Consider the following 113435-nt stretch of genomic DNA (forward strand, 5'->3'; position numbering starts at 1 on the left):
CTTCAACGTTGCGAAAGTGGCTTTCGCAACCCGTCGGCGGCAGGTGACCCAGCTTCGACCGAGACGAAAGGGCCCTTCACCGCGTCGCATGCGGTGAAGGGCCCTTTCAGCTCAAGTCAGGCAGTGCCTACAGCTTGTAGAGGCGCTTCCAGTTGTCCCGCGAGGTCAGCTCGGGCATGGCGCGCTTGTACTGCTCCTGCACCGCCGCACCTTCCTTGCGAAGCCGCTGGATCACCTTCGCGCCCCGGCGCGCCAGGTCGAACATCTTCGCGCGGTCGTACGAGCGGACCCGCACGCCTTCCTGCGAAGCGTCGGTGACGACGGCGGTGTCGAAGGTCGCGACGTGCCACCAGTGGGCCTCGTCGATCGGGATCGCGCCGAGCGAGTGACGGCTGCGGCCGAGCACCCGGTCGAGGATCCGCTTGATCAGTACCAGGCGCTGCATGCTGGGCCGCGGCGCGCTGTTGATGATGCCGATGTCGTTCGACGCGATACCCGGGACGTCGGTGGCCTTGTGCCGTTTGGTCTCGGGGTACTCGTCGCGGATCCGGCGGATCTCCTTCATCGCGGCGACGCCGCCGTCACGCAGGACCTCCGGCCCCTCGAGGAAGTCCTCGACGGCCTTGATCAGCGTGGCGGACAGGCCGTACTGCATGCCGAGCAGGTACCGGACCAGCTGCGCGAGGAGCACGCGCGAGAGCAGGTTCAGGTTGAACGGCGAGTGCAGCGCGGCGGTGATGATCGAGTTCCGCAGGTTGAAGTAGCGGTGCCACTCGTCCCAGTCCTTCCAGTGGAAGTCGGCGTGCCAGACGCCGGCGCCCGGAAGGGTGACGGTGGGGAAGCCGTGCGCGCGGGCGCGGTAGCTGTACTCCGCGTCGTCCCACTGGAAGAAGAACGGCAGCGGGTAGCCCGTGGCCTTGACGACCTCGTACGGGATCAGGCACGACCACCAGCCGTTGTACCCGGCGTCGAGGCGGCGTTCCTGGCGGTTCGGCTTGAGGGTCTCCTCGTCGACGCCGAGCAGGTCGGCGGTCGAGAGCGAGTGCTGCACCGGCTGGCCGGGCTCCAGCGTGTTCAGCCGGGCGTATTCGGCGCCGACGTGCAGCTGGTTCGGGTGCAGCAGGTTCAGCATCTGCCCGCCGACGATGATCGGGTTGACCGTGCGGTTCGAGAACGCGGTCATCCGGATCACCAGATCCGGCTCCAGCAGCACGTCGTCGTCCATGAACAGGACGTTCGCGTGCTCGGTCTCGGTGTGCCCGGCGACCTCGTAGAGGCCGCGGGTGAAGCCGCCGGCGCCGCCGAGGTTCGGCTGCTTGATGTAGTGCAGCTTGTCGCCGAGGTCCTTCGCGACCTGATCGAAGCCGTCACGCGACTCGACGAGGTCGGTGCCCTGGTCGGCGACGTAGATCGCGTCGAGCGTCTCCAGGGAGGAGACGTCGGCGGCGAGCGCCTTCAGGTTCGACAGGCAGTCGTCGGCGCGGTTCATCGTGCAGATGGTCACCGCGGTCGGGCGGATCTTCTCCGGCGCTTCGACCGTCCAGCGGACCTTCTCGACACGCAGCGACTGGCCGCCCTCGGTCTCGATGTCCAGCCAGAGCGCGCCGCCGTCGTAGAACTTGTCGAGCTTCGCGGTGAGCATCACCTTCTGCTGCTTCGCGCCCGTGACGATCTCGGCGGCGACCACGCGGGCGTCGCCCTCGATGTCGGAGGCGCCGACGGACAGCTGGCCGTCACCGGTGACGACGGCCTCGACCTGGACCTCGGTCACGTCGGTCCAGCGCTGCCAGTAGCTCGCGGGGAAGCGGCCGAAGTAGGTGTTGCCGGACACCTTCGACGCCGGCTCGATGGAGATGCCCCCGCGCTCGCGCACGGCGGTACCCCATTCGAGTTCGGCGTAGAGGTCTTTGCTGACGATGGGGGCCGGGCCGGCATAGAGCCCGCGCTGCGCGGTGAGACGGCCCTGCGGGGTGCGTTCCGCGAAGCGGGTGTCGTCGACAGTGCTCACCATGGCGCTCGGGGCCTCTCCGGTGACGGCGGCTTTACCGGGCATGAATCCTCAGTTCTCCTCTTTGCTGGTGGCGATGGCGCGGGGCTCACGGAAGACGACCCACTTGAGCATGACGAAATTGATCATGGTCGCGGTTGCCTGCGAAACGACCCAACCGAAGGTGGCCTTCCAGGCCGACTCGGGCAGGACGTGCAGCATCGTGCGGTTGACGCCGACGGCGACGAGGAACGTCACGGCGTACAGGAGTACGAAGCTACCGATCTGACGCGCGCCCTCCTGGCGTCCACCGGCGAAGGTGAACTTGCGGTTCAGGAAGAAGGCGGTCGTGGTGCCCACGATGAAGCTGAGCGCGCGGGCGATGTCCACCCACGGCGTCGCGTCCATTCCGAGGGCGCGAAGCCCCTGGTAGACACCGAAATCGACCAGGGCGCAGAAGCCGCCGATGAGGCCGAAGCGGATGAGCTGCCCGAGCAGCCCAGGAGAGGACGGCGCTGCTGCCGTCACGCCGGCTTTCGGGTCGGTCGCCACCACTGCTCTACCTCATAAACTGCTGGGGCTGATGCGCAAAGTGTAGAAGCGAGCACTTCAGGGTCACGTTCCGGGCATTGTTCGGCGTGGTTACCCTGGTCGGCGTGACCCAAGCACCCAAGACACAGCGGCAGTCGCTCATGGGCTGGGCGAGGACGTCGCCGAGTATCGCGGACGTCCTGAGCACCCCCGATGTGGAAGCCATCGCCCGTGCGGTGACGCGGGCCGGGGAACGCGGGGTCATCGCGCGCGGTCTCGGCCGGTCCTACGGCGACCCGGCGCAGAACGCGGGCGGCCTGGTCGTCGACATGACCGCGCTGGACCGCATCCACTCGATCGACCCGGATTCCGGCATCGTCGACCTCGACGCGGGCGTCAGCCTCGACAAGCTGATGCGCGAGGGCCTGCCGTACGGCCTGTGGGTGCCGGTGCTGCCGGGGACGCGCCAGGTCACCATCGGCGGCGCGATCGCCAACGACATCCACGGCAAGAACCACCACTCGGCGGGCAGCTTCGGCAACCACGTGGTGTCGATGGACCTGATCACCGCCGACGGGCAGGTGCGCACGCTCACGCCGGACGGCCCCGACGCGGAGCTGTTCTGGGCGACCGTGGCCGGGATCGGCCTGACGGGCATCATCGTCCGCGCCAAGATCCGGATGACGAAGACCGAGACGGCCTACTTCAAGGCCGACATCCAGCGCACGGCGAACCTCGACGAGACCCTGGCGCTGGTCACCGACGGCTCCGAGGCCAACTACACGTACTCGTCCGGCTGGTTCGACTCGATCTCCAGGGGCGCGAAGCTCGGCCGCGCCGCCTTCCAGCGCGGCTCGCTCGCCAAGCTGGACGAACTGCCGCCCAAGCTGCGGGCCGACCCGCTCAAGTTCAACCCTGGCACGCTGGCCACCCTGCCGGACGTGTTCCCGAACGGGCTGGCGAACAAGCTGTCCTTCTCCGCGATCGGCGAGCTGTACTACCGCAAGACCGCGAAGAACGCGCGCGACCAGATCCAGAGCCTGACCGCCTTCTATCACCCGCTCGACCTCTTCGGCGAGTGGAACCGCGCGTACGGCTCCAAGGGTTTCCTGCAGTACCAGTTCAGCACGCCGCTGAACGCGCACGAGCCGCTGCGCCGGATCATCCAGAAGGTCGCGGACTCCGGGCACGTGTCGTTCCTCAACGTGTTCAAGCAGATGGGCGAGGGCAACGCGGCGCCGCTGTCGTTCCCGCACCCCGGCTGGATGGTCTGCCTCGACTTCCCGATCAAGGACGGGCTGAGCCGGTTCTGCCAAGAGCTCGACGAGGACGTGCTCGCGATCGGCGGCCGTCTGTACACGGCGAAGGACTCGCGCACCTCCGCGGAGAACTTCGCGAAGATGTACCCGCGGCTCGAAGAGTGGCGCAAGGTCCGCGCTTCCGTTGACCCCGAAGGCGTTTTCGCCTCTGACATGTCCCGAAGGTTGGAACTGTGATCGACGCTGTGGGCAACCCCCAGTCCCTGCTGCTGCTCGGCGGCACCTCCGACATCGCGCTCGCGATCGCGGAGAAGTACCTGGCCGAGAAGCCGCTTCGGGTCGTGCTGGCCGGACGCCGGTCGCCGCGGCTCGACGCGGCAGCGCAGCGCCTGAAGGACAAGGGCGCCGAGGTGTCCACTGTGGACTTCGACGCGAAGGACATGGAGTCGCACCCCGCCGTGCTGGACAAGGCGTTCGAGGGTGGCGACATCGACGTCACCGTCGTGGCGTTCGGCCTGCTCGGCGACCAGGAAGAGCTGTGGCAGGACCACGCGAAGGCCGTCGAGGCGGCCACCGTGAACTACACGGCCGCGGTGTCCGTCGGTGTCGCGCTGGCGGACAAGCTCAAGAAGCAGGGCCACGGCAAGGTCATCGCGTTGTCGTCGGTCGCCGGTGAGCGGGTCCGCCGGTCGAACTTCGTCTACGGCTCCACGAAGGCCGGGTTCGACGGCTTCTACCTGGGCCTCGGTGAGGCCCTGGCCGAGTTCGGCGTGCAGATCACCGTCGTCCGCCCCGGGCATGTGAAGACCAAGATGACCGAGGGTCTCAAGGACGCCCCGCTGGCGCAGACCGCCGAGCAGGTCGCCGAGATCGCCGTCGGCGCCTCGCGCGCGGGCAAGGAACTGGTGTGGGCGCCCGCGCCGTTCCGCCTGGTCATGTCGGCCCTGCGGCACGTGCCGCGGCCGATCTTCCGCAAACTGCCGATCTAGGGAACGGACGCGTTACTCCATTCGTCTCACCCGGGCACGGACTCCCTCCGTCCCCGGGTTGAGAGGAATCGATGGCTGACCAGGAAGCCAGGCTCGACGCGGCCATCCGGTCGTTCCAGGAGCAGGCCGCCAAAGCCGCGGAACTGAAGGACAAGATCGCCGGGCTGCGCGGATCCGCGCGCAACGCCGACGGCTCGGTGACGGTGACCGTCGCTCCGTCCGGCGCCCTGCTGGGACTCCAGTTGTCCCCGAAGGCGATGAACCGCACGCATACCGCGCTGCAGCAGGAGATCCTCGCCGCGGTCAGAGAAGCGACCCAGCAGGCGGCGGCCGCGATGCAGCAGACCGTCCAGCCGATCCTCGGCGACCGCGCGGACCAGTTCAAAGAGGCGTTCAACGCCCACGTCGAACCGCTCGGGCCGAGCGCTCCCCCGCCCGCGGAATCCCTCGCAGGACCCGCTCTCCAGCAGCCCGTCCGCACGTCTCGTCCGACGCGCCCCGCTCCCGCCGACGATGACGACTTCGGCGGCCCGATCCTGCGGAGGGACTCGTTTTGACCGGCTTCGGCGTACAGACGGAAGCGCTCACCGCGCACGCGACGGGGTCCAAAGAGGCCTCGGGGAACTTCGGCAGCCTCGCGAGCCTGCTGGAGCAGGCCAGGGTCTCGGACGACTGCTTCGGTCCACTCGGCGAACTGATGGCCTTCAAGTACTTCGAGGGGCTGCAGGAGTGCCAGGACCTCGCCGAGCAGGCGAAGTCCTTCATGGACCAGATCGCCGACAAGACCACCACGGCGGCGAAGACCTACCTCGACCACAACCAGGGCACCGCCGAGGTCATCACCGGCCTCGGTGCCGGTCTGGACGACGGCGGCAGCGGCCCCGGCAGCCTGAGCGACCTCAACAGCGCCGGCGACTCCGGCCGCAAGGGGTTCTGGGAGCAGAACGGCGGCTACGGCAGCTCGTGGATCAGCACGTCCTCGGAGGTCGCCAGGGCGAGCAGCCCGCCGGACGTCGCGATCGCGGCGGTGCACGCGCGGATGGAACAGCTCCAGCTCGTGACCAGTCCCGGGCAGTCCTTTGTGGACAACGGGCTGGGTTTCCTGATCGGGATCGTGATCAGCCCGCTGGTCGAGCTGGTGCTGGAGCCCGCGATCGGTGACCCCGAGCAGATGCGCAGCACCGCCAAGGGCTGGGAGCAGACGGCGAAGTGGCTCGACGGCGTCGCCGAACACGAGCAGAAGCGCGCCGAAGGCACCACGGAAGCTTGGAAAGGCCAGGCCGGCGACGCGTTCCGCGGCCAGATGACCGAGTTCTCGGGCGGCGCCAAGGCGTTCGCGAACGACGTCCGCGGGCTGCAGCAGATCCTGGAGATCGCGGCCGACCTGTTCGACGCCTTCGTCGAGATCGTCATCGACATCATCCAGGAATTGGTGATGGGCCTGATCATCGAGTGGCTGGCCGCGCTGGCCGCCTCGTGGATCACGGCGGGCGCCTCGGTCGGCGCGGCGGGCGCGGCCACGGCCGGGCAGGTCGCGGTGACCGGCGGACGGCTCGGGATGAAGGTCAAGCAGTTGCTCGGCAAGCTCAAGCCGTTGATCGACAAGCTCGAAGACATCCTGAAGGCGCTCCGCAACGGGCCGCTGAAGAAGGTCGTCGAGCGCACCGAAGGGCTGCGCGACGGCAACTGGGTGCAGAAGCGGATCGCCGACCAGATCGACAAGAACCCCCTCGCCAAGATCGTCACGAAGGCCAATCCCACGACCGGCGCGTCCAAGACGGCCAACAGGTTCGCCGACCGGTACGGCGTCGGCGGCGAGGGCTCGGACGCGCTCACCACGAACCTCACCGAGGCCGGGCTGCGGGCGATGGGCATGAGCGGCACGACCAGCGTCGGCAAGGCCGCCTTCCGCGGCAGTGCCGGTAATCTGGCCGAACTGGGCGTCGAGCAGGGCGTCAAGGCGGGCTACCACGAGTCGCAGGACTCGTCGTCCGAGGCAGAGCGCCGCGCGGCGACCGACAGAGGGTTCACGATCGAAGAATGAATCTCGGCTACCCGCTCGGGGCGGCGTCGCAGGCCCTGCCTTCGCTGCACCCGGGCGAACGGTTGCTGTGGGCCGCGTACGGCCGGACGGTGAACTACGACGTGCGCGGCCTCGACCCGTGGGGGGTGCCGAAGAAGAGCGTGCTGGGCAAGATCGGCTCGGGCGCGGCGAACTTCGCGGGCGACGTGGTCGGCGCGGCGCTGGGCGGGGGTGACGACGGCGGCAAGTCGAATCCGCCGTCGCCACAGGTCGTCGTGCTCGGCGAACAAGGCGGGCTCGCGCACGCGGCGGTGCGGGAGCTGCCCACCAGCGGCTCGCTTTCGCGGCTTTGGGCGCTGACCAGCGCGCGGCTGCTGGTGCTGGAGAAGTTCGTCGCTCCGGAAAAGCCCTCGAAGAAGTCGTTCGTGTCGAAGGCGATCGGGTTCGGCAAGGACATCGCCGCGATCATGACCACCAAGACCTACGGCGAGAACGCCGAGGGCGTCCCGATCGCGCGGCACGAGATGGTGCCGTGCGCGGAGATCCCGCGCGAGGCGATCGCCGGTTTCGCGGTCGCCGAGCACGGCAAGAAGCGGCGCCCGTGTCTTCGGGCGTCCTTTGTGGACGGATCGGGGATGGATTTCCTGTTCGACTGCGACGATCCGCGTCAGTTTACCTGGCTCCACTCGGTGACGGTGAGCTGATGGAGAACACACTTCCGATGGCGAAGTCCGTTGACGAGGTCGTCGAACGGGAACTGCACCAGTTCTGGCTCGCGCCCGGCGAGCGCCTGATCATCGGCTGCCCGCCCGCGCACGGATACGTCGGGCTGGTGCTCGACGGGAAGCTCACACGGCCGTATGCGCCGTCGCGGGAAACCCCTGCGGTGACGGGGAAACCGCGGTGGCCACTGCCCGCCTCCGACGTGCTCGAAGGCGACTGGACCGACGACCCGACGATCGCTTACTGGGCCGTCGCGCGGACCACGGACCAGGTCGCCGCACGGCTCGCGGACCACCTCGCGGGCGGCAAGGGCGAGGCGCGGCTGACGCTGTCCGACCGGCGGCTGGCCGTCGTGTACCCGGCGCGGATGCTGGAGGGCGAGGATCCCGCCCAGCCGTTCCGGACGTTCGAGGAGATGCCGTCGGGAGTGGTGCGTTCGGTGTCCGCGCTCTATCTGGGGCGGAGTTTCCCGCCGCGGCCGGTACTTCAGTTCGTCTTCGCCGACGGGTCCACGGTCTGCCAGCGCGACATGCTGGCCGTCACGAAGGCCGACCGCGCCCACTCACGGCGCTGACCGCTGCATTTCGTCCTCTGAATGCGGAGGTCAGCGCGCCGGGAGGAGGTACAGGCTTTGCGTGCCCATCCAGGGCGAGCTGATCGTCCAGGTCGCCAGCGCGTTCGGCGGCGGCGCCTTCCGGGTGGTGGCCAGCACGAGATCCGGGGTCGCGGGCGGGACGCTGTGGTCGAAGAACCGGAAGTTCGCCTCCAGCAGGGCCTTGCCGAGATCGCTGCTGCGGTTCTTCGTCTCGACGATCGCCGGGTCGACGGAGCCGCGGTCGGAGAACTGGTCGACGATGTCGCAATCGCAGGAGTACGCGAGCGCGCCGACCTCGCCCGCGCTCTCCACCTTGCGTCCCTTGGTCAGTTCGCCCAGTTGCGCGCCGATCGCGCGGTACTCGTCGGACGCGGCGTGGTTGCTGGTGATGGGCGCGAACCGGCGCGGCAGTTCGGGGGCCGCGTAGGCGACGGCGCTCACGAGGAGGAACGCACCCGCGAGGATCCCCGCGCCGAGCCGGGCCCGGCCGGGCACCGCGCAGGCCCCGGCGGCGAGGAAGACCGTCGCGCCGATGATGCTGGGCGCGTAATACCAGTGGTAGGGCGGGACGTTCAGCCAGCAATAGGCCAGATAGTGCGCCGCACCGGCGATGGCGAGCGTGGCGAACGGCAGCAGCCGCTTCGCCCGCTCCGAACCGCGCCGGAAGTGGAATGTCCACAGTAGACCGGCGAGGGCGCCGATCACGAGCGGCAGGAAGGAAAGCGCCGCCGCCAGCGGGAAGTTGCGCAGGTACAGCAGCGGGCCGTTGGTGAAACTGAACGGCCCCCACGAGCGCTGCATGATCTTGATGACCAGCGTGTCCGGCACCGCCGAACCCAGCACCAGCCAGCTGAACAGGAACCACGGCAGCATCACCGCGAGCGCGGCGAACGTCATCCGCCAGATACCCACCCAGAATTCGCGGCGCCCGAGGAACAGGACGAACGCGATCAGCAGCAGATCGATCCGGATCAGCGCGATCAGGCCGATCACCGCGCCGGCCGCCGCGGGACGGCGTTCGTGCAGGAACACCATCGACCAGACGACGGCGGTCGCGCCGAGGGCGACTTCGAGCCCGACCGAAGACAGCAGCAGCGGATTCACCAGCAGCATGCCCAGCGCCAGCGGGGCGAACCAGCCGGGGAGCCCGGTCGCCGCGCCGACGCGGCGCAGGCCGAGGACGAGCGCCACCTGGCTTGCGACGAAGACGATGCCCGCGGCGAAGACGGCGTCCCGCACGATGAAGGTGACGAGCGCCAGCACGAGGACGTTCAGCGGCGACGTCGCGGTGTTGGCGGTGCCTTCTTCGATCAGGCCCCAGTGTCCGTGGAAGGCGAGGTTCTTCGCGTACGAGAGCGTGATGTACGTGTCGTCGATCAAATGCCCGCTGACCAGCACGAACACCAGGGCCGAAGCGACCGCCGCCCCGGCCGGGAGCACCCAGGGGCGGGTAAGGACGGCGGCTCCCGGCAGCGCACCGGGAGCCTGGGGCAGATCGGCGGAGGCGCTTCGCATCACGGACACCGTACACGGCGGCGTGATGATTCCGTTATCTACCCGCCGTGGGACTCGTCACGCCAGCCGCGATCGCCGTGGCCGTCACGGAAGTCCCGGTGCATGCCCGGACCGCCCGGACCACGGTGTTCGCGGGAGATACCGGGCCGCCGGTCACCGTCGCGGGAGGCAAGGCCGACGGCGGTACCGATGATCCCGCCGCCGAGGAGGAAGCCGAGGGCGCCGACCGCGACCAGCTGCGTCGCACGGTGCCCGGCGAACCGGCGGAATCCGCTCTTCTTCGGCGGGACCTGCTGCACCGGCGAGGGCGCGGCGGCCTGCTCCGGGGCCTGGGCGGGCTTCTCGACCGTCTTGTCCTCGTCTTCGGACGGCCGCTGCTGGTCGCTCATCTTTCGCTCCTCAAGGTGATGGGGGCGGGCTGTGTGCCCGCCCCCATCACCGAGGATGCGTGCGCATCCTGTGGATGCGCTGTGTCCGAGCTGTCGATCAGAGATAGAACGACAGGAACAGCGTGACGACCCAGCTCGCGCCGAGCACCTGGAGCACGCGGTCCTTGAGCGCGATCTCCTCCGGCTCGCCCGCGTTGCCGCCGTCGACGTCGACGGCGTACCGCAGGACGGCCACCACGAACGGGACCATCGAGACGACCGCCCAGACCGAGTCGTGCTCGACCTGGCGGATCTCGAACGCCCACAGGCAGTACGACATGATCAGGATCGCCGCGGACGTCGCCCAGACGAACCGCAGGTAGCTCGCCGAGTACTTCTTCAGCGAAGACCGGATCTTCGCCCCCGTGCGCTCGAAGAGCATGATCTCGGCGTAGCGCTTGCCCGCCACCATGAACAGCGAGCCGAACGCCGTGACCAGCAGGAACCACTGCGAAAGCGCGATCCCCGCGGCGACACCACCGGCGATCGACCGCATCAGGAAGCCCGAGCCGACGATGGCCAGATCGACCACCGGCTGGTGCTTGAGCCCGAAGCAGTAGCCGAGCTGGACGGCCTCGTAGACCGCCAGCACGACCGCGAGCTGCCAGCTGGCGAGGAACGAGATGCCGAGGCCCGCCGCGAAGAACACGGCCGCCGCGACGAACGCCACCGGTACCGGCACGATCCCGGCCGCGATGGGCCGGTTCCGCTTGGTCGGATGCGCCCGGTCGGCCTCGACGTCGATCGCGTCGTTGATGAGGTAGACCGAGGAGGCCACCAGCGAGAACGCCGCGAAGGCGATCAGCGCGGCGATCAGCAGGCCGGTCCGGTCCGTCGACTTCGAAAAGGCGAAGAACGGTGCGGCGAACACCAGCACGTTCTTCACCCACTGGCGCGGGCGTGCCGTCTTGATGATGCCGCCGACGAGACCGCCGGCGACCTTCTTCGGTTCGGCGGCCTCGGCCACGGGCTCTACGTCGTCAGGCTTGGAATCGGCCTTCTCGGTCGTTTCACTCATCGTCGCTTCAGCTTCCTACGTATCAGGCCGCCGACTACGCCCCCTAGGGCCGCTCCGGCCAGAACGTCGGTCGGGTAGTGGACGCCGAGCACGAGCCGGGAGGCCAGCATCGGCGGTACCAGGGCCGGGACCAGGTTACGCCCGGTCAATCCGGAGTAGAGCACCGCCGCCGCCGTAGTCGAGGTCGCGTGCGAGGACGGGAAGCTCAGCTTGCTCGGCGTGGAGACCAGGACCTCCACGCTCGGGTGGTCCGGGCGGGGCCGCCTGACCACGCGTTTCACCGCGATGGAGGCGGCGTGCGCGCCGACGACTCCCGCCGCCGCGACCAGCCAGTCCTTGCGGCGCTTCTTGTCGACCGCCGCTCCGACGAGCCCCAGCGCGAACCATCCCGCGCTGTGCTCGCCGAAGTGCGAAAGACCGCGAGCCGCCTTCACCGTGACGTCGCTCTTCAGGACGCCCTGAGCCTTGGCCAGGACGGCGACTTCACCCGTGGGGGTGCCCTTCTCAAGCATCGAGGGACCCGTCCAGAGGCGCGCCATCGGTCAGGTGCGGCGCGATCTTGTTGTCGAACGCGGTCAGCGCGGAGCCGATCGCCATGTGCATGTCGAGGTACTTGTAGGTACCGAGACGGCCGCCGAACAGCACGTTCTTGTTCTTGGCCTCGGCCTTCGCCAGCTCGCGGTAGGCCTCGAGCTTCTCGCGGTTCTCCGGGGTGTTGATCGGGTAGTACGGCTCGTCGGCCTCGCCGGCGAACCGGGAGTACTCGCGGAACACGACCGTCTTGTCGTTCGGGTAGTGCTTGCGCTCCGGGTGGAAGTGCCGGAACTCGATGATCCGGGTGTAGGGCACTTCTTCGTCGTTGTAGTTGACGACCGAGGCGCCTTGGAAGTCACCGGTCTCGACGACCTCGGATTCGAAGTCCACCGTGCGCCAGGTGAACCGGCCCGCGGAGTAGTCGAAGTAGCGGTCCAGCGGCCCGGTGTAGACCGTCGGGGTGCCGGCGGGGATGTGCTCGCGGACGTCGAAGTAGTCGACGTTCAGCCGGACCTCGATGTTCTCGTGCTCGGCCATCTTCTCGAGCCACGCGGTGTAGCCGTCGACCGGCAGACCCTCGTAGGTGTCGTTGAAGTACCGGTTGTCGAACGTGTAGCGGACCGGGAGCCGGGTGATGATGTCGGCGCCGAGGTTCTTGGGGTCGTTCTCCCACTGCTTGGCCGTGTAGCCGCGGATGAACGCCTCGTAGAGCGGGCGGCCGATCAGCGAGATCGCCTTCTCTTCGAGGTTCTGCGCGTTCGCGGTCTCGAACTCCGACGCCTGCTTGGCGATCAGCTCGCGGGCCTCGTCCGGCGTGTGCGACTTGCCGAAGAACTGGTTGATCAGCGCCAGGTTCATCGGCAGCGGGTACACCTGCCCCTGGTACTTGCCGAACACGCGGTGCTGGTAGTTCGTGAACTCGGTGAAGCGGTTGACGTACTCCCACACACGCTTGTTGGAGGTGTGGAACAGGTGCGCACCGTAACGGTGCACCTCGATCCCGGTCTCCGGCTCGGCCTCGGAGTAGGCGTTGCCACCGATGTGGTGCCGCCGTTCCAGCACGAGGACCTTCTTACCGAGCTCGGCCGCGGCCCGTTCGGCGACGGTCAGCCCGAAGAATCCGGAGCCGACCACGATGAGGTCGTAGCCGGTGTAATCGGCTTCAGTAATCTTGTCGGGGTTCGTGTGCGCGCTCACGGGCGTCGAGGGTACGCACGTCGACTCCGAGCCCTGCAGCGAGCATCGGTTTTCACCTTCGACAGACACATTTAGGAAGCAGTGCCTACTCCGGACACCTTCTGGTCGTACTTCGGTGCGACCCTCACCTATCTGGCCGTCCTGGCGGTCCCCGGCGGCCTCGTCGGCCGGGCCGCGGGCCTGCGCGGCTGGGCCCTGGCGGGCCTGGCCCCACTGCTGTCCTACACGGTAACCGGACTGGCCGGTCCGTGGCTGGCACTCGCGGGTGTGTCGTACAACCCGCTGACCGTGGCGGCCGTCACCCTCGTGCTCGCCGGGATCGGCTTCGGCCTGCGGAAGCTCGGCCAGAACCGAGGCTGGATCAAGCCGGGCGCCGAGGAGCCGCCGACGAAGTGGCATCCGCGCGCGCACTACGCCGTCGCCGCCTGCGTCGCGCTGGCCGTGGGGATCTCGATCCTCGTGGTGCTCTCGGCCCGCGGCGGGACGACGGCGGTGTTCCAGCGCTGGGACACCGTCTTCCACGCGAACGGCATCCGCTACATCGCCGAGACCGGCGACGGCTCGCTGACCGGCATGGGCACCATCAACTGGTACCCGGACGGCTCGTTCTACCCGAACGCGTATCACCTGGTCGGCTCGCTCGTCTACTCGATCTCGGGCACGACGATCCCGGTCACGCTGAACGCCATCACGATGCCGGTGGCCGGCGTCTTCGCGCTGTCGATGGTCGCGCTGATCCGCCAGCTCGGCGGGCGGGCGGTGTTCGCGGGCTGCACGGCCCTGGTGGCCGCGGCGGCCACCACCGGCGCGTACGAGTCGGTGTCCAGCGGGCTGCTGCCGTTCGCGCTGGGGATCGTGTTGACGCCGCTGGCCGTGGTCGCGCTGGCCCGGTTCCTCGCGCGGCCCGGCCTCGACACCGGTTACGTGCTCGCGCTGACCGCGGTCGGACTGCTGGCCGCGCACTCGTCGGCGCTGTTCGGCGCGCTGCTGTTCGCCTTCCCGCTGGTGGTGCAGCGCTGGTACCGCGCGCTGCGGCACAAACCGCTCGACGGGGTGCCGGAAGGCCGTGGCGGCTGGCGGGTGATCGGCGGCGACGTCGTCAAGATGGTGCCGGTGATGGTGGGCAGCGGGCTGCTCGCGGCGCCGCACATTCTCGGCGCCCTGAAGTTCACTTCGGGTTCATACCCTTATTACGCGTGGGGATCCGACCTGCCGGTCGTGAAGTCGCTGGGCCTGCTGGTGACGTTCCGCCAGGTGCTGAGCGCCCCGCAGGTGTGGCTGACGGTGCTGCTGGTGATCGGCGTGCTGAGCCTGTTCCGGCTCGGCCGGATGCGCTGGGTGGGGCTCTCGGCGATCGGCTTCTCGGCGCTGTTCGTGCTGGTCGCGTCGTTCGGCGCCGAGCCGTGGGTGATCTCGCTGTCGCGGCCATGGTGGAACGACCGGTACCGCCTGATGGCGCTCGCCGCGATCCCGCTGTGCCTGCTGGCCGGGCACGGGATGGCGGAGCTGCAGCGCTGGTTCGCGAAGTGGGCGAGCGGGCGCTCCTGGGTGAAGAGCCGCCCCGCGCTGCCCGCCCGGCTGGGCCTGGCGACCGCCGTGTTCGTCGTGGCCGCGTCGGCCGTGCTGACCAAGGGCTTCTACACCGAGTCGAACGCGCACGCGGTGTCGTTCCTGTACTACAACGGGCCCGAGGGCGAGGTCACGCCGCCGGTCAGCGCCGACGAGCTCGCCGCGATGAACGAGCTGACCAAGATGAACATCGGACCCGACGAGAAGGTGCTCAACGAGCGCTTCGACGGGACGGCCTGGCTGTACGCGATCACCGGTATCCACCCGGTCGCCGGGCACTACGACCCGGGCGTGCCGCCGCCGGACGCGAAGTACCTGGCGCTGCACTTCCGGGAGTACGACACCGATCCCGAGGTGCGGGCCGCGGTGCGGCGGCTGAACATCAAGCACGTGCTGATCGGGAGCACGCCGATCAAGATCGGCGAGCCGCCCGCGCCGGGGCTGCGGGATCTGGATGGGCTGGGGTTCCTGCGGAAGGACTTCGGCAACGCCGGCGCGTCGATCTACACCCTGACCCGCTGAGGCCTCCCTGCCGGTGCCATGAACGGTCCTTTCCTTGCAAAATTTGCGAGGAAAGGACCGTTCCTTGCGTTCGAAGTGGGTTACGCCTCGTCGTGCGCGCGCGACGATCACGCGTGCGCAGGGACGTAAGACGCGTGATTGAAGGCGTAACTCGCGTGTCTCCCGCCGGAACACGTGAGTTACGCCTTCAATCACGCGAGTTACGCGCCCAAGCACGTGTGTTCCGGGTATGGACACGCGAATCGCGGCCAAAGACAAGGCTCGCGTGGTCGCGGACTGCCCCTGCCGCGACCACGCGAGCCTCAGTCCCCCATTCACCCCCGGGGTGACCCATGAGGGCCAGCCGTCGTCGGCCGCGCCCACTCGCAGTACTTGTCTGTCAGACGACCACTGGGCGGAAGCGGTTTACCCGGCCCGCCAACGTCACCCGATCGGCCTAAGAAGTTCTTCCCTGGAGTACCGGGAGTACGTCGCTCGCGACCTCTTCGAGAGTCGACTCACGGCCGACGTAGTAGTCCCCGGACCGCGGCCAGTGGGTGACGATGTCGGTGAAGCCGAGCTCTCCGGCCCGCCCGGCGGCGTCGGTGAACGCGCCCACGCTGGCGAGCGAGAAGACCGGCGCAGAGTCGAGGCTCAGGAACCGCTGGACGCTCGCCTTGTCCCTGCCCACGACGTCGAGCCGCTCGTCGAAGGTCTTCACGAGTTCCGCGACGCCCTTCCACCACTCGTCCTGGGTATCCGCCTTGACGCCGGTGGTGGCCCAGCCCGCGCCGAACCGCGCGGCGAGCGTCATCGTGCGCGGGCCGTTCGCGGCCACCAGGAACGGCAGCCTCGGCCGCTGCACGCAACCCGGCTGGTTCCGCGCGCCCTTGGCCCGGTAGTACTCGCCTTCGAAGTCGAAACCGTCGGTCATCAGCAGCCCGTCGAGCGCTTCGACGAACTCGGCGAAGCGGTCGGTGCGCTGTTTGACCGACAGCTCGGGGCCGTCGAGAACGGTCGCGTCGTAATTGGTGTTCGGGACGCCGGCCCCCACGCCGAGGATGAAGCGGCCGTCGGAGATGTCGTCGAGGGTGGTCAGCTCGCGGGTGAACGGCACGGGGTGCCGCGCGACCGGTGAGGCGACGAAGGTGCCCAGTCTGATCCGCGACGTCACCATCGCGGCCGCCGTCAACGTCGGCATCGCACTGAACCACGGGCCGTCGACGAGAGTCCGCCAGCCGAGGTGGTCGTACGTCCAAGCGTGGTCGAAGCCGTATTCCTCGGCGGCCCGCCATTTCGGCTCGGCCGCCCACCAACGATCTTCCGGAAGGATCACGATGCCTACGCGCACACCGCGAAAGTAACAGCGGAGCGAAGCTCCTCCGTCGAGGGTGGCGGAGGGGAGGAAGGCGGAGGTACTGGTCCAGACCGACACTTCGCCCGATGGGCGGATCTTCGGGGATGATGTGCCGGTGGAAAAGCCTCTCTTGATCGCCTCCGATGTCGACGGCACCCTGCTCGGCCCGTTGGAGGTCCTGTCCGAACGCACGATCGACGTCGTCGGACGCGTCGCCGCGGCCGGAGTGCCGTTCGTGCTGGCCAGCGGCCGTCCGCCGCGCTGGATCGCGCCGATCGCGAACCCGCTGGGCCTGACCGGGTACGCGGTCTGCGCGAACGGCGCGGTGCTGTACGAGATCGGGACGGACCGGATCGTGGCGGTCCACGGCCTGCTCGAACCCCCGCTGCTGCACGACACGGTGAGTGCTCTTGATCACGCTCTCCCCGGCTGCCGGTTCGCCGCGGAGCGGGTCGGCGAGTCCGCGCTCGACCCCGAAATGCGCAACTTCGTGATCGAGCCGGACTACCACAATCCGTGGGGCAACCACGAGGGCACGGAGGCGCCGCGGGCCGAGGTGCTCGGGCATCCGGCGATCAAACTGCTGATCAGCAGGCGCGGGATGAACTCCGACGAGATGGCGCAGGCGGCGCGTGAGGTCCTCGACGGTTCGGTCGACATCACCTACTCGACCAACACCGGCCTGATCGAGATCGCCGCGCACGGCATCACGAAGGCGACCGGGCTGGCCGAGGTCGCCGAGCGGCTGGGGGTCCAGGCCGAACGCGTGATCGCGTTCGGGGACATGCCGAACGACGTCGAGATGCTCGGCTGGGCCGGGCACGGCGTCGCGATGGCCAACGGGCACCGCTCCGTGCTGGACGTGGCCGACGAGGTCACCGCGCCGAACTCCGAGGACGGCGTCGCGCAGGTGCTCGAACGCTGGTTCTAGCGGCCTTCGCGGTCGAGTTTCGCGGCTTCTTCCGGCGTCGGCGCGGTGCCGCCGAGGTGCGCGGGCAGCCACCAGCGCTCGTCGTCGGACGACGGCTTCTCCGGGTAGCCGGCCTGGACGCGGTCCACGAGCGCCGACATCCGCACGCGAAGGTCCTTCGAGAGGACTTCGGCGTCCTCGTCGGCCTTCGGGTGCATCGGCTCGCCGACGAGGATCGAGATCGGGACGTGGCGTTTGGTGAGGTCCTTCGGGCGGCCCTTGGTCCACAGCCGCTGCGTGCCCCACAGCGCCATCGGCACGACCGGGACACCCGCCTCGGCGGCCATCCGGACCGCGCCGGACTTGATGTCCTTCACGGTGAACGACCGGCTGATCGTGGCCTCGGGGAACACCCCGACGACCTCCCCGGCCTTCAGCCGCTCGACGGCTTCGCGGTACGAAGCGAGACCCGCGCCGCGGTCGACGGAGATGTGGTGCATGCCGCGCATGAGCGGTCCGGCGATGCGGTTACTGAAGATTTCCTTCTTCGCCATGAACCTGACCAGGCGTTTCGCGGGCTGCGCCCCGAGCCCGCAGAAGATGAAGTCGAGGTAGCTCACGTGGTTGCAGGCGATGACCGCCCCGCCCGTCGACGGGATGTGCTCGGTCCCCTCCACCCGGATGCGGTTGTCCAGCACCCGGAACATCAACTTCGCCGCCATGATGACGGGCGGGTAAACGAGCTCAGCCATTCGTTCAGGTTACGCTACCGTAGGGTAACCAACCTACGGTCGCGTAGGTCACACCAGGACTTCCAGGCCATCACTGCAGGTCACTACCCTAAAATGCCCAGGTGACGCACGAAACCACCGAAATCACCCTCCTGCCGAGAGGCAGACCCGGCGCTCAGCGCTTCTGGGCCTATCTCGCGCTGAGCACGGTTTCCCTGATCAACCTGATCTCCTTCATGCCGAAGTTCCCCAAGCCGCATGAGCAGGCCTGGGGCGACGCGGTGAACTACTACCGCATGTCCGAGCAGACCGGCGCGGCCGTCGAGAACCCGTTCGCGCTACGGATGCTGAGCCCGTGGATCGTCCATCGCGGCAATCTGCTGACCGGCCTCTCCCTCGATGTCCTCTGGGTGGCCTTCACCTTCGTGGTCACACTCGCCACACTCATCGTCTTCTTCGAGTTCCTGCGCTCGCAGCTGAAGCTGCAGTTGTTCACCTCGATGCTCGCGTCCGTCGCGCTGGCCTGCACGTTCTGGTACGCGCCCTACGCCTTCGGCAACCCGTGGCTGGTCGACCCGCTCAACAACCTGCTCTACCTGCTGGCGATCTGGTTCATCCTCAAGCGCAAGCTGATCCCGTTCGCGATCGTCATCGTGCTCGGCGCGATCAACAAGGAGACGACACTCCTGTTGGCCCCGCTTTACCCGCTGATCGCGTGGACGCGTGAACGCAGGTTCCGCGATCGCGACGTGCTCGGGGGTATCGGGGTGTTCGTGGTCGCCACCGGCATCTACGTCGGCTACCGGTTCTGGGCGCAGAACCTCATCGGCGGCGATTACGGCTTCGGCGCGGGGCAGTCCAACAGCGGCTTGCTCGACAACATCCGTTTCGCGCTCAACGCGAGCAAGGGCACCGGCCAGGTCGAACTGTTCGCCACGTTCCACTTCTTCTGGCTGATCTTCGGTTACGGCCTCTACCAGCAGTATCGCCGCCGCGGCCTGCGCGCGGAACTGCTGATCGCCAGCGTCTGGCTGTTCGCCTGCTGCCTGGCGGGACGGCTCGTCGCGACCGACACACCGCGCGTGTTCGTGATGATGGCGCCGCTGATCGTCGCGCTCACCGCGATCGTGCTCGACCAGCAGCGAGGTGAGGGACGGCGGCTCTGGGTCGGCGCGCTGATCTTCCTCTACATCGCGGTGAACCTGCGGATCGTCACGGGCGCGGCGGTGTTCTGGGTCGACGCCGTCGCACTACTGATCTTCGCCGCGCTGGTGTCGTTCCCGAAGACGCCGCGGTGGAACCCTGGCAAGGGGTTCGGCGGTTTCCGTCCCCATCAAGGGACTCTGGACACCGGTTCCTCCTGACGCGCGAAGGTCACCAGCGCCAGTGCGACGCCGAGCACGGTGCAGTACAGCGCGATCACCTGATGCTTGACGTTCTCCAAGCCGTCGCCCAGCGCGGCAAGGACGAACTGCCCGGCGGCGACGGCGAGCAGGAAGCCCAGCGCGACCCCCAGCGCGGTGCGCCGGGTCTTCCAGCCACGCCAGGCGATCAGGGCCCATATCGGCAGCAGGGCGAAGAAACCCAGTGGTGCCAGCAGTTTCGTCACGGTCGACACGATCGGGACGCGGTATTCCTGCGTCTCCGGGGCGAAGCCTGCCGACCGGTCGAAGCTGCCGAGGTAGGGCGGCCGCGCGGTGAGCAGATCGCCCGCCGCGCGGTCCAGGATCTCGACGGTGCGCCAGGGGTGCGTCGCGAAGTACTCGACGACGTTGCGCCTGCTGATCTGTTCGCGGTACTTCGGGTACTCGGGGTCCCGCGTCGCGGGTTTCGGATGCCACCAGCCGTTGCCCGCGTACTGGCCGAACGAGGCGGGCAGCCCCAGCGCGGCGAGGTCGGCCCCGGTGTCGTGCCGACCGTCCACAATGGTCAGGAAGATCGTGTTGAACATGTTGATCTCCCGCGAATCGTCGCCTGGCCGCGCGGCGAGCGAGCCGTCGGGCAGCTTCGCCGGTTCGACGGTCTGCTGCGCGTAGGCCGTGCCCCCGGCGAGCGCGCCGATGACGAACACCACGGGAAGCCAGCGCTTCAGGCCGCGGACGCCCGACGGACGGACGAGCAGCGCGGCGAGCGCGAGCAACGGCAGGATCATCAGCGTCTGGACCTTGGCGTTCACCGCGATCAGGCCACCGAAGAGCAGCACGGCGAGGCCTGCGTAACGCCACCAGCCAGGCCGCGCGGCGACCAGCAAGCCGCCGATGGCGAGCAGGAGGCCGAGGAAGGCGGCGCCTTCGCCGAGCACCGAGGCGAAGTAGCCGAAGAACGCGGAGTCCGCGACGACCAGCAGCAACCCCACGGCCGCGAAACCGCGTACGCGACGCGAGTACGGCAGTCCGGCGACGATCAGCGCGACGGCCGCGGCGGCGAGAACGCTGGTGAGCACGCCGATGACGACCAGGCTGAGCGTCGATTCGAGGCCGAGCAGCCCGCCGATCGACCGCGCGATCCGCGCGAACCAGCTCTGGGTCAAGAGATAGGTGGCGTCGCATTCGCCTGCCGGGACGGTGTAGGCGAGACGGACGAATCCCTCCGGTTCACCCTTCCACGGGATGCCCGCGCCGCACAGCACACGGAAACCGTCGCCGTTGTCGGACATCGCGATCGGCCGCGGCACGAGGAAGCGGACCAGGAGCACGGTGAGCGCGGCGGCGAACACACCGAGGCCGAACAGGCGCGAACGAGCCTCGAGCGTGGCCGGCCGGCTGGGGGAAACGCGTTCGTCGACACTCACGAAGGGCACGGTACGTGGCGGAAATCGCGCGAGCGGTCGAGGGCCGACGTGACCGCCCGCTCGACGTCCGCCCGGACGAAGACGGTGATCCACGACGAGGTTCCTTCACGCGCGAAGGTCGCGAGGCGGTACCTCGCCGCGTACGCCGGGTCGATCACGCAGGTCTGCTTCGCCGAGTAGCCGCTGTTGGTGATGACGGCGATCGTCGGATGCCGCCGGGAGACGACGGCCGCGCCCGTTTCCTCGGTCTGCCCCCGGACGCCGACGATCTGCAGTTGCGTCCCGGCGTGGTACGACAGCACACCGGGCGCGGAAGTGCTCACGACCGAACCCGGCGGCAGATAGCCGTCGAGCCAGCGGCCGATCTCCTCCATCTGCGCGCCGTGGTCGTGCCAGGCGCGCACGCGGGCCAGCATCTCCGGGCTGAACACCGACACCAGCACCGCGAGCCCGGACAACGCCACCGCGGCGGCGGGCATCAGCCGCGAGACCGGCGGACGCGGACGCGGGCTCGGCTTGGCGCCGGAGACGAGCACACCGGAGACCGCCACCGCCGACACCGCGGCGACCGACAGCAGCGGCGGGATCGGCGCCAGCAGTCGCCAGGCGGGCCCGGCGTCGCCGCCGAAGAAGACCACGAAACCGATGAGCGCGACGGCGGTGGCCAGCATCAGCCAGGTCAGCGACCTCGCCTCGGCCTCATGCGGCGTCCGGCCGGTGCGGCCGCGCACCAGCAGGGCCACGACTGAGACCAGGCCGAGCAGCAGGAATCCCTGGTGGACCAGCGAGAACCCCGACAGATACCGCCAGCCGGCGTCGATCCTGGCGGCGAGGTCGAGGTCGAAGGGGATGACGACCGACGTCGGCAGGACATGGTCGTAATAGGTCACCCGCCAGGCGGTCCACGGCGCCGCGAAGACGAGCCCGCCGAGCAGCCAGCCCACCGGAGACCACCAGGTGTAGCGGCCGCGCCAGGCCGCGACGACCAGCCAGATCCCGGCCAGGACCGCGAGCAGGACCCCCGCCGGGCGCGTCATCGTCGCGAAGGCGACGAGCACCCCCGCGACCACCGGCCGCCGGGCCGCGAGCGAGGCGAAGACACCGAACACGAGCAGCACGAACAGCGGCGTCTCGGTGCCGGATGCGCCGTACGCGGCGAGGCCACCGGCGCCCGCGACCAGCACGGCGGCGGCCACGCCATAGGCCGGGCGCGCCTCACCGGCCGCCCGCGCGACCACGCGGTTCACCGTCACATGGGCGAGCAGGACCGCGCCGAGTGTGCTGAGGACGCCGAGCACGATCGCGGAAGTCTCGATGTCGGCGCCGAAGGCCGCCTTCGGCAACGCGATCACGATCATCCAGAGGAAATTCGCGTAGCCCTCGATCCGCTCGCCGGGGTTGAACACCGGGCCATTGCCGTCGGCGATGTTCTGGGCGTAACGGAAGGTGATGTAGGCGTCCTCCGAGATGGTCGAAAACATCAGCTGGTGCACCAGCGAGAAAACGAGGGTCAGCATCAGCGCGACGGCGCGCCAGGCCTTGTCCGCGCCGATCTTGGGCCAGGCCACCAGTACGAAGACCGCGACCAGGATCCAGGCGACGACAAGCGCGATCACCACCTGATCCCCACCCTCCCGGGCCGAGCCGCTCCCCTGACAAAAGACTACGGTCAAGTATCGATCACCGCGCCGGTGTGTTTCTTTCGGCGCAGCCAATTGACACGAATGGGCCAGAAAGTGTGCACAAAGTAGGCAACGCGCGACCGTTTTGCCCGTCGGGGCGTGCCTCCTTCGGGTAACGGTCCCCGGGGGTTAATCTGGCGCCCCGTCCGTTCCGCACCTCGGGGGTTTGTGCGGATTCCCCACCCGAGGTAGCCCGTGCCGACCCAAACCTCCCTGTCCGCCGACGTCGTCACGCTGTGCGTCGCGCTGCTCGTCCTCGGCCTCCCCGGTCTGCTCACCGGCCTCGCCGCCGGCCTGCGCGGCTGGGTGCTGGCGGGGATGACGCCGTTGCTGAGTTACGCCGTCGGCGGCCTCGCCGGGCCATGGGCGGCCGCGCTCGGGCTCCCGTTCAACCCGGTGACGTACGCGGTGGCGACGGCCTTGTTCGCCGGAGTCGCGTACGGCCTGCGGCGGCTCACCCTGCGCCGATGGCCGCCCGCACCGGAGGAACCGCTGTGGGGGCGGTCCGGGCATCTCGCGGTCGGCGCGTGCCTGCTGCTCGCGGCCGCCGTCGGGATGTACGCGGTGGTGCGCGGGATGGGCAGGCTGGACGCCATCCCGCAGGGGTTCGACGCCGTCTATCACGCCAACGGGGTCCGGCAGATCGCCGAAACCGGGGACGGCAGCCTGTTCGGCACCGGCCAGGTCAACTGGTACGGCGACGCGGCGCCGGTGTTCTACCCGAACGCGTACCACCTGCTCGCGTCCGTGGTGTATCTGCTCAGCCCGGCGACCATCCCGCTGACGCTGGACGTGAACACCGCTCTGCTGCCCGCGCTACTGGCGTTGTCGCTGGTCACGATGGTGCGCGTGTTCCGGGGGCGCGCGGTGTTCGCGGGCGCGGCCGCCCTCGTCTCCATCGCGCCGGTGATGGGCCTGTACGAATCGATGAGCAGGGGACCTTTGCTCCCGTTCCTGCTCGGCCTCGCACTGACGCCGCTGGCCGCCGTCGCGGTGAAGCGCTACCTCGACCGGCCAGCTCCCGACACCGGTTTCGTGCTGCTGGCCTGCGCCGTCGGGCTGCTGTGCGTGCACTCGTCCGCGTTGTTCGGCTCGATCCTGTTCGCCGGCCCGCTGCTGCTGCAACGCTGGATCGCGCCCGGTGAACGGTGGCGGCGGATCGGGCGGGATCTGCGCGCGCTGGCGATCGTCGGAGTCGTCGCGATCCTGGTGTCGTGGCTCCAGCTGTTCGGGGCGATCGGGCTCGCGAACGGCGAGGTGCCCTACCGCAGCTGGCCGGTCGAATGGCGAGCGACGACGGCACTCGGCGCACTGCTGGGCTTCCAGCACCACGAGCCGTATCCGCAGGTCTGGCTTTCAGCCGCGTTGCTGCTGGGCTTCATCTTCTTCTCGCGGCTGGGCGGGCTGCGCTGGATCGGCGTGACGGCGTTGATCACCGGGCTCGCCTACATCGCGGTGACGTCGTCCGAGCAGCCGCTCGTGCTGGCGCTGTCCCGGCCGTGGTGGAACGACCCGTACCGGTTCATGTCGATGGCGGCGATCCCGCTGGCGATCATCGCGGCGCACGGCCTCGCCGAAACGCAGGCGTGGCTCCGGGACAACGTGGCGCACCGGAAGGTGCCCGCGTTCGCCGTCGCGGTGGTGGTGTTCGGCGCGTTCGCCTTCCTGAGCAACGGTTTCTACGCGCCGTCCAACGCGGAAAAGGTCGCCCCCGGCTATGCGAACACGCCCGGCGTCAACCCGCACAAACTGCCGGTGAGCCCGGACGAGGTCGTCGCGATGGAGAAGCTCGCCGAGTTCGCGAAACCCGGCGAGCGCGCGCTGAACGACCGGCTGGACGGGACGGTGTGGACCTACGCGCTCTCCGGCGTCCGCACGACCTCCGGGCATTTCGACGAGACGCTGTCGCCGTCGGACGCGCGGCTGCTGGAGTGGCATTTCCGCGAGTACCCGTCGAACGCCCAGGTGCGGGCGGCGGTGGCGCGGCTGAACGTGCGGTGGGTGATCCTCGGGCAGTACGGCTACCCGACGGGTGCCCAGCGTCAGGCCGGGCTGCGCGACCTGGACGGGCTGAACTTCGTGACCGAGGTGTATCGCAACTCCGACGCCGTCATCTACCGGCTGAATCCCTGACGCGGGAGGTCACGAGGCGGGCCGAGAGGGCGGCGCCGCCGGCGGTGATCAGGTCCGCGACGGTGAACATGACCCGGGAGGCGATGGCGAACGCCGTCGCCTGGACGACGGTGAGGCCCGACGCGGTCAGCACGGCGACCTGCGCGACCTCGCGGACGCCGACCCCGCTGGGCAGGATGAACGCGAACGTCCCGACGGTCATCGCGACGGCCATCGCGCCGACGCACAGCACGAAACCGCTGAACCCGGGCGTGCCGACGGAGTTCGCCAGCAGCCACAGGTGCACGCCCTGGAGTGCCCAGGCGGCGGTCGAGGAACCGAAGACCTTCCCCACGACAGACCAGCTCAGCCGGTGGTCCAGCGGCGGGCGGCGCAGAATCCGCAGCACCAGCGACGTACCCCAGGTGAGCACGCGCGGGTGCAGCATCGCCAGGCCGACCGGGATCAGCACGAACAGCCACATCGCCCGCGGGCTGTTGCTGAACACCGCGGGGGCCGCGAGCAGCGAGACGACCAGCGCGGACACCACGCCGACACCGAGCTGGATCAGCGAGCCGGTGAAGATCCGCGCCCTGGCGAGCCCGGCCTTGCGCCCCAGCTCCATCTGCAGCAGGTACGCCCACACCGAACCCGGCACGTACTTGCCGAGCGAGCCGACGAGGCAGATCTGCGCGCCGCGGGCGTAGCCGATCGGCTTGCCGAGGTCGTCGACCATGACCTGCCAGCCGTAGGTCGACACCATGATCGCGGCGATGAGCGCGAGCAGGCTCAAGGTGGAGGATTCCCACGCGACCTCGGACAAGGTCCGCCAGAATTCACCCCAATTGGTGACCAGGGTCTTCGCCGCGAAACCGACGACCAGCAGGATGGCGACCCAGCGGACGACGTCGAGGATCTTCGCCTTGGTGGATTTCGGTTGTTTTACCGCAACCGAAGACTCCTCCTCGGGCGTTTCGACGGTCGTCACTGAACCTCCTCTGCTGCTACCTCGTAACCGCAGGTCAGGCCTGCACGGTCACCAAGCGGCTGAACTCGGTCAGCAGATCGTAGCCGTCCCAAATCGCGGAGAACGTCAGGGCCGAGCCGAACGGAACGACCCGGTCGACGCCGCGGCCCGCCAATTCCCGCACGAATTCGGTCAATTCTTCTTTGGTGAAGCCGAATTGACCGACGGTTTGATCTTTGCGGAGCACGATCGGGACGAGGTCGGAAAGCGTGTCGACCCGCGCGTTGGCGAAAGTCCCCGCGCCGAGCCATTCGCGCGGGAGGATCGCGGGGTCGGTCAGTTCGAGCGTCGCGATGCCGTTGCCCTGGAACTCGATGCCGTTGGCGAGCCCGTCGACGGCCGCGCCGTACGCGGAAACCCGCTTCTGGACGGCCATGGCGGGCTCGGTGACGTGCTGTTTCGTCGCCAGCACCTCGGCGAGCAGCTTCCGGAACTCCTGACCGGCTTCACGGGCGCCGTCTTCGTCGCCGACCCAGAACACCGCGCGCGGCGACGAGCAGGCGGCCTGGTCGAACCAGTACGAGTCGTTGTAGAACCCCTCGGCCGCGCCGCGGCGCTCGGCCTCGGAGGCGTTCTGCCAGCCGCGCACCGACGCGACCGCGAACGACGACCGGTCCGGGAAGGTCAGGTCGCGCGCGTGCGGGGCGAGCGGGTACTTGCGCAGCGCCGCGACCGACGCGTCACCGCCCCAGATGACCCGCAGGTCCGCGGCGACCGAGAGCGCGCCGCTGATCGCGTCGCTGCGGTCGTAGGTGACCATGCGCTGCGTCGCGGTGATCGCGGCCGCGGTGTCGGCGTCTACTTCGGACAGTGCGGCGTTCAGCGCCTCCAGCACCGTTTCCGCCGCGCCGGCCGAACGCGAGGACACGCGGACGACGTTGTGGTTACCCGCGAGCGCCGAAAGCGCCCACGAGTACACGAAGATCGTGTCGACATTGGCCGGTGGCACGTGGAAGACGAGTCCGCGCGGAAAGCGCAGCGCGTCCCCGGATGTTTCCAAAGTGGACAGTGCCTTGGCGATCTCTCCCTTGCGCAGGAAGAAACCAAGGGACGCCAGCTCCGGGAAGCGCCGGGCCGTCGCGGGGGCGAGCAGCTTGCGCGCGAACTTCGTCAGGAACTCGACGACGCGCGGGTCGCCCACGCGGAGCCGTCCGCCGACAGGCTCGGCCCGCAGCTCTTCGACGAGCTTGTCGACCTCGATCGCGTCCGCGAGCGGAAAACGCTGGTTCAGGCTCATGCCGCCGCTCCCTGGAAGGTGTCCGAGCAGCCGCGGGCCTCGGCCTTGGGCAGCCTGCCCATGACCGAGAAGTGCTTGCCCGGCCAGTCGCCGTCGTCGATTCCGTTGTAGACACCGAGGTCCTCGGTGAGCAGGACATGCCCGGGGTACGAACGCGGCAAGGTGCTGACGACCTCGATCACACCGGGTTCGCCGACCGGCTGCTCTTCCCAGGTCTCCGGGTTCCGGATCACGACGTCGGCGAAATCGGGGCAGTACAACGAGTTCCCGGACGGACCTTCGAGGAACACGGTGCCGATCTGCTCGATCATCCCGTAGTAGTTGTGGATCCGGGTGAGTCCGGTGTCCTCTTTGAACCGGCGGCGGAACTCGGTGTTGTCCACCGCGCGGTCGATCAGCTTCTTCCAGCCGCCGGAGTGGATCAGGATCCCGTTGGACAGGTCCAGTTTGTGCTCACGCGCGACTTCGTACAGGTACTGCCACACCATGAAGGTGAAACCGAAGATCAGGAACGGCTTGTCGCCGTACGTCGCGAGGAATGTCTTGACCGCCTCGACGTCCGGCTGGTCGTTCTCGTCGAGCACGTAGGTGTGCTTGCGGCCGAAGTTCGCCATGCCCAGCACGCCCGCGCCGCGCGCGGAGAACGAGCGGCGGTTCTTGATGATGCCGATGGTGTCGACCATCAGCATCGGCAGCCGCTCGCCGCCGAGGACCTCCTGCAGTGTGGCGCCGAGCTGCTTGGTCTGCGCGCCGGCCGCGGCCTTGTCCAGGTAGATCCGCGACGCGCCCGCGCCGGTGGTGCCGGACGAGGTCAGCGTCTTGAAGATCTCGGACTCGGGGATGCTGCGCAGGTCGTGCGTCTTGAACATCCGCACCGGCAGCCACGGCAGCTCCGCGATGGAGCCGAACGACGCGTCCCGCGCGATGCCGAGCGACGAGAGGATGCGCTCGTACCCCTCGGAGTTCTCGCGGTGGTGCGCGGTCAGCTCGGCGAGCTGCGGAAGCAACGACTTCTCGCGCTCAGCCTGCGAAAGCGTGAACACACTCATACCTGGGCCTCCAGCGACCGGTAGTCGATCTTGCCGCTGGCCAGCAGCGGCACGGTGTCGATGGGGCGGACGTCGAACCCGCTGGTGTGCAGGTGCAGCCGCTCGGACAGCGCCTTCGCGGCGTCCTTGCAGATGTCTTTGTCGGCGCCTTCGGCGAACAGGACGACCTTGTCCCCGGCCGGGACGGCGGCCACGACGTCGATCCCCACCGATGCCGAACGCACGGCGTGCTCGAGATCATCCAGGCTGACCCGGTTGCCGAAGACCTTGCCGATCCGCTTGAGCCGTCCGGTGATGTAGAGGAAGCCGTCTTCGTCGAGGTACCCGAGGTCGCCGGTGGCCAGTACGCCGCCGTATTCGTCCCCCGCGGCCAGCCCCGCCTCGTCCTCGGCGTAGCCCATCATCACGTTGGGCCCGCGGTAGACGACCTCGCCGACGATCTTCGGATGCGTGGTCTCGGAACCGTCCTCACGGCGGATCGCGAACGAGCCGCCGGGCAGCGCGGGCCCGGCCGAGCCGAGCTTCTCCCCGAGCCGTTCCGCCGGGACGGTGGTCATCCGCGGGGCGGCCTCGGTCTGCCCGTACATGACGAACATCCGCCCGCCGACCTCGCGGATCTTGTCGTTGAACTGGGCGACCAGATCGTCGCGGAGCTTGCCGCCCGCCTGGGTCAGCGTGCGCAGCGTCGGGTACTTCGCCGGGTCGAACTTGAGGCGGCGCAGCATCTCGTAGTGGTACGGGACGCCCGCGAGCGAGGTGACCTTGTGCTCGTTGACCGCGTCCCAGAACCCGCGCCCGAGCACGCCCGACGGCTCGATGACCACGGTCGCGCCGCGGACGAGGTGCGAGTTCAGCACGGACAGGCCGTAGCTGTAGTGCAGCGGGAGGCTGGTCGGCGCGATCTCGTGGCGGTCGATGCCGAGCACCTCGGCGATCGCGTCCGCGTTCGCGAGCATCGCGCCGCGGGAGAGCCGGACCAGCTTCGGGTTGCCGGTGGAACCGCTGGTCGGCAGCAGGACCGCGAGATGCGGATGCGGCTCGACGCCCTCAGCGGACTTCCGGACCCAGTGGCCGTCGGAAACGCCGTAACCCTCGGGGGCGGGCGCGTCCGGCGCGGACAGCACGGCGGCCGGGCTGAAACGCTCGATGAGCCCCGCCAGGACGTCGGCGTCCAGCGCCGGGTCGATCAACGCGATCGCGCGGCCCGCCTCGAACGCGCCGAGATAGTTCAGCACGCTTTCGAGGTCCACCGACATCCGCGCGAACAGCGCGCCCGGCGGCAACAGCGACAACGCGGCACCCACGCGGGTGACCTCGGTGTCGAGTTCCCCGCCCTCGAGCGTCCTGCCGCTCGTGACGTCGATCAGTCGCGCACCCACACCCAGAAGGGTCATTAGAGAACCAAGCCTCCGTCGATGCCCAGCACCTGCCCGGTGATGAACGAAGCGTCATCACTGACGAGGAACCGGATCGCGTTCGCCACGTCTTCGGGCGTGCCGAGCCGCCCGAGCGGGGTCTTGCCGATGTTCTCGGCCTTGGCGTCTTCGGTCAGGCCCGAGGTCAAGTCGGTGTCGATGACGCCGGGCGCCACCGCGTTGACCCGGATCCCGGAGCGGCCGAGCTCCTTCGCGGCCGAACGCGCGATGTTCGCCACCGCCGCCTTCGAGGCCGCGTACACCGTCTGACCAGCACTTCCATGCTCGCCGACGATCGAGGCCAGCACCACGATCGAACCGGTCTTCTTGCGCATCATCGCCCTGGCCGCGGCCTGGACGGTGTGCAGCGTGCCGGCGACGTTCGTGCTCAGCGTGGTGTCGACCAGTTCCTCGCGGATCATGCCGAGGAGCGCGTCCTCCATGATCCCGGCGTTGGCGACCACGATGTCGAGTTTGCCGTGCTCCTTGGCCACCCCGCGGACCAACGTCGACACGGCCTTGGCGTCGGTGACGTCCAGGGCGAGCCCGCTCGCGGCCCCCGCCACGGCCGCCGCTTCCTTGGCCTTCGCCTCGTCACGGCCGGTCAGGACAACGGTGGCGCCCGCCTCGGCGAGCGCCCGCGCGGTGGCGAGCCCGATCCCCCGGGTACCCCCGGTGACCAGGGCGACCTTGCCGTCCAGCATCACTTGTTCTGGAGGTCGGTCACCATGTCGACGGCGACCTTGAAGCTGGACATGTCGATCACCTGATCGGTGTCGAACTCCACGTCGAACTCGTCCTCGATGGCCGCGACGAGCGCCATGTGACCGACCGAGTCCCACGCCTCGATGTCGCGGTACTTCAGGTTTTCGACGTCGACCTCGCCATCGAGGTCCAGCGCCTCGACGAAGACCTCACGCAGCTTGCCGGCGACATCCGCCATCTTCTGACTCCTAGTACTCACTCGCGCGGACGGGCGTCCCACGCCTTCACCAAGGTAGAGAGGTCGCCGGGCAGCCGGTCGGCCAGCCCGTCCTCAGGGAGACCGGCCTTACCCTTCAGCCACGGTCCCAGTGCCTCGATGGTGGCCTCGTCCAGGCCGCGGCGGGACAGCCCCACGGTGTTGACGCCGGTCACCCGCGCGGGGTTGCCGACGGCGATGGTGAACGCGCCCACCTCCTTGCGGACCGCGGAGCTCATCCCGACCATCGCGCCGGGGCCGACCACGACCCGCTGGTGCAGGATCGCGCCCATGCCCAGGTTCGCCCCGGACCAGATGTGGCAGTGGCCGCCGGTGATGACGTTCGAAGCGACCGTGACGGCGTCCTCGACGACGCAGTCGTGGGCGATGTGCGAGCCGCGGAGGAAGTAGCCGCCGTCACCGATGCTGGTGGTACGCCAAGTGCCCTGGTGGACGCTGACGTACTCGCGGATCCGGTTCCTGCTGCCGATGACGACGCCATGGCCGTCGTGATCGGGATCACCGTTCGGCGCGGTCTCCCAGGCGGCGGGGTGCTCGCGGCCGCGGTCCTCACCCGGGGTGCCGATGGTCACGTGCGGGCCGATCCAGTTGCCGTCCCCGATCCGCGTGGGACCCACGATGACCGTGAACGGTCCGATGACGTTGTCCTCGCCGAGCTCGACACCCTCGCCGATGACTGCTGTCGGGTGGATGCGGTTCACCACGTGAAGATCCGTTCGTCGTGGCTGGAGACAGCCTGGGGTATTGGGCGCTTCGGCGGTCCCGGTAACGTGTGGCCCGCGCCAGAGAGGGCGGCCGGGCGCAGAACCGGCGGCTCACTGTACCGGACGCACCAGAACGCCCAGTCGAGAGAGACTTGCAGATGATCCCCATTACCGTGGTCGACGTCCGTGACGCGGAGGACCTCGTCGTCGAGGTGCTGCGATCCGGCGCCATCGCACAGGGACCGATGGTCAAGCGCTTCGAGGACGCGTTCGCGAGCGTTTCCGGCACGAAGCACGCGATCGCCGTCAACAACGGCACCACCGCGCTGGTCGCCGCCATCCAGGCGCTCGACCTTCAGCCGGGCGACGAGGTCGTCACCTCGCCGTTCACCTTCGTGGCGACGCTGAACGCGATCCTGGAAGCCGGCGCGACCGTCCGCTTCGCCGACATCCGGCGCGACGACTTCGCGATCGACCCGGACGCCGTGGCCGCCGCGATCACCGACCGCACCAAGGTCCTCATGCCCGTGCACCTCTACGGGCAGACCGCGGACATGGGCAAGCTCGCGCCGCTGGCCGCCGAGCACGGGCTCAAGGTCATCGAGGATTCGGCGCAGGCCGTCGGCGCGTCGTTCCAGGGCAAGCCGTCTGGCTCGTTCGGGATCGGCTGCTTCTCCTTGTACGCCACCAAGAACGTCACTACCGCCGAGGGTGGCGTGATCACCACGGACGACGACAAGCTGGCCGACGCGCTGCGGGTGCTGCGCAACCAGGGCATGCGTGCCCGGTACCAGTACGAGGTCGCCGGGCACAACTACCGGATGACCGACCTGCACGCCGCCGTCGGCATCCCGCAGCTGGAGAAGCTCGACCAGCTCACCGCCGCCCGCCAGGCCAACGCGAAACGCCTCACCGAGGGCCTCGCCGGCACCCCGGGCCTCGATCTCCCGCAGGTCCTGCCGGGCCGCGAACACGTGTGGCACCAGTACACCGTGCTGGTCGGCCCGCACGCCTTCCTCTCGCGTGACGAGCTCGCCGCCGCCCTCACCGAACGCGGTATCGGCAACGGGATCTACTACCCGAAGATCGTGTTCGACTACGACTGCTACCGGAACAACCCGCTGATCCCCGACGCGAAGGTCGAGGACTTCCCGGTGGCCGCTTCCGTCGCCGCGCAGGCGCTTTCCCTGCCGGTGCACCCGCACCTTTCCGAGTCCGACCTGGACACCATCATCGAAACGGTTCGCGAGGTACTCGGCGCATGACCACGCACAAGATCGCCCTCATCGGCACCGGGAACATGGGTTCGCTGCACGCCCGTGTCCTCGCCGCGAACGAGCGCGTGGACCTCGTCCGCGTGATCGACCCGCGCGAAGAGGCGGGCCGCAAGGTCGCCGAACGCTACGAAACCCAGTGGACGCCCGAAATCGGCTCTCTGTCCGATGTGGACGCCGTCGTGCTCGCTTCGGCCACCGAGGCGCATTACGAGCTGGCGCAGGAGATCCTGGGCCAGGGCAAGCCGATGCTGGTCGAGAAGCCGGTGTGCAACAGCTTCGAGTTCTCCCAGGAGATCGTCGGGCTGTCGGCGAAGAAGGACGTCCCGCTGATGTGCGGGCTCCTGGAGCGCTACAACCCGGCCGTGATGACCGCGCGGGCGCTGGTCAACGAGCCGATCCACCTGATGGCCCGCCGGCACGGCCCGTACGCGCCGCGGATCAAGACCGGTGTCGCGTGGGACCTGCTGGTGCACGACGTCGACCTGGCGATCCAGTTCTTCGGCGGCGCGACCCCGCAGCGGGTCGCCTCCGGCGCGGGCTACTTCCACCCGAGCTCCGTCGAAGGCGCCGAGGACACCATCGAGACGGTGCTGTCGTTCGAATCCGGCCTCGCCACGGTTTCCGCGTCGCGCCTCGGCCAGCGCAAGGTCCGGTCGCTCTGGGTGTCCGAACTGGACCGCATGATCGAGATCGACCTGCTCCGCCGCGACGTCACCATCTACCGGCACGTCTCGCACGACTCGGTCACCGAGGACGGCCTCGGCTACCGCCAGCAGACCGTCATCGAGATCCCGGAACTGGTCACGGCGCGCGAGCCGCTCGCGACCCAGCTGGACCGGTTCGTCGACCTCCTCGAAGGCAAGGTCGACACCGACACCGAGCGGGACCTGATCCTGCCGTCGCACGCCGTCGTCGACCAGGTGCTGACGCAGGCCGCGGCCTGATCTCCCGCAGTTAGTCCTCTGGACGCGGTAGTTGCCCACGCAACTCCCGCATTCAGAGGACTAACTGCGTTATTTGGTGAGGCGCTGGCCCTTCGCGTCGTAAGCGATGAGGGGGGTCAGCACGTACGGCGACTCCACCTGGCCAGGGTCGAACCAGAAGATGACGACCGACGGGTCCACGCTCCACGGGACGGCCTTGGCCTCGACCGGTTTCCCGCGGACGGTGCTGGTGATCCGCGCCGCCGGACCCGAGAAGTAGCCGAACACGGGCACGAACGTGCCCCTGATCAGGTCGCCACCGTCCACGGCGTGGAAACCGAACGACCGATCGGATCCCTTGAACTCATTGGCGGCCAGAAGCGCGTCGTAGTCGCCGGTCCCGTTCCGGTACGCGACCTGCAGGCCGAACCTGACGTCCGGCATCTGCGGCTCGTCGATCGCGAAGGCGTGGATCACCAGCTCACGGCCACCTTCACCCTTGATGCCGAGCGGGATCGCCTCGCCGAAAGGCCGCTCCGGCGGGGCCTCGGTGACCGTCGGCGCCGGAGCAGGTGCCGACGGTGCCGGGGGCGCGCCGGCGGCGGGCGGAAGCGGCTGCTGTTCGGGCGAAGAGCCCTTGAGCGCGACCGCGCCGACGATGACCAGCACCGTCACCACGGCGGCCGCGAGTCCGCCCCCGCCGGTCGCGAGACGGCGACGACGGCGGATCCGCCTGCCCTTGGCCATGATCGCGCCGAGGTCGGGCTCGGCGAACCCCTCGGCGGGCGGCTCCCGCAATGCCGAACGCAGCGTCTCGAGGTCGGTCATCGTCCGAGCCCCCCGATCAGTTCCGTTCCGTCCTCCGCGGTGATCCGCAGCTTGGTCAGGGCGCGGGAATTGGTGCTCTTCACGGTGCCGATCGAGACACCCAGCTCGCCGGCCACGTCGGATTCCTTCAAGTCGAAGAAATGCCTGAGCACCACGACGGCCCTTTCCCGGTCTGTGAGCGTACGCAACGCGTCAAGCAGCCATTTCCGCTCGACGACGGCACCGGCGACGTCCAGGCCGCTCGGCTGCTCGGGGATCTCCTCCGTGGCGTTCTCGCGGATCGGGCGCCGCCAGCCGTCGATGACGTGGTTGACGAGGACCTGTCGCGCGTACGCGTAAGCGTCCTTACGGCGTACGCGCGACCAGGCCGCATACGTTTTCGCGAGCGCGGTCTGGGTGGCGTCCTCGGCCTGATGACGATCGCTGGTCAGCAGGTAGGCGGCGTGCTGAAGACGGGACGCCGAGTTCCGCACGAACTCGACGAACTCGTCATCGCCGCGAGCCACCCTGGTCCTCATCTCCGTTCGACGGTTGACCACCGGAAAGGTTGCCTCGGCCACCGACGAAGGAAGGCTACCTCGGTCCCAGATGACGCAGGACATCCTCTTCGGGCTCGACCGCGAAACCGGAACTCAACCCGATCGGGCCGGTGAGCCCGCCCTCGGCCTTGAACCGGATCTTGCCGTCGTCGCCGCGCGCGAAGCCCGCACCGAGCTTCGCCCCGACCCCGACCGACACCTCGGGTTTGACCTTGGTCAGCAACGGGCCCAGGTCCGCCTCGTGTTCGGGGCCTGAGATCTTCGCGCCCAGCAGCGCGGAGGCCTCGAATTCCGGGATCAGCATCTTCGAGAACTTCAGTTCGAGTTTCCCGTCGGCACCGACGCTGTATTCGCCACCGGCGGTCCCGTCCGGGAGGTACCAGGTTCCCTGCGCGTAGAACCGGTGGCCTTCGATCGAGAAGATCTTCCCCTTGCCGTCGAAGCCTTCGACCTTCAACCCGGCGCTGTCCGGGGTGATCGCGTCGTTGAACGCCTTGACGACGGGCTCGAGGTACTTCATGGCCATCTTGCAGCCGTCGTTGCACCAGGACGGGGCGACGATGTCGTAACCGCCCCACGGCGGCGGCGTTGCCTGCTTCTTCAGACTCACCGGTTTGACGGTCGGGATCGAGGTCGCCGTCGCGGGCCGGACCGCCGGGGTTACCTTCGCGGCTCGGACGGGTTCGGCTGTGGGCTCGTTGTTGTCGTCTCGGTCCTCGTCCTTGTCGCGCGCTCTGTTCTTGCCCTTGTCGTCCTTCTTGTCGCGGGCCTTGTCATCGTCCTTGTCACGGCGCTTGTCCCGGCCTTCGTCTTCGTCCTTCTCTCGGTTCTTGTGACGGTCCTTGTCCTTGTCGCGGTCCTTCTTGGCGTCGCGCTTCTTGTCGTCTTTCTTGTCGTCGTCGCGGTCCTTCCGATCGTCCTTCTTCTCTTTCTTGTCGCGCTTGTCGTCCTTCTTGTCGTCGCGCTTCCGGTCGTCCTTCTTGTCGTCGTCGCGATCCTTCTTCTCGTCCTTGTCGTCGTCCTTCGACCTGTGGGACTTCTTGTCGTCCTTGTCCGGCCGGACGTGGGTCACCCGCTTCTTCGCCGGCGCCTTCTTCTCCTGCTTCTGAGGCGCCGCAGGGCGAAACTCTGCCCTGCTTTCCACTTTCTTCCCGCCGCCGTCCGGCGTACAACCGCCACCGGTACTCGCGAACTTGTTGCACGGCTGGGCTGTCGCCGCGCCCGCGCCCACCAGACCGAAGAAAACCGTGAACGCGGCACCGGTCAGTACCTGTCCCACGACTCGGGGTGCGTTTCCCGTCATGCCAACCGTCCTTTCAGCTGGTTGGAGCACCACGCTGACAGGCACCGGTTCATCACCGGTTCAAGGACGATTCATTCCGGGCTGAAGCTTCAGTCCTTCCGGCGGATGAGCCGGAGCGCGACGACGATCCCGGCCGCGACCACGGCGACCGCGAGGACGATCCACACCCAGGACGGCACCAGGTCTTCGGGAGTGGTCTGGTCGGCCTGCGGCGCAGGGGTGGCGCTGCTCGCCGGGGCCTGGCTGCTCGGCTGGCTCTGGCTGCTCGGGGCCGCCGCCGGGGCGCTGAGGTTGAACTTCACCGAGCCGCTCGCGGCGTGCGAATCCTCGAACGTCACCTTGTAGCGAAGGGTGTACTCGCCCGCGGGCCCGACGGCCTTGACCGGCGCCGTGACGACCGTTCCGGCGACCTCCGCCCGGCCGACCGTCCAGGACGCGTTCTCGGGGCCGGTGATCTGGATCGGGTTGTCGTCGGCGAGGGTGACCGGGCCCGAGAAGGTCAGCTTGACCTGTGTCGGCGGCGTCGCCAGCGAAGCGCCCCTCGCCGGGTCACTGCTCTTCAGCTCCGAGTGGGCCAGTGCCGGGGACGCGGCACCCAGCAGGGCCAACCCGGTGACCAGCAACGACGCACCGAACCGCTTGAACCTCATTTGACACCCTTCGCCCGGCGAACTCTCGGTCGAGCCTAGTAGCCGGGCGCGGGAAGGGCGTTGGTTCCGGCTCGGCTAGGGCCGCTGCGCGTGGCGGGTGGTCAGCGCGTCGAGATCGAGAGTGAGCGGGGTGCCGTCGAAGTCGAGACTCACCTTGCCGGTGTGCTCGCCGAAGTTCTCGTACTCGCCGTCGATCAGGCGGTAGGTGGTCATGCTCGCCGGGTCTTCGAGGTCGACGATCCAGTAGTGCTCGATACCCACTTCGGCGTATTCGGAGAACTTGGTGACCCGGTCGGTGCGGACGGTGCCCTCGGACAGCACCTCGATGACCAGCCGTACATCCGAAGCCGCGTACCGTGCCGGGTTCCTTTCCACGAGCTCGGTCGCCGCGACGAGAACGTCCGGGACGCGAACCGTCAACGGGAGTTCCGAGACGATGAACTCGGCTTCCGAAAGGGCCATAAGCGCTTCAGGCAGTTGTTCGTTGAGCAGGTAGCCCAGGCGAGTGACCGCGAGCTGATGGAACGACATCGGCCGGGGGGCCACGACCAGCACTCCTTCGACGACTTCCACGCGGTGCTCCGGGTCTTCCGGCAACGCGGCCCAGTCGTCGAGCGTCAGGAGGCGGTGAGGCCACTGCACGACACTCATCGAACTCCTCCTTCGCCGGTGATCACCAGACCATCTTCCCACGATTTCCCGAGAACGTATCAGCGCGGAAAGTGGTGAATCATTACGGTGCGGAGTTGCGACGAAGCAAGGCGCGCATCGGAGTGCACCATTGTGATCCTGTGTTTCCGCAGGTCATCTACCCTTTCGAGAACGAAAGAACCCTGGGTTCTTGACTGTCGGCGCGCTCTCTACCCGGACGGAAAGAAACGCCTGGTCACGATCGCCCCACATTGGCTGCGTTCCCGACGTGCACAGATCGAGGGGAATCCTCACCACCACACAAGCTCACGAGGGAATGCAGGCAACCGGTCACACAGCTTTCAGGTGTCGGCGAGCAGGCCTTGTGGTGCAAGATCCCCACCGACGGCCCGGACCTCAACATTCTGGTGGCCGTGGGAAAGCGTAGCCATGGCGAAACACGGGTCGCGACGCTGTACATGTACGAGACCAGAACCGACGTCTACGCCTCGCTGGCGAAGCTGATGGCCGACCGGCTCTGACTACTCCGTGAAGTCGCCTGCCGGGGCGCCCCAGGACCCCGTCGCGTCCCCGCGCTCCTCAGCCAGCGCACGCCGCCGCGCGTTCTCGGCGCGCACACGCTCCACTTCGGACTGGATGTACTCGTCGTCGTACTTCTGGAACACGCGCGCGGGGTTGCCCGCGACCAGGGTGCGCGGCGGGACGTCCTTGGCGACCACGGAATTCGGCTGCACGGTGGCGAAATCGCCGATCGTGACGCCCGCCATGATCACCACGAGGCCGCCGATGAAACAACCTTTGCCGATCTTCACGGGTTTGCGCTCGATGAGGTCGCTTCCGGAGTGGTTCTGCAGCGTCATGTTCGCGAGCCAGCTGGAATGCGTGAAGATCAGCGTGTTGAGCCCGATGCTGGTGTGCTCGCCGATCTCCAGCCCGCCGCTCGCGTCGAGCGCGGCGCCTTCGCCGATCCAGCAGTGTTCGCCGATCTTCAGGTTCTCCGGGCTGATGATCTTGACCCGTTCGCGGACCCTCGTCGTCTCCGGCAGTCCGTAGAACTTCGCGCGTTCGGCGTCGTTCATGTACTGCGAGACGAGTTCGGTCAGGATCTGCGGGCGCAGGCGGTTGCTGCGCTCGTCATCGAAGAACATCGGCCTCGGTCACCAGTTTCTCGAAGGTACGCAGGTGTTCTTCGGCGACGACGTCGAGGCCGAAGTTGGCCCGCACCATCGCGCTTTCCCGCTGTGCCACCAAAGCCCGCTTCTCGGGGTCGTCGAGCAGGTCGATGACGGTGTTCGCCACCGCCTCGCTGTCGTCCGGCCGCACCAGCAAAATGTTCTCGCCGTTGCGCAGTTCGATACCCGGGTAGTTGTCCTCGGTGACCGAGGCGATGGTGGCGGTACCCGAGAGCATCGCCTCCAGCGACGCGGTACCGCAGCCGCCGTTGAGGTCGTGGGTCACGATGTCCGCGGCGGCGAAGTACGCGGGGACGTCGGCCTTCGGCACGGCGCCGGTGACGATGATGGCGTCCGCGACGCCGAGTTCTTCGGCCCGCTTCAAGAAGACGTCGTGGTAGACGCGCCCGACCACGACCACCTTCACATCGGGGTGCTTGTCCAAAATGGACGGCAGCGCCTCGACGAGCGGGAGCCGGTTGCGCAGCGGGATCACGTGTCCGAGCGAGACGATCACCGGACCGTCGCCGAGCCCGTGCTCCGCCCGGACGTCCTTCGTGAGCGGCTTCTCGAAGTTCCCCGTGTCGACGGCGATCGGGAAGTAGTCCGAGTTCGCGTCGCTCGTGCCGTAGCGCTCGACGCAGTAGTCGACCCCGAGCTTGTCGAGGATGACGTAGCGCGGCTTGAGGTAGCGCAGGATCGGGTTCACCAGGACCCTGTCCAGGAACCGGAACACGCCGCCGTACAGCTTGTTGTCGCTGATCAGCAGCGTGTGGATGGTCAGCAGCATCGGCAGCTTGTGCCGCCGCGCGTACAGCCCGGCCAGCCACGACAGGTCGAAGAACTGCCCGTGCAGGTGGACGGCGTCCGGTTTGAACTCGTCCAGCAGCTTCCACAGCCGCCGCCAGTTCCCCGGCCGCAGCGAGGCGAAGCTCATGTCGAAGTCGATCGACAGGCCCAGCTGCGGCATCTTCACCGCGGGCAGGCGGACGACGCGGTAGCCGTCCTTCGTCTCGTCGGCCGGGGCGTCGGCGTAGGCGGCGGTGATCGCGAGCACCTCGTGCCCGCGCGCCGCGTACTGCTCGGCCAGGGACGCCGCCATGTGCGCGCTTCCGCCCACCCTCGGCGGGAAGAAGTTGTTCACCACGGCGATACGCATGGGGCGGCTCTCCCCTGGCCCGGCGGTCATCCCTCCGAAGCCTTCACCAGTTCACGCATGCCCTCTTCCACGGTGATCTTCGGCTCCCAGCCGAGGATCTCGCGGGCACGGGTGATGTCCGCGGCGCGGCGCGAGACCAGCACGTCGCGTTCGTTGAACTGCGGCTCGACGTTGACGCCGACGGCGTCGATGAGGATCTTCGCCAGCGTCGCGATGGAGGTGTCGATCCCGGTGCCGATGTTGATCGGCAGGTTCGCCTTCTCCGACTCGAGCGCCGCGACGACGGCGCGGGCCAAGTCCGTGACGTGCACGAAGTCCATCGACTGGTCGCCGCGGCCGTCGATGATCGGCGGCTGGCCGGCGCGCAGGCGCTGGATGAAGTGGTTGATCACCGACGTGTAGTAGGCCTCGATCTTCTGGCCGGGGCCGTACACGTTGAAGAACCGCAGCGCGTTCCAGGACAGGCCCTTGGTGCGCTCGTAGAAGCCGAGCATGTCCTCGCCGGCGCGCTTCGAGATGCAGTACGGCGTGAGCGGCTTGAGCTCGTCGTCCTCGTGCATCGGCAGCCGCTTCGGGTCGCCGTAGACGGACGCGGTCGAGGCGAACACCAGCCGCTCGACACCCTCGTCCGCCGCGGCGGCGAAGACGTTGTGGTTGCCGACCATGTTGATGTCGATGGACTCGTGCGGGTCCGCGACCGACTTGTTGATCGACACGGTGGCGAAGTGGATGACGTGCGTGCAGCCGCGCATGGCCTCGCGCACGGCGCCGCCGTAGCGGACGTCCTTCTCGACCAGTTCGACCTTGCCGGTGGCGACGAACTCGTTCATCCGGGCGCGGTCGCCGCGGGTCATGTTGTCGAAGACACGGACGGTGTAGCCGCCCTCGATCAGCATCGGGATGACGTGCGCGGCGATGAAACCGCCGCCCCCGGTGAAGAAGACCTTCTTGTCGGGCATTTCTCTCCTAGCTCGGCAGTGCGGCGCTGACGGTCCCGATGACCCGGTCGACCTGGGCATCGGTGAGGTTGGCGTGCATCGGGATGGCGAGATGACGGGCGAAGAGGTCCGCCGATACCGGCAAGGTCTGCTTCTTGCCGTAGATGGGTTGGAGGTGCGAGGCGTACGTGCCGAAGTTGCACTGCACGCCCTGTTCACGGATCCGCAGCGCGAGCGCGTCACGGTCGATCTCCGGGGCCACGGTGAGGATGTAGGCCTGCCACGGGTGCTCGCGGTCCGGCAGTTCCACCGGGACGTCGAGACCGGGCAGGTTCTCGAACGCCTCGTGGTAGCGCTTGGCCACCGAACGGCGGGCCGAGAGCAGATCCGGGAGCCGGTCCAGCTGCACGTTCATGATCGCGGCCTGCACATCCGAGAGCCGGAAGTTGTAGCCCAGCTCGTGGAACTCCGGGATCGGCAGGGCGCCGGAACCCTCGCGGGTGATGGCGGGCTCGATGCCGTAGGTGTGCAGCTTGCGCGCGTGCGCGATGAGGTCTTCGCGGTCCGAGACCAGCGCGCCGCCCTCACCTGCGGTGATGCCCTTGCGGCCGTGGAAGGAGAACGCGGCCAGGTCGGCGAGGCTGCCTGCCGGGCGGGACTTGTACGTCGCGCCCGCGGCGCAGGCGGCGTCCTCGAACAGCCACAGGCCGTGCTTGTCGGCGATGGCGCGGTACTCGTCGAAGTCCCCGGGCTGGCCGGCGACGTCGACGGCGAGGATGCCGACCGTGCGCGGGGTGATCAGGGCTTCGATCGACGCCGGGTCGGCGCTCCAGACGTCGGGGCGGATGTCGGCGAACACCGGTGTCGCGCCGGCCTGGAGCACGGCGTGGCCGGTGGCGGGGAACGTGTAGTCGCCGACGATGACCTCGTCGCCCGGCTTCACGCCGAGCACACGCAGCCCGAGGAAGAGTGCCGAGCCACAGTTGCTGGTGGTCAGGGCGTGCGCGGTGCCGACGGTCTTCGCGAAGCGTTCCTCGAAACGACGGCACGCGGGGCCGGCGCCGGCCAGCCAGCCGGACCGGAAGACCTCCGCCACGGCGGCGAGTTCTTCGTCGCCGACGGTCGGCTGACCGAGGACCACGGGTTCCTGGTTGGACATACCTCTCCCATTGCGTGGGGACCCGGCGAAGTGTATAGACGCCGATCGGCGTAGTTCGGGCGGGCTGGATCCGCCCAGGTCAACGACGCCCTACTCTTCACCCCATGCGATTCCGCGTTCTGGGGGCGACGGAGGTGCGCCGCGACGACGGCACCGCCGTTCCGATCGGCGGGCCCAGGGTCCGGACGCTGTTCGCGTTGCTCGCGCTGGAGGCCGGCCGGGTCGTCCCGGCGGAGCGGCTGATCGACGGTCTGTACGGCGAGCAGCCACCCGAAGGCGTGGCGAACGCGCTGCAATCGCAGGTCTCACGGCTGCGCGGCGCGCTGAAGGAACTCGCGCCCGTCGAGTTCAGCCCGGCGGGTTACCGGCTCGCCGTGGATCCCGACGACGTCGACGTGCACCGATTCGAGCGGCTCGCCGCCGAGGGACGACGCGCTCTCGCGGCGGGAGACGCCGCGAAGGCGGCGGAACTGCTTCGCGACGCTCTCGCGCTCTGGCGTGGCCCGGCCTTCGCGGACATCACCGACGCGCCGTTCCGGGATCCGCAGGTCACCAGGCTGAACGAGCTGAAGACGTCGGCGATCGAGGACCGCGTCGAGGCCGAGCTCAAGCTGGGAAGACACGAAGACGTCCTCGGCGAGCTTCGCGAGGTCATCGACGAGCAGCCGCTGCGGGAACGGCCCCGCGCGCTGCTGATCCGCGCGCTGCACGCCGCGGGACGTCAGGCCGACGCGCTCACCGTGTTCGACGACGCCCGCCGCGTCCTCGCCGACGAACTCGGTACCGACCCCGGGCCGGATCTCGCCGCCGCGCATCTGGCCGTGCTTCGTGGTGAGACGCCGCCCGTCAAAGCCACGTCCGCGGCCCTCCCCGCCCAGCTCACCAGCTTCATCGGCCGCGAGGGCGATCTCCGGCACGTGCTCGACAGGCTGGACGGCTCGCGGCTGGTGACGCTGACGGGCCCCGGTGGGGCGGGCAAGACGCGGCTGGCCATCGAGACCGCGGCCGCCGTGGACCTCCCCGCGGTCTTCGTCGAACTCGCGCCCTACACCGAAGACGCTGACGTCGCGCACGCCGTGCTGACCGCGCTCGGCCTGCGGACGGTCCCGCTCGGAACGGTCACCGCGCCGGTGGAGAACGCGCCGCTGGAGCGGCTGATCGACGCGCTGTCCGAACGGGCGGTCCTGCTGGTGCTCGACAACTGCGAGCACCTGATCGAGGCCGCCGCGAAACTGGCCGCCCGGCTGCTCGGCGCGGCCCCCGCGCTGCGCGTGCTCGCCACCAGCCGCGAACCGCTGGGCATCACCGGCGAGGTCGTCTCCCCCGTGCCGCGGCTCGCCGTGCCGCCGCCGGGAACACCGCCCGGCCGGTCGCTGGAGTTCGCCGCGGTCCGCCTGTTCGCCGACCGGGCCCAGGCGAGTGATCCGGGCTTCGTGGTCGACGACGAGACCGCGGGCGACGTTCAGCGGATCTGCGCCGCGCTCGACGGGCTGCCGCTGGCCATCGAGCTCGCCGCCGCGCGCGTGCGGACCCTGCCGGTCGGCGAGATCGCGTCCCGGCTGGATGACCGCTTCAGGTTGCTCTCGCGGGGCAGCCGGGCAGCCGAGAGCCGTCATCGCACCCTTCGCGCTGTTGTCGAGTGGAGCTGGGACCTGCTCGACGAGGACGAACGCCTGCTCGCCAGGCGGCTGACCGTCTTCGCGGGCGGTACGACCCTGGCCGACGCCGAAGCGGTCTGCGCCGTGCCGGACGTCGCGGAGCTGCTTCCGTCTCTTGTGGACAGATCGCTGGTCGAGCGGACCGGGGACCGGTACCGGATGCTCGAAACCATCCGAGCCTTCTTCGCCGGAAAACTCGCCGAAGCGGGCGAAACCGAGCGGCTGCGGCGCGCGCACGCCGAGCATTTCCTCGCCCTCGCCGAGGAAGCCGATCCAATGCTGCGCACCGGCGACCAGCTGGTCTGGCTCGCTCGGCTCGACGCCGCCTACGACGATCTCCTGGCCGCGTTGCGCTGGGCCGCCGAAGCCGACGTGCGGATCGCGCTCCGGTTTTCGGCTTCGCTGGTGACGTACTGGTGGATGCGCGGTCGCCGGTTCGAGGGCTCGACGCTGTGCTTGGAGGTGGTCAAACGGCTCGGCGAGCGGGCGCCGGACGGTCTCGAAGAGGAGTACCAGCTCTGCGTGCTCACCGCCGCCGCGGGACTGCGGGGCCACGAGGCGCTCGACCGGCATTTGCCGCTGGTGGACGGCCTCATGCTGAGCCTCGTCAAGGCGCCCCGGAACCCGGCGCTGCTGCTGTTGATGGGTGTCGTGACCGGTCCGCCCGGTGACGACGACGCGCTGATCGAACGCAGCCGGGTGCTGCTGGCGAACAGTGACGCCTGGAGCCTCGCCCTCGCGCCGACCGGTTACGGCCTCCGCGCGCTGATGCAGGGCGATCTCGACACGGCGGAGGAATTCCTGCGCGAGGGGGCGCTGGCGTTCCGCTCGATCGGGGAACGCTGGGGCCTTTCGATGGCCCTCGACCATCTCTCCCAGGTCCTGATCTGGACGAACCGGCAGGCCGAAGCCCTCGAAACGATGAACGAGGCCCTGCGGTTGATGCGGGAACTCGGCGCGTCCGACGACAACGCGGACCTGCTGTGCCGTCGCGGCGGCAGCAAGCTGCTCCACGGCGACGCGGCGGGAGCGCGGGCGGATTTCGAACTGGCCATCGAGATCGCGCGCCGGTCCGGGATGCCCGAAAGCCGGGCGGCCGGGTACGTCGGGCTGTCGTTCCTCGCCCGGCACGAGGGCGATCTGGCGGCGGCCCGCGCGCTGAGCGAACGCGCGCTCGCGGAGTGCTCCGGTGGTTCTTTCGCTGCCGAAGGGGTGCGCGCCGGAGCGAAGATCTCCCTCGGCTGGGTCCTCGCCGCCGAGGGCGACCTCGACGGGGCCGAGGAACTGCACCGGCTGGCGCTGGTGTCGGCGGACCGCTGGAACGACAGCACCACCATGGCCTGCGCCGTCGAGGGTCTCGCCGGGGTCGCGCTGCTGCGGGGCGACGCCGAGCGGGCGGCGGTCCTGATCGGCGCGGCGGTGACCATCCGGGGCACCCCGTTCGCCGTCGATCTGGACGCCGCCCTGCTCAGGACGAGCGTGCGGGAGCGGCTCGGCGACGACTTCGACCGGGCTTACCGCCGCGGGCTCGGCCTGCGGGGTGCCACTCAGCTGGCCGGGCAAACGTGACGGCTCTGTCGGTCGTGAAGCCCCGGCCCGGCATAACGCGTCGCGAAAGCCACTTTCGGGACATCAGACGTCGCGAAAGTGGCTTTCGCGACACGCCAGCTGACCCCGTACTCCTCACTGAGCACGGGTCAGCTGCGTGCCCTGCGGCGCGAAGCGGCCGACGGCCTCGGCGAGGAGCCGCTGGTCGAGTTCCGTGTCCTGGACCGCGACGTACAGCGGTGCCGCGTTGACCGGGACCGCGCCCAGGCGGGTCATCCCGGGGCCGACCGGGTCGATGGTGAGCCGGGTGACGTCACGCCACGGCACGACCGTCCGCTCGATCCGGACGCCGACCGCGTCCAGTTCGAAGAGCACCCACTGCTGGTCGTGCAGGGACTTCACGTAGCCGATGGCCGCGCAGCCGACGGCGATCGCGATGATCCGCAGCACACCGGGCCCCTCCAGTGAGCCGACCAGTGCGATGAAGCCGAGGACGGCCACGACCATTCCGGACAGTTTCGCGGCGCCGACCAGGCCCGCGTTCGGTTTGTGCACCCGGAACCGGACGGCGCGCATCAGGTGTTTGGTGAGCAGCCCGCCGCCGATCGCCGCGGCCAGCCCGAGCATCGTCACCACCAGCGAAACCGGGGAGAAGTCGGCAACGACGTTGTAGCCGGCGACCAGCGCGACGAACCCGCCGACGACGGCCAGCATCAGCGCGAGCTTGCCTTTGCGCACGTCCTGCTCGCGGCGTTGGAGGGAGGCCTGGTCGGGTGCGGCGAGGAAGCCGCCGTCGATGTTCCTCATCGGGCGTCACGCTGCGCTTCGGTAGCCGCACGACGGTCACGCTGGCGGCGGTCGAGGACGTACAGCAGCGCGCCGGCGCCGGCGCTCACGGCGGCGTAGAGCAGGTCCTGCAGACCGTCGTCCGGGTAGCCGGTGGAGAACTCGACCATCGCGAGCGCGAGGAAGAGGACGCTGATGACCGCCCCGCCGATGATGTACACCTTGTTGCTGAGCATGGTTTCCCTCGTTCGTCGTTGCCTGGTGGGACCACTTTCGCGCGGGGCACATGACATTCCGATGACAAGCACCGACAGACACTGACGAGCGCTGACAGCGTTCGGTGCGTGGACGGTCAGCGGCGGCGGACACCCTCCGGGGCATGACCTACGTAGCCGGATCTCCCGAAGACTTCCTCGCCGTGCGGCATCTGACGCTGCGCGGCTCCCAGGCCGAAATCGGCCATGCGCTCGGCGCCGAAGTGAAGGCGCGCTCGGACTGGTCGCCGCCGCCGCTCGATCCGATCGTGGCCAGGGCACGGCGGACCTGGTTCGCGCGGAACTGGCCGCAGTACGCGGCCCGCACGGCCGGGTTCGCCGAGGCACACGGGTTGCCCGCCGACGCGGCGGTCTCCCTCGACGACGCGAGCGCCCTGCCCGCCGGATCGGGTTGTTCGGCGCTCTGGACGGGCAGCGAACTCGGCCGCAACTACGACTTCTTCACCATGAGCTGGACTCAGCTCGGTGCGGTGCTGGCCGGGGAGGAACCCGTCGACGACGGGACCGTGCCGATGGCGTCACGGCCCTACGTCCTGACGACGATCCCCGACGACGGCATCGCGTCGACGTCCCTCACGATGTCCACAATGGACGGTGGAACGGAAGGGGTCAACGAGGCGGGACTCGTCGTCGCGCTGCTGATGGCCGAGGTCGAGACGGCCATGCCGCTGGAGCACGGTCCGCAGGCGGGTCTCTCGGTGCTCCAGGTGTGCCGGTATCTGCTGGACACCTGCGAATCCGTCGACGAGGCCAAGGAAGCGCTGATGCTCGCCAAGCAGTACGCGCACGGCGCGCCCTGCCACTACATCGTCGCCGACGCCTCCGGTCGCGGCTTCGTGTACGAACGCGGAGCGCACGACGTCGAGTACTTCGTCGAGGTGGCCGACGGGCCGCTGTGCGTCACGAACCACCTGCTGCACCGTCATCCCGATCTCGACGCGCTGCCCGAGGACAACCCGGAGACCATGCGCACCTACGAGCGACTTCGCACCATCACGAAGGAAGCGGACGCCGGGCCGCGCGACGCGCTCGACGCGGTGTCCTTCGCGGTCGAGCCCGGCGCGCCGTGGCGGACGCTGTGGCGCAGCGTCCTCGACCCGTCTGCCCGCACCCTGAGCACCCGGTTCTACCTGGGTGACGGCGAGAACGGCACCGCGCGGCACACGCCGGAACTCACGTTCGGCGTCTCCCGGTGACCATCGGCAAGGGCCGCAAGATCGGCACCGTCGCGGTCTGCGTGCTGGCGCAGCTGCTGATCGCGATCGACCTGACCGTGCTGCACCTGGTGCTGCCGTCGCTTTCGGAACAAATGCAGCCGTCGACCACGGAACTGCTGTGGATCGCGGACGCGTACGGATTCGCGCTCGCCGGGTTGCTGATCACGATGGGGAACATCGGTGACCGCGTCGGGCGGAAGAAGCTGCTGCTGATCGGGGCGTCGCTGTTCGGTGTCGCTTCGGTGATCACGGCATACGCGCCGACCGCGGAACTCCTGATCGCCGCCCGCGCGCTGCTCGGGATCGCCGCCGCGACGCTGATGCCGTCGACGCTGTCGATCGTGCGGAACGTGTTCACCGGCAAGGAACGCGCGGCCGTGATCGGGGTTTCGAGCGGGCTGACGATCCTCGGTTTCGGCATGGGGCCGCTTGTCGGCGGTTTCCTGCTCGAACACTTCTGGTGGGGTTCGGTGTTCCTGGTCAACGTGCCGGTGGTGGTGGTCATGGTGATCGCGGGCGCGCTGATCCTGCCCGAATCGAAGAACCCGGTGTCCCATCGCATCGACGTGCCGAGCGTGCTGCTTTCGCTCGTCGGCATGGTCGGGATCGTCTACACGATCAAGGAAGTCGCGTACAAGGGCTGGGGGCACTGGGACGTCGCGGTCGCCGCCGTGCTCGGCCTCGGCTGCCTGCTGGCGTTCGTCCTGCGGCAGCCGCGGCTGGCCGAACCGCTGATGGACCTGAAGCTGTTCGCCCAGCGGGCGTTCTCGGCGACCGTCGGCACCACGATCCTGGCGATGTTCGCGCAGCTCGCGGTCTCGCTGATGTTCGCGCAGTACCTGCAGCTCGTGGCGGGCTGGTCGCCGCTGAAGGCCGGGCTCGCCGGCCTGCCGGGGATGGGCGGCGCGATCCTCGGCGGCTTGCTCACGCCGCTGGCGATCAAGGCCTTCGGCCGGGCGGTCACGATCGGGCTCGGCTGCGCCCTGTCGGCGACCGGCTTCGCGCTGTACGCGGGTGTCGGCGTGACGATCGTCTACACCGACCTGCTCGCCGCGATGATCATCTTCGGTGTCGGGCTGTCGCTGATCCTCGCCGTCGCGACGGACACGGTGCTCGGCGTCGTGCCGAAGGCCAGGGCGGGCGCGGCGTCGGCCATCTCCGGGACGGCGACCGAACTCGGTGGGGCGCTGGGGATCGCCGTCCTCGGCAGTGTGCTCGGCGCGCTGTACCGGAGCGAACTCGTCATCCCGGCGGGTGTGCCGCCGGAGACCTCCGCGGCGATTTCGGACACCCTGGGCGGCGCCGTCCAGGTCGCCGCGCAGTTGCCGCCCGAGCAGGGCTCGCTGGTACTGGCGAGTGCGAAGTCGGCGTTCGTCGACGGGTTACAGGTGACGATGGTGTGCTCGGCGGGGCTGATGGCGTTGCTGGCGGTCAGCGTGCTGTTCACGTTGCGCGGGGTGCCGAAGGTCCTCGAAGATCCCGAAGAGGAGCCTGCTCCGGTGCCTGCCCCGGTGGGCTGAAAGGCCCCTTCACCACATAGGACGCGGCGAAGGACGCTTTCCTCGCATGAGACGCGGGGAAAGCGTCCTTCAGCCCCTCGGCCCGGCCAACGGGACAGCGCGTTTGTCACCGGACCGCACCATGGCCAGCAAGGGTTTCGCGGCCACCGCGAGCAGCCGGGCCGCGAACGTGCGGCCGTTGCGGCGCGCGATGTCCGGGCCGAAGGCGTCCATCAGCGCGACGAGCCCCGGCAGCGGCCGCACGAACAACGTCACTTCGGCGATGAGCCCGTCTTCGCCGAGTTTCAGCACCGCCGCCTCTTCGATCTCCTCGCCGCCGATGCGCGCGGTGTAGACGACGACCCGCGTCGTCTCGTCGCCGGTGTCGGTGTGGAACCGGACGTCGCGCAGGTGCGAGTACGCGACCTCCAGCAGCGGCCTGAGTTCCGCGTGCCCGGTGAACCGGACGCGGCTCGTCAACGGCGAGCGCACGACGACGTCCGGTGCGAAGGCGCTCAGCGCGAGTTCGACGTCTCTGGTCTCGAGGGCGCGGCGGTACCGCTCGGCGGTGTCGATGCTCATGTGTCCTCCTGGATCAGGTTTCCCAGCCCGCGCCACAACAGATCCGCCGTGAGCGCGACGACCTGCTCCCGCGGGATGTCGCGGTTGCTCCACCACCAGGTGGCGATGGCGTTCAGTGCGCTCTTCGCCGCTTCGGCGAGCGCTTCGTTCGCGCGGTCACGCGGCAGGTCGGCGGTCAGCGCCAGGCCAGGGACGCGGGCGAACACCTCGGCCAGCTGCCCCGTGGCCCTGGCCTGCCCGCGCCGGTGGACCTCGGCGACCGCCTCGTCGGACGGCGTCTCGGCGAAGATCATCCGCCAGCCGCGTTCGTTCGTCTCCATCCAGGCGAAGATCGCCGCCACCCGGCCGCGTAGCAGCTCCTCGGCGGTGCCCGACACGGACAGGTCCGCCCAGCCCGCCAGCAAACTGTCCACTTCGGACTCCAGGAGCCCGGCGTACAGCGCGGCCTTGGACGGGAAGTGGTCGTAGAGCACGGGCGTGCTGATACCGGCGGCCGTCGCGACCTCGCGCATCCCGGCCGCGTCGTAGCCGGACGCGGCGAACACCCGCGCCGCCGCGGCGAGGATCCGCTCCCGGCGTTCTTCCCTGCTCAGCCGTTTACCTGACATCGGTTAGGTACGCTATCACCGAACCTGACAACTGTCAGGTAGCGCTCCCGGTAACCTGGTCGATCGTGCGCACAGTCGTAGTCATCGGAGGCGGGATCGTCGGTCTCGCCACCGCCTGGGAACTGACCAAACGTGGTCTGGACGTCACGGTGCTCGAGAAGGAGGACCACTGGGCGGCCCACCAGACCGGGCACAACTCGAACGTCGTGCACGCGGGGCTCTACTACAAGCCGGGTTCGTTCAAGGCGAGGATGGCGAGCGCGGGCAACCGGTCCATTGTGGACTTCGCGCGGCAGTACGGGGTGCCGGTGGAGGTGTGCGGCAAACTCGTCGTCGCGACCTCCGAAGCGGAGCTTCCGGCGCTGAAGGTGCTCGCCGAACGCGCCGAGGCGAACGGCGTCCCGGCCAAGCTGATCACCCCGAGCGAGGCCCGCGAGTACGAACCCGAGGTCTCGTGCGTCGCCGCGCTGCGCGTGGAGTCGACCGGCATCATCGACTTCCCCGCCGTCTGCACCGCGTTGGTGCGGCTGCTCGACGAATCCGACGCCGACCTGCGCCTCGGCACGCCCGCGCTGGGGATCCGCCCTGGCCGCACCGGTGGTGTCGAAGTGGCGACCGGCGACGACGTGATCCACGCGGACGCCCTCGTCAACTGCGCGGGCCTGCACGCCGACCGCGTCGCGCGGCTCGCCGGGCTGACGCCGAGCGCGCGGATCGTGCCGTTCCGCGGCGAGTACTACGAGCTGAAGCCGGAACGCCGCCATCTGGTGCGCGGCCTGATCTACCCGGTCCCGGACGCGTCACTGCCGTTCCTCGGCGTACACCTGACCCGCATGCTCGACGGCAGCGTGCACGCCGGCCCCAACGCCGTGCTCGCGCTTCGCCGCGAGGGCTACACCTGGCGCGACATCTCGGCGAAGGACCTCGCCGAAGTCGCCCGCTTCCCCGGCGTCTGGCGGCTCGCGCGCAAGTACGCGTACCCGACCGGGCTCGACGAGGTCCGCCGGTCGTTCTCGCGCCGCCGCTTCGCCGAAAGCCTCGCACGGCTCGTCCCCGCCGTCACCGAGGACGACATCGTGCGGCACGGCTCCGGCGTCCGCGCGCAGGCGCTGCGCCCGGACGGCGCGCTCGTCGACGACTTCCTGATCGAGACCGCGCGGAACCAGGTGCACGTCCTCAACGCGCCCTCGCCGGCGGCGACCAGCGCGCTGGAGATCGCGAAGCACATCTCCGACGAACTGACCGGCTAGAAAGCGGGCATGTTCCCGGTCACCAGCGGCATCACGGCTTGCGGGATTTCGCAGGCCTTGGCGTTGTCGCTGAGGTCACCGGTGCTGACCTTGACCGAGGAGGTCTCCGTGACCGGCAGCATCGCGACGCAGAGCGGGCTGTCCGGGCTCGAGTAGACGAACCACTTCTTGCCCGCCACCACCTGCTCGGCCGGGGTGCCTTCGAGGCCGGGAACGTCCTCGAGTTTCGTCGCCGTGTAGAGCCACAGGTCGAGCGCCTTCTTGCCCTTGTCGCCGTCGTTGTCGTCCCACTGGCAGCCGTTCTTCGGATCCCTCGACGAACCGTTCATCGGCCGCGCGGCCTGAAGGTTCAGCGGCGTCACCTGGTCCGGTTTGAGCAGGGAGCACGGGTCGACGGTCAGGAGCGGCCCGGAAGGCTCGATCGGCTTCTGGCCGGGAGGCGCGGTGAGCGGCGGGCTCGGCTGCCCGCCGGGCAGGTGGGACGCGACCGCGGGAGCCGCCGCCTTCGCCAGGTCGCAGGCCTTGGTGACGTCGTCGCCGGGGGCTTCGCTCGTGATCTCGACGAAGGTCTTCGGATCGAGTTCGGTCATCAGCGAGCAGTGGCTCGGGCCGAAGATGGACGCGTACCGGGTCCAGGTGAACCCGCCGATGCCGAACTTCTCCCCGGGAAGAGCGCCGCTGACGTAATCGACCAGCGAGAGGTTGTAGCTCTGCGACACCTCCAGGGCGACCCCGTCGGGCGCGTCTTCCAGCTCCGGGTAGCGGCAGGTCCCGGGAATCTTCCGCGCCTTGTCCGCCGGACGTTCCTTGCCGGGAAAGGTGACCCCGATGGCTTCCGCCTGCTCCTGCGAGAGCAACTTGCACGGCTCGGCCTTCGTCACGACCGGCCCCTGGCCCGGCACCGGCGAGGCCGTACCGCCGACGACCGACGTGCAGCCGCCGAGCGTCAGCACCGCCAGCCCGATCGCGAGCGAATTCCGAAACCGCATGCGTCCTCTTCCCGTCACCGCCGACCGCTACTTCGATGTCGGCGTGAGTACCTCGGTTCCGCCGAGGAAGGGGCGAAGCGCCTCCGGGACCCGGACCGAACCGTCTTCGAGCTGGTGGTTCTCCAGGATCGCGACGATCCACCTCGTGGTGGCGAGCGTGCCGTTCAGCGTGGCGACGATCTGCGGGCGGCCGTCGTCGTCGCGGTACCGGATGCCGAGGCGGCGGGCCTGGAACGTCGTGCAGTTCGACGTCGAGGTCAGCTCGCGGTAGGTCTCCTGCGACGGCACCCACGCCTCGCAGTCGAACTTCCGGTACGCGGAGGTGCCGAGGTCGCCGGTGGCGGTGTCGATCACCCGGTACGGGACCTCGATCTTGGCGAGCATCTGCTCTTCCCAGTCCAGCAGGCGCGCGTGCTCGGCTTCGGCGTCCTCGGGACGCGTGTAGACGAACATCTCGACCTTGTCGAACTGGTGGACGCGGATGATGCCGCGGGTGTCCTTGCCGTACGAACCGGCTTCGCGGCGGTAGCAGGACGACCAGCCCGCGTACCGCTTCGGGCCGTCGTTCAGGTCGAGGATCTCGTCGGCGTGGTAGCCGGCGAGCGGGACCTCGGAGGTGCCGACGAGGTACAGGTCGTCGTCGCGCAGGCGGTAGACCTCCGACGAGTGCGCGCCGAGGAAGCCGGTGCCCGCCATGATCTCCGGCCGCACCAGGGTCGGGGTGATCATCGGGGTGAACCCGTTCGCGGTCGCCTGCGCGACCGCCATGTTCAGCAGACCGAGCTGCAGCTGGGCGCCGATGCCGGTGAGGAAGTAGAACCGCGAACCCGAGACCTTCGCGCCGCGCTCCATGTCGAGCGCGCCGAGGCCCTCGCAGAGTTCGAGGTGGTCCTTCGGCTTGAAGTCGAACTTCTTCGGCTCGCCGACGTGCTTGAGCACGACGTAGTCGTCCTCGCCGCCTTCGGGCGCCTCGGGGTGGACGAGGTTCGGCACCAGGCGGTGCAGCTGCTCGAACTCCTCCGACGCCTCGGTCTGCTCGACCTCGGCCGTCTTGACCTGGGCGGCGAGGTCCTTCGCCTTGGCGAGCAGCTCGGCCCGCTCGTCACCCTGTGCCTTGGGGATGAGCTTGCCCAGCGACTTCTGCTCGGCGCGCAGCTTGTCGGCGGCGGCGATGGACGAGCGGCGACGGGAGTCGAGGGAGAGCAGCTTGTCGACCACTCCTTCGTCCTCGCCACGGGCGCGCTGCGAAGCGCGCACGACGTCCGGGTCATCGCGCAGAGTCCTGGGGTCAATCACGAGTGCTGAGAGTAGTCCGTGCGAGCCGCACAAAATGTGCGGGTCCACGCGGATAACCCGACAGTCTGATCGTTGCCGCCCGTTTCGGGCCGTCCCCATACTGAGATCTCCCTGCTGCGGACGGAGAAACCCGATGACCGATGCGGACCTGCTGGCGCGGCACAAGGCGGTACTGCCGTCGTGGCTGGCGCTCTACTACGACGAGCCGATCGAGATCGTGCACGCGCAGGACCGCCGGGTCATCGACTCGACCGGGCGCACCTACCTCGACTTCTTCGCGGGGATCCTGACGAACTCGATGGGCTACGACGTCTCGGCGATCAGCGACGCGGTGCGCAAGCAGCTCGACACCGGCATCCTGCACACGTCGACGCTGTACCTGATCCGGTCGCAGGTCGAACTGGCCGAACGCATCGCGAAGCTCTCCGGCATCCCCGACGCGAAGGTGTTCTTCACCAACTCCGGGACCGAGGCCAACGACACCGCGCTCATGCTCGCCACCCAGTACCGGCGCAGCAACCAGGTGCTGGCGATGCGGAACTCGTACCACGGCCGGTCGTTCGCGACGGTCGGCATCACCGGCAACCGCTGCTGGTCTGCGTCGTCACTCAGCCCGGTGAAGGTGAGCTACGTGCACGGCGGCTACAGGTACCGCAGCCCCTTCCGGGCGCTTTCGGACACGGAGTACATCGACGCCTGCGTCGCGGACCTGGTCGACGTCCTGGAGACGGGCACGTCGGGCGACGTCGCGTGCATGATCGCCGAGCCGATCCAGGGCGTCGGTGGCTTCAGCTCCCCGCCGGACGGCCTGTTCAAGGCGATGAAGGAGGTCCTCGACCAGTACGGGATCCTGTTCATCTCCGACGAGGTCCAGACCGGCTGGGGACGGACCGGGGAACACTATTGGGGGATCCAGGCGCACGACGTCGTCCCCGACGCGATGACCTTCGCGAAGGGCCTCGGCAACGGGCTCGCGATCGGCGGTCTCGTGGCGCGCGGCGACCTCGTCGACTGTCTCACCGCGAACTCGATCTCGACCTTCGGCGGCAACCCGGTCGCGATGGCGGGCGCGGCCGCCGTACTCGACCACATCGCCGACCACGACCTGCAGGCGAACGCGCTCGCCCGCGGCAACGAACTGCTCGACGGCCTGCGCGCGGCGGGGAACCCGCTGATCGGGGACGTGCGCGGCAAGGGCCTGATGATCGGCGTCGAGCTGGTCGAGCCGGGCGGTATGACGCCGAACCCTGGGGCCGCGGCACGGATGATGGAGGAGACCAAGGCGCGCGGGCTGCTGATCGGCAAGGGCGGGCTGCACGGCAACGTGCTGCGGATCGCGCCGCCGATGACGCTCACCGCCGAAGAGGCCGCCGAAGGTCTCGGGATCATCACCGACGCCCTGGCCGCCATCTCCTGACGAATGCCAGGAAAGGACCGTTCCTTGCAAAATTTGCAAGGAACGGTCCTTTCCTGGCATTCAGGAGCGAACGAAGCGCGCGATGACCTCGCCCAGCCGTCCGCCCGCGTCCTCCTGCAGGAAGTGGCCCGCGCCGGTGATCGTCGGGTGCTCGAGTTCGCGGGCGCCGCGCATCGAGCCCCGCAGTTCGAGGCCCCACGGCGCGGTGATCGGGTCGCCGTCGGAGAACGAGACCAGGAACGGCTTGTTCAGTTCCGAGAGCACCTTCAGCGCGGCCCGGTTGGCGCCCGCGGCCGGATCGTCCGGGGTGATGGGCACCAGCGACGGCATCGCGCGCGGCGCGGCCTTGTACATCTCGTTCGGGAAGGGCGCGTCGTAGGCGGCGCGGACCTCGTCGGACAACTTCGTCTGGCAGCCCGACTGCACGAAGCGCCCGACGTCGAGCACCTGGGCGTTCTCGACGGTGTCGCGGAACCTGTGCCAGAGCTCGGGCATGTCGGTGTCGCCGGTGGGGAGGCCGGTGTTGGCCGCGACGACCTTGGCGAAGCGATCGGGGTTTTCGGCGACCAGCCGCAGGCCGATCAGGCCGCCCCAATCCTGGCCGACCAGGGTGACGTCGGTCAGGTCGAGGACGTCGAAGGCGAACGCGCGCATCCACTCGACGTGCCGCTGGTAGGTGTGGTCGACCATGTCGCCGGGTTTGTCGGATCGGCCGAAGCCGACCAGGTCGGGCGCGATGGCGCGCAGCCCGGCGTCGGCGAGCACCGGGATGACCTTGCGATAGAGGTAGGACCAGGTCGGCTCGCCGTGCAGCAGGAGGACGGGCGGCCCGTCCTCGGGTCCGGCCTCCACGTATCCCACTCTGATCACGCCGCCGTGAAGGTCGACGAGTTCCGCGTAGCGCGGTTCGAAGTCGAAATCGGGCAGGTCCGAGAACCGGTCGTCCGGTGTCCTTAAAAGGCGCACGACTCCCACGTTAGTGGGAATCGTGCGCCTATGCCGGTTTCAGCAGGTTAAGAAGTCACGAGATACCGACGGCCACGACCAGACCGAGGGCCAGGTGCGCGGCCGCGACCACGACGCTGACCGGGGCGAACTTCTCGCTCTCGATCGTCGAACGGACGTCGATCCGGGTCGCCCACTCCAGCAGCCGGACGGCGAGCACCTGCACGATGATGCCGAGCAGGCCGTAGACCAGCGAGGTGATGAGGCCTTCGGTCAGGTCGCTGGCGGAGTTCGCGATCGCCACGACGACGATGAACGCCATCGACAGCAGACCCGACGCGGTGACGATGACCGCGTTCGGCAGGCCACGGCTGACCAGCTGGGACAGCTTGCCGGGCGTGGTCCAGTCGATCGCCCAGAACCCGGCGAACATCAGCAGCAGGCCGACGACGCCGTACAACAGGATCGCGCCGATCCCTCGCACGAGGTCGGAGCCGAACGTGTCGGACAGCGCAAGGGTGGTGGTCACAGGGTTCTCCAGAAGTCAGGAATGTCAGGTTTGTGCGGTTGCTTCTATCACGACTCGACGATGCGGTGCGGGACGAACGCCGCTCCGTCGTCGGTGACGAGACCCGCGGTCTCGCGGATCCCGAGGCCGGCGGCCTGGTCCCCGACGATCCACGCGCCGAGCGCGGGCCGGTAGCCCTGGAACTCCGGGAGCGGATCGAACGCCTGGTAGACGAACCCTTCCGCACCGTAGACACCGTCGGTCTGCGTCTCGTACCCGGTGGCGACGATCTGCACGTTCGCGCCCTCGCGGCCGAGTTTCGGCTTGCGGACGTACTCGGTCAGCAGACCGGGGTCGTCGGCGAAGGCGGGCAGCAGGTTCGGATGCCCCGGGTAGTTCTCCCACAGGATCGCCAGCAGCGTCTTGTTGGAGAGGATCATCTTCCACAGCGGCTCGACCCACAGCGTGCGCGGCATGGTCTCGACGGCGAAGCGGCCGAACTCCTCGTCGACCACCCATTCCCACGGGTAGAGCTTCACCACGGTCGCCATCTGCGCCTCTTCGAGGTCGACGAACCGTTTGAGTACCGGGTCCCAGCCGATCTCCTCGATCGACAGGCCGACGGTGTCGAGCCCGGCCTCGGCCGCGGTCTCCTGCAGGTACGCCGTCGTCACGTGGTCCTCACCGGACGGATCGGCCGACGACCAGGTGAAATGCAGTTCGTTCGACGGCAGCTTGTCGGCGAGTTCGCCCCAGCGCTCCACCAGCTTCTCGTGGATCGAGTTCCACTGGTCGTTCTCGGGGAAGACCGCGGTCTTCCAGTGCCACTGCAGCACCGCGGCCTCGAGCAGCGAGGTCGGGGTGTCGGCGTTGTACTCGAGCAGTTTCGCCGGGCTCTTGCCGTCGTAGCGCAGGTCGAACCGGCCGTAGACGTGCGGATCCTGCCGCTTCCACGACTCGGCGATATGCGGCCACACCCACTCGGGGATGCCGAAGCGGTGGTACTGCTCCGTGGTGATCACGTTGTCGACGGCTTCGAGGCACATCGAGTGCAGCAGCTCCACGTCCGCCTCGACGGACAGGATCTCGTCCATGTCGAAGACGTAGTGGACCGACTCGTCCCAGTACGGCCGGGACTTGCCGGAGCCGTCGCGGGCGGGCGTGCCGAAGACCAGCCCCTGCTCTTCGACGATGTTCTGCCAGTCCCGCCGGGGCGGCTTGGAATCGCGGTACACCTACGAGCCCCCGCTCTTGCCGCTGCCACCGCTCTTGCCGCTGATGCCGAACCCACCGCGCTGGACCGTCTTGCCCGACTTCGTGCTGACGTTCGCGTTCGACGGCGCGGTGTACGAGCCGCCCGACACGCGCTGGCCGATCGCGCCGGACCCGCCGTAGTTGTAGCGGTAGCTGTTGTACCCGCCGCCACCGCCGATCGGGATGAAGAAGAAACCGCCGCTGACGTGCCCACCGTGCGACCTGACGTAGTTCTCGTCGCAGTTGTCGTCCTGGTCGACGATCCCGTCCTTGGTGGTGCAGACGGCCGTGACGTTCTCCGGCTTCGCGACGGTGTAGAACGTCGCGACCAAGCCGACCAGCCCGACCGTCACGCCGGTGCCGATCAGGATCTTCTTCTTGGTCGAAGACTTCTTCTCCGCGGCGCGGGCGGCCTCGGCCGCGAGCGCCTCCTGGCGCTGCTGCTCGGCGAGCGCCTGCTGTCGTGCCCGCTGCTCGGCGAGCGACGGCTGCCGCGCCTGCGTGCTGCCGTCCTGAAAGCGCATGGTGCCGCGCCTTGGCGGCTCTTGAGGCGGCTGTGCCCCCTGGTTGTCATCCTGCGTCATCGAAGCTCCGTAATCGCCCGCCGGCCCGAACCCGTGTCTCAACACTAACCACCCGGTACGCGCACCTTACGTGCGGCGCGGGCATCATGGAGTGGATGTCTCAACAGGCCGAGCGGTTCCGTGATCCGCGAAACGCGCTGAGCACCCTGCGCACCCGGCTCGTCATGGCCGGTGTGTTCGCGGGCGCGATCATCGCGCTTTCGCTGAGTGTGGCGTTTTCGTGGAACGTGGGCCCGGAGGGCGGTGCGGGCGGCGGCGCCCCCAAACTGTCGCCCGCCGCGGCCGAGGCGTTCCAATCTCCTCCTGGCACCTGTCTGACCTGGAACAATCCGGACGCCACCGACGCGCGGCGCGTGCCGTGCGCCGAGGCGCACCTGTTCGAGGTCACCAGCATCGTCGACATCGGCGCGCAGTACCCGCCGGGGGCGCCGAGCCCGAACCTGGAGCAGTGGCAGGAGATCTCCAGGTCGCAGTGCACGATCGACGTCAAGCCGTACCTCGGCCGCACGCTGGACCCGTACGGCAAGCTGAGCATGAACCTGCTCCGGCCGACGCCCGCGCAGTGGGCGGACGGTGACCGGCAGTTGCGGTGCGGTCTGCAGTGGGCGGGCCAGGGCGGCAAGCTCCAGGCGACCAAGGGGCCGGCGAAGGAGCAGGATCAGTCCGCCGTCTGGGAGCCGGGCACCTGCCTCGCGCTGCTCAACAACAGCTTCGGTGACCCCATCGACTGCGCGCAGCCGCATTCGTACGAGATCTTCGCGACGCTCGACCTCAAGACGAAGTTCAAGGACGGCTACCCGTCGCAGGAGCAGCAGAACACCTGGCTGGACACCGAGTGCTCGACGGCCTCGCAGGAGTACACCGGCAACGCGGACCTGGCGGCCAAGAAGCTCATCATCAGCTGGGACGTCCGCGAGCAGGAGAGCTGGGACGCCGGGTCGACGCTGGTGAACTGCAAGGTGGCGGCGGTCCTGCCGGACAACAAGGGGCTGGCGCCGGTCACCGGGAGTGTCAAGGTCGGCACCGGCGGGACCCCGCCGCCGTCGTCGTCTTCGGCCCCGAAGACCGGAGGGTGATCGCGTGCCCGTCGAGATGACCCAGCAGCGGTTCGAGGAGCTGGTGTCGGAAGCGCTGGACGAGCTCCCGCCCGAATTCGCGGACGCCATGGACAACGTCGTGGTACTCGTGGAGGAGTTCAACGAGGAGTCGCCCACGATCCTCGGGCTTTACCACGGGGTGGCGCTGACCGAGCGGACCCACGAGTACGGCGGGGTGCTGCCGGACCGGATCTCGATCTACCGGCGCCCGCTGCTGGAGATGTGCGACACCGAGGAGGACGTCGTCGAGGAGGTGCTGATCACGGTCGTCCACGAGGTCGGCCATCATTTCGGCATCGACGACGCGCGCCTGCACGAACTCGGGTGGGGCTGAGCCGCCGGACAGACGAGAGCAAAGGTCCCTTGCTCTCCTCGCGGCGGATTCCGCGCCGAAGGCGACATGGTCGGTGATTTTTGTGCGTGGAGCACCAAGGGTTCTTCGGATTCTTAACTGGGTGTAACAACCCAGCCACTTTGGGCGACAGCCCCCGCTAAACTTTTCGCGAATGCCTGGGGAGGCGGTCCATGGCCGAGTCTGCCGCACGAGGGAGGATCGACCGGCGATTGCGCTGGTTGCTCGCGTCCAGCGCGGCGTCGAATCTCGGCGACGGGATCGGCAAGGTCGCGTTCCCGCTGCTCGCGGTCACCCTGACCCGTGATCCGCTGCTCATCGCCGGTCTTTCGGCGACCCAGTTCCTGCCGTGGCTGCTGTTCGCGCTCCCGGCCGGCGCGCTGCTCGACCGCATCGACCGGCGGCGGGCGATGATCCTCGCGAACAGCGTCCGCGCGGTCGTCGTCGGCGGCACGGCCGCACTGGTCGCGGCGGGCGGGGTGACGATCTGGCTGGTCTACGCCGCCGCCCTGCTCATCGGCTTCGCGGAGGTGGTCGCCGACAGCGCCGCGAACGTGCTCATCCCGGCGGTCGTCGGCAAGGGCTCGCTCGACAGCGCGAACAGCAAGCTCCAGGCGTGCGAGATCGTGGGACAAACCTTCCTGGGCGGCCCGGTCGGCAGTGCCACCTTCGCGCTCTTCGCGACGTTCCCCTTCCTGCTCAACTCGGTGGGCTTCGCGATCGCGGCCGCCGTGTTGCTCGGCCTCGCCGGGAGCTATCGGCCGAGAGCCACCGGCAACGCGCCAGTCGGCCTCCGCACCGAACTGGCGGAGGGTTTCCGCTGGCTGAAGCGCAGCAGGCTGGTGCTGCGGCTGGTCGTCATCGCCGGGCTGATCAGCCTGGTCAGCGAACTCGCGCAGGCGCAGCTGGTGCTCTACGCGATCGAGTACCTGCGTCTCAGCGAAGCGGCCTTCGGGCTCTTCGCGTTCGTCGGCGGCATCGGCGGCCTGCTCGGCGCGGCCATCGCCCCGCGGCTGGTGAAGGCGACCAGCCGTCGCGCGGTGCTCCTCGGGGGCACGGCCTGCTGCGGCGCGGCGTTCACCGGCATGGGTCTGACGAGCTCGCCGGTGGCGGGTGCGGCGCTGTTCGGCCTGTTCGCGGCCGCCGTGGTCGCGGTGAACATCGTGCTCGGAACGGCGCGGCACACGCTCGTTCCCGGCGCCCTGCTCGGCCGGGTCCTCGGCGTGTGGCGCACCGTCGTCTGGGGGGCGATCCCGGTCGGCGCCCTGCTCGGCGGCGTCCTCACCCACGCCCTCGGCTCCCCGGCCCGGACCTTCCTCACGTCCGGCCTGCTGCTGTTCGGAGTAGCCGGTTTCGCGTTCGTCTCGTTACGGCAAGGAGCCTTCGATGACGAATCGGCCACGGAGGAGCGGGTTCTCCACCGAGACCGGTGAAAACAAAGGTCTTTGGTGCTGAAATAGCCCATCACCGCCACAGGTGACGGGAGGTCCGCGATGCAGCAGACACTGGTGCCGGAGGCCGGCGTGGGGACGACAGAACCTTCGAGACGGCCGCAGGTACTCACCGCCGTCGCCGGTTTCGTGATCGGCGGTGGCGTGATCGGCATGCTGTGGGCGCTCTCGGGCGTCAACGCGGGGGCGCTCGAAGACGCGCAGCACGCTTGTTCGGCGCTGGCCAGGGTCGGCACGATCCCGGACACCACCGACTCCGCGCCCGGCGAACGGACCGTGGCGGTCCTCGCCCCCGAAATCCTGCACCGGATGACGGCCGCACGCGAACTCTCCGCCGCGGCGGCCGCCGCCAACGACACCTACCGGCCGCTGGCCGAACATATCGACGGGGTCAGCCGGATGGTGTTCAGCCTGCACTTCAACCAGATCTCGGGGCAGCGGCACCTGGCGCAGGCCGAGCAACTCTGCGCCCAGCTCTAGCCCTTGTGGACGGTCTTGACCGTCAGCTGGTTGCCGGGGATCTTCCCCGCACAGCCGAGGCCCTGCACCGGCACGAAGTTCGACGCCGTCTCCTGCGGCAGGTACACCCGAAGCCCTCGGGTCTCGGTGGGCTTGCAGACCGCCTCGTCGTAGTTGCGGACGTTCACGAAACCGACGTCGGCGATCGCGCTCTCCCCGTTGGCGAGCTGGACCGGGCCACCCTTGGAACCGTCTCGGTACGCGGCCTCACCGACCTGGTGGCCGTCGGCCCCGGTCACGTAGGAGATGCCAGGGAAACCCTGGACGGTGCACGGGTGCCCGCTCGCGTTGGTGATGACGAGCTTGCGGTACACGGTGCCCGCGGCGGCGTCACTGTCCCTGATGGACAGTTTGACGTCGCCTGCCTTGCACAGCCCGTCGTTCTTCGGTGCCTGTGCTGGCGGCTGGACGGGCTGCGGGGCAGGCGCCGGGCTCGACGAGCTCGCGCTGGGCGCGGCGGAGGTGTCCGGTGCCGAACTGGACGGTGACGCGGACGTGTTCTGCGCGACGGGCGCGGTCTCCGCGCCGCAGGCGCTGAGCAGCAGAAGCCCGGCGGTACCCGCGACGAGACCGCCGATGGAGATCAGTTTCGAACGAACCATGGTCATTCGCCTCCCTGAGTCGGACGCTGCCGGTGACCCACTGTTCAGTAGACGTGTTGTCCGCCGTGCGGGTTGCGCTCCATCGGTTAATTCCCCACAAGGTGTTAATCGATCTTGTGGGGTGTATTCCCCGACGGGCGCGGAGGCAAACGTCCCTGGTCAGCGTTCGACAGGCGCGTCGGCCCAGGTGAGACAGGTCCAGCCGGCCGGGGTCGCGACGAGTTCGACGACACCGGTGTTCGGGACGAGCCCCTGGTTGGCGACCTCGGCGGTCACGTTCCCGGCGAGCCATTCGCCACCCAGCCGGATCGCGCCGCCGTGGCTCACCAGCACCACCGTGCCGTCGGGGTCGGCCTGCTCGTGCTTGGCGCGCAGGCGGGCGACCGCGTCGAGCATCCGGGTGCGGACCTGCACACCGGTCTCGCCACCGGGGATCGGCGGGTCGAGCTCGCCGAGCGTCCACCGGCGCACGACGCTCATGTAGGTCGTGATCGAGTCCTTGTCCGTCTTGCCTTCGAGATCGCCTGCCGCGACCTCGTGCACGCCGTCGAGGACCTGGACGTCCAAGCCGAGCTTCGCCGCCAGCGGCGCGGCGGTCTGCTGGGCGCGGATCGCCTGCGAGGCGTAGACCGCGACGATCGGCTCGCCGTCCAGCCGCGTCGCGAGATCCTGGGCCTGCTCGCGGCCCAGCTCGGTGAGCGGCGGTCCCGGCAGCGCGGTGTCGAGCGCGCCTCGCACGTTGCCTTCGGTCTGGCCGTGGCGGACGAGGAGAAGTTTCACGCCTGTGCTCCCTTCCGTACCGACTCGACCCAGCCGATCGCGTCGGTGAAATCCTCGTTGGCGGCGCCCGGCTCGATCTCGGTCGTGCCGTTGTCCGCGCGCGGGTGGGAGCCAAGGAACCGCACGTTCCGGCACCGGCGGCGCAACGCGGCCAGCGCGTCGCCGATCCTGGGTTCGGCCACATGCCCCTCGAAGTCGATGAAGAAGCGGTACTCGCCGAAGTTGTTCCTGGTCGGCCGGGCGTCCAGCTTGGTCAGGTTGATCCCGCGGACCGCCAGCTCGGTGAGCAGCTCGGCAAGGGCGCCGGTCCGGTTCGTCGCGGCGGCGACGATCGACGTACGGTCCGCCCCGGTCGGCTCCGGCAGCTCACCGGGCGCGCGGACGAGGATGAACCGGGTCTTGGCGTCGCGGACGTCGGCGACCTCGGTGGCCCGCACCTCCAGCGGGTAGTGCTCGACGGCGACCGGCGCGGTGACGGCGGCGTCGAACTCGCCCGCGTCGACCGCGACCGCGGCCGCCGCCGTGGACGACGTCGCGACCGGGCGCGCCCCCGGCAGATTCGCCTCGACCCAGTGGCGGACCTGGGCGAGCGCGTGCGGATGGCTGGCCACGGTGCGGATGTCGGTGGTGCCCGGCCGGGTCAGCACGCTGAAGTGGACCGGCAGCAGCACCTCCGCCACCGCGACGACCGGCTCGGCCTCGCTCAGGCTGTCGAGGGTGGCGGTGACCGCGCCCTCCACGGAGTTCTCGATCGGGACACACGCGGCGTCGGCCGCGCCCGAGCGCACCGCTGCCAGCGCCGCCGGGATCGTCTCCGCCGGGATCAACTCCTCCCCGGGGGCGAGCCGGCGCGCGGCCTGTTCGGTGAAGGTTCCCTGGGGGCCGAAGTACGCGATCCGTGACACCCCGCCAGATTACGCACGGCGCGGGTGGCGACTTTCACTCGGACAGCCGGTACGCGCACCGGTTACGCCGGGTGGCTTTTTTTGCCATGCTTAGGGCGTGACCGCCGAACCGGGCACGCGCACCGGCCACGAGGACGTCGGCTCCTCCTTCGCTCCCCCACCGGACAGCACCACTCCGGAGCTGGTGCTGTGCGCCGTCGATGACCTGCTCGCACAAGCCTGGACGACCGTCGCGGACACTGTGGACGGCCGGGTGTTCGTGCACCGCGGATCCGTGCTCGACGTCGTCGCGCAGGCCGTCGTCAGCCCCGCGAACTCCTACGGCTGGATGCGCGGCGGCATCGACGCCGTGTACGCCCGTGCCTATCCCGAGGTCGAGCAGAACGTGCGCAGCGCCGTGCTGGCCTACCACGGCGGGGAACTTCCGATCGGTGAAGCGGTGATCGTGCCCACCGGTGAGGCCGAGCCCGCCTGGCTGATCAGCGCGCCGACGATGCGGGAACCCGGTGAACGCCTCCCACGTGACACCGTGCATCCGTACCTGGCCGCGCGGGCGGCGTTCCGGCAGTGGCGCGACGGCAGGCTCGACCAGGGCCGGGTTCGTGATCTCGTGCACACGATCGCGATGCCAGGACTCGGTACCGGCTTCGGCGGGGTCGCGCCCGCGGCCTGCGCACGGCAGGTCGCCGCCGCGTGGAACGAGGTCTTCACGCCGGGCCGTACCCGTAACGGACGGTAACTCCCCGAAGCGGGGTACATCACATCGCAGCGCGTTCACGAGCCGTAAGCCCTACCGTTAAAGCGGCTTCATCCGGTTCGAGGCACGTTCACCCGCCGAGAACTCGTCAACACGGTTTTGTACGGCGCCAGCGCAGGCGACGGGCGAGGAGTGTGCGATGCCGCGGGTCCGTGAGCTCAGTCCCTACGTCGAGCTGCACCGTGAGCAGTGGCGCGAGTTGCGCAGGTCGACTCCTCTGCCGCTGACCGCCGCGGAACTGTTGCGGCTGCGCGGTCTCGGCGAACAGGTCGACCTGGCCGAGGTCGCCGAGGTCTACCTGCCGCTCTCCCGGCTGATCAATCTCCAGGTCGCCGCCCGGCAACGGTTGTACGAGGCCACCACCACCTTTCTCGGTGAAGACAGCCGCGGCACCAAGGTGCCGTACATCATCGGGATCGCCGGCAGCGTCGCCGTCGGCAAATCGACCACCGCGCGCATCCTGCGCACCCTGCTCGCCCGCTGGCCGGATCACCCCAGGGTCGACCTGGTCACCACCGACGGGTTCCTCCACCCGCGTGCGGAACTGGTGCGGCGCGGGATCATGCACCGCAAGGGTTTCCCGGAAAGCTACGACCGGCGGGCACTGCTGCGGTTCGTCACCGACGTGAAGTCCGGGGCGGAGCGGGTCAGCGCTCCGGTGTACTCGCACCTCGCCTACGACATCCTTCCCGGCGAGGAACAGGTCGTTCAGCGGCCCGACATCCTGATCCTCGAAGGGCTGAACGTCCTCCAGCCCGGCCCTCGGCTCACCGTCTCCGATCTGTTCGACTTCTCGATCTACGTGGACGCGCCGACGACCGACATCGAACGTTGGTACATCGAGCGCTTCCTCAAGCTGCGGCACACCGCCTTCGCGGACCCCGCTTCGCACTTCCACCACTTCGCCGGCCTCCCGGACGACGAGGCCCGCGCCGAGGCACGCCATCTGTGGCGCACGATCAACGAGCCGAACCTGATGGAGAACATCAAACCGACGCGGCCCCGGGCGACCCTCGTCCTCCGCAAGGACGCCGACCACACGATCAACCGGGTCCGGCTGCGCAAGCTCTGAGGCCGGAGCCGCAACACGCGTGCTCGGGCGCGCAACTCGCGTGTTTGAAGGCGCAACTCGCGTGATCGGACTCCGCACACCAGAGTCCGCCACACCAGAGTCACGTCGACGAGACCATGACGCGGCGTAACCGGGCACCCAAGGATTCTCTACTCACGGCGAGCGTTCACGGCGGGTTCCAAGATCACTTCGCCGAAAGCCGATCACGAGGGCGGCTCGCGGCTGTTCCCTCACAAAGACCAGCCTTCGCACCACGGGAGAGCCGGTGGTGCCGTCCGGTCGCGCACCGCTGTCGGCCGGTGGCTTCCCTCGGCCGATCGGCCGATCCACGCTCAGTACGTGTAACCGGTTGGCCGATACCGGCTACAGGCCCCCGAGGCGACCCTTGTGTCAGGGGTTCACGAGGTCTCGAAAAAGACCTTGAGCAGGGAGGAGGCTCACGATGTTCTCGATCATCCTGACCTGGGTCGGCTCGATTCTCGGACTCGCACTCCTGGTGGCCATGGCCGCCGGCGCCTTCGTCGTCGACTTCGACGACGCTCGCGGTGACCGTCGCCGGAAGAAGCCGCAAGTCACGGAGAGCAAGGGCACTCCCGCGGCACCGCTGGGCTGAACCGCGGTGGCCGGACCGCGATAGGCCGAACCGCGGCGGTGGGCCGAAACCCGGCCGATCAAGGCGTCCGGACGTCTTGATCCCGCTCGGCTCAGTCGAACGGATTGTGCACTTGCGCGCCGAGCCCGGCCATGTCGGCGAGGTTCCTGGTGACCAGGGTCAGCTCGTGGACCCTGGCGGTCGCGGCGATCAGCCCGTCGATGGACGGCACTTTCCGCGGCACGTACTGCCTGCCCCATTCGGCCGCGATTTCGGCGGTCACCGGAAGGATCCGTTCCGAGAACTGCGCGGTGAGCCCGGCCAGCCAATCGGCCAGCGCCTCCGCACGCTCCCTGTCCCGCTCCCCTCGATGCCTGAGTTTCGTTATCCCCCTCTCGATTTCCCCCACCGTCAGCGCGCTCAGATAGAGCCTGCTCGACGACACCCCGCCCCACCACCGGGCGAAACCCGGGTTCTGCGTGCGGCGCCGAGCCTCGGACACGATGTTCGTGTCCAGCAGAAAGCTCACCCGCTCACCTCCGCGGCATCCCTCGGCAGGTCTTCCGCGCGTTCGGCGGCGATCTCCTCCAGTACGTCGGCCAGCGCCTCCCCGTACTCGGGATGGTGCCGCTCTCCGGAAAGCACGAGCTTGAAATCGACGGCTTCGCCGCTTCCGGTCAACCTGCGGTAATCCACGATGTCCAGCACCACGGCCACCTCCTCCCCATGTTTCGTGACGAACTGCGGCCCATCGGACGCGGCCCGGCGCAGCAGCTCGCTCAGCCGCTGCTTGGCGTCCTGCACTTGCCAGGTTGCTGCTTCCATCTAGACAGACTAGACAGAAGGAGGCGGGTTGGCAAGGGTCGGCGGGGGCGTGACCGGGGAAAACGGGGTCAGGCGAGCTCGCCGAGCGCCTTCCGGTAGTCGTCGATGTCGTAGTCCATCTCGTGCTCGCCCGCTTCGGTGAGCTGGGCGGACAGCGCGTCGATGAGGCGGTCGAAGATCTCGCCGCGCTCCCGGCCGGTCTCGCTCAGCCGCCGCACGGCCTGCCAGACCTCGGCGGGCTCGTCGGCCCAGAGCTGGTCGACGATCGTGGTCTTGAGCGCGAGCCGCATCCGCGGTTCACCGTCGAAGGTCTCCTCGGCCAGCGCCTCGTGGTACTCAGGGTGCTCGCCGATCACCAGCAGACGGCGCTGTTCGGGGTCGGCGGGTTCGAGCTCCAGCTCCTCGTCACCGATCTCCGCGTAGACCGTCGGGACGGCGAACATCCGGCGCGCCAGGGCCTCCGCGAGTTCCGCCGGGTCTTCGATCCCCTCGGAGCCGTCGAAGTAGACGTCGAGCGCGGAATCCTCGTCCTGCGCGAATTCCTCCAGGAACTCGGTCGCGCTCTCCAGCAGCGCGACACGCGCGGCCTCGGGAAGTCCCGCACGGTCCGCGGCCCAGGTGACCCAGCCGAGCAGGGCGGGCTCCAACGCGTCTTCGTAGGCCTCGTCGACCTCGAACTCGCCGTCCAGCAGCGATTCGAGGAACCGGGCGAGCTTCTCGGGGCCGACCCGCAGCGGGCTGCCCGGCTCGGTTTCACAGCCGTGGTCCACGAGCAGGCGGGCATAGAACCGCGTCGCCTCCGTGTCCTCCACGAGACCGGACCCGATGAAGTCGGCGACGACCTCTTCGCGGACCTGCTCAGGCCATTCGGTGAACTCGGGCGACGGCTCGGGAGCGGGCAGTGCCCGGATCCAGCCCAGCGCCAGCGCGTGGAACCGCGCGTAGTCCTCGCTGACGTCGGGCTCCTCGACGACGTCCGTCGCGGCAAGCCCGTCCGCGAGCAGCTGGTGGGCACGCTCGGGCAGCACCCGCTCCAGCGTGACCAGCTCCGGGTCGCCGGCGGCCTGCTGCCGCATCTCGGCCAGCACGTCCTGCGGCTTGTCGACCACCACGACGTCGCGGATCCGGCCGCCCTCGGTGAAGTCGACCAGAGCGAGCAGGCCGTGCTCGACACCGCCGCGGGAGAAAACGCACAGGAGGGAGGACTCGTCACCGAAGACGTCACCGGTCCGCCAGCACTCGCCGACGGTCACCGCGGCCAGCTCCGCCGCCCATTCCGGCTCCGGGATCCCGCGGCCCAGCACGGTGTTCAGCGCCGAAGCGGCCGCCTCGCGCTCCTCCTCGGTCTCGGCGAAGACCTTCAGCCCGGCGAGCAGCGCGGCCGCGGCGGGAGTGATCTTCCGCTCGGCGAACGCGATGAGCTCCAGGCCCAGCGGCGTTTCGTCCTCTTCGAGCTCGATCTCCCACCACTGGCCGAGCACCTCGGAGGTCAGCAGTTCGACGTCGAGCACCTCGGGTTCGGCACCCAGGGTCGAGAAGTCCCGGAGGACGTCCTTGAAGAGGCCCGTCACACTCGGAGTGGAGGGCTGGGCTGCCTTCTTGCGGGCACGGCTGACCGGACTCATGGCGACATGTTTTCACGCGGACCCGGCCGGGCTCGTCGCGGTGGCCCTGGGCGCGGAACACGGGTCCGGTCGCGGGGAGGACGCGGGTGGACACCGGTTCACCGGCCACCGCGACTTCACCCTCTTCGCCGGTTTCCTCGGTTCGCTTCGAATAACGACATGCGGTGGGCGCGGTTACGCCCTGGCCGGTTTGGGAATCGCGATTCGCGCCGCTTTGACCTCGGCGATCAGCCGCGTCTTGCGTTTGTGTATTTCCACCAATGTGCCGAGGTACGAGCTGAATTCTTCAGCCGTACCGGCCTTTTTGTGCGCCGTGCGCAGTTTGCGCAGTTGCCGGGCCGCTTCGCGGTAGGCGTTCGGATCCTTCCGCGTGATCAATTCTTCGACATGGTCCCGGTACACGGGAATGGTTTCGGCCGGATGGGCGACGGAACGGGAATCCGCGAGTTCGACCCGCACCGGCAAAGAGGCCTCGAAGCGCACCGCCGCCCGCCATGCCTCGTCGGCGCGGTCCTCGCCGAGCAACGCGCGGACGAGTTCGTCAGCGGCCTCCGTGCTCCCGGCCGCGAGTTCACGCAATCGGGTGAGCGCGGTCTTCCGCTGCGCGACCCAGCGCCCCGTTTCCAGCGACTCCTCACGCAGCGCGAGGTACGTCGCGGCCGTGGGTTTCTCGTCGAAGTCCTTGCGCGACAAAGGATCTTTCTCCGTCGGTGGCGCTTCTTCCTTCTTGTCGTGCGTGAGCGCCCGCGCCGCATGCGCGATGGCCTCGCTGTGCCGCCCCGCCGCGCGCAGCACACGCACGATCTTGAGACTGACGTCCACCCGCGGCGGCTTGGCGGCGAGGATCGCGACGAGCGCGTCGACGTCGCCGGACACCTCCGCCAGCTCCTCGCGCAGCCGCTCGGCGGTCTCGCGTTTCGCCCCGGAGGGATACTCGGCGAGCACGCTGTCCACAGTGGACCTTATTCGCGCGATTCCCTTGTCCCCCAAGGCGGAGGCGAAGTCGGCCAACTCGATGACGGGCCAGCCGGGGCCGTCGAACTCCACTTCGAGGATCCAGGCGGCCAGACTCTCCGGATCCGGCGGGTGCGCCACACAGGCCCGCGCGTACAGCTCGACGGCCCGGTCCAGCCGGTCCGCGACCTCGCCGGAGGCGTCGTCGATCTGCTCCAGCATCTCGCTTATGTCGTCGACGGTCCGGCGGGCGAGCGGGGCGAGATCGGCCCGGCTGCCGGCGTCGAGAAGCCGCTGAAGGGTGTCGAGGACAGAGCCGACCTTCGCGGCGTACTCGACGTTGCCCGCCAGCACGGCGGTGTCGAGGAGGCGGTGCGCCTCGGCGACGTCACTCCCCTGGGTGGCGAAACGGTTCTCCAGAGCCAGCCGTAACGCAGGGTCACGCTCGGCTTGGGCATGCAGCAGGTCCGCCAGCGTTTCCGCGTCCAAGGTACGCAGGTAGGGGCGCAGATCCGTCGGGGAACTCACCCGGACAAGTCTGCCCGACCGCTTCGCCGACTCGTGTGGGCCAACAGCGTGCTCTTTTCGGCGTAATCGCTCACCAGGTGTGACCAGGTCGGCGTCGGGATCGGCAGCCGCCTGGCGAGCTGCATGACGATCGCCATCACCACCCCCGCGAGCAGCGAAATCGCCGCGGCGGCGGCGAGCGCGCCGCTCAGCACCCGGCGTCCGCCGTCGATCGCGAGCTGCGCCGAGTACTCGATCTGGCGCGCGGCGAGGTCACCGAGGGTCCGGCCGACGACGCCGGCCGCGGCCCGCCAGGCGTCCTGGCCGACGGGCGGCGGCGTGGCCGCGCTCAACGCGGATTCGACCGCGCCGAACCGGCCCCAGTCCTCGCCGCCGACGAGTTCCCGGTAGGTCTGCCGGCTACTTTCCGTGAGTTTTCCGGCGATCGCGTCGAGCCTGGACCGGTAGGCGCCCACGGCGGCGGCGTAGTCGCGCCGCCCCGCGTCGTCGATCCCGGCGACCGCGAGGGAATCGCTGCGGTCCATGCCTTCGACGGCGGTGAGCAGTTCGACGGCGATCGTCTGCTGGTAGCCGACCTCGGCGTCAGGGGCGGCACGGGCGATCTCGCGCAGGGAGGAGAGCGAGGTGTCGATGCGATCGGCGTACGCGGTGTAGGTGGCGGAGCGGCTGCCCGGCGCCTTCAACGCGACCGCCCGCTCCCGCTGCAGCGACGCGATCACCCGGCTCGCCCCGGCGAGGGTGACCGCTCCGTTCTCGGCGTCGTCGCGGTCCTCGATGGCCTGCTGGACGAGGAATCCGCCGATGAACAACGCGACGAGCACCAAGGCCGCGCTCGGCACGAACGCGATGGAGAGCACGCGAGACCGAAGGCTTCGCTGATACGTCAAGACTTTCCTTCCGGATCGGTCTCCCGACGCCCGGCGACGTTATGCAATTTGCACATTGCAAGTCAACGCTCGTCCGCCATACGGCCGTTAGCGCACCGTGACGATCTGGTAGGCACGGCACGTGACACTCGACGACCTCCACCAGCGCCTCCGCGACTTCGCCGCGGCACGGGACTGGGAACCGTTCCACACACCGAAGAACCTGGTCATGGCGCTGTCCGGCGAAGTCGGCGAGCTGACTTCGCTGTTCCAGTGGCTCACCCCGGAGGAGTCCGCGGAGTGGCGCTCCGACCCCGAACTGGCACACAACGTCGTCGACGAGATCGCCGACGTCACGCTGTACCTCCTCCAGCTCGCGAACAGCCTCGGCGTGGACCTCGTCGAGGCGGCGAACGCCAAGATCGACCGGAACGAAATCCGCTTCCCGGCGCCCGGTTAGCCGCCTTTCGGGTCTTGTGGGGCGTTCGTTCGGCGGAAACACTGTGCCGACGTCCCTGGAGGTGGCCCCTTGTCGCGTTCGGCTCGCACCGTGTTCCTGGCCCTCGTGTTGTCCCTGAGCGCGGTCGCCGCGCCTGCCTATGCGGCGCCGCCACCGACGACGCACCGGGACCCCGGCAACGGGCCGGAACGCAACGAAATCGCCGCGACCGATCAGCCGATGAGCGTCGCGCGGGCCGCGGCGGGCGAGAACCTCGCGGGCGACCGTTCCGGCTATCCGCGCAAGACCAAGCTGCGCGTGTACCCGGAGAACGCGGCCGACAAGTCGATCAAGCTCGGACTCGCGCCGTATCACGCGATCGCGCCGAAGCTGAACGCGTTGCAGGCGCGCAGCGATCGGATCTCCGTCGAGATCGCCGGGCAGTCGGGCCTCGGCCGGGACCTCTACCTGGTGACGCTCACCGCGCCGGAGAGCCCGGCCGAGACGCGGCGGCAGGACGCCTGGCGCTCGCTGATCGAGAACGATCCGGCCCGCGCCGCGCGCGACCCGTTCCTGCGCCACGGCTACAAGGCGCCGGTGTGGATCAACAACAACATCCACGGCAACGAATGGGAAGGCACCGACGGCGCGCTCCGCGTCATCGAGAAGCTGGCGACATCGAACGATCGCCAGACCGCCGAGCTGCTGAAACGGAACCGCTTCTACTTCAACGTCACGGCCAATCCGGACGGCCGCGTCGCCGGTACGCGGCAGACGTCGCAGGGGTTCGACCCCAACCGCGACTTCGTCACCGCGTCGCAGCCGGAGGTGCGGGCCATGCGCGGGATCGCCATCGGCAAGCAGCCGCTGATGATGCTGGACGAACACGGTTACGTCGCGAACACGCTCATCGAGCCGACCACCCCGCCGCACGGCCAGAACTACGACTTCGACCTCTACATCAAGCACGGCTACGCCAACGGGCTCGGCATGGAGAAGGCGGTCCAGGCGCTCGGACGGCCGGAGACGGCGAAACCCGAGATCCCGTTCCGCGACTACGAACCCGGCAGCTGGGACGGTTGGGCGCCGATCTACACCGCCCAGTACGCGATGTACCACGGCGCGGTGTCCTTCACGATCGAGGTCCCGATGCGGGTCAACAACGCGGACTACGAAACGCAGCCGGTGGCGGAGCTCCAGCGGCGCGCGGTGATCAACACGGAGGTCGTCGAGGCCACCATCGGCAGCACGCTGCAGTACGTCGACCGCAACCGCGGTGAGCTCATCGCCAACCAGATCGAGATGTTCCGCCGCGGCACGGCCGGCGAGGCGCAGCGTGAGATCCCCGACGGGTTCGTGCCCGGTTTCGGGCCGGAAGACCGCTACCGCACGGAGTTCCCGCGCGCGTACGTCATCCCCTCCGGCGCGGACCAGCGCTCGGCCGTCGCCGCCTCGCGTCTCGTCGACCACCTGGTGGCCAACGACGTCCGCGTTCGGCAGGCGGATCGCCCGTTCTCGCTGGCCGGACGCCGGTATCCGGCCGGTTCGTACGTGGTCGACATGCACCAGCCGAAACGCGGCCTGGCGAACGTGATGCTGGAGCAGGGCAGCGACATCTCGGCGAAGGTGCCCGTCATGTACGACATCTCCGGCTGGAGCCACCGCCTGCTGTGGGGCGCGTCGGTCGACATCGTCAAGCAGGGCAGGCTCGACGTCCGGGCGCACGACGTCGTCGCCGCGTCGCCGACCGGCGGCATCGACGCCGCGCCGGGCCGTGACCTCGCGCTGAAGCTCGTCGACGGAAAGGACGTCAGCGCCGCCAACGACCTGCTGAACCGGGGCCTCGCGCTGGGACGGACGGACGACGGCACGATCGTCGTCCCCGCGTCGGCGCGCCCGGCGGCCGCCGAGGTGGCCGACCGCTACGGCGTCCGGTTCACCGAAGCAAGCGGGACGGCGACGCCGTTGACCCGCAAGACCATCGCGGCCGCCGTCGGCCCCGACGAGCTGAAAGCGCTGCGGGACATGGGCTTCGACGTGCGTCCGGTGTCGACTGCGGTGCTTAACGCGGGCTTCGACTGGTCCCGGGTGGACCTGCTGTTCGTCTCATCGGGACTGCGCTACACCGATCTCAATCCGGCCGCGAAGGACGCTTTGCGGGCCTTCCTCACTCGCGGCGGCGTGGTCACGCGCGGTGCCACGGGCGCGCGGTTCAACACCGACGTGGGACTTCTCGAAGCGCGTCCGGTGGCGGGCTGGGAAGACGGGAACGGCGTGGTCTCGGTCGTCGACGGCACCGGCCCGGTGGGTAGCGGCGCGCTGCCGGACTCGTTCGTCTACGGGCCGTTCTGGTTCACCGATCTCGGCTCCTCGGTCAGTGTCGAGCAGCGCTACGCGAGCGGGAACCCGCTGGTCGCGGGGCATTGGCGGACACAGGACGACGGGACGGGCGGTCCGCTGCAGGCTGCGGGACAGGCCGCGGTCGTGTCCGGGACCTCGGGACTCGGCGGGCGGGCGGTGCTGTTCGGCACCGAACCGCTGTTCCGCGATCACCCGAAGGGCTTGTACTCGCAGGTGGCCAAGGCGATTTACTGGGCCGCCGCGAAGTAACGTGGGGGTATGCCGATCCAGGTGCTGCTCATCGACGACCACGAGGTGGTGAGGCGCGGTCTGCGTGACCTCCTCACCGACGAGCCCGACATCGAGGTCGTCGCCGAAGCGAGCGGGGTCGACGAGGCCCTGGCCGTCGCGATGCACGTCGAGCCGGACGTCGCGGTGGTCGACGTGCGGCTCGGCGACGGCGACGGCATCGCGCTCTGCCGCGAGCTGCGGTCGAAGCCGAACCCGCCGCAGTGCCTGATGCTGACCGCGTTCGACGACGAGGAGGCCATGGTCGGCGCGATCATGGCGGGCGCGGCCGGGTACCTGCTGAAACAGGTCCGCGGTCAGGACGTCGTCAACGCGGTCCGCGAGGTCGCGGCAGGCCGGTCGCTGCTCGACCCGCTGTCGACGGCGCGGGTGCTCGACAAGCTGCGGCATCCGCCCGAGGACGAACTCGGGTCCCTCACCGAACGCGAGCGCGAGGTGCTGGACCTGATCGGGCAGGGCATGTCCAACCGCGAGATCGCGGAACGCCTGTTCCTCGCCGAGAAGACGGTGAAGAACTACGTGACGTCCGTCCTCGCGAAGCTGGGCATGCAGCGCCGCACGCAGGCGGCGGCGTGGATCGCGCGCCGGGACAGGTAGTGCGCGAAATAGGTACCCCCCCCCCGTCGTTTTGGCCGAAGGTCCCGGTCGAACCGGGTTTCCGTTCCTGGTTGACCAACGCTCCCGAACGACAGCTCCTCGTGGTCGTCCGGACGTTGACGACGCTGAACCGGCTTCAGGACATCCTGACCCTGACGAGTGACGATCTCCGGATCCAGACGACCTTCACCTTCGACGAGGCGCGGCCGGGGATCCTTTCGGCCGGAGTGAGTGACGCGTTGCGTGCCCTGCGCGTCGCCGTCACCCCGTGGGAACAGGCCGCGAAGAACACCTTCGACCTCATCCTCGCGGCGAGCGAGAACGACGCCCTTCACGAGCTGAACGGGCCGATTCTGCTGGTGCCGCACGGGATCGGTTATCAGAAGTACTACCCGGGCCGGCGAGTCACGTCAGGGATGGACCCGGATCGGCTCCTGCACCACGACCGGGTGATCCCGGCGGCGATCGCGCTTTCGCATTCCGTGCAACGGGAGCAGCTGAAGTCGGCTTGCCCGGAGGCGCTGGACCGGGCGGTCGTCGTCGGCGATCCCTGCCACGACCGGATGATGGCGAGCAGGCACCGGGTGGCGGCCTACCGCGCGGCGCTCGGCTCCGGGGACCGGAAGGTCGTCGTGCTCGCGTCGACCTGGGGCAGGCATTCGCTCTACGCCAGGCATCCGCACCTGCCCCATCGGCTGCTGAGCGAGCTTCCGCTCGACAAGTACCAGATCGTCCTCACCCTGCATCCCGGGGTGTGGGCGGCGCACAGCCCGTGGCAGCTGGAGTCGTGGCTCCGGCCGGAGCTCGCCGCGGGGCTCACGCTCATTCCCCCGGACCACGGCTGGCAGGCCGCGTTGCTGGCGGCGGACTGCGTGCTCTCCGATCAGGGTTCCGCCGCGCTGTACGCCGCCGCGGCGGGCAAACCCGTCCTCCTCGCCCCGTCCGCCGCGACCACGACGGTGGACGACTCACCCCTCGCGATGCTGACGCGGGCCACGGCCGAAGTGGCGGACACGGGGTTGCGCGAGCAGATCGACGCGACCATCGCGAGCCATGCGCCTGACCGCTACCGGCCGATCATCGACCAAGCCGTCGAGGACGCCGCGAGCGGTCCGCGGCTGGGCGATGTGCTCTACGACCTCCTCGACCTGGAGCGGCCGGATCCCCGCCCCGGATTCCCGCCCGTGCCCGCTCCGGCACCGGTGACCCATCCGGTGGCCGCGCTCGCCGCAGGCTGGGACGAAACCGGGAAAGTGGTGCGGTTTCCCGCGTCCACCCGGCCGGAAGGCCTGCGCCACCGGCATGTTCTCGCCCATGCGGATCAAGCGACGCTACGGGAACTGGACGGTGCGGCCATCGTGTTCGCCGAGGATCCCGGCCGGTTCGCCGAGTTGCTCACCCAGTGGCCGCTCGCCCGGCTCGTCGCCGCTCCCGCCCCCGGCGGCTGTCTCGCGCGCGTCCGGGACCGCGGCGATTTCCTGCTGTCGGCGGAAACGGATCCGACCCTGCTGGCGAGTCATCTCCACCTTCTGCTCGTCTCGCACGCGGACATCGAAGGCACGCATACGGTCAACGGGCGTCCTGTCACCGTCTCCCGCTGTTAGCCAGGACCGAACGGAACTCGGCCTCCCGCGGATGCCCCGCGTCGAAGTACGTCTGCCAGGCACGCTGGAAATGCGTATGCGCCCGGCCGTGGTCCCCGCGAGCCGCGTAGAGCCTGCCGAACTCCTCCTCGAACTCGGCTGTGTACTGCGTCGCACCGGACACCAGCCGCCACGCCTCGAGCAATTCGCGTTCGGCGTCGTCGTAGTGGCCGATCGTCCGGAGGTACTTGGCCCGCACCATCGACACCCGGCCGAGGTTCCGGCCGTCGGACGCGGGGAACTGCTGTGCGGATTCGGCGAGCAACGCCCAGATCTGTTCGTACGCACCGGCTTTCAGCAGCACGTTCGCCAGCATGCGGCTGTGGATGCCGAGCGACCGGCGGCCCGCCTCGGCCATCGCTCGATCCAGCGTCACGGCTCGCCAGAGGAAGTCCGCGGCGGCCCGGAGGAGCCCCTTCTCTTCGTGGAAACGGCCGCAGAACTCCTGCACGGACGACTCCAGTGCCGGGTCGTCCAGGGTGCGGACCGTTTCGAGCGCCTCCTCCAGCAGCGGCTGGGCGCGGTCGAAGTCGTGCAGCAGGAAGAAAGTACGGCCCTGCTGGCTGAGGATCCTCGTGGTCAGGGCCGGATCGCCATGCCGCCTCGCCGCGAGCAGGCCCCAGTGGTTGATGTGGGCGAAAAGCCGGTGGTGCCCGCGGTTGAGCATGAGCACTTCCAGCGCTCCGCAGATCTGCCCGATTTCGACGTCCCGTTTCCGCTCGAAGGCCTGATACGCCAGTGCGCCATAGGTTTCCCGTGCGTCCTCGACCCAGTCGAGCGGCGCCTTACCCTCGAAATCCGGGGTAGGCACGGAAATCGGCGCGTAGCGACGCAGGCGGTCCGGACTGGTGATGTGGTCCGCGGCGACGGCCTGGTCGCGGAAGAAGAGCAACGCCCGATCGGTCGCGACGTCCCGGGTCCCGCGCCGGCGCGCCCCTTCCCGGATCAGGTTGAACAGCCGCTGCCGGGGAGTGCCGGTCGGCGCGAGGAACCCCGCGTCCGTGAGTTCGTCGAGCGCGTCTCCGGCGGGCTTGCCGAAGACCGCCGTCGCCGACGCCGTCGTGAAATCGGGGCCGGGATGGGACGCCAGCAGTTCGCAGAGTTCCGCGGCGTCGGCGGACAACTCGGCGAACGACTGCTCGAACGCCATCGCGATGACGTCGACTCCGCCGAGCACCCCGGTCCGCCGGAAATCGGCCAGTACCGAGGCGACCGCGCCGGGGCCGCGCCGCAGGCGTTTGCGGATCCGGACGCCTGCCTGCACCAGGGCGAACGGCATGTGGTCGCACAGCGCGGCGAGTTCGGCGGCCGAGTCGCGTTCCGCCTCGACGGCCGCCGGATCCGATGCCTTGCCTAGGAGTTCGAGCGCGAAGTCCCGTTCGAGGGATTCCAGCTCGATCGGCGGAGCGACGTTGCCTGCCAGCAGGTCGTCGTCCTGGCGGATGGCGGTCACCAGCACGAGGCTCGACGGCGACGGGGGGATCAGTTCGCGGACGTCCGTGGCCACTTCGGCGTTGTCCAATGCCAGGAGGAACCGGCGCCGGGCGGTGACCGACCGGTACTGGGCCCACAGCTCGGCGGTGTTCGTGGTCATCAGATTCGTCTCGACCCCGAGCGCGCGCAGGACCCGGGTCGCCACCTCCGAGTGACGCAGCACGGTGCCGTCGCGATAGTCCGCGAGGTCGACATAGACCTGATCGGGGTACCGGTCGCGGAGGTCGTCCGCGAGCCGGTACACGAGCGCGCTCTTCCCCGCCCCGCGCGGACCGGTGATGACGTGGACGCCCGGCCCCGAAGCGCTTCGCCGTTCCCTGTCCCGGTCGACGAAATGCGCGGGCGCGCCCGGCACGTCGCGAACGCCGGTGCCGTCTCCCGCGAGGATCTCCTGCAACCGCTCGGCGAATTCGGGATCGGTTTCGACCAGTTCCCGGACCGCCCGCTCGGCGCTGCCGGGATCCGCGAGCAGCGCATCGACGTCCTGTGCGGTACGGCGGCGGGCGAGCCGCTTGGCCACCAGGTCCTTCACCCCGCCGGCGGCGCCGACCGCCAGCGCTTTCACGGCCTCACCCAGAACGGCTTCCCACACGGCGTGTTCCCCTCGTCACGGCTGGTACCGAGGCTATCAACGATCGGTCTCCCCGGTCGGGAGATGGCCGATCACGACCTGCCGGTTGTGGAAGTAGTCGTCCTCACGCAGCACCGTGACGCTCCCGGGTGAACCGCGGAAGTCGACGTACCCGGCCGACTCCAGCGGCATCCGGATCCACGCGGCGATCACGAAGGTGAGAGCGCCACCGTGCGTGACGACGATCTGGTGCGCACAACGGCTTTCCAGGATCGACTCCATGGCCGCGTACACCCTCGCGGCCATCGCGCCTTTGGTTTCGGCGCCGGGGATTCCTTCGTCGTGTCCCAGCCGGTCGCCGACCGCGGGCGGCGGGACGAACCGGCTGTCCAGCCATTCCCGCGGACGGCCACCTGCTTCCCCGTACGACTTCTCGCGCAGCCGCCGGTCCGGGATCGGGGTGACACCGAGCCGTTCACCGATCAACTCGGCCGTCCGCGCGGTGCGGCGCAGATCCGAGGTATAGAGCTCCACCTCTTCCGGCACCTTCGCCCGCAACGACTCGGCGACGGCGACGGCCGCGCGTTCTCCGGCTGGAGTGAGGCCGGAGTCGAACCACCCGCCCACCAGACGATCGACGTGGTGCGTGGCCTCCGGATGCGTGACGACGTAAACGGTGCGCATCCCCCGAATCTAAACGCGGGTCAGCTTCGCGAAGGCGACGACATTGTCGAGGTAGTTGCCGGTCGAGGAGTCGAAATCCCCGCCACAGGTGATCAGGCGCAGTTCGGGCCCCGTCGTGTCGCCGTAGACCTTCTCCGTCGGGAACGACGCCTTCGAATGACGTTCGACGGCGTACACGGTGAACACCGCGGTGATCCCGTCCTCACGGTGGACGATGGCTTCGTCGCCGGCCTTGAGTTCCTTGAGCCGGACGAAGACGCCGGGGATCTTCTTGTAGTCGACGTGCCCGGCGAGGATGGCGGGCCCGATCTCACCGGGTGCCGGGCCGCCGGTGAACCAGCCGGTGGTGATCGCGTCCTGTGGCACCTCCAGGGTGCCGTCACCGGCCAGGCCGAGGTCGATGATCCCGCCGGTGCGGACCCCGATCGCCGGGATCTCGAGCTTCGCGGGGCGTGCGGGCGCGAGCGGAGTGACCGCCGTGGGAGAAGGCACCGCTGTGGCCACCGTGGTGGGTGACGCCGGTGACTCGACCTTGCCCGACGGCGGAACGGCGCACGCGGTCAGCAAGGCCGCGCACACCAACCCGAGGAGGGCGCCGATGACCAGCGGAAACGGCCATCGGCGCCAGAAGGATCCGGTCATCGCTCGGCACGCCGCCGGAGGACCAGGGACGCGCCCGCCGCCGTCGCGGTCAGGAGTGCCGCGCCGGTCAGCGCGACCGCGACGACGTCCAGGGGGCCACCGTTGGACTCTCCACCGCCGGTCGCGACGCCGCCGACGGGTTTGACCTTGACCTGCCCCGATTTCGCGGGCTCGCCGAACCGGGATTCGCAGGCGTATCCGTCGTGGTCAGCGTCGAGCTTGTGCGGGTCCCGCGGGTTCTTCTTGAGCTCGGCCTGTGCGGCGGCCTGCGAGGGGAAATCGGCGCAATCCTTGTCGATGGATCGCGGCGCCGTCGTTTTCGTGGTGCTCGGCGGTACGGTGGACTTGGTCGTTTCGGTCGGCACCGTTCCACGCTTGGGCAGCGTTTCGCAGGCGATTCCGTCGTTGTCGTTGTCCAGGTTGTGCGGATCGGATCGATCCTTCTGGAGTTCGGCCTGCGCGTCTTCCTGGTACCGGAAGTCGCCACAGTCGAGATCGGCGATCGCGGGCGCTTCCGCCAGCGCGAACGCCACGGAAGCGGGGCCGAACAAGGAGAATCCGGCGAGGATGACAGCCGTGCCGATGGCGCGACGAACCGAGGACATAGGGAGTCCTTTCAGTGGGAATTCGCGCTCCGAGCGCGTTCGATGCACTTACAGTCGCGCACCGGCCCCAGCTGTTACGGATTAATCAGAATTGACGAACCGTTAATTTCACACGGTTTGGTCGAGTGGAACGTCGAAAGCGACCAAAGTCCCGAGACTCGGGGAGGAATTGATCGAAAAGCGGCCACCCGACGTCGTCGCGCGTTCGGCGAGATGACGGAGGCCGCGTTTGGCCACTCCCTGCGGGACGCCGGATCCATTGTCCCGCACGCGGAGTTTGACGCCTTCCGCGTCGCGGCTGAGCGTCACGCGGGTCTCGCTCGCCCCCGAGTGTCTGACCACATTGGACAGTGCCTCGCGCAGGGCGGCGCGGATGTGGTCCGCCTGTTCGGCGGGGATGTCGGCCAGTTCACCCGAAAGTTCGAGGGTCGGTGGGTAGCCGAGCAGCTCGCCGGCGATGCGCACCTCACCCCGCGCAGACTCGGCGAGGTCGGTGGCCGTGACCGTCTGGTTCGCGGGTTCCGGGCTGCGCAGAGCGCGCACGGTGCCGCGGATCTCTTCGATGGTCTGGTCGAGTTGGTCGATCGCCTCGGACAGCCGCGCGCCGTCGGCCTGCGCGAAGCGTTTCCGCATGTTCTTGCGGACACGGTCGAGCTGCATCCCGGCGCCGTAGAGCCGCTGCACGATGACGTCGTGCAGCTCGCGCGCGATGCGTTCGCGCTCTTGGTAAAGCGTCACGCGGTGCCGGGCGTTGGCGCCTTCCGCCAGCGCGAGCACCACGCCCGCCTGCGCGGCGAACGCGGTGAGGACCTCGACCGTGCTGGCCGAGAACGGCTCCCCGCCGTGTCGGCGGTACACGGTGAGCGCGCCGAGGACGCGTCCGCCCGCACCGAACGCCGACGCGGCGAAAGGCCCGAAGCCCTGAAGCTCCGGCGGTACGAACGGCGCCGTGCGGGGATCGACGGTGAAGTCCTCGCTGACCACCGGTTTCCCGCCCCTGGCGACCTGGCCCGCAGCGGAATCGGAGGAAAAGGCCAGCCCCCGGAGGCCCTGGGTGGTGTCCCCGTGCGCGGCCTCGGCGACCACCTGGCCGTCGTCCGCGCGCACCATGACGAGACCGAGGTCGGCCTCGGCCAGTTCGACGGCGCGGGCGACCACGGTCTCCAGCACGTCGCCCGGGTCTTCACCGGACAGGGCGGTGCCGGTGATCTCGGTGGCGGCGGACAGTGCGCGCGCGGCAAGCGTGGGATCCATGAGCGCTATCGACATTAGACCGCTCCGGCCCTTGTTCGCGCTGTGACCCGGCCCTCTCGCACCTCCAGGATCACGTCCGCGCCGTCGGCTTCGGCGGCGTTGTGCGTGACGTGGACGACGGTCTTCCCGGCGAGTGCCTCGCCGAGCCGTGCGCGGACGGTGCGCGCGGTCGGTTCGTCCAGATGGGCGGTGGGCTCGTCGAGCAGCACGAGATCGGCCCGCGCGGCGCCGAGGACGGCCCGCGCCAGCGCGACCCGCTGCGCCTGCCCACCCGAGAGCCCGGCGCCGGCGCTGTCGAGCATCGTCGTGGGCTCGACGTCTTCAAGAACGGCTTGGTACAAGGCCTTCCGCAGATCGGCTTCGGACGCCGTCGGCTGAGCGAGACGCAGGTTCTCGGCGATCGTGGTCGAGACGAGCATCGGCTCCTGCGGTGCCCAGGCGACGTGCTCGGGCACGGCGACGTCGCCCTTGCTCGGCTTGAGGAAGCCGAGCAGGGCCGCGACGAGCGTCGACTTCCCTGCGCCGCTCGCGCCGACGACGGCGACGTGCGTACCGGGCGCGATGTCGAGGTCGACCCCGGTGAGGACCGGGCGCTCGGTGCCGGGCCAGCCGAGGTCGGCGTTCCGGATCCGCACCCCGCCGGTGCTATGAAAGGTCCCTTCCTTGCAAATTTTGCCAGGAAGGGACCTTTCATTGCACGCGGCGAGGCGCAGACGGGCCTGGCGAAGGGTGTCCCAGTGCTGCGCGACGGGCGGAAGAAGGGAGAGGACCTCCGCCAGCGCGAGCGGCACCAGGGCGACCACGGGCGCGAGTACCGGGTTCAGCGCGCCGGCGGCGACGGCGCTCACGGCGAACCCGGTGCTCACGACGGTGGCTACCCCCGTCGCCAGGATGATCAGGGCATCGGCCGCTCCGGCGCCGAAAGCCTGTCGCCGGGCTTCGGCGGTCAGCGCGGCGTCGGTGGTGGCGATTCGGCGACGTCGCTCTTTGTCGACCCCATAAGCGATCAACTCGGCGGCGGCTTCGAACAGGCTCAGCACCTGCGCCGACACCGAACGCCGTCCGGCGGCCAGCGCGCTGGTCGCGCGGCGTTCCGCCCGGAGCGCGAGCAGCGGCGCGAACGCGCTGACCAGCACGGCCGCGGCCAGCGCGAGACCGGCTTCGGGCAGCACGACGGTCTGGACCGCGACGGCGCCGGCGGCCACCAGCGCGACCACGACCAGCGGCGTGATGACGCGCGGCAACAGGTCGCGCACGGTGTCGGTGTCGCCGACCAGCCGCTGCTGTTCCTCACCTGCCCGAAGCGCGCGTGCCGGTCCGAGACGCACCAGCGACTCCCACAGCCGGACACGCAGGCTCCCGGCGATGCGGAACGCGGCGTCGTGCGTGACCAGCCGTTCTAGGTAACGCAGCCCCGCGCGGCCGAGGCCGAACGTCCGCACGCCGACGATCAGCACCGTCAGGGTCAGGATCGGCGGTTGTTGTGACGCTTTGGCGATCAGCCAGCCCGAAAGCGCGGTCAGCGCGACGCCGGCGAGCAACGCGGCGGCACCGAGCAGCGCGCCGCCGAAGAACCTGGGGTGCAGCAGGTCGCGCCAGGGCAGCGGCTTGGTCGTCCGTGCCTCTTCCACGACTCCGGCTTCGAGCATCGGGCCGGTCGACATGTCGACACCGGAAGTGCGCTCGTGGGCGGCGATGATCGCGGCGGCACCCTGGTCGACGGCTTTGCGGACCGCGGTCATGACGAGTGCGGCGTTGGCCTCGTCGAGGTGGGCGGTGGGTTCGTCGAGCAGGAGCAGCCACGCGCCCGTCCGGACCCGCGTGAGCGCCCGCGCCACCGCGACACGCTGCCGTTGTCCCTGTGACAGCTTCGAAACCGGCCGCTCGGCGAGTCCGGCGAGCCCGAGTTCGCCGAGGACGTCTTCGCCGCCGGCCTCCTCACGGACGGTGCCCCCGCCGAACACCGGCGACTGCGGCACCCAGGCGACGTTCTCGCGCCACCGCTCCAGATCTGCGTCGGCAAGGTCGGTCCCGCCGACGGTGATCCTCCCGTCGTGGGCCTGCACGAAGCCGAGCAGCGTGGCGAGCGTCGTCGACTTGCCGCCGCCACTCGCCGCGCGCAACCAGGTGATTTCCCCTGGCCGGACGCTGAACGTCTCGCCGTCGGGCGCGAATCCGCCCCGCCTGGCGACGCGCAGTCCGCGGACGTCGATCGCGCCGTGGGCGGGCTTCTCGAAACCGTTGGGCGGCAAGGGTTCCGCTAGAACGTCCGCGACGCGGCGCACGGCCTCGACGCCGTCTTCGCTGGCGTGGAACGCGGCGCCGACCGCGCGCAACGGCTGGTAGCACTCCGGTACGAGGATCAGCACGCCGAGCCCGATGGCCAGCGACAGTTCGCCGGAGACCAGCCGGACACCGATGACGACCGCGACGAGCGCGACCGAAAGCGTCGCGATCAGTTCCAGCGCGAACGCCGACGCGAACGCGACCTTCAACGTCTTGAGCGTCGTGCGGCGATGCCGTTCGGAGATCCTCCGGACCGTCTCCGCCTGCGCTTCGGCGCGGCGGAACGCGCTGAGGATCGGCAGTGCGCGGACGAGTTCGAGCAGATGTCCGGACAGTCGTTGTTCGGCGTCGGCGGCTTCGGCGACCCGCTCGGCGGTGTGCTTGCCGATCAGGATGGCGAACAGCGGAACCAGCGGCACGGTGATCACGACGAGCACGGCCGACGGCCAGTCGGCGAACAGGATCGCGGCCCCGGCGCCGAGCGGCACGATCGCGGCGGTCACCAGTGCCGGAAGGTACTGGGTGAAGTAGGCGTCGAGCGCGTCGAGTCCCTTGGTGGTCAACGACGTCAGCTCGCCGTGACCGCGGCGCGCGATCCATTCCGGGCCGAGTTTCAAGGCGTGGTCGAGGGCTTTGGCGCGCAGCTCCTCTTTCGCGCGGGCGGCCGCGCGAACGGAAACGATCCGCACCGCCCAGCCGGTCACCGCGCGCCCCGCGACGAGCGCGAGCAGCACGGCCAGCTGGGCGGTGCGGTCCCCCGGTGTTCCGCGGACGACCGCGGAGAGGACGTCGGCGAGCAGGAAAGCCTGCCCCACCAGCAAAACCGCGTTAACGAAGGAAAGGATTCCGCTGAGGATCAACGCTCGGCGCGCCGCACTCGAAAGTGGAGCCAGCGCGCCGAGCGGACCCTTCCCCGGTCGCGCTGGGTCCATTGTGGACTCCGTGGCGGAAAGGGTGTCGCGGCCGGGAAGTTCGGTCATGGTGCGTGCACCGGTGGGATGTGCCGGGTGCCGATGCGCTTGCGGAACACCCAGTACGTCCAGCCTTGGTAGATCAGGACGGCGGGAGCGCCGAACAGCGCGACCCAGGTCATCACGGTCAACGTGTACGGGCTCGACGCCTCGCCCGCGATCGTCAGCGTGTTCGCCGGGTCCACAGTGGACGGCAGGACGTTCGGGTACAGGGCGACGAAGATCGCGATGGCGGAAGCCGCGATGACCCCGCCGAGCGCGGCGAACGCCTGCCCTTCGCGGCCCGCACGGATCCTGAACCACGCGAGGACCGCGGCGACGACGGCGAGGCCGATGAGGAGCAGCGTCCACAGGTCGCCCGAGCGCAGCTGCACGAGGATGAGGAACGCGAGCAAGGGCATCAGCGCGACCGGGAGCAGGCGGGTGGCCAGGTTCCGCGCCCGGTGGCGGAGGTCGCCTTCGGTCTTGAGCGCGAGGAACGCGGCGCCGTGGACCAGCGAGAACCCGACGACCGCGATCGCGCCGAGCAGTGTTTCGACGCTGATGGCGGCGAACGGACCGCCGACCCGGTCGCCGTCGGCGTCGAGCGGGAGACCGAGGACGGTGGTCGCGAGGAGGAGGCCGACACCGAACGGCGGGATCCACGAGCCGATGCCGATGACGCGGTCCCAGTTGCGGCGCCAGCGATCCGAGTCGACCTTGCCGCGGTATTCGAACGCGACGCCGCGGCCGATGAGGGCGAGCAGGACCAAGAGGAGCGGGAGATACGCGGCCGAGAACAGCGACGCGTACCAGCCGGGGAACGCGGCGAACATCGCGCCGCCGGCGACGATCAGCCAGACCTCGTTGCCGTCCCAGACCGGGCCGATCGTGTTGACCATGACGCGGCGCTCGGTGTTGTCCTTCGCCAGGACCGGCATGAGCATGCCGACGCCGAAGTCGAAGCCTTCGAGGAAGAGGTAGCCGAGCCAGAACAGGGCGATGACGCAGAACCAGATCGTTTCGAGGGTCATCGGGTACTCACTTTCCTGGGCTGCGCGGGCTGAAGGACGCTTTCACCGCATGCGACGCGGTGAAGGGAGCCTTCGGTGCGTGCGATGCGGCGAAGGGCCCCTTCAGCCCGCTGCCTGGCCACGTACCTGGTCGCCTGGCCGTCCGCGCGCGCGGTCGCCTGCCCGGCCGCGTGCGCGGTCGCCTGCCCGGACGACGCCGCGCGGCATGTCGCGAAAGCCACTTTCGGGACATCAGACGTCGCGAAAGTGGCTTTCGCGACGCTTCCCGACCCATCGAGGCCACCCCGTCGGCCCCAGTCGCCCTGAGTTATCCACAACCACTCAAGTTGTCCACAGATCGGCTGTGGGTAACCCGCCTGAGCGATACCCCCGATACGCTGGGTGCGGGGCCGTCCCCCGGGAAGGGCGGGGGGCTGGGTAGGTGACGTAAAGAGGCGATCAGTAGGCGAAGGCCAGCGCGTCGTCATCGCCGTCACCGCCTTCGGGGTCGCCGTTCTTGCTGGTCGAGGCCGGTTTCTTGGGTGGCATGACCGCGTCCACCCCGCCGCGGACGTACTTCCGCATCAGGTAGACCTCGACCACTCCGAGCACCGCGTAGACGGCCGTCAGGGCGATCAGCGACGTCCAGACCTCGCCTGTGGACAACTTCGAGACCGCCTGCGCGGTGAACATCCACACCCCGTCGACACCGGTCGGGTTCGGCACCACCACGAACGGCTGGCGGCCCATCTCGGTGAAGATCCAGCCCGCGCTGTTGCCGATGAACGGGGTCGCGATGCCGCCGAGCACCAGCCACGGGAACCACCGCTGCCCGGGGATCCGCCCGCGCCGGGTCAGCCACAGCGCGAGCACCCCGATCCCGGCCGAGATCGCGCCGAAGCCGATCATCGCGCGGAAACCCCAGTAGGTCACCGGCAGGTTGGGCACGTAGTCGATCGGCTTGCCCGCGAGCGAACCGAGCTGCGGGTCGTCCGGGTAGTTCGTGCCGTACTTGGCCTGGTACTCGGTGACCAGGTTCTCCACGCCCTTGACCTCGGTCGAGAAGTCGTTGTGCGCCAAGAACGAGAGCAGGGCGGGCACGTTGAACGTCTTGACGTCCTCGCAGTTCGCGTTCCGCACGTCGCCGATCGCGATGATCGAGAAACTCGCCGGTTTCTCCGTGTGGCACAACGCTTCCGCCGACGCCATCTTCATCGGCTGCTGCTCGAACATCAGCTTGCCCTGGAAGTCGCCGGTGATCGCCAGCACCGCGAACGCCACCACACCGGTCCAGCCGCCGAGACGCAACGACGAACGCCACACCGCGCGGTGCTCGTCGTCCTCCGAACGCTTGCGCCACAGCTGCCAGCCCGCGACACCGACCAGGAACGCCGCCGCCACCGAGAAGGCGCCCGCGAGCGTGTGCGGGATCGCGGCCAGCGCGGTGTTGTTCGTCAGCACCGCCCAGATCGAGTTCATCGTCGGCTTCCCGTCGACGAACTCGACCCCGACCGGATGCTGCATCCACGAGTTCGCCGCCAGGATGAAGTACGCGGACGCCACGGTCGCCAGCGAGTACGCCCACGCGCACGCCAGGTGGACCTTCTTCGGCAGCTTGTCCCAGCCGAAGATCCACAGCCCCAGGAAGGTCGACTCGACGAAGAACGCGACGAGCCCCTCCATCGCCAGCGGCGCGCCGAACACGTCACCGACGAACCGCGAGTACGCGCTCCAGTTCATCCCGAACTGGAACTCCTGCACGATCCCGGTGACCACGCCCATCGCGAAGTTGACCAGCAGGAGTTTCCCCCAGAACTTGGTCATCTTCAGGTACCGCTGATCGCCCGTCCGGACCCACGCCGTCTGCATCCCGGCGACCAGGACGGAAAGCCCGATGGTCAGCGGGACCATCAGGAAGTGATAGACGGTGGTGATGCCGAACTGCCATCGAGCGAGATCGAGAACTTCCACGCCTCAAGCCTGCTCAACGCCCGTTGAGCCCGCCAGTTCAAGTGGTCCCGATCTCGCCGGGACGTAGGTCCCGCGCCCAGGTCAGCCGAGGGCGGCGAGTGTGAGTCGCGCCTCGTCGGCGACCTGCCGCCGCACGCCCGAATCCCCCAGCGTCAGCACGTGTTCCAGCGCCAACGCGTACGCCGTGTCGAAAGCGTCCTCGACCGCGACGGCGATATCGGGCTGGACGCCGACGCCTTCCCAGTTGGTCCCCGTGACCGGGTTCACGGCCCGTCCGCCAGGGACGGTGACATCCAAATGGGTGTCCACTTTGTACTGTCGCCGCGGGTTCGCCCCACCGCCGGTGACCGCGCCGACCGTCTTCGCCCGCCCCAGTTGCTGCAACGAGTAGCTCAGATCCTCGGCGCCGGAGAACGTCGTCGGCCCGGTCAGCACCCACACCGGCTTGTCCGCGCCGAACTTGCGGCCCGGTACGTACGGCAGCGTCCAGAACTGGTTGGTCACGTCGCCGTCGCGCAGATAGATGCTGTTGAAATGCGTCGGCTCGTCGACCAGGTAGCTGATCAGCAACGCGACCGCCATCGGATCCCCGCCCCGGTTCTCCCGGACGTCGATGATCAGCGCGTCGGTGGTCGCGAGCAGCGTCATCGCCGCGGCCAGCGCCTCACCGGCGATGTCCGGCCCGTAGAGCAGCTTCGTCTCCAGGTAGCCGACGTTCCCGGCGAGCCGTCGCGCCGAAGCGATGCCGTGACAGTTCAGTTCCGCCTCGCGCCGGAACTGCTCGGGATCGAACGACTCCCCTTCCACCTCGGGCAGCGGATCGACGTGGTGCCGTAGCCGCAGGTGTTTGTCCCCGTTGACCGATTGCAGATCCGCGGTGACCGCGACGGCGAACGCCTGATCGTCGAGCTCCGCGTACGCGCCGTCACGCAGCCGCGCCCGCAGGAACACGGTCAGCTTCTCGGCGACGTCGGGGAACACGTAGTGCTCCTTCAGCCGCTTGCACACGTCCTCGATCCGCGCTCTCTCGTCCATGCGCCCGGACGCTACCAGCGAAGCCTGAAAAAAGAATTCGGTTCACCGAAATCCCAATTCAGCCCCACCACGAAAAACAATTCGCCCGCACATGCCTGGCGATTCGGAAAAGCCATCAGCTTGCCTTTCTCTGAATCGTCCCTTTATCGTTGCAGTGAAAGGGGTGAAGCACTGTCATGTCGAGCTCGATGTTGGCGCTGATCAGCGCGTTCGGCCTGGTACTGGCCGTGGAGCTGCCGGACAAGACCCTCGTCGCCACCCTCGTTCTCACCACCCGTTTCCGCGCGTGGCCGGTATTCGTCGGGGTCACCGCCGCATTCGCCGTGCAATCCGCGATCGCCGCCACCTTCGGCAGTGTGCTCACTTTGCTGCCGGAGACACTGGTGACCGTGATCGTCGCCGCGATGTTCGGTATCGGCGCGTTCATGCTCCTTCGTGAAGGGTTCAGCCCCGGCAAGGACGGCGGCGAGGACGCGTCGCGTTCCGGGCCGAGCCCCGCGACCTTCTTCCGCTCCGCGCTGACGTCGTTCGGAGTGCTGTTCGCCGCCGAATGGGGTGACGCCTCCCAGCTCGCGACGGCCAGCCTCACGGCCCGCTTCGGTAACCCGTTCGCGGTCGCCCTCGGCTCCTTCGTCGCGCTTGTCGCCGTCGCCGGGCTCGCCGTCTTCATCGGCGCGAAGGTCCGCAGCCGGATCCGCCCCAAGCTCATCCAGCGCGTGGCGGGATTCGTCTTCGCGGGGTTCTCGCTGTTCGCGCTGGCCCAGCTGGCGTTCTGAGGCGCACGGGGTTTTCACAGGTTCGCCGGGTAACCTTTCGGGAACGAAAAGGTGAACACCCGCCCCGATGTGCCTGGAGAAACCGGTCGTGACCTCGCCCAAGATCCTCGCGGCCCGTGCCGTCTCCCCCGTGCACGGCAGGCTCGCGGTCTTCGGCATGGCCGTCGCGGTAGCCATCTCGATCGACCTGCACCTGAGGCTGTCCAGCCAGGTCAGCCCGATCTGGCAGACGCTGTCCGAGTACGTCTACGGCTACCTCTCGCCCGGTTCGACGGCGGCCCCGCTGTTCGGCGCGATGTGCCTGGCGCTGGGGTTCGGCTCGCTCGCGCTGCTCGGCGGGATCGCGAAAGCGCACCGCCGCGGCTACGAGTCCGTTCTCGTCCTCCTCGGTGTGTGGTGCGCCGGGCTCTTCGTCCTCGCGCTCGTCCCCGTCGACCCCGAGGGCCAGGCCCGGTCACTGGCCGGGCAGATCCACAACTACGCGGCGCTGGCGGCGTTCCTGGCGCTCCCCGCCGCCGCCTGGGTGCTGACGCGCCCCGGCCGGGCGCGATGCCCGTGGGAGCCGCGCCGCACGACGATCCGGCGGCTTTCGGTGGCCAGCTTCGCCGCGGTGGTGATCGTGCTCGGCGGATTCGTCTGGACGATGCTGACCGGTCCGTCGCATCAGGAGGTCACGCTCGGCCTGTTCGAGCGGCTGCTGTTCGCGGTCGACCTCACGCTGCTGGCGACCATGGTCCGCCCGCTGCTGAGCCACCGCTGACACGCTATTCGGGCTGCTTCAGCACCTCTGCCAGCCGGACGGCGGCCGCCACGACCGCAGGGCCCACCACGGACGCGTCGAGCGGCTCGAGGGACACGACGCCCACGCTGGCCTTCAAGCCCGGCACCCCGCGCACAGGCGCGGCGACGCCCGACGCGCCGGCTTCCAGCTCACCCGACGAGGTGACCCAGCCTTCGCCGCCTGGACGCAGCGTGATCGCCTTGCCCGCGGCGCCGGCGGACAGCGGATGCCGGGTACCGACGCGGTAGGCGACGTGGAAGCTCGTCCAGGACGGTTCGACGACCGCGACGGCCTGCGCCTGATCTCCCTGCGCGACCGACAGGTGCGCGGTCGCGCCGACCTTCTCCGCCAGCTCACGCAGGACCGGCCTCGCGGCCTCGCGGAGCTGCGGGAGGACCTGCCCGGCGAGCCGGAGCAGGCCGACGCCCAGCCGCACCTTGTTGCCGTCACGCCACACCAGGCCGCGTTCGGACAACGGGACGAGCAGCCGGTAGACGGCGGCCCGGCTCGCGCCGATGGCGACGGCGAGCTCGGAGATCGTCGCCGCCTCACCGCCGGCGTCCGCGACCGCTTGGAGCAGCGCGAGCCCCCGGTCCAGGGTCAGCGACCCTTCGCGAGTCACAGCAACCCGAGTTCCCCGAGGTCGGCGACCGGCTCGTCGAACGAGGCCGCCGCGTAAGAGGCGAAGAGCCCGCGAACGGCCTTCGCCGCCTCGTCCGACATCCCCTTGGCCTCGGCGGCCAGCGCGGCGCCGTCGGTCGTTTCGAGGGCGGCGCGCACGTCGCCGCCCGAAAGACAGCGCGCGGACGCCACGATCAGGTTCAGGAACCCGTGGTGGGTGAAGCCGCTCGGCTCCTCGGTGTGCCGGACGGCGCGGTGCAGGCTGTTCGTCGCCTTGAACGACGCCCCGGTCGAACCGCTGACCACCGCGAGGAAATCGGCGACCTCGTCGACGCTGGGGAAGTTCTCGCCTGCCTTGCCGCCGCAGCGGATCTTCGGCCAGCTGCCGTGCTCGATCACCTTCCGCACGCCGTCCAGCCAGCCGACGCCGCGACGCGGCTCGACCACGCGGATGACGTCCTCGGGCACGAACTCGGAGACGCGCTCCAGCCAGACCTCGTCGACGTCCGACGGCGCCGGCATCTCCACCATGCGCAGGCTGAGGATCTCGCTGCGCGATTCGACGATCGAGATCGCCTTCGGGACGCCGCCGAGGCCGGTGTCGATGATGAGCGACAGCGGCAGCGGTTCCTTGGGTTTGATCTTGATGAGTTCCGTGATGAGCTCGGGCAGCCGCGACGCCTGGCACAGGAACACACCGAGGACGCCGGAGTGCTCACCGGCCCTCGACGCGAAGTGCGCACGCAGCGCTTCGGGCATGGACGCCTCGCCGGGCGGGAACAACGCCGAGTCGTCGACGAGCCGCGCGAACAGGGGAGGGATTCCTCGGGGGCCGGGTGGCGTGAGTTCCACAGCGCTTGACACGACTGACACGCTAGTAGCGTACGACATCAGGACAAAATCGTTCGCACAACGGACACGTTCCGGGGAGATTCCGATGCCTTACTACCGGCAGGTAGGCGAGATCCCGCACAAGCGCCACACGGCGTTCCGCAAGCCCGACGGGGGCCTGTACGCCGAGGAACTGATGGGTGTCGAGGGCTTCTCGGCGGACTCGGCGCTGCTGTACCACCGCGGGCTGCCCACCGCGATCGTCGACGCCGTCGCGATCGAGGACGAGCGCGGCCCCATCACCCCGAACCACCCGCTCAAACCCCGCGCCTTCAAGACCCAGGACCTCAAGTTCGGCGACGCCGACGCGGTCACCGACCGGCGGCGGTTGTTCGGCAACGCCGACGTCACCATCGGTTTCGTCCACGCGACCAAACCGTCGCCGCTGTACCGCAACGCCGCGGGCGACGAGCTGTTCTACGTCCAGGGCGGCGGTGCGACCGTCGAGACGATCTACGGCGCCTTGGAGGTCGGTGACGGCGACTATCTCGTCATCCCGACGTCGTGCACCTACCGGGTGCTCCCGCACGACGACGGCGGCGTCAAGCTGCTGACCATCGAGGCGCGCGGCCACATCGGCCCGCCGAAGCGGTACCTGTCGGCGAAGGGCCAGTTCCTGGAGCACTCGCCGTACTGCGAACGCGACATCCGCGGCCCGTCCGAGCCGCTGGTCGTCGACGGCACCGACGTCGAGGTCCTCGTGCGGCACCGCGCGGGGCTGACGCGCTACACCTACGCGACCCACCCGTTCGACGTCGTCGGCTGGGACGGCTGCCTGTACCCGTGGGCGTTCAACATCGACGACTTCGAGCCGATCACCGGCCGCGTGCACCAGCCGCCGCCCGTGCACCAGACGTTCGAGGGCCCGAACTTCGTGGTCTGCTCGTTCTGCCCGCGCAAGGTCGACTACCACCCCGAGTCGATCCCGGTGCCGTACAACCACGCGAACGTCGACTCGGACGAGCTGATGTTCTACGTCCGCGGGAACTACGAGGCGCGCAAGGGCTCCGGCATCGAGGTCGGCTCGCTTTCGCTGCACCCGTCCGGTTTCACGCACGGGCCGCAGCCCGGGGCGGCGGAGGCGTCGATCGGGGCGCAGTTCTTCGACGAGACCGCGGTCATGGTGGACACCTTCGCGCCGCTGGACCTCGGCGAGGCGGCCGACGCGTCGGAAGACCCCGGCTACGCGTGGACCTGGTCCGGACGCGGCCCCGGCGCTTGATACCCCTGCGTTCAGTCCTCTGAATGCGGCCTTCGACGGCGCGCGCGAGCAGGTGCCCTCGCATTCAGAGGACTAAACGCGGGAACTGACCGTCACCGGCCGAACCTCACCGGTCCGAAAACCGCGTGACCGGGCACTCCGGCCTTCGCCGTCTTCCCGGCCGCGGGCACGCCGAGCACCCACAGCCGCCCGGTCGCGGCGATGTTCGCGGCCAGCGACGGATCCGAACCACCGGCGGTGACGGTGACCTCGCGTCCGCCGGGCAGGACGGTCCGGCCCTTCACGGTGACCATGCCGAAGTGGTTGACCGACGCCGGCCCGGACACGACGGCGAGTTCGGTCCACCGCGGTTCGGGCAGCTTCCTGAGCAGCACCACAGCGACGATCGCGAGCCCGAGGGCGCTGACCGCGCAGCCGTAGCCGAGGAACCACGCGGCCGTCACCACGACGCCGTCCCGCCGCGGATGATCGACCGCCGTCCAGAAGCCGAACGCGCTCATGACGAGCAGCATCACGACACTGAAGAAGTAGTACGCCGAGAGAAGACGCCGCTGCGTCGCCAGCATCCGGCCCGGCGACACCGGTTCGAAGGCGAACGGGACCGAGCCCTTCACCGGGGCGTCGCGGAACGCTCCACGGCGCGGGACGACGACACCGGGCAGCACGACGAACGGGCCGAGCACCCAAAGCCGTCGCTGAGCCGCGAGCTGCGTCCGGAGCGGGGCGGGGAGCCGCACGACGAGCCACCGCCCGTCCACGGGAACGCTCACCCGTGAACCGGCGACGACGGCGTCGTCCAGCCCGCTCACCAGGCGGAACGGCTTGCCGGTGAGCTTCCGCATCGCGGAGGATCCGGCAAGGGCGGAGTAGCCGAAGTACACCGAAGACGGTGTCATGAAGACCAGGAGGGCCGAGGGCGCGGCGATCCCGTGTCCCCCGGACACCGCGAGCACGACCCCCAATGCCACGAGCAGACCGGTCGCGACGGCCATCGTCCCGGCGGTGGCGGTGCTGCGGTCGAGCAGGGGCACCAGGACCGGCATGTTCTTCGCCGGAATCCCTTCGGGTGGTTCGAGCACCGGGATTCTGCGGGCTTCCACCTGGTCAACCTATACGGGAACGGTGAGACGTGATCCACGCTACTTCCACTCGGCGGCTAGATCAGGTTAGGCTCACCTAACTAGGAGGTGAGCCGTGACCACACCGACGTCCATCCGCCGCCCGCCGGCGCCGAACCCCGCCGAACGCGCGAAGACGATCGCCACCCGCAACGGGCCCGCGACGCTGATGCCGACCGCGGAGCAGCGTGACCAGCAAGGACAGTACGGCCGTGTCATCCCCGAGCTGCACCACGTGCACACGAGCGGCAGCGTCAGCATCCTGCTTCCGGACGAGCACCACCTGGTGAAACGCGCGCACGAGGCCCAGCGCGGCGAGCTCGCGGTGATGGTCGAACTGACCGATCAGGCGCCGGTCGACCTACGGGAACCGATCCGCGGCCTGCTGTGGATCACCGGCTGGCTCCGCCCGCTCTCCGAGGTTTCGGCGCGGGCCCGCGCGGTCTCCATCGCCGAAACCCGGCCGGACGAGCGGCTGCTGGACGTCGGGCACGGCCTGACACTGCTGCGGCTGACCCCGGCGTCGCTGGTGCTCGCCGACGCCGAGGGCACGCATTCGCTCCGGCCGCATATGTTCAGCGCCGCGCCGCCGGATCCGTTCCACGACTACGAGGCCGCGTGGCTGCGGCATCTGGAGACCGACCACGCCGACGTCGTCCAGCAGCTCGCCAAACACGTGCCCGCCGAACTGCGCGGCGGATGGATCCGGCCGCTCGGGCTGGACCGCTACGGGCTGCGGCTGCGGGTCGAGGCCGACTCCGGCGACCACGACGTCCGGCTCGCGTTCTCGCGTCCGGTCGAAGGGCCGCAGCAGCTGAGCGGCGAGATCCGGCGTCTCGTCGGCTGCCCGTACTTTCCGCAGGGTTAGGCGAGTTCGGCCGGGAAACCGCCCTTGGCGATCGGGCCCCACGACTCGATGGTGACGCGGATGATGCTCTTGCCCTGCTTGACCATGGCTTCGCGGTACTCGTCCCAGTCGGGATGCTCGCCGGAGATCGCGCGGAAGTAGTCGACGAGCGGCTCGACCGAGTCGGGCAGGTCGAGCACCTCGGCGGTGCCGTTCAGCTGGACCCACCGGTCGTTCCACTCGTCGGAGAGAACGCAGGCGGACACCTTCGGCTCGCGCCGGATGTTGACCACCTTCGCGCGCTTGGGATACGTGGAGATGACCAGGCGGCCTTCGGCGTCGACGCCGCAGGTCACCGGGGAAAGCTGCGGGCCGCCGTCGGCCTTGGTGGTCATCAGGATGGCGCGGTGACGGGTGGACAGGAAGTCGACGAGCGCGGCGCGGTCGACGGTTTCGTTGGTCGCGATGCTCCGTGGCATGACTCGACGGTAGCCCGCCGACGATCACCCGCGCAGGGCTGAAGGGAACCATGCCCGCATGCGACGTGGTGAAAGCTCCCTTCACCGCGTGACATGAGGTGAAGGCGTCCTTCAGTCACAAGGTAGCGTGCGGCCGATGAGCTGGCTGCGTCCCGAACGCCCGGCGCTGCCGGAATTCGTGGAAGATCCGGCGCGCCGCCGCGCGATCGTCATCGAACTGGCCGTCGTCTTCGGCATCACCCTCGGCCTGTCCGGGCTGCGCAGTCTGCTGTCCCTTGTGGACTCGCTGCTGCAGCCGGTGCCGCTGGCGCAGCAACAGGCCCAGCTGAACGTTCCCCAGGCGACACTGAGCCTGGTCGACCTGCTCAAGCAGCTCCTGAGTGCCGGCCAGCTGGTCGGCTGGGGCGCGCTCGGGCTGTACCTGTTGTGGCGCGGTGGAATGAAGCTCGCGGAGGTCGGCCTCGACAAGCGGCGCCCTGGCCGCGACGTCGTCCACGGGCTGCTGCTCGCCGCCGTCATCGGGATTCCGGGGCTGGGGCTGTACTTCCTGTCCTACGGCCTCGGGTTCAGCCTGTCGGTGCAACCGTCCACTTTGGGCGAGACGTGGTGGCGCCCGATCACGCTGACGTTGTCGGCCTTCGGCAACGCGTTCGCCGAAGAGGTGCTCGTGGTCGCGTATCTGCTGACCCGGCTGCGGCAACTCGGCTGGCGCGAGAACACCGCCCTGGTCGCGTCTTCGGTGCTTCGCGGCTCGTATCACCTCTATCAGGGTTTCGGCGGTTTCGTCGGCAATGTCGTGATGGGCCTGGTGTTCGGCAGGCTGTGGCAGAAGACGAACCGGCTGTGGCCGCTGATCGCCGCGCACACCGCGCTGGACTTCGTTTCCTTCGTCGGATACGCGCTGCTCAAAGGGCGAGTTTCCTGGTTGCCCTAGCTAGGGTGGGCAGGTGATTGACGAGACGACTCCACCCCGAGTTGACAGCGAAGTCGGCCCCCTGCGCGCGGTACTGCTGCACAGGCCCGGCAACGAGCTCAAAAGGCTCACGCCTCGCAACAACGACCAGCTCCTGTTCGATTCCATCCCCTGGGTGGACCGCGCACAGGAGGAGCACGACGCGTTCGCCGAGGTGCTGCGCGGCCGAGGTGTCGACGTGCTGCTGCTGGCCGACGCGCTGCGCACGGCGCTCGCGGACACCCGCGCCCACGCGGCGGGCGTGCACGCGGCCGTCGACGAGCGGCGGCTCGGACCCGACCTTGCCGATTCCCTTCGCTCCCACCTGTCGAGCGTCGCCCCGGCGACGCTGGCCGAGGTACTGATGGCGGGCATGACCTTCGAGGAGCTACCGGCCGCCGAGGGCGCCTCGCTGGTCCGGCTGATGAACCACCCGAACGACTTCGCCGTCGATCCGCTGCCGAACCTGCTGTTCACCCGTGACTCGTCGGCGTGGATCGGCGACCGGGTCGCGGTCTCCTCGCTGACCATGCCCGCCAGGGTCCGCGAGACCGCGGTGCTGGACCTCATCTACGCCTATCACCCGTGGTTCCGCCACGCGTCCCGCGCGTACGGCGCGCATTCGGCGCCGATCGAGGGCGGTGACGTCATGCTGCTTTCGCCGGGTGTGCTGGCCATCGGCGTCGGCGAGCGGACGACGGCGGCGGGCGCGGAGTCCCTGGCGCGGTCGGTGTTCGCGGACGGGATCGCGCACACCGTGCTCGCCGTCCCCATCGAGCAGACCCGCGCGACCATGCATCTGGACACCGTCTGCACGATGGTCGACGCCGACGCCGTCGTCATGTATCCGCTTTCCCGCGATTCACTGACCGCGTTCACGATGCGGCCGACCGACGACGGTTCCGTGAAGGTGGAAGGCCCGGCCCCATTCCTCGCCGCGGCGGCCGAGGCAATGGGAATCGACCGGCTCCGCGTCATCGACACCGGACTCGATCCGGTCACCGCGGAACGTGAGCAATGGGACGACGGGAACAACACGCTCGCCCTCGCGCCCGGCGTGGTCGTCGGATACGAACGGAATGTGGAAACCAACGCGCGCTTGGCCGAAGCCGGTATCGAAGTACTGGCCATCACCGGTTCGGAGCTGGGCTCCGGCCGAGGCGGCCCGCGTTGTATGTCCTGCCCCATCCGGCGCGAAAGTATCTGACACAGAAATAAAGTAAGCCTTCCCTAATCGATTTCGATGGATTAGGGAAGGCTTACTTAATTGAGGGGAACCTAGTATTGGGAATACTAACCTAATAGGGGGGATATCACCAGAGAAAAGTGGAAATCGAATATGCGGATGACGTATCGTCGAACACATGGCCCTCACCAAGAAGCAACCGCGCTCGAAGTTCTACGAACTGCTGCAGGCGCAGATCCACAACGAGTTCAACGCCTCCCAGCAGTACATCGCGCTGGCGGTCTGGTTCGACGCCGAGGACCTGCCGCAGCTCGCGAAGCATTTCTACAAGCAGTCCGTCGAAGAGCGGAACCACGCGATGGCGCTGGTCCAGTACATGCTGGACACCGACCACCACGTGGAGATCCCCGGCACCGGCGACGTCCGCAACACCTTCTCCGACGTCACCGAGCTCATCGAGCTCGCGCTGCAGCAGGAGAAGGACGTGGCGACCGACATCCAGCAGCTGGCCAAGGCAGCCCGCGCCGAAGAGGACTACATCGGCGAGCAGTTCACGCAGTGGTTCCTCAAGGAGCAGGTCGAGGAGATCTCCCAGATGTCCACGCTGCTCAACATCGTCAAACGTGCGAACGGCAACCTGTTCGAGGTGGAGAACCACCTGCACCGCGAATCCGTCGGGGACAACGGCGCCGACTCGGGGATGCCCCCGGTCGCGGGCGGCGCGCTCTGACGCACTGACCAACGCTCCCACCACGGGAAAACCCGGGCTCTCCCCCTTGGAGAAGCCCGGGTTTTCTTCGTCCCGTCAGCTGAACTGACAGCTCTGTTCGATCCGGGTCAGCAGGATGCCGAGTACCGACCCGTCGTTGCCCAGCGCGATCCGGTACGCGCTGACCGAACTGATCGGCGCGAAGTAGGCGCTGCCGTTCTTGGTACCGCCGGGGTACGCGGCCAGAATGTCCGCCTCGGTCGAACCGACCCCGATCCCCTCGGGGGTGTGCACCGCCCCGGCCGGGTTGATGACGGTGATCCCGTCGGCCTCGGTCAGCGACACCGAAGTCGGCCCCGGAACGCCGGTTCCTTCCACGTAGCCGTAGACGCAGTCCTGCCGCCAATCCTTCGCGCGCAGCGGACCGACCGCGGATTCCGCCTCCTCCTCGCTCATCCCGAGCCGGAGCTTGCCGAAGCCGGCGGGGGTCAGCAGCGCGCCGGTGGTCACCTTGCGCGGTGTCGGCGGGTTCGTGACGGCGGTGCTCTTCGGCGGTTTGACCGGCCCGTCGGGGGCCGTCGACGGCGGTGGCGCGGACGTCGGATTCGGCGACGCAACCGGGGCGGAGACCGGCGGCGCCGAGCTCCCCGGCCCAGGCCGCGCCAGGCTCGACGGGGCCGCCCCCATGGTGAGTTGATCGCCTCCGGGGAAGGCCGCGCCGTTGTCCTTGTCGTGGATGGTGAAAACCGTGACCCCACCGGCCAGCAGGACCACCGCGGCGGCCATCCCGCTCGTCGTCTGCATCAGCTGACGGCGGCGACGGCGACGACGGGCGCCCGCGACGATCGTCTCGGGATTCAGCGCGGGTCCCACGCCCAGCCGCTCATCAGAGAACAGGTCACGCAGCTTCCGCTGCACGTCCTCGTCGGACATGTTCATCCCGCTTCCCTCCCTTCGTCCTTGGGCTCGATCAGGGCGAGCTTCGTGCGCAACGACGCGATCGCCTTGCTCGCCTGGCTTTTGACGGTGCCCTGGCTGACCCCGAGCGAATCCGCGATCTCGGCTTCGGACAGGCCTTCGTAGTAACGCAGGACCATCACCGCGCGTTGCCTTGGCGGCAGGGCGCGTAACGCCTGCCACAGCGGCTCGTGCTCGAACGGGTCGGCCGGGCTGTACGGCTGGGTGTCCGGCGGGTCGGCGACCAGGCTCTCGCGTTTGGTCCGGCGCCAGCGGCTGATATGCGCGTTGGCCATCGAACGGCGGATGTAGGCCATCGGGTCGCCGGTCTTGTGCTGGACGTACGACCAGCGGGAACCGATCTTCTCCAGCACGGTCTGGACCAGGTCGGCGGCGTCGTGCGGATTCCCGGTGAGGGCGTGGCCGTACCTCAGCAGACCCGGGAGGCTGGTCCTCACGAAGTCGCCGAAGTCGAGGAGTTCACCCGGCACGTCATTCCTCCGGCTCTCGCCGGCCCCCCAGACGTTCGTCCCCGGTATGACCGTCGCGGCAGCGGTCACCGTATCGCCTCCTCCCGGGGTCACCCGGCCAGGTTCGCCTGGCTCACCTCTCCCGAAACGCATGACCGCCCCCACAGGTTGTCTCTCGCCGCGAACCAGTTCGAGGGACGCCGGTTCACCGCCTCGACACGGAGCCGGGAATTCTGAACGTACCGTCCCCCTGAACAGGGAATTCGTGGACGGCCACCACGGCGTTACGCGGTATCGGCCCGTACACGTGGGGGAACTGGAGACCGGCCGGATGCGGCGGGTCGCCGTCCTCCCAGACGACGGGCGCGCCGACGCGCGCCGGGTCGATCTCCAGCAGCACCAGATCGGTGCGGCCGGGGAACACGGCGTTGGCCGGGATATGCGCCGTTCCAGGGTCGGAGCAGTGGATGAAGCCGTCGGAGGCGAGCGACGCGGCGGTGTAGACGCCACCTTCGGGCACCGCGGCCCAATCGGCCTTGGGGCAGATATGGAGGATCACCCGCCCATCCTCGCGCATTTCGTCCTCTGGATGCGGGCTCCGCAGCCAGAGGACGAAATGCGCGGGAGCGGATCAGCGGATGGTGAGCTGGCGGCCGATCAGGCCGTCGCGCGAGCGCCTTTCGGCGGCGTTGAGCGGCTCGGTGTCGAGCGACTTCAGCGCGGCTTCGAGGCGGACGCCGAGCTGCTCCTTCGCGTCGGCCCACTCGCGGGCGTGGGCCTCGGGGTCGAGATCCCACACCGGGACGAGCAGCCCGTGCGCGCGGAACGAGCCGGCGTAGCGGGAGCCATCGCCGAGGCTCAGCTCGCCGGCCGCGGACAGCCGCGCAAGCGCTTGCAGCAGCAGGTTCTCCGGTTCCGGGCGGACCCAGCGCAGGTGCGCCTTCTCGCCGGCGAGCACCCAGTACGCGCCCGCGCCGAGGCGTTCCGTCGGCATGATCGCCGCGTTCGCGCGCTCGAGGGACAGCGCGACGTCGCCGCTCGCGTCGGCGTCCTCGGGCAGCCACCAGGCGAAGTCGTTGTAGAGCGTGACGTCGAGTTCGGCGTTCACGTCGAGCAGGTCCTGCAGACGGGCCTTCTCGTCCGCGGTGGGCGGCGTCGTGGTGTCCGGCACGGACAGCACGTCACCCTCCTTGGCGTCCAGCACCCACTTCAGCGCGCGGCCGAGGTCGCGGCTGATGTCCGAGGACCGGGTCTGCACCTGCATCCCGACGTAGCGCTCGCCGTCGGACCGGACGAACGCGGCCGCCGCCATCGGCAGCACCGTGCCGAGCGTGACCTTCTCGCCGGAGCCCAGCGTGAGCGCCGCCGTCGCCGACGGGACGAACTCGCGCAGCGCGATCAGCTCGGTCTCCGCCGCGAGCCCCTCGAAGGGCTGGCCGACGAAGACGTCGCGCACCTTCGGCTTGCGATCCGAGGTCGTCTTGGGACCCTTCTTGCGCGAACCCTTGCCCACGTCAGCCTCCTCAAAGCTCGGTTCGGAACGCTATCGCGGGAAGGCACGCGCCTCGTAAGGCGGGTTAGAGTCGGCACGTGTTCGACCTCGCCGACCCGGCCTTCCTCGCGAATCCGTACCCGTATTTCGCCGACCTCCGTGAGCGCGGCGAAGTCCACCGCCACGACGGCCTCGGCATCGCCGTGGCGGTGTCGCACGCGGCGTCGGCCGCCGTCCTGCGGCATCGCGGGCTCGGCCGGATCTGGCAGGACGCGCTGCCGGTGGAGCGGTTCGCGTCGTTCAACCTGCTGCACCGCAACTCGCTGCTGGAGAACGAGCCGCCCGCGCATACGCGGCTGCGGCGGGTGATCGCGGGAGCGTTCGGGCGCGGGCACGTCCAGCGGCTGCGGCCGATGGTCGCCGAACTCGCCGACGGCATGGTCGACGCGCTCGCCGCCGAGATCGCCGAAACCGGCTCGGCCGACCTGCTGACGCATCTCGCGCAGCCGCTGCCGGTCGCGGTCATCGCGGAACTCCTGGGCGTCCCGGTCGAGGACGGCCCGCGCATGGTCACCCTTTCGAACCACATCGTGAAGATGTACGAGTACGGGCTCGCCGAGGAGAAGCGCGACGCCGCCGAAGCGGCGTCCGCGGAGTTCGTCGAGTACCTGCGCGACGTCGCGAAGCAACGCGCGAACTCCCCCGGCGACGACATCGTCAGCGATCTTCTGCGCAGTGAGCTCACCGAGGACGAGCTGGTCGCGACCGCCGTCCTGCTCCTGATGGCCGGGCACGAGGCGACGGTGAACGTCATCGGGAACGGCGTCAACGCGCTGCTGACCCACCATGACCAGTGGGAACGACTGGTGGCCTCCCCGGATCTGCTGGACCCGTGCGTCGAGGAGCTGATCCGCTTCGACGCGCCGCTCCAGCTCTTCGAGCGGACGGCGACCGCCGACGTCGAAATAGCCGGATTCCGGGTCACCGAGGGCGAGAAGATCGGCGCGCTCCTCGGCGCCGCCGCACGGGACCCGAAGGTCTTCGACCGGCCCGACACCCTCGACATCGGTCGAACGCCGAACGCGCACCTCGGCTTCGGCATGGGCATCCACTACTGCGTCGGCGCCCCGCTCGCGCGCGTGGAGATCGCGGCCGCGCTGAGCTCCCTCGCCTCGAAGCTGCCGGGACTGGAACTCGCCGAAACCCCGGAGCGGCGGCCCGAATTCGTGATCCGGGGGCTGCGCTCGCTCCGGGTCACCACGCGCTAGGGGTACTCGACGACCACTTCGTAGAGCGCGGCGTTGGGGGTCGCGACCTCCGCGGCGCGTTCGGTCGACGCCTGGAACACCTGGTTCTTACCTGCCGCCTCCCAGGCTTCCTTGCTGTCGTAGTGCGTGACGTTGACCAGCTGGAAGCGTGAATCCGGCAGCAGCGCCCGATGGAGCTTGGCGTCGCGGAAACCGGGCGCGTCCCGCATCAGCTTCGCGCGCTCTCGCCACGTCTCGACGAACTCGTCCACGTGGTCCGCGGGGATCTCGAAGACATTGATGAAGGTGACGCCGTCGTCGCTCATGATCACCAGTCTGGAACCTCCAGTGAACTGGAGGTCAACGGTGACCTGGCTCACCCCGGCGGCCCGGGCGGTAGCAAAGGTCCCTTGCTCTCTTTCCGCAGGTCCGTGTCAGCGCACTGAGGAGGCCGGGCGCTCCCGCCGCTCAGGATCCGGCGCCCCGTCCACCTTCAGCACGCGAAGCAGTCGAAGGCGCTTCTCCGCAACAGGGGCGAGCAAGCCGGACATGCGCTTCACGAGCAGCGCCGTCACCACCGCCAGCCCGGCGGCGGCCAGGTCGGTCAGCGCGACCAGGACGACCCCGTCGGCCAAGGCCTGGACGCCGTCACGGAACCGCCAGACGATGACGAGCCCGAGCAGCACCCAGTTCAGCATCCAGACGCCCCACCAGATCAGCACGAGCCGCGACGGCTTCGGCCGGGTTTCCCGTGTCCGGCGCAGAACGGCGTGTTCGAGTTCGGCGACGATCGGCAGCGCCATGATCAGGTTCACCACCGGCACCAGCACGAACGCCAGCACGTGCCACTGCCGCCTCGGCGGCACCTCGCCGCGGGCGTCCGCGGCGGCGTGCCTGGCCACGAGCAGCCACCACACGGTGAGCCCCGACGGCAGCAGCGAAAGGATCGTCGTGAGCAGGCCCGCGGTGATCACGAAACTGTCGGACACCGAGACGACGGACGTCGACAACGCGGAGTCACGGCTCTGCACGAGCAGGACGTAGCGCCAGATTTCGGCGGCCGAGGCCACGACGGCGAGAGCCGCGAAGGTCCACAGCACCGGCAGGAGGCTTCGCGTGATCACCCGCAGCCGTTCCCCCGCGGTGACCTCGCCGGAGGCCGTCCCGGGGACCGCGGTCGGCCGTCGCCAGACCAGGTTCGGGAAACCCCAACGCGGCGGGACCGGATAGGACGGCGGACCGGAGTAGGGCTCGGCCACGGGCTTGCGACGCGGTGGCAAGGCGCCCGGCGGCGGCGAAGCGACCCAGCGGATGCGATGGCGCACCGGCTGCCGCATCGGTGCGGGGCGCACCGGCGGCATCGGCGCTCTCGGCGGGTAGTGGCCTGGCTGCACGGTTACAGCACTTCGGGTTCGACGCCGGGATGGTCGCCGACCATCGGGCGCCCCTCCTGCTTCCAGGAGCCCATCCCGCCGGCGACGTTCACCGCGTCCCAGCCGCTCGCGTTGAGCCACGCGGTGGCGCGCGCGGACCGGCCGCCACTGCGGCAGATCACGTGGATCGGCTGGTCGTCGGGCAGCTCGTCGAGTTCGGCGACACGCGCGGGCAGCTCACCCATCGGGATGTGCTTGGCACCCGGGGCGTGCCCGGCGGCCCACTCGTCGTCCTCGCGGACGTCGAGCAGCGCGACACCGTCCTTCGGCAGGTCACGGACGGCGACGGTCGGGATGTCAGCAGGGCTCACCACCCTCCCATCCTCGCATCCCGTCCCGTTGCGCGCGCGTGAAGAGGCACTCAGTGCCGGACGGCCTTTTCCGCCCCGACACCGGTGAGCGAGCGGACCTCCATCTCGGCGTACTTCTTCTGGTTGTGCTCCTTGGACAGCACGGTCCCGAGCCAGCCGAGGAAGAAGGCGACCGGGATCGAGACGATGCCCGGGTTGTCCAGTGGGAACCAGTGGAAGTCGACGCCCTGGATCATCGAAGCGCTCTTGCCGGTCTTCGGGTCGACGGGCTTACCCGAGACCGCGGGCGAGAAGACGATCAGGATGACGCACACGCTCAGCCCGCCGTAGATGCTCCACAGCGCGCCTTGGGTGTTGAACCGCTTCCAGAACAGCGAGTACAGGATCGTCGGCAGGTTCGCCGACGCCGCCACCGCGAACGCGAGCGCCACGAGGAACGCCACGTTCTGGTTCTTCGCGAGGATCCCGCCGACGATCGCGACCGCCCCGATCACCAGCGCGGTGATCCGCGCGACGCGGACCTCGCTGTCCGGAGCGGTCTTGCCCTTCTTGATCACGCTGGCGTAGACGTCGTGCGCGAACGACGCCGACGCGGTGATCGTCAGGCCCGCGACCACCGCGAGGATCGTCGCGAACGCCACCGCCGCGATGAACCCGAGCAGGATCGGGCCGCCCAGTTCGAGCGCCAGCAGCGGGGCCGCCGAGTTGGTCGTCCCCGGCGCCTTCGCGATCACGTCCGGGCCGACGAGCGCGCCGGCGCCGTAGCCGAGTACCAGGGTGAACAGGTAGAAGACGCCGATCAGCGCGATCGCCCACACCACCGAACGGCGCGCGTCCTTCGCGGTCGGCACCGTGTAGAAGCGCATGAGCACGTGCGGCAGGCCCGCGGTGCCGAGCACCAGCGCGATGCCCAGCGACAGGAAGTCGAGCTTCGTCGTACCGGTCTTGCCGTACTGCTTGCCCGGCCCGAGCAGCGCTTCGCCGGTCTGCCCGCCCTTGTCGACGGCGGCCTGGAACAGGCTGGACAGGTTGAAGCCGTACTTCCCGAGCACCCACAACGTCATCGCGAACGTGCCCGCGATGAGCAGGACGGCCTTGATGATCTGGACCCACGTGGTGCCCTTCATCCCACCGATCAGCACGTACAGGATCATGATCACGCCGACGACGGCGATCACCAGGTCCTGGCCGAGATTCCCTTCGATGCCGAGCAGCAGGTTCACCAGGCCACCGGCCCCCGCCATCTGCGCGAGCAGGTAGAAGAACGAGACGGCGAGCGTGGAGATCGCGGCCGCCGCGCGGACCGGGCGCTGCTTCATCCGGAACGCCAGCACGTCGCCCATGGTGAACTTGCCGGTGTTGCGCAGCAGTTCCGCGACCAGCAGCAACGCCACCAGCCACGCGACGAGGAAGCCGATCGAGTAGAGGAAACCGTCGTAACCGTTGATCGCGATCGCACCGGCGATACCCAGGAACGACGCCGCGGACAGATAGTCGCCCGAGATCGCGATGCCGTTCTGCGGACCGGTGAACGCGCGGCCGGCGGCGTAGTAGTCGGACGCGGTCTTCGTATTCCGGCTCGCCCGGAAAACGATCACGAGCGTGATCGCCACGAAGATCGCGAAAATGGTGATGTTGAGCGCCGGATTGCTCCCCTGTACGCCCGCTGCCAGCGTATTCACCGTTCAGTCCCTTCGACCTCGTGCCGGATCTTGTCCGCGAGCGGATCGAGTTTCCGGTTCGCGTACCGGACGTAGAGGCCGGTGATCACGAAGGTGGACACGAACTGCAGCAGGCCGAAGACCAGGCCGACGGTGATGTTGCCGAAGAGCTTGGTGCTCATGAACCCGGACGCGTAGTCGGCGAGGAGCACGTAGAGCAGATACCAGAGGAGGAACAGGGCCGAGACCGGGAAAACGAATACCCGGAGCCTTCGTCGCAACTCGGCGAATTCGGGGCTCGCCTGGACCTTTTCCCAGTCGGATTCCGGATCGGACCCGAGACCTTGATCGGTATCGCTCACGTCGGACCTCCCGTCTGCCGCGACCATTCGATGACTTCGTTGTCACGAAAGATCATGCCCCTCTTAGGGCGTGAGAGGAGCAATCCATTTGAGTGAACGGTACGACTCTGAGTAGACGCTCGCGACTCGAAAGGGTGACTTACTTTCGGTGACGGCCTTTTCCGGTGGTCCGCGTCTTCTCTTCGGCCTGCCCGAACCGGGCGACCGCACGATCACGCATGAATCCGAGCGGATCGGGCGCGTGCAGTCGCAGCATCACGCCGTGGACGTCGTCCGGCCGCCCGTATCCGGTCGCGCGGCTCACCAGGTAGGTGGTCAGGAACGCCGCCGGGACGGTGATCAGCGCCGGCTGGTTCGCGAACCACGGCGCCCAGCCGCCGCTGTACTTGCTGACGATGTTGACCACCAGCGCGGTCAGCACCAGCCCGCCGCCGACGAGCATCCCGGCCAGCGCGCCGGGCCAGCTGAGCTTGCGCCACCAGACGCCGAGCAGCAGCAGCGGGCTGAACGTCGACGCGGCCAGCGCGAACGACATCCCGACCGAAAGCGAGAGGTCCTCCGACGGCAGCAGGACCGCCAGCGCGAACGGGATGATCGCCACGATCGCCGTCGCCACGCGGAAATCGCGGACGCGGCCGGGCAGGACGTCGGTGGACACGACCCCGGCCACACTCACCAGCAGTCCGGAGGAACTCGACAGGAACGCCGCGAAGGCGCCGGCCGCCGTCACCGCGCCCAGGATCTGCCCCCCGAGTCCGGGGAGGACGGCGGACGGCAGGAGCAGGACCGCGGCGTCGGTCTTGCCGGTCACCAGCAGCTCCGGCACGTACATCCGCGAAAGCGCGCCCAGCAGCGTCGGGAACAGGTAGAACAGCCCGAGCAGCAGCAGGACGTGCACCGTCGTGCGTCGCGCGGCCTTCCCGTCGGGGTTGGTGTAGAAGCGGACCAGGACGTGCGGCAGGCCCATGGTGCCGAGGAAGGTCGCGAGGATCAGCGAATAGACCTGCAGCAGATCGGTGAGACTGCCCGACCCCGGCCGGAGCCAGTCGCCGTTGGACGCGGGCGCGTCGCTGACCACCGGCACCGGGGTGCCCGCGGTGAACTTCAGCGTCGTGCCCTTCTCGACCTTGTGCGCGGCCTCCGGCGTCCACACCGCGAAACCGTTGGCACGCGCGCCTTCCACCTGTCCGTACGCCTCGAGCACGGTCACCGAGGTGACCTTCAGCGTGACGTCGGCCTGCACCGAAACCGTGGTGTTCTCCGGGAACGTCGGCGGGGCGGGCTGCCCCAGCGGACGCGCGCTGCCCGGCCCACCGGAACCGAGGAACACGATGCACAGGATGAACGTCGGCACCGCGATGGCGAACAGTTTCAGCCAGTACTGGAAGGCCTGGACGACGGTGATGGCGCGCATCCCGCCCGCGATCACGTTGAACCCGACCACGAAGGTGACCAGGAGCGCTCCGGCCCACACCGGCACCGGCAGGATGGTCGTGAGGGTCAGCCCGGCGCCCTGCAGCTGCGGGACCATGTAGAGGATCCCGATGAACACCACGAACGCCGTCGAGACCCGGCGCAGCATCGTCGAACCCAGCCGCATCTCGACGAAGTCCGGCAGCGTGTACGCGCCGGAACGCCGCAGCGGAGCGGCGACGAACAGCATCAGCGCGAGATAGCCCGCGGTGAAGCCGATCGGGAACCACAGCGCGTCGGCGCCGTCCTTGAGCACGATGCCGGCGACGCCCATGAACGACGCGGCGGACAGGTACTCACCGGAGATCGCGGCGGCGTTGCGCCGGGACCGCACGGTGCGCCGGGCGACGAGGAAATCGTGCGTGCTGACGGCCGACCTCGACGAGCGATGTCCGAGGTAGAAGGTCAGGACCGCGACCAGCACTATGCCGGCGATGGCCCACGAATTCAGCTGCACAGCAGGGATCCTCGCATGTGCAGCTCCGCAATCAGTTCTCGATCATGTCGACGAAGTCGCGTTCGTGCCGTTCGGCGAGCCGGTTGTACCAGAGACCGATGCCGAACAGGAACGGGAACGGCGCCACGCCGAGGATCAACCAGGGCACCGGGATGCCCACGACGGTCACCCGTCCGAACGACGGGATCAGATAGAACAGCACCGGAAGCGAACACAGTGTGACCATCACCAGCAGCGCCAGCAGGGAAGCCGTGCGCAGCTGGATCTTCACCAGATCCCGGACGAGGAGTTTCCCCCAGCTGGTCTGTTCTTCGAGTTCGACCCTGGCCCGCAGGGTGCTGGTGGCCTGCCGCGGATCGGCGAGGATCACCCGCTGCCGCTTGGGTTTCGCGTGATGTTCGGGTTTGGCCTGCTCGTGCTTCGGACCGGTCGGCGCGCCGGGAACGGGTTCGACGGCGGCGCCCTCCGGCACCGCCGGTTTCCTGCTCTTGCCGAGCGTCGGGTCCGGTTCGCGGACGCCGTTGACGCGGCGGTAGTAGTCGTCGGTCACGTCGACCGGTTGGCGCCGACCAGCCTGTCCTTGAGAGCGCGCGTGTGGCGGCGGCTCACCGGCAGCACCTTCTCCTCGTTCCCGATCACGACCTGGTACCCGCCCTGCCCCATGCGCAGTTCGGTGATCAGCGGCAGCGAGACCAGGAACGACCGGTGGATGCGGACGAAACCCGCCTTCTCCCAGCGTTCTTCGAGCTGGGCGAGCGGGATGCGGACCAGGTGGCTGCCGTCGGTGGTGAACAACCGGGCGTAGTCGCCCTGCGCCTCGACCCAGCGGACCGACGACCGCGGGATGAGCTTCGTGGTGCCCGCGAGCTCGACGGGGATGACCTCGTCGTCGTTCTTGACCTGTCCCAGCCCGCCTTCCGCGCCGAACTTCGGCGCGGCGTTGGCGGCGAGTTTGTCCATCACGCGTGTGATGGCGCGGTCGAGACGATCCTGCTGGTACGGCTTGAGCACGTAGTCGAGCGCGCCGAGGTCGAAGGCGTTGACGGCCTCTTCCGCGTGCCCGGTCACGAACACCAGCGCCGGCGACGGGCGCAGCGCGGCGAACACCCGCGACATCTCCATCCCGGACAGACCGGGCATGTCGATGTCGGCGAACACCGCGTCCACGATCGGCAGCCCGCGGGCCTTGCGGTCGGCCAGCCTCGGGTCGTCCGCGGACAGCAGTCGCAGCGCCTCCGAAGCGTCGATCGCCGGATAGACCAGGGCGACGTGCGGGCTGTTGCGGAGACAGTGGACGAGTTCGTCTAGCCCTTTGGGCTCATCGTCCACCGCCAGGACGATGAGCTTCCGGGTGTCATCGTGAGCACTCACAGTGAGACGCATCCTGCCCATTGCCGGGTTCCTTGTCCAGCCCGCTTCACGAAAGTCGAACGAAAAGGACGGCACCGCCCACCCCCGCGCCTGGGGTGACCGGTGCCGTCATCTTTTCCGGTGACACGAACCGCCTCGCCGTGCCACATCTAGCCCTTCACGGCGTGAAGGTGAACCAGTTGACGCTCACGAAATCGGCGGGCTGTCCGCTCGTGAAGGTCAGGTAGACGTCGTGTTTCCCGGTGACGCCGCTGATATTCGCCGGGATGGTCCGCCAGCTCTGCCAGCCGCCGGTGTTCGCGACGGCGAAGCTGCCGACGGGCGGGTTGGACCGGCTGTCGAGCCTGACTTCGACGAGTCCGCTGACGCCGCCCGCCGCTCCGGACGCGACGCGCGCCTGGAACTGCCTGCCCGTTTGCGTCCCGAAGTCGATGCCCGGATACAACGCCCAGTCACCATTGCCCGCCGGACCGATGCTCTGCCCGCCACCGGTGTCGGACGTGGCCTGTTTGGCGATCCCGGCCGCCTGGCCGTACGACTCCGCCTGGATCGTGCTGTACGCGCTGCCACCGCCAGGACTTCCCGTGGTGGTGGTCGTGGGCGGGGTGGGGGTCGTGCCGCCACCGCGGGTCAGGACGGTGACGTAGTCGACGAGCATCGGGTGTCCCGGCACGATCCCCGGCCCCGGCGTCGTGGTGCCGGAGTTGTTGTTCGGGAACGCGCCGCCGATGGCGACGTTCAGCAGGACGAAGTAGCCGGCGTGGTTCGTCATGTTGGCCCACGTCGTGGCGTCGACCTGGTTCTGGCTGACCGAATGGAACTGCTGGCCGTCCACGAACCACCGGAACACGTTGGGGCTGACGCTCGTGTCCCATTCGAAGGTGTAGGTGTGGAACGCGCTCTGACAGCTCGCGCCGGGGCAGGTGCGGCTGCCGACGAGGCCGGTCGTCTCGTTGCACGGGCCGCCGGGGTTGACGCCGCAGTGCAGCACACCCCAGACCGTGTTGATCCCGTTGACGTTCTCCATGATGTCGAACTCGCCGACGGCGGGCCAGTTCCAGTAGTTGCCGCGATACGGCGAGCCCAGCGCCCAGAACGCGGGCCAGTAGCCGAGCGCGGCGGCACCGGTGACGTTCGGCATCTGGATGCGGCCTTCGATCCGCAGCGCGCCGCCGGCTGGCGGTTTGAAGTTCGTGCGCTGCGTTTCGATCCGCGCCGACGTCCAGTTGCCCGCGCCGTCACGCAACGGCGTGATCCGCAGGTTCCCGGAACCGTCCTGGGCGAGGTTCGCGGGGTTCGCCGTGTAGTTCTGGATCTCGCCGGTGCCCCAGTTGCCGGGGCCGCCGGGGTAGCCGTGGCCGGTGTCGATGATCCAGTTCGCGCTGGACGGGAGCGAGCCCGCGGCGCCGGTGAAGTCGTCGGTGAACACGGTGGTCCAGCCGGACGGCGGGGGCGGGACGGCGGCGGACGCGGGCAGGGTCAGGGGGACCGTGATCAGAGCCGCGCCGGCTGTCGCGGCGAGCGCGATCTTCCAGCGGCTCGTTCGGGGAGAAGTAACGGACATCGGACCTCCTCGTCAACGCTGTCGAGGTTTGTTGCCGTTCACAACAAAGCGGTATGTCCGATATGAGACCTGGTCTGAACCACTTACGCCTACCACCGTTCGGGTGAATCCGCGCCGCCCCCGAACGCAATGAAAGGTCCTTTCCTTGCGAAATTTGCAAGGAAAGGACCTTTCATCTCACGGGGTCAGAGTCCGAAGCGGCTCCAGGCGGCCTTGGACTGGACGGCGTCCAGAAGCGCGCTCGCCGCGGCGGGAGCGCCGATGCCGAGCCGCGCCAGCAGCGGCTTCTTCGGTTCGGCGATCGCGATCTCGGCGTCCGGGTACCGCTCGCTGAGCACCTGGCGGAGGCTGCCGACGCCGTCGATCAGGCCGAGCTCGACCGCGCGGGCGCCCAGCCAGACATCCCCGGTGAACAGGTCCTCGGAGCCGGAAAGCCGGTCACCGCGGCGTTCGGTGACCCAGTCGACGAACAGTTCGTGGAGCTGGCCGTGCATCTTCTTCAGCCACTCGACGTCTTCCGGCTTCTCCGGGCTGAACGGGTCGAGCCGGGACTTGTTCGCCCCCGCGGTGTGCAGCCGCCGCTCGATGCCGAACCGTTCCAGCAGACCGGTGAACCCGAAGCCGCCGCTGATCACGCCGATGGAGCCGACCATCGACGTCCGGTGCGCGTAGATCTCGTCGGCGGCGCAGGCCAGCCAGTAGCCGCCGGACGCGGCGACGTCCTCGGCGAAGGCCAGCACCGGCACGTTCTTCTCGTCGGCGAGCTGGCGGATCCGCTCGGCGACCAGGCCTGACTGCGTCGGCGCGCCACCCGGCGAGTTGATCTGCAGCGCGACGGCCTTCAGCCGCTCGTGCCCGAACGCGCGCGTCAGCGCCGATTCGACGGCGGCGAGGTTGATCGACCCCCTGGCCAGCGGCGACGGGGTCGGCGTGATCACCCCGTGCAGCTTCACCACGGCGACGACGTCCTTGCGTTCACCCCGATCGCCGATCATCGGGAGACGGGAGGTCAGCTTGTCCGCAACGCTCATACCGCCAGGCTACCGACGTTCAGGACGGCAGCACGCCGCTGCGCGAACCGCTCACCCCGCTGGACTCGTTCGGACCGCCCTGTGGCGGGACGGTCGCGCTGTCGGCGGAGAAGTCCGGCAGATTCGGCCGCACGCCCGGCATGAACTTCGGCACCCGCAGGGTCACCTTCATGCCGGCGCCGGGCGCCGTCTCGACCATGAGCGCGTAGTCGCGGCCGAACACCTGCTGCATCCGCTGGTTGATGTTGCCGAGGCCGACGTGCGCGCCCGTGCGGTGCTGGCTGCGGAGGTCCGCGAGCTTGGCGGGCTCCATGCCGATGCCGTCGTCCTCGACGCTGATCAGCGCTTCGGCGCCGTAATCCTCGGCGATCACCGTGACGCAGCCGCCGGACGGCTTCGACGCGAGACCGTGTTTGACCGCGTTCTCCACCAGCGGCTGGATGATCAGGAACGGCACGACCACCGAAAGCACCTCGGGCGCGATCTTCATCCGCACTTCGAGCCGTCCGCCGAAGCGGGCGTTCTCGATGGTCAGGTACCGGTCGATGTTCCGCAGTTCCTCGGCGAGCGAAGTGAACATGCCCGACGTCCGGAACGAGTAGCGCGTGAAGTCCGCGAAGTCCTGAAGCAGTTCTCGCGCCTCCTCCGGGTCTGTCCGGATCAGCGACGAGATCGTGTTGAGCGCGTTGTAGACGAAGTGCGGGGAGATCTGCGCGCGCAGTGCCTTGATCTCCGCCTGCTGGAGCTGGTTCTTCGATTCATCCAGACGCGCCAGCTCGAACTGGGTGCAGACGAACTGCGCGACCGCGTCGGCCATCTGCACCAGCCGCCCGCGGGTGCGCCCGACGACCAGCAGCGCGGCCTCGGTCTCGCCCTCGACGATCAGCGGCACGATCACCGCCGTCCGCATCCGGCAGGTTCCGCGGTGGTTGCACGGCATCTTGTCGTGCGCGACGACCTCGCGCCGGTGCTTGCGGATGGCGTTGCCGATGGCGTCGACGAGGTCGACGTAGTGGTCGTTGGCCTCGCCGTCCCACGACAGCAGCGTGCCTTCGCTGTCGGTGATGCCGACGGCGACGCAGTCGAGCATCTCCAGCAGCTGGCTGGTGATCTTGTCGGCGACCTGCTCGTCGAGCCCCTCGCGGAGATCCGGTGTCGCCTTCGACATGCGGTGGACGGCCTGCAGCACCGCGTTCTCCACGATGCTCGCGGGACGCCTCAGCTTGATCAGGAGGACGACGACGAGGATCGCGAGCAGCAGCGCCACACCCCAAGGGATGATCTGCGCGATCTCGAGCCCGGACACGGCGTCCATGCTCTGCGCTCGACCAACCGGGTGCAAGGTCTGCTCCCCACTTTCCGTTGAGTTGTGACAACTGAGGGTG

Annotated in this window: 109 protein-coding genes; 36 read left to right on the forward strand and 73 right to left on the reverse strand. The window is 69.0% G+C overall.

The features are described from left to right. Positions 1-127 precede the first annotated feature (127 nt). Both ACFVM3_RS01675 and ACFVM3_RS01680 read right to left on the reverse strand, forming a co-directional pair. Positions 128-2053, reverse strand: a complete 1926-nt coding sequence (locus tag ACFVM3_RS01675) for a glycosyltransferase (protein WP_378434601.1) — start codon at positions 2051-2053, stop codon at positions 128-130. A 6-nt stretch (positions 2054-2059) separates the two neighbouring features. Further along, positions 2060-2542 carry a GtrA family protein gene (locus ACFVM3_RS01680; protein ID WP_192747497.1) on the reverse strand — a complete coding sequence of 161 codons (483 nt, stop codon included), beginning with the start codon at positions 2540-2542 and terminating at the stop codon, positions 2060-2062. Positions 2543-2643: 101 nt separating this feature from the next. Here ACFVM3_RS01680 and ACFVM3_RS01685 point away from each other — a divergent pair, with 101 nt between their 5' ends. From ACFVM3_RS01685 to ACFVM3_RS01710, 6 genes are all read left to right on the forward strand, one after another. Beyond that, a complete protein-coding gene (locus tag ACFVM3_RS01685; protein ID WP_378434603.1) occupies positions 2644-4014 on the forward strand; it encodes an FAD-binding protein in 1371 nt (456 codons plus the stop codon). Then, the gene (locus tag ACFVM3_RS01690; RefSeq protein WP_378434605.1) at positions 4011-4766 is read left to right on the forward strand and encodes a decaprenylphospho-beta-D-erythro-pentofuranosid-2-ulose 2-reductase; all 756 of its coding nucleotides are present in this window, start codon (positions 4011-4013) and stop codon (positions 4764-4766) included. The genes ACFVM3_RS01685 and ACFVM3_RS01690 overlap by 4 nt, the downstream gene beginning before the upstream one ends. Positions 4767-4837: 71 nt before the next feature. Beyond that, positions 4838-5323: a YbaB/EbfC family nucleoid-associated protein gene (locus tag ACFVM3_RS01695; RefSeq protein ID WP_378434607.1), complete on the forward strand. Its 486-nt coding sequence runs from the start codon at positions 4838-4840 to the stop codon at positions 5321-5323. Continuing rightward, the gene (locus tag ACFVM3_RS01700; protein WP_378434609.1) at positions 5320-6810 is read left to right on the forward strand and encodes a WXG100 family type VII secretion target; all 1491 of its coding nucleotides are present in this window, start codon (positions 5320-5322) and stop codon (positions 6808-6810) included. The genes ACFVM3_RS01695 and ACFVM3_RS01700 overlap by 4 nt, the downstream gene beginning before the upstream one ends. Further along, positions 6807-7493, forward strand: a complete 687-nt coding sequence (locus ACFVM3_RS01705; protein ID WP_378434611.1) for a hypothetical protein — start codon at positions 6807-6809, stop codon at positions 7491-7493. Before ACFVM3_RS01700 ends, ACFVM3_RS01705 begins: the two co-directional genes overlap by 4 nt. Further along, positions 7493-8086, forward strand: a complete 594-nt coding sequence (locus ACFVM3_RS01710) for a hypothetical protein (protein ID WP_378434612.1) — start codon at positions 7493-7495, stop codon at positions 8084-8086. The genes ACFVM3_RS01705 and ACFVM3_RS01710 overlap by 1 nt, the downstream gene beginning before the upstream one ends. A 30-nt stretch (positions 8087-8116) precedes the next feature. Here ACFVM3_RS01710 and ACFVM3_RS01715 read toward each other — a convergent pair whose 3' ends face one another. From ACFVM3_RS01715 to glf, 5 genes are all read right to left on the reverse strand, one after another. Continuing rightward, entirely contained in the window at positions 8117-9622 is a 1506-nt protein-coding gene (locus ACFVM3_RS01715; protein ID WP_378434614.1) for a hypothetical protein, read from the reverse strand. Between the two features lie 38 nt (positions 9623-9660). Beyond that, positions 9661-10011 (reverse strand): hypothetical protein, encoded by a 351-nt coding sequence (locus ACFVM3_RS01720; RefSeq protein WP_378434616.1) that lies wholly within the window; start codon positions 10009-10011, stop codon positions 9661-9663. A gap of 97 nt (positions 10012-10108) precedes the next feature. After that, positions 10109-11068 (reverse strand): decaprenyl-phosphate phosphoribosyltransferase, encoded by a 960-nt coding sequence (locus ACFVM3_RS01725; protein WP_125679113.1) that lies wholly within the window; start codon positions 11066-11068, stop codon positions 10109-10111. Further along, a complete protein-coding gene (locus ACFVM3_RS01730) occupies positions 11065-11580 on the reverse strand; it encodes a phosphatase PAP2 family protein (RefSeq protein WP_043848508.1) in 516 nt (171 codons plus the stop codon). Before ACFVM3_RS01730 ends, ACFVM3_RS01725 begins: the two co-directional genes overlap by 4 nt. Continuing rightward, complete coding sequence (gene glf / locus ACFVM3_RS01735; protein ID WP_126732438.1) at positions 11573-12799, reverse strand: UDP-galactopyranose mutase; 1227 nt, start codon at positions 12797-12799, stop codon at positions 11573-11575. The genes ACFVM3_RS01730 and glf overlap by 8 nt, the downstream gene beginning before the upstream one ends. An 81-nt stretch (positions 12800-12880) precedes the next feature. On the opposite strand from glf, the gene ACFVM3_RS01740 reads away from it, so the two are divergent. Continuing rightward, complete coding sequence (locus tag ACFVM3_RS01740; protein ID WP_378434619.1) at positions 12881-14890, forward strand: DUF6541 family protein; 2010 nt, start codon at positions 12881-12883, stop codon at positions 14888-14890. Positions 14891-15326: 436 nt separating this feature from the next. On the opposite strand, the gene ACFVM3_RS01745 is transcribed toward ACFVM3_RS01740, so the two are convergent. Then, a complete protein-coding gene (locus tag ACFVM3_RS01745; RefSeq protein WP_378434621.1) occupies positions 15327-16220 on the reverse strand; it encodes an LLM class flavin-dependent oxidoreductase in 894 nt (297 codons plus the stop codon). Positions 16221-16341: 121 nt separating this feature from the next. Between ACFVM3_RS01745 and ACFVM3_RS01750 the strand changes: the two genes are divergently transcribed. Further along, positions 16342-17157 (forward strand): HAD family hydrolase, encoded by an 816-nt coding sequence (locus tag ACFVM3_RS01750; protein ID WP_378434623.1) that lies wholly within the window; start codon positions 16342-16344, stop codon positions 17155-17157. Here the strand turns inward: ACFVM3_RS01750 and ACFVM3_RS01755 are convergent. Continuing rightward, positions 17154-17888, reverse strand: a complete 735-nt coding sequence (locus ACFVM3_RS01755) for a 1-acyl-sn-glycerol-3-phosphate acyltransferase (RefSeq protein WP_126732442.1) — start codon at positions 17886-17888, stop codon at positions 17154-17156. The two genes, ACFVM3_RS01750 and ACFVM3_RS01755, sit on opposite strands and share 4 nt — an antisense overlap. A 101-nt stretch (positions 17889-17989) precedes the next feature. On the opposite strand from ACFVM3_RS01755, the gene ACFVM3_RS01760 reads away from it, so the two are divergent. Next, positions 17990-19231, forward strand: a complete 1242-nt coding sequence (locus ACFVM3_RS01760; protein ID WP_378434625.1) for a hypothetical protein — start codon at positions 17990-17992, stop codon at positions 19229-19231. On the opposite strand, the gene ACFVM3_RS01765 is transcribed toward ACFVM3_RS01760, so the two are convergent. Continuing rightward, the gene (locus ACFVM3_RS01765; protein WP_378434627.1) at positions 19201-20658 is read right to left on the reverse strand and encodes a hypothetical protein; all 1458 of its coding nucleotides are present in this window, start codon (positions 20656-20658) and stop codon (positions 19201-19203) included. The two genes, ACFVM3_RS01760 and ACFVM3_RS01765, sit on opposite strands and share 31 nt — an antisense overlap. Further along, the gene (locus tag ACFVM3_RS01770; protein ID WP_378434628.1) at positions 20655-22277 is read right to left on the reverse strand and encodes a hypothetical protein; all 1623 of its coding nucleotides are present in this window, start codon (positions 22275-22277) and stop codon (positions 20655-20657) included. Before ACFVM3_RS01770 ends, ACFVM3_RS01765 begins: the two co-directional genes overlap by 4 nt. A gap of 258 nt (positions 22278-22535) precedes the next feature. On the opposite strand from ACFVM3_RS01770, the gene ACFVM3_RS01775 reads away from it, so the two are divergent. Next, positions 22536-24473: a DUF6541 family protein gene (locus tag ACFVM3_RS01775; RefSeq protein WP_378434630.1), complete on the forward strand. Its 1938-nt coding sequence runs from the start codon at positions 22536-22538 to the stop codon at positions 24471-24473. Here ACFVM3_RS01775 and ACFVM3_RS01780 read toward each other — a convergent pair. From ACFVM3_RS01780 to ACFVM3_RS01810, 7 genes are read right to left on the reverse strand one after another with little or no spacing between them, the layout of a single operon-like run. Continuing rightward, on the reverse strand, positions 24451-25440 hold the full coding sequence (locus tag ACFVM3_RS01780; protein ID WP_378434632.1) for a lysylphosphatidylglycerol synthase transmembrane domain-containing protein: 990 nt from the start codon (positions 25438-25440) through the stop codon (positions 24451-24453). The two genes, ACFVM3_RS01775 and ACFVM3_RS01780, sit on opposite strands and share 23 nt — an antisense overlap. Before the next feature lie 34 nt (positions 25441-25474). Further along, a complete protein-coding gene (locus ACFVM3_RS01785) occupies positions 25475-26716 on the reverse strand; it encodes an acyl-CoA reductase (protein WP_378434634.1) in 1242 nt (413 codons plus the stop codon). Then, positions 26713-27765 (reverse strand): acyl-protein synthetase, encoded by a 1053-nt coding sequence (locus ACFVM3_RS01790; protein WP_378434636.1) that lies wholly within the window; start codon positions 27763-27765, stop codon positions 26713-26715. The genes ACFVM3_RS01785 and ACFVM3_RS01790 overlap by 4 nt, the downstream gene beginning before the upstream one ends. Further along, positions 27762-29159: an AMP-binding protein gene (locus tag ACFVM3_RS01795; protein ID WP_378434638.1), complete on the reverse strand. Its 1398-nt coding sequence runs from the start codon at positions 29157-29159 to the stop codon at positions 27762-27764. Before ACFVM3_RS01795 ends, ACFVM3_RS01790 begins: the two co-directional genes overlap by 4 nt. Further along, positions 29159-29884, reverse strand: a complete 726-nt coding sequence (locus tag ACFVM3_RS01800) for an SDR family NAD(P)-dependent oxidoreductase (protein ID WP_378434640.1) — start codon at positions 29882-29884, stop codon at positions 29159-29161. The genes ACFVM3_RS01795 and ACFVM3_RS01800 overlap by 1 nt, the downstream gene beginning before the upstream one ends. Beyond that, entirely contained in the window at positions 29884-30123 is a 240-nt protein-coding gene (locus ACFVM3_RS01805; RefSeq protein WP_044849675.1) for an acyl carrier protein, read from the reverse strand. The genes ACFVM3_RS01800 and ACFVM3_RS01805 overlap by 1 nt, the downstream gene beginning before the upstream one ends. Positions 30124-30140: 17 nt before the next feature. After that, complete coding sequence (locus ACFVM3_RS01810) at positions 30141-30866, reverse strand: UDP-N-acetylglucosamine acyltransferase (RefSeq protein WP_378434642.1); 726 nt, start codon at positions 30864-30866, stop codon at positions 30141-30143. A 158-nt stretch (positions 30867-31024) separates the two neighbouring features. Between ACFVM3_RS01810 and ACFVM3_RS01815 the strand changes: the two genes are divergently transcribed. Continuing rightward, positions 31025-32131 (forward strand): DegT/DnrJ/EryC1/StrS family aminotransferase, encoded by a 1107-nt coding sequence (locus ACFVM3_RS01815; protein ID WP_378434644.1) that lies wholly within the window; start codon positions 31025-31027, stop codon positions 32129-32131. Next, positions 32128-33087: a Gfo/Idh/MocA family protein gene (locus ACFVM3_RS01820; RefSeq protein WP_378434646.1), complete on the forward strand. Its 960-nt coding sequence runs from the start codon at positions 32128-32130 to the stop codon at positions 33085-33087. The genes ACFVM3_RS01815 and ACFVM3_RS01820 overlap by 4 nt, the downstream gene beginning before the upstream one ends. A 69-nt stretch (positions 33088-33156) precedes the next feature. Here the strand turns inward: ACFVM3_RS01820 and ACFVM3_RS01825 are convergent, their stop codons facing one another. The 9 genes from ACFVM3_RS01825 to ACFVM3_RS01865 form a co-directional block, all read right to left on the reverse strand. After that, positions 33157-33894: a hypothetical protein gene (locus tag ACFVM3_RS01825; RefSeq protein ID WP_378434648.1), complete on the reverse strand. Its 738-nt coding sequence runs from the start codon at positions 33892-33894 to the stop codon at positions 33157-33159. Next, the gene (locus ACFVM3_RS01830) at positions 33891-34400 is read right to left on the reverse strand and encodes a SigE family RNA polymerase sigma factor (RefSeq protein ID WP_378434650.1); all 510 of its coding nucleotides are present in this window, start codon (positions 34398-34400) and stop codon (positions 33891-33893) included. The genes ACFVM3_RS01825 and ACFVM3_RS01830 overlap by 4 nt, the downstream gene beginning before the upstream one ends. A 67-nt stretch (positions 34401-34467) precedes the next feature. Then, positions 34468-35736, reverse strand: coding sequence for a hypothetical protein (locus tag ACFVM3_RS01835; RefSeq protein WP_378434652.1), 1269 nt, complete (start codon positions 35734-35736; stop codon positions 34468-34470). 89 nt (positions 35737-35825) lie between these two features. Then, complete coding sequence (locus ACFVM3_RS01840) at positions 35826-36386, reverse strand: copper resistance protein CopC (RefSeq protein ID WP_378434654.1); 561 nt, start codon at positions 36384-36386, stop codon at positions 35826-35828. Positions 36387-36461: 75 nt separating this feature from the next. After that, complete coding sequence (locus ACFVM3_RS01845) at positions 36462-37037, reverse strand: Uma2 family endonuclease (RefSeq protein ID WP_378434656.1); 576 nt, start codon at positions 37035-37037, stop codon at positions 36462-36464. 521 nt (positions 37038-37558) lie between these two features. Then, positions 37559-38185, reverse strand: coding sequence for an acyltransferase (locus tag ACFVM3_RS01850; protein WP_378434657.1), 627 nt, complete (start codon positions 38183-38185; stop codon positions 37559-37561). Further along, complete coding sequence (locus tag ACFVM3_RS01855) at positions 38172-39368, reverse strand: glycosyltransferase family 4 protein (protein WP_378434659.1); 1197 nt, start codon at positions 39366-39368, stop codon at positions 38172-38174. The genes ACFVM3_RS01850 and ACFVM3_RS01855 overlap by 14 nt, the downstream gene beginning before the upstream one ends. 26 nt (positions 39369-39394) lie before the next feature. Continuing rightward, positions 39395-40327, reverse strand: coding sequence for an NAD-dependent epimerase/dehydratase family protein (locus ACFVM3_RS01860; RefSeq protein WP_378434661.1), 933 nt, complete (start codon positions 40325-40327; stop codon positions 39395-39397). A gap of 7 nt (positions 40328-40334) precedes the next feature. Continuing rightward, positions 40335-41465 carry a DegT/DnrJ/EryC1/StrS family aminotransferase gene (locus tag ACFVM3_RS01865; RefSeq protein WP_378434663.1) on the reverse strand — a complete coding sequence of 377 codons (1131 nt, stop codon included), beginning with the start codon at positions 41463-41465 and terminating at the stop codon, positions 40335-40337. Between the two features lie 104 nt (positions 41466-41569). On the opposite strand from ACFVM3_RS01865, the gene ACFVM3_RS01870 reads away from it, so the two are divergent. Next, complete coding sequence (locus tag ACFVM3_RS01870) at positions 41570-44692, forward strand: BTAD domain-containing putative transcriptional regulator (RefSeq protein WP_378434664.1); 3123 nt, start codon at positions 41570-41572, stop codon at positions 44690-44692. Between the two features lie 114 nt (positions 44693-44806). Here the strand turns inward: ACFVM3_RS01870 and ACFVM3_RS01875 are convergent, their stop codons facing one another. Together ACFVM3_RS01875 and ACFVM3_RS01880 are read right to left on the reverse strand one after the other, a co-directional pair. Further along, the gene (locus ACFVM3_RS01875; protein ID WP_378434666.1) at positions 44807-45478 is read right to left on the reverse strand and encodes a hypothetical protein; all 672 of its coding nucleotides are present in this window, start codon (positions 45476-45478) and stop codon (positions 44807-44809) included. After that, on the reverse strand, positions 45475-45693 hold the full coding sequence (locus ACFVM3_RS01880; protein ID WP_378434668.1) for a hypothetical protein: 219 nt from the start codon (positions 45691-45693) through the stop codon (positions 45475-45477). Before ACFVM3_RS01880 ends, ACFVM3_RS01875 begins: the two co-directional genes overlap by 4 nt. A gap of 143 nt (positions 45694-45836) precedes the next feature. Here ACFVM3_RS01880 and ACFVM3_RS01885 point away from each other — a divergent pair, with 143 nt between their 5' ends. Together ACFVM3_RS01885 and ACFVM3_RS01890 are read left to right on the forward strand one after the other, a co-directional pair. Continuing rightward, entirely contained in the window at positions 45837-46928 is a 1092-nt protein-coding gene (locus tag ACFVM3_RS01885; RefSeq protein WP_378434670.1) for a C45 family autoproteolytic acyltransferase/hydolase, read from the forward strand. Continuing rightward, a complete protein-coding gene (locus tag ACFVM3_RS01890; RefSeq protein WP_378434672.1) occupies positions 46925-48469 on the forward strand; it encodes an MFS transporter in 1545 nt (514 codons plus the stop codon). Before ACFVM3_RS01885 ends, ACFVM3_RS01890 begins: the two co-directional genes overlap by 4 nt. Before the next feature lie 69 nt (positions 48470-48538). On the opposite strand, the gene ACFVM3_RS01895 is transcribed toward ACFVM3_RS01890, so the two are convergent. Both ACFVM3_RS01895 and ACFVM3_RS01900 read right to left on the reverse strand, forming a co-directional pair. After that, positions 48539-49030, reverse strand: a complete 492-nt coding sequence (locus ACFVM3_RS01895) for a nuclear transport factor 2 family protein (protein ID WP_378434674.1) — start codon at positions 49028-49030, stop codon at positions 48539-48541. Next, on the reverse strand, positions 49027-49638 hold the full coding sequence (locus ACFVM3_RS01900) for a TetR/AcrR family transcriptional regulator (RefSeq protein ID WP_378434675.1): 612 nt from the start codon (positions 49636-49638) through the stop codon (positions 49027-49029). The genes ACFVM3_RS01895 and ACFVM3_RS01900 overlap by 4 nt, the downstream gene beginning before the upstream one ends. A gap of 65 nt (positions 49639-49703) precedes the next feature. On the opposite strand from ACFVM3_RS01900, the gene lhgO reads away from it, so the two are divergent. Continuing rightward, positions 49704-50888, forward strand: a complete 1185-nt coding sequence (gene lhgO / locus ACFVM3_RS01905; protein ID WP_378434677.1) for an L-2-hydroxyglutarate oxidase — start codon at positions 49704-49706, stop codon at positions 50886-50888. Here the strand turns inward: lhgO and ACFVM3_RS01910 are convergent. After that, the gene (locus tag ACFVM3_RS01910) at positions 50885-51877 is read right to left on the reverse strand and encodes a DUF3558 family protein (RefSeq protein WP_378434679.1); all 993 of its coding nucleotides are present in this window, start codon (positions 51875-51877) and stop codon (positions 50885-50887) included. The genes lhgO and ACFVM3_RS01910 overlap by 4 nt on opposite strands. Before the next feature lie 27 nt (positions 51878-51904). After that, positions 51905-53173 carry a serine--tRNA ligase gene (serS, locus tag ACFVM3_RS01915; protein WP_378434681.1) on the reverse strand — a complete coding sequence of 423 codons (1269 nt, stop codon included), beginning with the start codon at positions 53171-53173 and terminating at the stop codon, positions 51905-51907. Between the two features lie 133 nt (positions 53174-53306). Here serS and ACFVM3_RS01920 point away from each other — a divergent pair, with 133 nt between their 5' ends. Continuing rightward, on the forward strand, positions 53307-54590 hold the full coding sequence (locus ACFVM3_RS01920; RefSeq protein WP_378434682.1) for an aspartate aminotransferase family protein: 1284 nt from the start codon (positions 53307-53309) through the stop codon (positions 54588-54590). 60 nt (positions 54591-54650) lie between these two features. Here ACFVM3_RS01920 and ACFVM3_RS01925 read toward each other — a convergent pair whose 3' ends face one another. From ACFVM3_RS01925 to ACFVM3_RS01940, 4 genes are read right to left on the reverse strand one after another with little or no spacing between them, the layout of a single operon-like run. Further along, positions 54651-55556, reverse strand: coding sequence for a haloalkane dehalogenase (locus ACFVM3_RS01925; protein WP_378434684.1), 906 nt, complete (start codon positions 55554-55556; stop codon positions 54651-54653). Positions 55557-55611: 55 nt separating this feature from the next. After that, on the reverse strand, positions 55612-56064 hold the full coding sequence (locus ACFVM3_RS01930) for a DUF350 domain-containing protein (RefSeq protein WP_378434685.1): 453 nt from the start codon (positions 56062-56064) through the stop codon (positions 55612-55614). 47 nt (positions 56065-56111) lie between these two features. Beyond that, positions 56112-57278, reverse strand: a complete 1167-nt coding sequence (locus ACFVM3_RS01935) for a glutathionylspermidine synthase family protein (RefSeq protein WP_340685924.1) — start codon at positions 57276-57278, stop codon at positions 56112-56114. Continuing rightward, positions 57279-57821 (reverse strand): hypothetical protein, encoded by a 543-nt coding sequence (locus tag ACFVM3_RS01940; protein ID WP_378434687.1) that lies wholly within the window; start codon positions 57819-57821, stop codon positions 57279-57281. A gap of 155 nt (positions 57822-57976) precedes the next feature. Here ACFVM3_RS01940 and ACFVM3_RS01945 point away from each other — a divergent pair, with 155 nt between their 5' ends. From ACFVM3_RS01945 to ACFVM3_RS01960, 4 genes are all read left to right on the forward strand, one after another. After that, positions 57977-58957, forward strand: coding sequence for a septum formation family protein (locus ACFVM3_RS01945; protein ID WP_378434689.1), 981 nt, complete (start codon positions 57977-57979; stop codon positions 58955-58957). 4 nt (positions 58958-58961) lie between these two features. After that, positions 58962-59312, forward strand: a complete 351-nt coding sequence (locus ACFVM3_RS01950) for a metallopeptidase family protein (RefSeq protein ID WP_093936420.1) — start codon at positions 58962-58964, stop codon at positions 59310-59312. Between the two features lie 191 nt (positions 59313-59503). Beyond that, entirely contained in the window at positions 59504-60763 is a 1260-nt protein-coding gene (locus tag ACFVM3_RS01955; RefSeq protein ID WP_378434691.1) for an MFS transporter, read from the forward strand. Between the two features lie 60 nt (positions 60764-60823). Further along, positions 60824-61261 carry a hypothetical protein gene (locus ACFVM3_RS01960; protein ID WP_378434693.1) on the forward strand — a complete coding sequence of 146 codons (438 nt, stop codon included), beginning with the start codon at positions 60824-60826 and terminating at the stop codon, positions 61259-61261. Here the strand turns inward: ACFVM3_RS01960 and ACFVM3_RS01965 are convergent. The 3 genes from ACFVM3_RS01965 to pheA all read right to left on the reverse strand — a co-directional run bounded on the left by ACFVM3_RS01965 (position 61258) and on the right by pheA (position 63587). Further along, entirely contained in the window at positions 61258-61908 is a 651-nt protein-coding gene (locus ACFVM3_RS01965) for a DUF4232 domain-containing protein (protein WP_378434695.1), read from the reverse strand. The two genes, ACFVM3_RS01960 and ACFVM3_RS01965, sit on opposite strands and share 4 nt — an antisense overlap. Positions 61909-62061: 153 nt before the next feature. Next, positions 62062-62682 (reverse strand): histidine phosphatase family protein, encoded by a 621-nt coding sequence (locus ACFVM3_RS01970; RefSeq protein ID WP_378434697.1) that lies wholly within the window; start codon positions 62680-62682, stop codon positions 62062-62064. Further along, the gene (gene pheA, locus ACFVM3_RS01975) at positions 62679-63587 is read right to left on the reverse strand and encodes a prephenate dehydratase (RefSeq protein WP_378434699.1); all 909 of its coding nucleotides are present in this window, start codon (positions 63585-63587) and stop codon (positions 62679-62681) included. Before pheA ends, ACFVM3_RS01970 begins: the two co-directional genes overlap by 4 nt. A gap of 97 nt (positions 63588-63684) precedes the next feature. Here pheA and ACFVM3_RS01980 point away from each other — a divergent pair, with 97 nt between their 5' ends. The 3 genes from ACFVM3_RS01980 (at position 63685) to ACFVM3_RS01990 (ending at position 66029) form a co-directional block, all read left to right on the forward strand. Next, positions 63685-64326, forward strand: a complete 642-nt coding sequence (locus ACFVM3_RS01980) for a macro domain-containing protein (RefSeq protein ID WP_378434701.1) — start codon at positions 63685-63687, stop codon at positions 64324-64326. A 157-nt stretch (positions 64327-64483) separates the two neighbouring features. Next, positions 64484-65416 carry a type I pantothenate kinase gene (gene coaA / locus ACFVM3_RS01985; protein ID WP_378434703.1) on the forward strand — a complete coding sequence of 311 codons (933 nt, stop codon included), beginning with the start codon at positions 64484-64486 and terminating at the stop codon, positions 65414-65416. A gap of 442 nt (positions 65417-65858) precedes the next feature. Beyond that, complete coding sequence (locus ACFVM3_RS01990; protein ID WP_167551706.1) at positions 65859-66029, forward strand: hypothetical protein; 171 nt, start codon at positions 65859-65861, stop codon at positions 66027-66029. Positions 66030-66120: 91 nt separating this feature from the next. Here the strand turns inward: ACFVM3_RS01990 and ACFVM3_RS01995 are convergent, their stop codons facing one another. From ACFVM3_RS01995 to ACFVM3_RS02015, 5 genes are all read right to left on the reverse strand, one after another. Further along, positions 66121-66537 (reverse strand): type II toxin-antitoxin system VapC family toxin, encoded by a 417-nt coding sequence (locus ACFVM3_RS01995; RefSeq protein WP_378434705.1) that lies wholly within the window; start codon positions 66535-66537, stop codon positions 66121-66123. Beyond that, on the reverse strand, positions 66534-66833 hold the full coding sequence (locus tag ACFVM3_RS02000; protein ID WP_378434707.1) for a type II toxin-antitoxin system Phd/YefM family antitoxin: 300 nt from the start codon (positions 66831-66833) through the stop codon (positions 66534-66536). Before ACFVM3_RS02000 ends, ACFVM3_RS01995 begins: the two co-directional genes overlap by 4 nt. A gap of 68 nt (positions 66834-66901) precedes the next feature. After that, positions 66902-68458: a DUF1841 family protein gene (locus ACFVM3_RS02005; protein ID WP_378434709.1), complete on the reverse strand. Its 1557-nt coding sequence runs from the start codon at positions 68456-68458 to the stop codon at positions 66902-66904. 174 nt (positions 68459-68632) lie between these two features. Then, a complete protein-coding gene (locus ACFVM3_RS02010) occupies positions 68633-69940 on the reverse strand; it encodes a hypothetical protein (RefSeq protein WP_378434711.1) in 1308 nt (435 codons plus the stop codon). Beyond that, positions 69937-70797 (reverse strand): nitrate- and nitrite sensing domain-containing protein, encoded by an 861-nt coding sequence (locus tag ACFVM3_RS02015; protein WP_378434713.1) that lies wholly within the window; start codon positions 70795-70797, stop codon positions 69937-69939. Before ACFVM3_RS02015 ends, ACFVM3_RS02010 begins: the two co-directional genes overlap by 4 nt. 151 nt (positions 70798-70948) lie before the next feature. On the opposite strand from ACFVM3_RS02015, the gene ACFVM3_RS02020 reads away from it, so the two are divergent. The 4 genes from ACFVM3_RS02020 to ACFVM3_RS02035 all read left to right on the forward strand — a co-directional run bounded on the left by ACFVM3_RS02020 (position 70949) and on the right by ACFVM3_RS02035 (position 76095). After that, positions 70949-71266, forward strand: a complete 318-nt coding sequence (locus ACFVM3_RS02020; protein ID WP_378434715.1) for a nucleotide pyrophosphohydrolase — start codon at positions 70949-70951, stop codon at positions 71264-71266. A 69-nt stretch (positions 71267-71335) separates the two neighbouring features. Continuing rightward, positions 71336-73855 carry a M14 family zinc carboxypeptidase gene (locus ACFVM3_RS02025; RefSeq protein ID WP_378434716.1) on the forward strand — a complete coding sequence of 840 codons (2520 nt, stop codon included), beginning with the start codon at positions 71336-71338 and terminating at the stop codon, positions 73853-73855. A 9-nt stretch (positions 73856-73864) separates the two neighbouring features. Beyond that, complete coding sequence (locus tag ACFVM3_RS02030) at positions 73865-74491, forward strand: response regulator transcription factor (RefSeq protein WP_016330621.1); 627 nt, start codon at positions 73865-73867, stop codon at positions 74489-74491. 71 nt (positions 74492-74562) lie between these two features. After that, entirely contained in the window at positions 74563-76095 is a 1533-nt protein-coding gene (locus ACFVM3_RS02035; RefSeq protein WP_378434718.1) for a hypothetical protein, read from the forward strand. Here ACFVM3_RS02035 and ACFVM3_RS02040 read toward each other — a convergent pair. The 9 genes from ACFVM3_RS02040 to ACFVM3_RS02080 all read right to left on the reverse strand — a co-directional run bounded on the left by ACFVM3_RS02040 (position 76076) and on the right by ACFVM3_RS02080 (position 88639). Further along, on the reverse strand, positions 76076-78220 hold the full coding sequence (locus tag ACFVM3_RS02040; RefSeq protein ID WP_378434720.1) for an AAA family ATPase: 2145 nt from the start codon (positions 78218-78220) through the stop codon (positions 76076-76078). The two genes, ACFVM3_RS02035 and ACFVM3_RS02040, sit on opposite strands and share 20 nt — an antisense overlap. 36 nt (positions 78221-78256) lie before the next feature. Continuing rightward, complete coding sequence (locus tag ACFVM3_RS02045; protein WP_378434722.1) at positions 78257-78883, reverse strand: histidine phosphatase family protein; 627 nt, start codon at positions 78881-78883, stop codon at positions 78257-78259. A 9-nt stretch (positions 78884-78892) separates the two neighbouring features. Continuing rightward, positions 78893-79525, reverse strand: coding sequence for a class F sortase (locus ACFVM3_RS02050; RefSeq protein WP_378434723.1), 633 nt, complete (start codon positions 79523-79525; stop codon positions 78893-78895). Next, positions 79522-80130 carry an excalibur calcium-binding domain-containing protein gene (locus ACFVM3_RS02055; RefSeq protein ID WP_378434725.1) on the reverse strand — a complete coding sequence of 203 codons (609 nt, stop codon included), beginning with the start codon at positions 80128-80130 and terminating at the stop codon, positions 79522-79524. Before ACFVM3_RS02055 ends, ACFVM3_RS02050 begins: the two co-directional genes overlap by 4 nt. A 108-nt stretch (positions 80131-80238) precedes the next feature. After that, positions 80239-81384 carry a GAF domain-containing sensor histidine kinase gene (locus ACFVM3_RS02060; protein WP_378434727.1) on the reverse strand — a complete coding sequence of 382 codons (1146 nt, stop codon included), beginning with the start codon at positions 81382-81384 and terminating at the stop codon, positions 80239-80241. 14 nt (positions 81385-81398) lie between these two features. Then, a complete protein-coding gene (cydD, locus tag ACFVM3_RS02065) occupies positions 81399-84650 on the reverse strand; it encodes a thiol reductant ABC exporter subunit CydD (protein ID WP_378434729.1) in 3252 nt (1083 codons plus the stop codon). Then, the gene (cydB, locus tag ACFVM3_RS02070) at positions 84647-85654 is read right to left on the reverse strand and encodes a cytochrome d ubiquinol oxidase subunit II (RefSeq protein ID WP_378434730.1); all 1008 of its coding nucleotides are present in this window, start codon (positions 85652-85654) and stop codon (positions 84647-84649) included. The genes cydD and cydB overlap by 4 nt, the downstream gene beginning before the upstream one ends. 438 nt (positions 85655-86092) lie before the next feature. Next, positions 86093-87604, reverse strand: a complete 1512-nt coding sequence (locus ACFVM3_RS02075) for a cytochrome ubiquinol oxidase subunit I (protein ID WP_378434732.1) — start codon at positions 87602-87604, stop codon at positions 86093-86095. Positions 87605-87685: 81 nt separating this feature from the next. Continuing rightward, positions 87686-88639: a S41 family peptidase gene (locus ACFVM3_RS02080; RefSeq protein ID WP_378434734.1), complete on the reverse strand. Its 954-nt coding sequence runs from the start codon at positions 88637-88639 to the stop codon at positions 87686-87688. Between the two features lie 188 nt (positions 88640-88827). Between ACFVM3_RS02080 and ACFVM3_RS02085 the strand changes: the two genes are divergently transcribed. Both ACFVM3_RS02085 and ACFVM3_RS02090 read left to right on the forward strand, forming a co-directional pair. Beyond that, complete coding sequence (locus ACFVM3_RS02085) at positions 88828-89415, forward strand: TMEM165/GDT1 family protein (RefSeq protein ID WP_378434970.1); 588 nt, start codon at positions 88828-88830, stop codon at positions 89413-89415. 67 nt (positions 89416-89482) lie between these two features. After that, positions 89483-90175, forward strand: coding sequence for a DUF998 domain-containing protein (locus tag ACFVM3_RS02090; protein WP_378434736.1), 693 nt, complete (start codon positions 89483-89485; stop codon positions 90173-90175). 4 nt (positions 90176-90179) lie between these two features. On the opposite strand, the gene ACFVM3_RS02095 is transcribed toward ACFVM3_RS02090, so the two are convergent. Both ACFVM3_RS02095 and ACFVM3_RS02100 read right to left on the reverse strand, forming a co-directional pair. Then, complete coding sequence (locus tag ACFVM3_RS02095; protein ID WP_378434738.1) at positions 90180-90818, reverse strand: IclR family transcriptional regulator; 639 nt, start codon at positions 90816-90818, stop codon at positions 90180-90182. Continuing rightward, entirely contained in the window at positions 90815-91669 is an 855-nt protein-coding gene (locus tag ACFVM3_RS02100; protein ID WP_378434972.1) for a hypothetical protein, read from the reverse strand. The genes ACFVM3_RS02095 and ACFVM3_RS02100 overlap by 4 nt, the downstream gene beginning before the upstream one ends. 85 nt (positions 91670-91754) lie before the next feature. On the opposite strand from ACFVM3_RS02100, the gene ACFVM3_RS02105 reads away from it, so the two are divergent. After that, positions 91755-92930: a homogentisate 1,2-dioxygenase gene (locus ACFVM3_RS02105; RefSeq protein WP_378434740.1), complete on the forward strand. Its 1176-nt coding sequence runs from the start codon at positions 91755-91757 to the stop codon at positions 92928-92930. 92 nt (positions 92931-93022) lie between these two features. Here ACFVM3_RS02105 and ACFVM3_RS02110 read toward each other — a convergent pair whose 3' ends face one another. After that, entirely contained in the window at positions 93023-94030 is a 1008-nt protein-coding gene (locus ACFVM3_RS02110; protein WP_378434741.1) for a hypothetical protein, read from the reverse strand. A 94-nt stretch (positions 94031-94124) separates the two neighbouring features. Here ACFVM3_RS02110 and ACFVM3_RS02115 point away from each other — a divergent pair, with 94 nt between their 5' ends. Then, complete coding sequence (locus tag ACFVM3_RS02115; protein WP_378434743.1) at positions 94125-94916, forward strand: DUF2470 domain-containing protein; 792 nt, start codon at positions 94125-94127, stop codon at positions 94914-94916. Here the strand turns inward: ACFVM3_RS02115 and ACFVM3_RS02120 are convergent. Then, on the reverse strand, positions 94913-95374 hold the full coding sequence (locus ACFVM3_RS02120; RefSeq protein ID WP_240596250.1) for a PPOX class F420-dependent oxidoreductase: 462 nt from the start codon (positions 95372-95374) through the stop codon (positions 94913-94915). The genes ACFVM3_RS02115 and ACFVM3_RS02120 overlap by 4 nt on opposite strands. Before the next feature lie 136 nt (positions 95375-95510). Between ACFVM3_RS02120 and ACFVM3_RS02125 the strand changes: the two genes are divergently transcribed. From ACFVM3_RS02125 to ACFVM3_RS02135, 3 genes are all read left to right on the forward strand, one after another. After that, a complete protein-coding gene (locus ACFVM3_RS02125; protein ID WP_378434745.1) occupies positions 95511-96308 on the forward strand; it encodes a CPBP family intramembrane glutamic endopeptidase in 798 nt (265 codons plus the stop codon). A 13-nt stretch (positions 96309-96321) separates the two neighbouring features. Then, positions 96322-97533 (forward strand): arginine deiminase, encoded by a 1212-nt coding sequence (locus ACFVM3_RS02130; RefSeq protein ID WP_378434747.1) that lies wholly within the window; start codon positions 96322-96324, stop codon positions 97531-97533. Positions 97534-97690: 157 nt separating this feature from the next. Continuing rightward, positions 97691-98242 carry a ferritin gene (locus tag ACFVM3_RS02135; protein ID WP_378434749.1) on the forward strand — a complete coding sequence of 184 codons (552 nt, stop codon included), beginning with the start codon at positions 97691-97693 and terminating at the stop codon, positions 98240-98242. A 75-nt stretch (positions 98243-98317) separates the two neighbouring features. Here the strand turns inward: ACFVM3_RS02135 and ACFVM3_RS02140 are convergent, their stop codons facing one another. The 4 genes from ACFVM3_RS02140 to ACFVM3_RS02155 form a co-directional block, all read right to left on the reverse strand. Further along, a complete protein-coding gene (locus tag ACFVM3_RS02140) occupies positions 98318-99160 on the reverse strand; it encodes a hypothetical protein (protein ID WP_378434751.1) in 843 nt (280 codons plus the stop codon). Continuing rightward, positions 99157-99669, reverse strand: coding sequence for a SigE family RNA polymerase sigma factor (locus tag ACFVM3_RS02145; RefSeq protein WP_378434974.1), 513 nt, complete (start codon positions 99667-99669; stop codon positions 99157-99159). Before ACFVM3_RS02145 ends, ACFVM3_RS02140 begins: the two co-directional genes overlap by 4 nt. Positions 99670-99853: 184 nt before the next feature. After that, a complete protein-coding gene (locus ACFVM3_RS02150; RefSeq protein WP_378434753.1) occupies positions 99854-100207 on the reverse strand; it encodes a DUF952 domain-containing protein in 354 nt (117 codons plus the stop codon). Between the two features lie 72 nt (positions 100208-100279). Beyond that, entirely contained in the window at positions 100280-101161 is an 882-nt protein-coding gene (locus ACFVM3_RS02155) for a DUF5926 family protein (RefSeq protein ID WP_378434755.1), read from the reverse strand. Positions 101162-101238: 77 nt separating this feature from the next. Between ACFVM3_RS02155 and ACFVM3_RS02160 the strand changes: the two genes are divergently transcribed. Then, positions 101239-102408, forward strand: coding sequence for a cytochrome P450 (locus tag ACFVM3_RS02160; protein WP_378434757.1), 1170 nt, complete (start codon positions 101239-101241; stop codon positions 102406-102408). Here the strand turns inward: ACFVM3_RS02160 and ACFVM3_RS02165 are convergent. The 11 genes from ACFVM3_RS02165 to ACFVM3_RS02215 all read right to left on the reverse strand — a co-directional run bounded on the left by ACFVM3_RS02165 (position 102405) and on the right by ACFVM3_RS02215 (position 113365). Then, on the reverse strand, positions 102405-102713 hold the full coding sequence (locus tag ACFVM3_RS02165; protein WP_125679191.1) for an antibiotic biosynthesis monooxygenase: 309 nt from the start codon (positions 102711-102713) through the stop codon (positions 102405-102407). The genes ACFVM3_RS02160 and ACFVM3_RS02165 overlap by 4 nt on opposite strands. A gap of 108 nt (positions 102714-102821) precedes the next feature. Next, a complete protein-coding gene (locus ACFVM3_RS02170) occupies positions 102822-103748 on the reverse strand; it encodes a DUF4328 domain-containing protein (RefSeq protein WP_378434759.1) in 927 nt (308 codons plus the stop codon). A 35-nt stretch (positions 103749-103783) separates the two neighbouring features. After that, a complete protein-coding gene (locus ACFVM3_RS02175; RefSeq protein ID WP_378434761.1) occupies positions 103784-104134 on the reverse strand; it encodes a rhodanese-like domain-containing protein in 351 nt (116 codons plus the stop codon). Positions 104135-104181: 47 nt separating this feature from the next. Beyond that, complete coding sequence (locus tag ACFVM3_RS02180; protein WP_378434763.1) at positions 104182-105813, reverse strand: cation acetate symporter; 1632 nt, start codon at positions 105811-105813, stop codon at positions 104182-104184. Further along, a complete protein-coding gene (locus tag ACFVM3_RS02185) occupies positions 105810-106154 on the reverse strand; it encodes a DUF485 domain-containing protein (protein ID WP_378434765.1) in 345 nt (114 codons plus the stop codon). The genes ACFVM3_RS02180 and ACFVM3_RS02185 overlap by 4 nt, the downstream gene beginning before the upstream one ends. A 139-nt stretch (positions 106155-106293) precedes the next feature. Further along, positions 106294-108084: a cation acetate symporter gene (locus ACFVM3_RS02190; protein ID WP_378434767.1), complete on the reverse strand. Its 1791-nt coding sequence runs from the start codon at positions 108082-108084 to the stop codon at positions 106294-106296. 31 nt (positions 108085-108115) lie between these two features. Then, positions 108116-108634, reverse strand: coding sequence for a hypothetical protein (locus ACFVM3_RS02195; protein ID WP_378434769.1), 519 nt, complete (start codon positions 108632-108634; stop codon positions 108116-108118). Continuing rightward, positions 108631-109467, reverse strand: a complete 837-nt coding sequence (locus ACFVM3_RS02200; protein ID WP_199745589.1) for a LytTR family DNA-binding domain-containing protein — start codon at positions 109465-109467, stop codon at positions 108631-108633. The genes ACFVM3_RS02195 and ACFVM3_RS02200 overlap by 4 nt, the downstream gene beginning before the upstream one ends. A gap of 145 nt (positions 109468-109612) precedes the next feature. After that, complete coding sequence (locus tag ACFVM3_RS02205) at positions 109613-111019, reverse strand: carbohydrate-binding protein (protein ID WP_378434771.1); 1407 nt, start codon at positions 111017-111019, stop codon at positions 109613-109615. A gap of 185 nt (positions 111020-111204) precedes the next feature. Next, a complete protein-coding gene (locus ACFVM3_RS02210) occupies positions 111205-112050 on the reverse strand; it encodes a S49 family peptidase (RefSeq protein WP_378434773.1) in 846 nt (281 codons plus the stop codon). A gap of 19 nt (positions 112051-112069) precedes the next feature. Beyond that, a complete protein-coding gene (locus ACFVM3_RS02215; RefSeq protein ID WP_125679199.1) occupies positions 112070-113365 on the reverse strand; it encodes a histidine kinase in 1296 nt (431 codons plus the stop codon). Between the last annotated feature and the right edge of the window lie 70 nt (positions 113366-113435).

The sequence above is a fragment of the Amycolatopsis sp. NPDC057786 genome, assembly GCF_042797905.1.
GTDB lineage: Bacteria > Actinomycetota > Actinomycetes > Mycobacteriales > Pseudonocardiaceae > Amycolatopsis.

Bases quoted from the DNA above. Each gene is read 5' to 3' on its own strand.
- ACFVM3_RS01675 (WP_378434601.1), bottom strand. From the start codon at position 2,053: ATGCCCGGTAAAGCCGCCGTCACCGGAGAGGCCCCGAGCGCCATGGTG.
- ACFVM3_RS01695 (WP_378434607.1), top strand. From the start codon at position 4,838: ATGGCTGACCAGGAAGCCAGGCTCGACGCGGCCATCCGGTCGTTCCAG.
- ACFVM3_RS01705 (WP_378434611.1), top strand. From the start codon at position 6,807: ATGAATCTCGGCTACCCGCTCGGGGCGGCGTCGCAGGCCCTGCCTTCG.
- ACFVM3_RS01710 (WP_378434612.1), top strand. From the start codon at position 7,493: ATGGAGAACACACTTCCGATGGCGAAGTCCGTTGACGAGGTCGTCGAA.
- ACFVM3_RS01715 (WP_378434614.1), bottom strand. From the start codon at position 9,622: ATGCGAAGCGCCTCCGCCGATCTGCCCCAGGCTCCCGGTGCGCTGCCG.
- ACFVM3_RS01720 (WP_378434616.1), bottom strand. From the start codon at position 10,011: ATGAGCGACCAGCAGCGGCCGTCCGAAGACGAGGACAAGACGGTCGAG.
- ACFVM3_RS01725 (WP_125679113.1), bottom strand. From the start codon at position 11,068: ATGAGTGAAACGACCGAGAAGGCCGATTCCAAGCCTGACGACGTAGAG.
- ACFVM3_RS01730 (WP_043848508.1), bottom strand. From the start codon at position 11,580: ATGCTTGAGAAGGGCACCCCCACGGGTGAAGTCGCCGTCCTGGCCAAG.
- ACFVM3_RS01755 (WP_126732442.1), bottom strand. From the start codon at position 17,888: ATGGCTGAGCTCGTTTACCCGCCCGTCATCATGGCGGCGAAGTTGATG.
- ACFVM3_RS01785 (WP_378434634.1), bottom strand. From the start codon at position 26,716: ATGAGCCTGAACCAGCGTTTTCCGCTCGCGGACGCGATCGAGGTCGAC.
- ACFVM3_RS01790 (WP_378434636.1), bottom strand. From the start codon at position 27,765: ATGAGTGTGTTCACGCTTTCGCAGGCTGAGCGCGAGAAGTCGTTGCTT.
- ACFVM3_RS01795 (WP_378434638.1), bottom strand. From the start codon at position 29,159: ATGACCCTTCTGGGTGTGGGTGCGCGACTGATCGACGTCACGAGCGGC.
- ACFVM3_RS01800 (WP_378434640.1), bottom strand. From the start codon at position 29,884: ATGCTGGACGGCAAGGTCGCCCTGGTCACCGGGGGTACCCGGGGGATC.
- ACFVM3_RS01805 (WP_044849675.1), bottom strand. From the start codon at position 30,123: ATGGCGGATGTCGCCGGCAAGCTGCGTGAGGTCTTCGTCGAGGCGCTG.
- ACFVM3_RS01815 (WP_378434644.1), top strand. From the start codon at position 31,025: ATGATCCCCATTACCGTGGTCGACGTCCGTGACGCGGAGGACCTCGTC.
- ACFVM3_RS01820 (WP_378434646.1), top strand. From the start codon at position 32,128: ATGACCACGCACAAGATCGCCCTCATCGGCACCGGGAACATGGGTTCG.
- ACFVM3_RS01825 (WP_378434648.1), bottom strand. From the start codon at position 33,894: ATGACCGACCTCGAGACGCTGCGTTCGGCATTGCGGGAGCCGCCCGCC.
- ACFVM3_RS01835 (WP_378434652.1), bottom strand. From the start codon at position 35,736: ATGACGGGAAACGCACCCCGAGTCGTGGGACAGGTACTGACCGGTGCC.
- ACFVM3_RS01840 (WP_378434654.1), bottom strand. From the start codon at position 36,386: ATGAGGTTCAAGCGGTTCGGTGCGTCGTTGCTGGTCACCGGGTTGGCC.
- ACFVM3_RS01845 (WP_378434656.1), bottom strand. From the start codon at position 37,037: ATGAGTGTCGTGCAGTGGCCTCACCGCCTCCTGACGCTCGACGACTGG.
- ACFVM3_RS01850 (WP_378434657.1), bottom strand. From the start codon at position 38,185: ATGTTCTTCGATGACGAGCGCAGCAACCGCCTGCGCCCGCAGATCCTG.
- ACFVM3_RS01855 (WP_378434659.1), bottom strand. From the start codon at position 39,368: ATGCGTATCGCCGTGGTGAACAACTTCTTCCCGCCGAGGGTGGGCGGA.
- ACFVM3_RS01860 (WP_378434661.1), bottom strand. From the start codon at position 40,327: ATGCCCGACAAGAAGGTCTTCTTCACCGGGGGCGGCGGTTTCATCGCC.
- ACFVM3_RS01865 (WP_378434663.1), bottom strand. From the start codon at position 41,465: ATGTCCAACCAGGAACCCGTGGTCCTCGGTCAGCCGACCGTCGGCGAC.
- ACFVM3_RS01870 (WP_378434664.1), top strand. From the start codon at position 41,570: ATGCGATTCCGCGTTCTGGGGGCGACGGAGGTGCGCCGCGACGACGGC.
- ACFVM3_RS01875 (WP_378434666.1), bottom strand. From the start codon at position 45,478: ATGAGGAACATCGACGGCGGCTTCCTCGCCGCACCCGACCAGGCCTCC.
- ACFVM3_RS01880 (WP_378434668.1), bottom strand. From the start codon at position 45,693: ATGCTCAGCAACAAGGTGTACATCATCGGCGGGGCGGTCATCAGCGTC.
- ACFVM3_RS01885 (WP_378434670.1), top strand. From the start codon at position 45,837: ATGACCTACGTAGCCGGATCTCCCGAAGACTTCCTCGCCGTGCGGCAT.
- ACFVM3_RS01895 (WP_378434674.1), bottom strand. From the start codon at position 49,030: ATGAGCATCGACACCGCCGAGCGGTACCGCCGCGCCCTCGAGACCAGA.
- ACFVM3_RS01900 (WP_378434675.1), bottom strand. From the start codon at position 49,638: ATGTCAGGTAAACGGCTGAGCAGGGAAGAACGCCGGGAGCGGATCCTC.
- ACFVM3_RS01910 (WP_378434679.1), bottom strand. From the start codon at position 51,877: ATGCGGTTTCGGAATTCGCTCGCGATCGGGCTGGCGGTGCTGACGCTC.
- ACFVM3_RS01920 (WP_378434682.1), top strand. From the start codon at position 53,307: ATGACCGATGCGGACCTGCTGGCGCGGCACAAGGCGGTACTGCCGTCG.
- ACFVM3_RS01940 (WP_378434687.1), bottom strand. From the start codon at position 57,821: ATGCGCTTTCAGGACGGCAGCACGCAGGCGCGGCAGCCGTCGCTCGCC.
- ACFVM3_RS01945 (WP_378434689.1), top strand. From the start codon at position 57,977: ATGTCTCAACAGGCCGAGCGGTTCCGTGATCCGCGAAACGCGCTGAGC.
- ACFVM3_RS01955 (WP_378434691.1), top strand. From the start codon at position 59,504: ATGGCCGAGTCTGCCGCACGAGGGAGGATCGACCGGCGATTGCGCTGG.
- ACFVM3_RS01960 (WP_378434693.1), top strand. From the start codon at position 60,824: ATGCAGCAGACACTGGTGCCGGAGGCCGGCGTGGGGACGACAGAACCT.
- ACFVM3_RS01965 (WP_378434695.1), bottom strand. From the start codon at position 61,908: ATGACCATGGTTCGTTCGAAACTGATCTCCATCGGCGGTCTCGTCGCG.
- coaA (WP_378434703.1), top strand. From the start codon at position 64,484: ATGCCGCGGGTCCGTGAGCTCAGTCCCTACGTCGAGCTGCACCGTGAG.
- ACFVM3_RS01990 (WP_167551706.1), top strand. From the start codon at position 65,859: ATGTTCTCGATCATCCTGACCTGGGTCGGCTCGATTCTCGGACTCGCA.
- ACFVM3_RS02000 (WP_378434707.1), bottom strand. From the start codon at position 66,833: ATGGAAGCAGCAACCTGGCAAGTGCAGGACGCCAAGCAGCGGCTGAGC.
- ACFVM3_RS02005 (WP_378434709.1), bottom strand. From the start codon at position 68,458: ATGAGTCCGGTCAGCCGTGCCCGCAAGAAGGCAGCCCAGCCCTCCACT.
- ACFVM3_RS02030 (WP_016330621.1), top strand. From the start codon at position 73,865: ATGCCGATCCAGGTGCTGCTCATCGACGACCACGAGGTGGTGAGGCGC.
- ACFVM3_RS02045 (WP_378434722.1), bottom strand. From the start codon at position 78,883: ATGCGCACCGTTTACGTCGTCACGCATCCGGAGGCCACGCACCACGTC.
- ACFVM3_RS02050 (WP_378434723.1), bottom strand. From the start codon at position 79,525: ATGACCGGATCCTTCTGGCGCCGATGGCCGTTTCCGCTGGTCATCGGC.
- ACFVM3_RS02055 (WP_378434725.1), bottom strand. From the start codon at position 80,130: ATGTCCTCGGTTCGTCGCGCCATCGGCACGGCTGTCATCCTCGCCGGA.
- ACFVM3_RS02060 (WP_378434727.1), bottom strand. From the start codon at position 81,384: ATGGATCCCACGCTTGCCGCGCGCGCACTGTCCGCCGCCACCGAGATC.
- cydD (WP_378434729.1), bottom strand. From the start codon at position 84,650: ATGACCGAACTTCCCGGCCGCGACACCCTTTCCGCCACGGAGTCCACA.
- cydB (WP_378434730.1), bottom strand. From the start codon at position 85,654: ATGACCCTCGAAACGATCTGGTTCTGCGTCATCGCCCTGTTCTGGCTC.
- ACFVM3_RS02080 (WP_378434734.1), bottom strand. From the start codon at position 88,639: ATGGACGAGAGAGCGCGGATCGAGGACGTGTGCAAGCGGCTGAAGGAG.
- ACFVM3_RS02085 (WP_378434970.1), top strand. From the start codon at position 88,828: ATGTTGGCGCTGATCAGCGCGTTCGGCCTGGTACTGGCCGTGGAGCTG.
- ACFVM3_RS02090 (WP_378434736.1), top strand. From the start codon at position 89,483: ATGTGCCTGGAGAAACCGGTCGTGACCTCGCCCAAGATCCTCGCGGCC.
- ACFVM3_RS02105 (WP_378434740.1), top strand. From the start codon at position 91,755: ATGCCTTACTACCGGCAGGTAGGCGAGATCCCGCACAAGCGCCACACG.
- ACFVM3_RS02120 (WP_240596250.1), bottom strand. From the start codon at position 95,374: ATGCCACGGAGCATCGCGACCAACGAAACCGTCGACCGCGCCGCGCTC.
- ACFVM3_RS02125 (WP_378434745.1), top strand. From the start codon at position 95,511: ATGAGCTGGCTGCGTCCCGAACGCCCGGCGCTGCCGGAATTCGTGGAA.
- ACFVM3_RS02135 (WP_378434749.1), top strand. From the start codon at position 97,691: ATGGCCCTCACCAAGAAGCAACCGCGCTCGAAGTTCTACGAACTGCTG.
- ACFVM3_RS02140 (WP_378434751.1), bottom strand. From the start codon at position 99,160: ATGAACATGTCCGACGAGGACGTGCAGCGGAAGCTGCGTGACCTGTTC.
- ACFVM3_RS02165 (WP_125679191.1), bottom strand. From the start codon at position 102,713: ATGAGCGACGACGGCGTCACCTTCATCAATGTCTTCGAGATCCCCGCG.
- ACFVM3_RS02170 (WP_378434759.1), bottom strand. From the start codon at position 103,748: ATGCCGCCGGTGCGCCCCGCACCGATGCGGCAGCCGGTGCGCCATCGC.
- ACFVM3_RS02200 (WP_199745589.1), bottom strand. From the start codon at position 109,467: ATGCGTCTCACTGTGAGTGCTCACGATGACACCCGGAAGCTCATCGTC.
- ACFVM3_RS02205 (WP_378434771.1), bottom strand. From the start codon at position 111,019: ATGTCCGTTACTTCTCCCCGAACGAGCCGCTGGAAGATCGCGCTCGCC.
- ACFVM3_RS02210 (WP_378434773.1), bottom strand. From the start codon at position 112,050: ATGAGCGTTGCGGACAAGCTGACCTCCCGTCTCCCGATGATCGGCGAT.
- ACFVM3_RS02215 (WP_125679199.1), bottom strand. From the start codon at position 113,365: ATGGACGCCGTGTCCGGGCTCGAGATCGCGCAGATCATCCCTTGGGGT.